Below are 112,493 nucleotides of genomic sequence, written 5' to 3' on the forward strand. Positions count from 1 at the left end.
GGCGCGCACGCAGACCGCCGCGCCTACGCGGCCGCCGTCCTGCTCGTGCTCTCCCTCGCCGCGCTCGCGGCGGTCTGCGCGGCGCAGCCCAGCTTCCTGGTGGACGTGCTCGTCTACCGCGCCGAGGGGCGGGCCGTCGTCGAGGGGCGCGACCTGTACGGCTTCACCGTCACCGAGTGGGACCTGCCCGCCACCTACCCGCCCTTCGCCGCGCTGCTGTTCGTCCCCACCGCCCTGCTGCCCCTGCCCGCCGTCCAGATCCTCTTCGCGGCCGGCAACGTCGTGCTGCTCGCCCTGCTGGTCCACCTCTCTCTGCGCCTGGCCGGACGCCGAACCTCCCCCGCCCTCCTGATCGCCGCCACGGCGGTGGGCCTGTGGCTGGAACCGGTCTTCCAGACCATGGTCTTCGGGCAGATCAACCTCGTCCTGGCCTGCCTGGTCCTGTGGGACCTCGGCCGCCCGGACGGTGCCCGCGGCAAGGGATTGGCCATCGGCGTCGCGGCCGGGATCAAGCTCACCCCCGCGATCTTCGCCGTCCACCTGCTGCTGACCGGACGCGTCCGCGCCGGGCTGACGGCGCTGGCGGGCTTCGCGGGGACGGCGGCGCTCGGAGCGGCCGTCCTGCCGGGCGCGAGCGCGGAGTTCTGGACACGGCGGATGTTCGAGACCGGCCGCGTCGGCAAGGCGTGGATCGTCGACAACCAGTCCCTCCAGGGAATGGCCGCCCGCCTCCTGCACACCCCCGAGCCCGGCCTGTGGTGGGCCGTGCCCACGGCCGCCGCCGGGCTGCTGGGTCTGTGGCTGGCCCGCCGCGCCCATCTGCGCGGGCGGGAGAGCTGGGGGGTGCTCGCCGTCGCGGGCACGGCGGTGCTGGTCTCGCCGATCAGCTGGTCCCACCACTGGGTGTGGTGCGTGCCGCTGCTCGCCGTCCTGGCCGCGGCCGCCTCGCCGTCCCGCCGGTGGCCGCTGTACGCCGCGGGCGCCGTCGCCGTGCTCTTCACGGCCCGCACGCACTGGCTCGTCCCCCACTCCGGCGACCTCGACCTCCACCTGCCCTGGTGGCAGCAGCCGCTCGCCTCCCCGTACGCGCCCCTGGCCCTGGCCCTGCTGGCGTACGCGGCGTGGCGCCTGCGACGGGAGAGCCCCCGGCCCACCGGATGACGCCCCGGCAACGCGCGGTGCCGAAGCGCACCGGCCGTCGCCTGCACCCGGCCTGTGAGTGCTCACCGCAGGAGCGCGGCCCACCCGTCCAGCGAACGGACCACCCGCGGCATGTCCTGCGCCGCCGACGCCACGATGCCCTGCCCGAAGGTGCGCCGGGCCGGATCGGCCCGGCGGTGGCCCAGCGCCAGCCACAGGCACCAGGCGACGACCGCGAGCTGGCTGCGCAGCATGCCCGCGAACGCCGATACGTCGGCCGGACCGGCCGGGCCTCCCCGGTCGAGATAGGCCGCGATCAGCGGACGGACCACCTGGGGGTCGCCCTCGGCCGCGGGCCCGTTGAACGGGGTGGCCAGCCGGAAGGCCACGTTCACCGCCTCCCACCACGGCACGTCCGCTCGGGCCCCCTCCCAGTCGATCAGCGCGTACCCGGCCGGGGTGCGCAGGACGTTGGCCCGGGAGGTGTCCCCGTGGACCAGGACGGTCCGGGGACGGCCCTGCCGTGCCTCTCGAACCAGCGCGGTCGCCTCCTCGATCACCGGGAGCAGGGAACGGGCCGGAGCGGCGACCGGATGGTCGGCTGCTTCGGCCTCGGCCACCCACTCGTGCCAGTCGGCCAAGGGATGCAGCGCGGTCTCGTCTTCGGGCCCGGCGCCGATCTCCGTGTCGAGCAGGGCGATGCGGGCGAGGGTCGTGCCCACCCACCGGGCCGCTTCCGGAAGAGAGGGGCGGGAGGACGCGCCCAGTTGCCGCAGATCGCGCCCGTCGAGCCACCGGCTCACCCGCACCAGCGTCTGGCCCTCCGGGTTGTGCCAGTAGCCGATGGCCGGGGCGGGGGGTTCGAGCGGTCGTGGCATCGGAATGCCAGCTCTCCACGCCGCGCTCTCCAGCCGGTGCACCCGGTGGGCGTGTCCGCGGTGCCAGTCACCGAGCAGCCGGTCGGTCCTGACAACCCACCGTCCCCGGGTGGTGCTCAGCATCCGGCTGTCGGAGGGGTGGCCGCCGCTGCTCAGCGGGCGCCACTGCCCCAGCGGTCTTCCCGGCCCGAAGGCGGCGGCGACCCGAGCGGGATCGAGATCCATCCGAGCAGTGTGCCGCCCGCGGCGGACGCGATGCACACGACTTGTGCTCGCCGGTCCCGGATCCGGCGAACCCGCACCATGCCCACCACACAGGACTCATGGCCCGGCGCCTGCCGCTGAGGCTTCCGGACGCTCGGCCAACCGTGCCTTGGAGCCGGGGCCGCATCTTTTCCGTCCCCCGCGGCGTTGGACGGACGGATGAGAGGAGCAGCCGTGCACAGGGGATACCGAACACGGTGGCCGGTTCTGGACGAGCACCGCGCCGATCCCGCCTACGTCGAGGCCGGCGCCTCCATCGCGCTGGGGCAGGCCGTGTACGACCGCCGCACCGCGCTCGGGTTCACGCAGGGGCAGCTCGCCCATCGGGCGGGAATGGCGGAAGCCGAGGTCGAGCGGATCGAGGGAGGGGCGGTGATGCCCACGGTCGCCCTGCTGCGCGCGCTGTCACGGGCCCTCGACGCCCGGGTGGAGCTGTCCGTCGAAGGGGACGACACGTTCCTGGCTTTCCTGCCCTTCGCGGGGCACGGTTCCACCGCGAGGGACAGGAAGAGCTTCAGGGGTTGAGACCGAGAACGCGGACCGGCCTGTCCTTCCAGGTCTGTGGTGCCGTGGTGGCGACCACAGCGCCGTCGGGACGGTCGATGGACGGCTGAGCCGCGTACTCGGTATGAGCAGCCGACCAAGTGGTCTCGCGGGCCACGGCAAGGGCGGAGGGCAGATCCAGATCGAGGAGAGTGATCCCGGGCAGAGCGGCGATGTGCTCAGCGGTGCCCGGACGAGTGCGGTCTGCTTCGACGAGTGCACATGCCGTGGCGTAGAGGAGCCACCCCGGTTCGTTCTCCGCTCGGTGGATCAGCCGGGAGGCCATGACGTTGCCATGTCCGGCGGCCACCATGGCTGTGTCGTCCAGGACGACATGCACAAGGCCGGTCACCGCCCGATCGCCTCCGCCAGTCGCCTGTCCAACTCCTCGTCCAGACGCTTTTCCTCGGCCTTGGTGGGGTTGTAGCCGTTCCATTCCCGCAGTACGGCGAGGGTTCGCTCGGCGCGCTCGGCGCGCTCGGCAGGAGTGAGCAGAGTGTCGGCGAGGCGAGCGAGGTATGCCCGCAAGGACAGCCCTTCAGCGGCTGCTATTTCGGCGAGTCTGTCACGGGCTTCGGCGGGGATGCGGATATTGGCGTCGGTCACGGTGGGGGCTCCTTCTGATCGCTCAGGAAGTATACGGGTACGTACGCGTACCCATTCGTGTATCCAGTGAAGGCCGGTTTCGACCCAACACGGGCGAACACCGGGCTCGCCCGCTCTGCGACCGAAGGTGCTGGAGGTTTTGCGGTGCCCCTCACCGCGCCGCGAAGCGGTCCAGCGCGTTCAGGACGCGGGTGCGGGTGGTGGCGCCGCCGAGGTGGCCCTCGGCGCCGACGACGGTCAGCTCCGCGTCCGGCCAGGCGCGGGAGAGCTCCCACGCGGTGTCGAGCGGGCTGCTCAGATCGGCCCGGCCGTGGACCAGCACCCCCGGGATGCCCGCCAGCCGTCCCGCGCCGCGCAGCAGCGCTCCCTCCTCCAGCCACGCGCCGTGGGAGAAGTAGTGCGCGCACAGGCGCACCAGGGCCAGCTTGGCGGCCGGGGCCCGGCCGCCGTACGGGCTCGCACCACCACCGCCCGCCCCGCCGCTGCCGCCGCCCGTCTCGCCGGACAGGACGGCGTCCTCCCAGGCGCACCAGTTCGCCGCGGCCCGCTCGCGCACCGCCGCGTCGGGGTGCTCCATCAGCCGCGCGTACGCCCCGAGCAGCTCGGGCGTGGCCGCGTCGCGCGGTACGCCGGTCCCGGATCCGGATCCGGTCCCGACCCCGGCCCCGGCGCGGAAGCGTTCCCACTCGCCGGGGAAGAAGCGGGCCACACCCCGGTAGAGCCAGTCGGTCTCCGAGCGCCGGGTGGTGGTGACTCCGGCGATCACGATGTGCGAGACCCGTTCCGGGTGCCGCTGGGCGTAGGCGAGGATCAGGGTGGAGCCCCACGAGCCGCCGTACAGCAGCCAGCGGTCGACGCCCAGGTGCTCGCGCAGCCGCTCCATGTCGGCGACCAGATGCCAGGTGGTGTTGTGCCCCAGACCGGCGGCCGGATCGCTCGCGTGCGGGGTGCTGCGGCCGCAGCCGCGCTGGTCGAACAGCACCACCCGGTACCGCTCGGGGTCGAAGAGGCGGCGCGCCCCTTCCCCGCACCCCGAACCGGGCCCGCCGTGGACGACGGCGGCGGGCCTGCCGTCCGGGTTGCCGCACACCTCCCAGTACACGTGGTGGCCGTCGCCGACGTCGAGCATGCCGCTGTCGTACGGCTCGGCCGGCGGGTACGGCTCGCGCATCCGCGACCTCCCGGAGTCCGGTGACGGACCGGAAGGCTACCCGACCTCGTCGGGCTCCCCGTCGCCCGCCAGCAGCTCGGAGGCGTCCACGATGCGGTAGGCGTAGCCCTGCTCGGCCAGGAAGCGCTGGCGGTGGGCCGCGAAGTCCTGGTCGACGGTGTCGCGGGCGACGACCGAGTAGAACCGGGCCTCGTGGCCGTCCGCCTTCGGGCGCAGCACGCGGCCCAGGCGCTGGGCCTCCTCCTGACGGGAGCCGAAGGTGCCCGAGACCTGGATGGCGACGGTGGCCTCGGGCAGGTCGATGGAGAAGTTGGCGACCTTGGAGACCACCAGCACCGACAGCTCGCCCGAGCGGAAGGCGTCGAACAGCTTCTCGCGCTGCGCGTTGCCGGTGTCGCCCTTGATCACGGGCGCGTCCAGGTGCTCGCCCAACTCGTCGAGCTGGTCGATGTACTGGCCGATCACGAGCGTCTGCTGCCCGGCGTGGCGGCGCACCAGCGCCTCGGTGACGCGCTGCTTGGAGGCCGTGGTGGAGCAGAAGCGGTACTTCTCGTCCGACTCGGCCGTCGCGTACGCCAGCCGCTCGGACTCGGTGAGGTCCACCCGGACCTCCACGCAGTCGGCCGGGGCGATGTAGCCCTGCGCCTCGATCTCCTTCCAGGGGGCGTCGAAGCGCTTGGGGCCGATGAGGGAGAAGACGTCGGACTCGCGGCCGTCCTCGCGCACCAGCGTGGCCGTCAGGCCGATGCGGCGGCGGGCCTGGAGGTCGGCGGTGAACTTGAACACCGGCGCCGGCAGCAGGTGCACCTCGTCGTAGACGATCAGGCCCCAGTCGCGGGAGTCGAACAGCTCCAGGTGCGGATAGACGCCCTTCCGCTTCGTCGTCAGCACCTGGTAGGTGGCGATGGTGACGGGGCGGATCTCCTTCTTCGCGCCGCTGTACTCGCCGACCTCGCTCTCCGTCAGCGAGGTGCGCCGCACCAGCTCGCTCTTCCACTGCCGGGCCGAGACGGTGTTGGTCACCAGGATCAGCGTGGTGGCCTTCGCCGTGGCCATCGCGCCCGCGCCCACCAGCGTCTTGCCCGCGCCGCAGGGCAGCACGACGACGCCGGAGCCGCCGTGCCAGAAGTTCTCCACGGCCTGCCTCTGGTAGGGGCGCAGCGCCCAGCCGTCCTCGGTCAGCTCGATCGGGTGCGCCTCGCCGTCCACGTAGCCGGCCAGGTCCTCGGCGGGCCAGCCCAGCTTGAGCAGCGCCTGCTTGATCTGGCCGCGCTCGGAGGGGTGGACGGCGACGGTGTCGGGGTCGATGCGGGCGCCGACCAGCGGCTGGATCCGCTTGGAGCGCAGGATCTCCTCCAGCACCGGCCGGTCGGATGACTCCAGGACCAGCCCGTGGGTGGGGTGCTTGAGCAGCCGCAGCCGGCCGTAGCGGTCCATCGTCTCGGCCACGTCCACCAGCAGCGCGTGCGGCACCGGGTAGCGGGAGTGGGTGACCAGGGCGTCGACGACCTGCTCGGCGTCGTGCCCGGCGGCACGGGCGTTCCACAGGCCCAGCGGGGTGAGCCGGTAGGTGTGGATGTGCTCCGGGGCCCGCTCCAGCTCGGCGAAGGGCGCGATGGCGCGGCGGCATTCGTCGGCCTGCTCGTGGTCGACCTCCAGCAGCAGGGTCTTGTCGCTCTGGACGATCAGGCAGGACACGCGTACCTCCAGCGATCGGATCGTCGTGTGACGGACGCACACGCCGAATGGAAGAGTCTACTTTTTCCGGGCGCGTACCGGCGTGCCCGGTGTGACGGGCGCCCGGCGGGGTCCTCCGGCTCTCCGCCGGGGCCGCCCGGCCCGTGCGGGGGAGGGTGCCCGGCGCCTACGCTGCCGGTCGTGAATGCGATACGGCTCGGGTGGACACGGCGTGCGGAGGGCTGCGGCATGGACGGTTATGTGAAGTGGGCGGGCAGGGTGGCGGCGACGGCCGGGGCGGTCGCCGCGCTCGCCGGGGCCTGGGCGGCGATCGCCGGGGCGGTGGCGGCCACCAACGGAGCGAAGGCGGCGCGGAAGGCCGCGCGGCGGTGAACGCGGCGGCGGGTCACGCCCGGCCCGCCGTCCTCGCCGGGTCGTCCGGGCCGTCCGGGCCGTCCGGAGCCCCCACGTCCGCCGCGCCCGTGACGCGGTGCAGCGGGTAGGTGCGGACCTCCTCGGCGGTGTGGTCGTACGCCGTGACGAAGCCGCCCTCGACTCGGACGGGCTCGACGACGCGCTCACCGGCGGTGCCGTCGGCGTCCACATGGCCGATCCGCACCGCCGTCCCGTGCCGGGCGGCGACGCGCAGGACGGCCAGGGTGTCGGCCGCGGACGTGCGCGGCGGCGGGCCGCCGGGAGCGGCCGGGACCGGGCGGCGGGGCCGGGGCGGCGCTCCGCCGGCCGCCACGTCCCCCGAGCGGATGGCGCGTACGGCGGCGGCCAGCAGCGGGGCGCCGGGACCGGGCGGGCCGTCCGGCACCGGCTCGGGCGCGGTGCGCGGCGGGGTGCGCAGGGCCTCGGCGCGGTGGACCACCACATCGCCCCCGGCGGACTCGGCGGCCGGGGCGTACCCCATGGCGCGCAGCCGCTCCAGCAGCGTGGCCGGGTCCGCCTGGGCGGCCAGCACCGTCGGCGCCAGCAGCCGCAGGCCCAGGGGGGCGGCGCGGCGGTCGGCGGCGATCTCGGCGAGCAGCGTCTCGTCGTCGCAGCGGACGTAGGAGCCGGCCGCGCCCACCCGCAGCCGCCCGTGCCGCCGCGCCACGTCGTCGATCAGGTACGCCAGCGGCTGCGGGACGGGCGTGCGGGAGTGGGCGGCGAGGAAGGAGTGCAGGTCGTCGGCGCCGTGGCCCGCGTCGAGGGCGCGGCGCACCGAAGCGGGGGTGAAGCGGTAGACCGTCGCGCCGCCCTTGGACTCGATGTCGGCCAGGGTGTTCAGCGTCTCGGCCAGATGGCGGCGCAGCGGTCCCGGTGCCACGGCCGTCAGGTCGGCCTGGAGCAGGACGTGGTCCAGCGGTTCGGGCAGGAGGGGGGCCAGGAGGGAGGCGGCGGTGTCCGGACCGGCCGCCTCGGGCTCCGGACCGGCGGTGTCCGCGTCGGCGGCGTGCTCGTCCAGCAGGGGGCGTGCGTACGAGGTGAGCGCGCCGCGCCCGGTCACGCCCAGCAGCTCCGCCTCCGTCAGCGTCCACCGCACGATCCGGCCGCGCAGCTCCGCGCCGCCGCGCAGCGGGCACTCCCAGTCCAGCCGGGCGGCCACCGCGTCGGCCTCCGGGGCCGTCCCCGCGGGCTCGGCGGCCAGCAGGCCCAGGGCGCGGCGGCGCAGTTCGGGCGCGGGGCCGCGGTCCAGGCCGGGGCCGAGCGCGCCGAGCGTCCGGCTGCGGGCGTCGCGCCCGCCGACCAGTCCGGCCAGCCGGGTGGCCGCCAGCCAGGCGCGGGCCAGGTGCGTCCAGCGCCGCTCGGGCGGCTCCTCCAGCCACGCGTCGTAGGCGGGGGTGGGCGCGTACCGCTCGCCCTCCTCGCCGTCGGAGGCCAGCAGCCCGGCGGCGTAGGCCAGCTCGATCCAGAAGGCGGCGACGGGTTCGGACACGTCGAGCGCGACGGCGGCGCGCTTCAGATCCCGCACGCCCAGGCCGCCGGCGCGCAGCACCGGCGGCGCGCCGGCCTCCGTGCCCCACAGCTCCAGCAGCTCCTCGACGGCCGCGAGCGCGGTCATCGCCTGGCCCGCGCCGGCGGAGTCCGCCACCGCCGGTGTGCGGGCGCGGCCGGGGCCGACGGGCGGCGGCAGTGGCTCCAGACCGCGGTGGGCGCGGCCGCCGCGCAGGTGCAGCGCCACCTCCCGGGGCAGTACGACCGTGCGGGGCGCGGCCGGCAGCAGCAGGGCGCGGTCCAGCAGCCAGCGGACCGGCGGGGAGGGGACCTCGGAGACCTCGCCGTAGGGCGGGCCCCACACCAGCTTGGCGAGCGTGGCCCGCGCCTCCTCGGGGGCCTGCCCCAGCAGGGCGTCCATCCGCTCCCGGTCGCCGAAGAGCGCGGCCAGGGACTCCAGCGCGCTCACCGGGTCGTGGGTGGTGGGCAGCCCGGCGGCGGTCAGGATCTCCTGGAGGCGGCCGGGCGACATCCCCGCGGTGGCCTCGGCCAGGGACGGGCCCAGGCCGGTGGGGGAAGGGCGCGACGCGGACGGGGCGAGCAGCTCGCGGGCGGTGCGCACCAGCCGCAGCCGTTCGTCGCCGCCCCAGACGATCGCCCGCTCGCGCAGCAGGCCCAGCGCACGCGGCAGCTCGTCCTCGCCGCCGTGCAGCAGGGCGGCCAGCTCCTCGTACGGGCAGGGGTCGGGCGCCACGGCCAGCGCCTCGGCGGTCTGGAGGGCGAAGCGGTCCAGGCGCTCCAGCGCCCGCAGCACCGAGGTGCGGGCGCCCGCGCGGGTGGCGAGCTGGGAGAGGTCGCCGGGGACGGGCGAGAGCAGGTCCGGGCGCGCCCGCAGCAGGGCGGCGAGCGCGTCGTCGGGGCGGGAGCGCAGCTCGTCGGCGAGCGTGCGGGGAGCCGCTCGGCGCTCTGCTGCGGGCTCTGTCGTCATCCGTACAACGTTACCGGGAGCCTGTGGACAACCGGTTCCGCGCGGAGGTGGTGGGGGTACGGTCGTGGCGTACGGATGCCAGGGACCAGTAGCCGCTGAGGTGTCGGGTGGGGATCGAGAGCGAACAGCTGGTCTTCGACTATCTGAGCCGGGTCGGGGATCTGGCGCACGGCACGGCCATGACGGCCGCCGAGCGGGCGCGTCTGGTGGCCGGGGTGCGCGCCGACATCGAGCGGCGCCGCGCCGAGGCGGGCGGCGCGCACACCGCGGCCGGGGTGCGCCGGATCCTGGACGGGATCGGGCGGCCGGAGGACGTGGTCGCGGGCACGGGCGTCTCCGTGCCGCAGCCCAGGGGACACGGGCCGGTGGAGTCCCGGCCCGTGGAGCGCAGGTTCGTGGGGCGCAGGCCGGCGCGGGAGGCCCCGGAGGGCGGGCCGGCGGCGGGCGGCGGTGACACGCCGCGGAGGCAGCCGAAGTCACCGAAACATCCGAAACCGCCGGAGCGGTCGACCGCCGCCTCGCCGCCCCATCTCGCGCCCGCCCACGAACTGGGCCCCGAGGAGAGCGACCCCGACTGGTGGCGCGAGGGGCCGGGCGCCCCCCGGTACGCGCCGGGCGGCCGGCGGCCGGTCGGTGGCTTCGACGGCGGGGTCGAGCTGCCGGAGGTGCTCGAGCAGCCGCCGGACCCGGAGAAGGAGGAGAAGAAGGAGAAGGAGAGGCAGGAGGCGCGGCGGAAGGCGGAGGCCGCGCGGGCCGCCGACGCCGACGGGGGCGACGAGACACCGGCCGCACCCGGGCGGAGCCGGTGGGCGCGACTGCCGCGCCCGCTGCGCCCGCGCACCGCGAAGGCGGCGGGCGGCGCGCCGCGTACGGCCCGGGTGCCGCGCGTCGGCGGCGTCGTGGAGCTGGCGGCCGCCGCACTGCTGGTGGCGGGCGCGGTGATGGGCTCGCTGATTCCGCTGGGCCTGGGCTGGCTGGCCGCCTGGTGGTCGCCCCGGCTGAGCCGCCAGGAGGCCAAGTGGGCTGTGACGGTCGTGCCCGGTACGGTCGCGGCCGCCGGGCTGGTGTGGCTGTGGGGCCGCACCGAGGGCCGCTGGGGGGAGCCGATAGCCGAGGGTGCGCTGGGCGAGGCGGTCACCGCCTCCTGGCCCTGGGCGCTGCGCGCCGCGGCCGTCGCCAGCGCCCTCTACCTGCTGTGGCGGGCCAGGCGGCCCAGGGGATAGGGAGAGCGGTGGCCGAGGGGACGGGGAGAGAGAAGAGGACGGGGGAGAGGCGTTGGAGGAGTTCCTGGGCCTTCTTTTCACCCTGCTGAGCGCCGGTCTCGGGCTCATGGGGGTGAAACTCCTGGTGCCGCTTGTGCGGAACGGCAGGTTCGCCAGAGGGAGGACCGGCGTCCGCACGGTGGGCGAGTGCGTGGACATGCGCTGGACGTCGGGCGGCTGGGTGTCCGGCATCGTCGCCTATGAGGACGAGGACGGCGAGCGGCGCCTCGCGTCGACCGGTGCCCACCCGGTCGTACCCGTCGGCATAGGGGAGACCGCCGAGGTCCGCTACGACCCGCGGGGCAGGGCGGCAGCGGTGGTGAACGGCGAGATGCCGCCCAGGGGCGTGTATGTCCTCGGCCTGGTGCCGATCGGCGTCGGCCTGGCCTTCGGTGCCATCGGGGTCCACTACCTGTCGATGGCGATCTGAGACCTGAGATCCGAGGGGGGCCGTCCGCCGGGCCGGGCGGGCACACCGACGCACGGTCGGCGGCCGCCGCCCCGCCCGGCCGGTGGACGGAGCCGGAGATCAGCCCTCGGAGGCGCCGGAGCCCTTGGGCAGCAGCTCCTTCATCTCCTCCAGGATCGTGCCGGCGGCCGTGTAGCCGATGCCCTGGATCCAGGTCTCGTCGTCCACGCGGTGGGCGCGGCCGTTCTCCACCGCCTCCATGCCCTTCCACAGCGCGCCGCCGACAGCCTTGTCCTCGCCGGACTTCGCCGGGTCGCCGTAGGAGGTGTAGAAGACGACGTCCGCGTCGCCCTGGTCGACCCTCTCGGGGCTGACGTCGACCGAGAAGCCGTCGGGGGCCTTGTCGGCGATGGCCGGGCGGCTCACGCCGATGTCGGCGAGGATGGAGCCGATGTAGTTCTGCCTGCCGTAGACGCGGGTGTCGGCGCCCTCGACGAAGCGGACGACGCTCACCGTCAGCTCCCGGGCCTTCTCCGGGCCGCCGAGCGCCTCGGTGACCTCGGCCGTCTTCGCCTCGTAGGCGTCGATGACCTTCTCCGCCTCGTCCTGCCGGTTGAGGGCGTTGGCATGGACCAGGAAGTTCTGCTTCCAGGGCGCGCCGGTGGTCTCGGTGAAGACGGTCGGGGCGATCTCCGACAGCTCGTCGTAGCGGTCCTTGTCGCGGATGTCGCTGCCCAGGATCAGGTCCGGCTTGAGCGCCGCGATCTTCTCCAGGTTGGGCGCGGCGATGTTGCCGACGTTCTCGATGCCCTCGACCTTCTCCTTCGGCAGGTACTTCAGGAAGCCGGAGGCCACGTCGGAGCGGGTGGAGCCGACGGGCTTGACGCCCAGGGTTATGGCCGAGTCCAGCTCGGCGGTGTCGAGGACGACCACGCGCTCGGGCTCGGCGGGGACCTTCACCTCCCCGTGGGCGGTCATCACCTTCCGGGTCTCCCCGGAGGCGGCGCTGCCCTCCCCGCCGCAGGCGGACAGGACGAGGACACAGGCCAGCGCGGTGGCGCCGGCGGCGGCCGTACGGCGGCGGGCGAGGGTCATGGGTAAGCCTTTCGGATGCTGACGGGGACGGTGGCGGGGGCGCCGGGAGCGGCGGCGGAAGCGGGGGCACCGGGGGCGCCCGGAACAACGAGTGGGCCGCCCGTCACCGGGTCGGGCACCACCACGGCCTCCAGGCCGAAGACCTCGCGGACCAGATCGGCGGTGACGGCCCGGTCCGGCGGCCCCTGCGCGACGATCCGGCCCCCGCGCATCGCGACGAGGTGGTCGGCGTAGCGGGCGGCCTGGTTGAGGTCGTGCAGGACCATCACGACCGTGCGGCCCCGCTCCCGGTTGAGCCGCCGCACCAGGTCGAGGACCTCCACCTGGTGGGCGATGTCGAGGTACGTGGTCGGCTCGTCGAGCAGCAGCAGCTCGGTCTCCTGGGCGAGCGCCATGGCGATCCACACGCGCTGCCGCTGTCCGCCCGACAGCTCGTCCACGGGGCGTTCGGCCAGCCCGGTGACGCCGGTGCTGTCCATGGCGTCGGTGACGGCCCGCTCGTCGGCCTCCGACCACTGCTGCCACCAGCGCTGGTGGGGCTGGCGGCCCCGGGCGACGAGGTCGCCGACGGTGATCGCCTCGGGCGCGACCGGCGCCTGGGGGAGCAGCCCGAGGGAGCGGGCCACCGCTCGGGTGGGTACGCGGTCCAGCTCCCGGCCGTCCAGCAGCACCGCGCCGTGCCGGGGCCGCAGCAGCCGGCCCAGGGCCCGCAGCAGGGTGGACTTGCCGCACGCGTTGGGGCCGACGACGACGGTGACGCGGCCGTCGGGCACGTCGAGGTCGAGGCCGTCGACGACCGTGCGGCTGTCGTAGGCGAGGGTCAGGCCGCGGGCCGACAGCCGGCTCGCGGGAGCGTCGGGCCCGGCCGGCCTGTCCGGCCCGCCGGCCGCCGTGGTCCCGCCGGGCGAGGTGGTGTCCGTCATGGTCTTCCTCCGGTGCGGCCGCGGGCGATCAGCCAGACGAGGTAGGGAGCCCCGATCGCCGCCGTCAGCACTCCGACCGGCAGTTCCACCGGCGCCAGGAGCCTGCGGGCCAGCAGGTCGCCGAGGGTGACGACGAAGGCGCCCAGCAGGGCCGTGGCGAGCAGCGGGATCTGCGCGGTACGCGTCAGGCGGCGGGCGATCTGCGGGGAGAGCAGTGCCACGAAGTCCACCGGCCCGGCCGCGCCGGTGGCCACCGAGGCCAGGACGACGCCGGTGGCGGCCAGCCCCAGCCGGACCCGGCCCAGCCGTACTCCCAGGGCGGTGGCGGTGTCGTCGTCCAGAGCCGCCCGCCGCTGGGCGCGGGCACACCACAGCACGGCGGGCAGCACGGCCAGCAGTGCCCAGCCCAGGGGTTCGGCTTGTTCCCAGCCGCGCCCGTTGAGCGAGCCGGTCAGCCACACCTGGGCCTGCTGGGCGGCGAGGAAGTCGCCCTTGGTCATGAACAGCTGGGTGAGCGAGCGCAGCGCGACGGAGAAGCCCAGGCCGATCAGGACGAAGCGGGCCGCGCTCAGGCCGCGCCGCCAGGCGAAGACGTAGACCAGCGCGGCGGCGAGCATCCCGCCCGCCACGGAGAGGTAGGGCAGCAGGGCGTACGAGGTCAGGCCGAAGGTCATCGCGCCGACGGTCACGGCGGCGGCGCCGTGGGTGACGCCGATGATCTCCGGGCTGGCCAGGGGGTTGCGGGCGACGGTCTGGATCAGCCCGCCCGCCACCCCGAGCGCGGCGCCCACCATCAGCCCGAGGACCACGCGCGGCAGCCGCAGCGTGCCCACGACCAGTTCGTCCGGGGACGGCAGGCCCAGCAGCACCCGCACCACCTCGGTGGGCGCGGTGGTGGTCTCGCCGAGGCAGAGGGCCGCGACGACGGCCGCGGCCAGCGCGGCGGCCAGCGCGGCCGTGACCGCGACCGAGCGGCGGTGGAGCAGGAACGAGGCGCGCCCGCGGCGCACCAGGCCGTACCCCGGGGGTCTGACGGGCGCCTCGCGGGGCGGTGCCTCGCGGGGCGTCTCGCCCACGGCGTCGGGCGCGGTCACGGCCCCACCGCCTTCCCGGCCCGGCCGCGCACCAGCGCCACCAGGAACGGCACGCCGATCAGCGCCGTCATCACGCCCGCGGGCACCTCGCCCGGTGGCACCACGATCCGCCCGGCGACGTCCGCCACCAGCAGCACCACCGGGCCCAGCAGCGCGGCCGCGGGCAGCAGCCAGCGGTGGTCGGAGCCGACGAGAGCGCGGGCCAGATGGGGGACGGCCAGGCCGACGAAGGCGATGGGCCCGGCGGCGGCGACCCCGGCGCCGGTCAGGACGGTGGCACCGAGGCCGCCGGTGATCCGTACGGCCGCGGTGTTCTGCCCCAGGCCCCTGGCCATGTCCTCGCCCAGGGCCAGGGCGTCCAGGCCGCGCGCGACGGCCATCACCAGCAGCGCGCCCGTCGCCAGGAATGGCAGCACCTGCCCGATCACCTCCGCATCGCGTCCGGCGACCGAGCCGACCTGCCAGAAGCGGAACTCGTCCAGGGCCGCGGCCCGCGTCGTCAGCACCCCCGCCACCACCGAGTACAGCAGCGCGTTGACGGCGGCCCCGGCCAGTGCCAGGCGCACCGGAGTGGCCCCCTCGCGGCCCCGGGCGGCGATCGCGTAGACGGCCGTCCCCGCGACGCCCGCGCCGGTGAAGGCGAACCAGACGTATCCGGAGAGCGTGTGCACCCCGGCGAAGGCGATGGCCAGGACGACACCGAGTGCCGCGCCCTGGCTGACGCCGAGGATGCCGGGCTCGGCGATGGGGTTGCGGGTCAGGCCCTGCATCACGCAGCCGGCCAGCCCGAGCGCGGCGCCGACCAGGACCGCCAGCAGGGTGCGCGGGGCGCGCATGGTCCGCACCACCTGGGCGGCCGGACCGTCGCCGCCGTGCACCAGCGCCTCGTACACCTCGCCCGGCGAGATGGCGCGGCTGCCGACGGCCAGGCTCAGCAGCACGGCCAGGGCCAGGGCGGCCGTGACCGCGGCCACCGCGACCGGCCGGCGGGCCGTCCGCGCGCGGCGCGGACCGGCCACCGGCCGGCCGGGCGCGGCGGGTGCTGGGGCGGCGGGCATCTGCGACCTCGGACGGTGTGCGGGCGGACGGGAGCCGGGGGACGGGGACAGGGACGGGCGCGGGGACAGGACGGGACAGGACCGGCTCCGCGTCACGGAAGCCGCAGAACCGGCCAGCCAAGGTTAGGCGAGCCTAACCACCTATGTCACGGAGTGCACAATGTGGGGTATGGCATCTCGTGCGGTGACGGTCGGCTTCGACCTGGACATGACGCTGATCGACTCGCGCCCCGGCATCCGGGCGACCTATCTGGCCCTCGCCGCCGAGACCGGCGTCCACATCGACGCCGACCTGGCAGTCACCCGCCTCGGGCCGCCGCTGGAGGTCGAGCTGGCGCACTGGTTCGCGAAGGAGGCGATCGACGAGACCGCTGCCCGCTACCGCGAGCTGTATGTGAGCCACGCCATCGAGCCGGCCCTGCCCATGCCCGGAGCCCGGGAGGCGGTGGAGGCGGTCCGGCGGGCGGGCGGCACGGCGATCGTGGTCACCGCCAAGCACGAGCCCAGCGCCAGGCTCCACCTCGACCACCTGGGCATCGAGCCGGACGCGGTGATCGGATGGCTGTGGGCGGAGGCCAAGGCACAGGCGCTGGTCGAGCACGGCGCCGGCGTCTACGTCGGTGACCACCTGGGCGACGTGCGCGGGGCGCGGGCGGCCGGGGCCCTGTCGGTGGCGGTGCCGACGGGCCCGTGCGGCGCGGCGGAGCTGCGGGAGGCGGGGGCCGACGTGGTGCTGGAGGATCTGACGGCCTTCCCCGCCTGGCTGGAGGAGTACGCGGCGGCCCGGGCCGCCTGAGCCGTAACCGGCCGCGGCCCTGAGCCGTGCCCGCCTACCGGCGGGCCGCCTCGCGCGCCTCGCGGCGCTGCACGGCGATCGACCGCAGCATTCCGGCGCCGGCGATGGCGAAGCCGACGCCCATCAGCATGCTGACGAGGTACGCGGCCGTGGGCAGCGGGTCGGAGCCGAGGAACAGGGGCGTGATGGTCGCGAGAGTGGCCACCGCGCCGACGACGAAGACGACGGCGCCGATGCGGACGAGCAGATCTCCCGCGCGGGACGTTTCACTGGTCACCAGGACAGGGTAGTTCCGTGTGAAGACACGCGCGGGACACGGGGGAGGCGGCCCGGGGCGTCTTGTCACCGGGGAGCGGATCATTAGTCTTGGTGACGGCGGGTCATACGGCCCGCCGCGGTCTTGTGCGGAACCGTTGCCTTTCAAGAAGTCGTTGTTTTCCCGACAGGTCGTAGCCCGGGCATCCGGACGAATTACGAGGACGAGGACAGACGTGCCTACCGGCAAGGTCAAGTGGTTCAACAGTGAGAAGGGTTTCGGCTTCCTCTCCCGCGACGGCGGCGGTGACGTCTTCGTGCATTCGTCGGTGCTCCCGTCCGGGGTGACCACGCTGCGGCCCGGTCAGCGCGTCGAGTTCGGAGTCGTCGCCGGTCAGCGCGGCGACCAGGCCCTCTCCGTGACCCTGCTGGACCCGGCCCCCTCCGTGGCCGCCGCCCAGCGCCGCAGGCCGGACGAGCTGGCGTCGATCGTGCAGGACCTCACCACCCTGCTGGACGGGGTCGCGCAGCAGCTCGAGCGGGGCCGCTACCCCGACCGCCAGCACGGCCACAAGATCGCCGGCATGCTCCGCGTGGTGGCCGACCAGCTCGACGTCTGAGCGGGCGCCCGGCCGCGCCCCGTACGGGCCCGGCCGGGCGCCACCGCCCGCACGAGCCGCACGGACTACACGAAGTCCAGCGCGCCGGGGCCCAGGGGCGGCACCAGCTCCTCGGCCGCGGCGCGCGTGAGCAGCCCGCGCACCGCGGCGTAGCCGCTCTCGCCGAGACCGGCGGTGAACTCGTTGACGTACAGCCCGATGTGCCGGTCCGCGACCGAGGGGTCCATCTCCTGGGCGTGCTCCAGCACGTAGGGCCGTGACGCCGCGGGGTCGTCCCAGGCCATCCGCACCGAGGTGCGGGCCGCCCCGGCGAGCGCCCGCAGCACCGGCGCGCCCAGCGAGCGCCTGGCGATGATCGCGCCCAGCGGGATCGGCAGCCCGGTGGTGCCCTCCCAGTACTCGCCCATGTCGGCGAGCCGGTGCAGGCCGTAGTCCTGGTAGGTGAAGCGGGCCTCGTGGATGACCAGCCCGGCGTCCACCCGGCCGTCGCGCACGGCGGGCATGATCTCGTGGAAGGGCAGCACGGCGATCCTCCCGACCCCGCCGGGCACCCGCTCGGCCGCCCACAGCCGGAACAGCAGGTACGCCGTGGAGCGCTCGCCGGGCACCGCGACCGTCGCGCCGCTCAGGTCCGCGTCCGCGCCCGGCTCGCGGGTGAGCACCAGCGGGCCGCAGCCGCGCCCCAGCGCGCCGCCGCACGGCAGCAGCGCGTACTCGTCCAGCACCCACGGCAGAACGGCGTAGGAGACCTTCAGCACGTCCAGCTCGCCGCGCTCGGCCATGCCGTTGGTGACGTCGATGTCGGCGAACGTCACGTCCAGCTCCGGCGCGCCCGGCACCAGGCCGTGCGCCCAGGCGTGGAAGACGAAGGTGTCGTTGGGGCAGGGGGAGTAGGCGATCCGCAGCGGCCGCCCGGTCCCGCCGGTTCCGTCAGTTCCGTCATTGCCGGCGCCGGTCAAGGTCCCTCCAACCGTCGAGTACGGGCACGATCCTGCCGAAGGCCGCGGTCAGGGCGTCCAGCGCCTCCGCGAACCGCCAGGCGGCGCGGTCGCGCGGGCCCACCGCGTTGGAGACGGCGCGGACCTCCAGTACGGGTACCCCGCCGCAGGCCGCCGCGGCCTCCGCGACCCCGAAGCCCTCCATCGCCTCGGCCAGCGCGCCCGGGTGCCGGCGCGCCAGCAGCGCGGCCCGCTCGGCGGTGCCGGTGGCCGTGGAGACCGTCAGCACCGGTCCCAGCGCCGCGCCGGCCGCCTCGGCGACGGCCCGCGACAGCGCCTCGGGCGGCAGGTGGACGCTGGTGCCGAAGCCCAGCTCGGCCACCGAGGCGAAGGGCTCGGGCCCGGCCGGGGTCTCGGCGCCCAGGTCCGCGGCGACGATCTCGGAGGCGACGGCCACCGAGCCGACCGGGGCCAGCGGGGCGAAGCCACCGCCGATGCCCGCCGATACCACCAGACCGTACGGGCGGCCCCGCGCCGCGCCGCGCTCCAGCGCCACGGCGGTACGGGCCGCCGCGGCGGCGGGTCCGGCGCCGACGGCCCGCACGTCGATGCCGGCCGGGGCGCAGGCGACCGCCACCGCGTCACGCTCGGCTGGTACGGCCGTGACGACCAGGGCCGGCGGGGCCTCCACGGCGGGAGCGGCGGTGCTGCGGGACGGCGCGGTACGGCGGGGCGCTGCGGGGCTCAGTCTTCGCTCTCGCGCTCGAGCTCGTAGTTCCACACGCCCCGGTAGTCGCTGCCGTCGTACTCGACGATGCTCAGCTGCACCGACTGCGGCTCGCCGCCCTGCTGGCCGCCGCCGTTCTGGAAGAAGGCGTCGCCGGAGAAGCTGCGGTAGGTCTTGGTGATCCGGTCCGTCACCGCGGGCTGGCCGTTGAGGAACAGCACCCAGCCCTCCTCGGCGATCTCGGGGTCCACGCCGATGCGCAGCAGGTCGCCCTGGCCGACGGTGATGGAGGTGTCGGTGTCCTCCTTGGCGCAGGACAGCACCTTGTCCTGCGAGATCTTGCCGTTGTCCTCGTAGCAGGCGGCTTCCGTGGAGACGCTGTCGGAACCGACGGTCACGGTCGCTCGGGGAGTCGGCTTCTCGCAGGCGGAGAGGGCGACGAGCCCGAGGGTGGCCGCACCGATGGCTACGGCAGTGCGGATGGTGCGGCTGCCCTTGCCCCGGGAGATCGTGTGGGTCATAGCACGCAGGCTACCCGGCGGTTCCACTCAGGCGACGCGCGGGTGGGGCGTGCCGTGCCGCGCGGCCGACAGCAGGGGCCGGACGGTGGCGAGCGCGCCCACCGCCACGATCACCCCGGCCACCCCCATGCCGACCGGCCCGATCAGCGGCAGCGCGATCCCGACGGCGCCGCCGGCCACCCACGACATCTGCATCAGCGTCTCGGAGCGGGCGAAGGCGGAGGTGCGCACCAGCTCCGGCACGTCCCGCTGGATCAGCGCGTCCAGCGACAGCTTGCCCAGCGCCTGCGCCAGTCCGGCGACGGCCGCGACGACGGGCACGGTGACCGTGCCGTACAGCACCGCCGCCACCACGGTGGCGGTCAGGGCCAGCGCCAGCACCGAGGCGATGATCATCTCCGGGACGCGGTCGCGCAGCCAGGCGCCCAGCGCCGTGCCCAGCGCGTTGCCGCCGCCCGCCGCCACGGCCACCACCCCCAGCGAGACCACGGGGTCCAGGCCGGCCAGGGGGTGCTCGCGCAGCATGAAGGCGAGGAAGAAGGTGAGGAAGCCGGACAGGGCGCGCAGGGAGGAATTGGCGAGCAGGGCGTTGAACACGGAGGCGCCCACGGTGCGCAGACCGGGCCGCCGGGGCTTGCCGTTCCCGTTTCCGTTCCCGTTGCCGCTCCTCCCCGTGGTGCTCCCGGCCGCGGCGGCCCCGGCCCCGCTCTCCCCGGCCGCGCCCCCGCCGGTATCGGTGCCGCCGTCGCCGTCCCGGCTGTGCGCGGCCTCGTAGGCGGTCAGCAGGGCCCGCCGCTCGCCCTTGGCGGAGTCCACCTTGTGGGGCAGCGAGAAGGACAGGAAGGTGCCGATGACGAAGACGGTGAACGCCCCGTACAGCGGCCAGGACGGCCCCAGGCTGTGCAGCGCGGCCCCGACCGGGGCCGCCGCGCCGGTGGCCAGCAGCCCGGCGAGCGTCACCCGCGAGTTCGCCTTCACCAGCGAGATCCGGTGCGGCAGCAGCCGGGGCACGACCGCCGATCTCACCACCCCGTACGCCTTGGAGGCCACCAGCACCCCCAGTGCCGCCGGATACAGCTCCAGGCTGCCGGTGGCCACCGCCCCGGCCATGCTCAGCGCCAGCAGCGCCCGGCCCAGCATCGATCCGGCCATCGCGGCGCGGCGGCCGTGCGGGATGCGGTCCAGCAGCGGCCCGATGACCGGCGCGAGCAGCGCGAAGGGGGCCAGGGTGACGGCCAGGTAGAGGGCGACGCGCCCGCGCGCCTCACCGGTGGGGACGGAGAAGAAGATCGTGGACGCCAGGGCGACGGTGATCATCATGTCGCCGGCGGAGTTCACCGCGTGCAGTTCGATGAGTTTGCCCAGCCCGGACTCGCCGGCGCCCTGGGCGTGGGTGGCCTTCCGGATGCGCCTGCCCAGCGCGCGGGGAGGCGTGTGTACGGCGCGGACGATCGCCCGCGCCGTGCGTCGGAATCGTCCCTCGTCGTGCTGGGACGTCCTCAAGGCAGCCACGTCGTCAGTGTGCCCCACCGCCCGCGGCCTAGCCCGGCTCCTTCGGCTGAAGGTTTGGTTGAAGGTGCGACGGTCGGCGGTGTGCGCGCGTGGGGTAGCGTGGGGGGATGGTGCGCTCCGCCCGGTGTGAAAGCCTGGGTCCGGACGTCGCAGCGGTCCCCCGGTCCGCTCCGTCCTCACCTGTCTGACCTGGGCGTACGGTAGGCGCACTCGCGAAACGGCGTAGGAGAGAATCGATTCTTGTGAGTGCTGCGATGCGAGGCCGTACCCCTGATCGCCTGTGCGCCGAGGCGGTTGAACTGGCTCGGGAGGCGGCACAGGAAGCCGCCTTCCCCGGCCGGATCGGCGACCATCTGGGTGCCGTGGCCGACGGGGACCGCGTCGTCACGCACTATTTCGAGTGCCTGGAGCCGGGCTACCGCGGCTGGCGCTGGGCCGCCACCGTCGCGCGGGCCTCGCGGGCACGGGTGGTGACCGTCGACGAGTCGGTGCTGCTGCCCGGCCCCGACGCGCTGCTCGCCCCCGAATGGGTGCCCTGGAGCGAACGCCTGCGCCCCGGCGACCTCGGTCCCGGCGACCTGCTGCCCACCGAGGCCGACGACCCGCGCCTGGAGCCCGGCTACACCGGCGGTGGCGAGCCCTCCCCGCACGCGGCGGTCGTGGAGTCGGCCTGGGAGGAGGCCGGCGCCGAGGGCCCGGCCGAGGCCGAGGACGCCGACGTCGTCACCAGCGAGCCCGGCGAACTCCCCGGCGCCCCGGCGCGCGGCAGCATCGCGGCGGTCGCCGAGGAGATCGGCATGGGCCGCCCCCGGGTCCTGTCCCGCCAGGGCCTGCACGAGGCCGCCGACCGCTGGGAGGAGGAGTTCGGTCCCCGGACGCCCACGGCGCAGGCGGCCCCCGCCTCCTGTATGAGCTGCGGCTTCCTGGTGCCGATGGCGGGCTCGCTGCGCCAGGCCTTCGGGGTGTGCGCCAACGAGTTCTCCCCGGCGGACGGCCGCGTGGTCTCCCTCGCCTTCGGCTGCGGCGGCCACTCCGAGGCGGCCGTCATGCCGAAGACGCCGCGCCCGCCGGCGCCGGTGATCGACGAGACGAAGGTGGACGAGATGCCCCTGGGCGGAGGCGTGCGGGCCAACGGCGAGGACGGGGACGCGGACGGCGGCGCGGAGGCGTAGCGGGCTCCGGCCCGCCGCGAGGCCGGTTGTCCCGGCCCCGCCGGGGCCCGGTCAGCGCTGGACCCGGCGTCCGGTGCGGGGCTTCTCCCTCAGGCTCGTCCGGTGGGCCGCGGATGCCGAACCGAGCAACTGCGACACCCGCTGGAACGACACCCCCATCACCCGGCCGGCGTCCCGCTGGCTCAGATCGCGGGTCAGGACCGCGGCGGCACGACGCATGGCCTCCCGCTCGGCGTCCGCGGCGTCCCGCGCGGCTCGTCTGGCGTCCTCTGCCTGCGCCAGTACCCGCCGAGCCTCCTCCGGGAGTTCGGGCTCGACGGTGACCTCGACCTCTTCCGGCTCGACGTCCAGCATGGCCGCGATCGCCTCGCGAGCCGCTTCATCGGCCCTGTCCAGCCGTTTGGCCTGGCTGAAGACGCCGGGCAGATCGGGGATCTCCAGAGCCCACCAGTCACCGGCGCGGCGTGCTGTCACGCGGTAAGCGCTCATCGCCACCGGCCCTCTCCGAGTTCCGCCTCAAGCCTCTTGCGGATCTGCTCTGCCGTTATCTCGTTGACCTCGCTGTGCTTCGGGGTGACGACGGGCGTCGAGCCGCACCGCCGCCGCCCGGCCGCCGTCACAGGCTCACAGGCCCGGGGCGCCCCAGAGCGGGAACCAGCGGCCCAGGTCCGGCTCGATGTTCAGGTCGCCCTGGAGGGCCGCCCTGACCTGGAGTTCCAGCGGGTTGTCGCGTTTCTGGCCGGGCAGCGGGGCGAAGGGGTAGAAGGTGCCGCGCTTGTAGAGGTAGACCAGCGCGAGGGGCTGCCGGTCGGGGGAGCGGAAGGCGACCAGTGAGCACAGCAGCTGCGGGCCGAAGCCGCTGTCCCGCAGGGTTGCGTTCACCGCGTGCAGGTCGTTGACCAGGGAGGGCAGCTCCTCGGGGGCGCGACGGGACAGCAGCCAGGAGTACCCGTAGCCGTCCTCGCTGAACTCCACCGCCCCGCCGTCGCGCCCGGAGCCCGCGCCCAGCAGGGCCTCCACCTCCTGCCGGATCCGGGTGAAGGCGCCGCCCTCGACGCTCGCGAAGCACACCGAACCCGCACCGGTGGGGGCCAGGCCCGTGGCGGCCTGGAGGGTGATCGCCGCCGAGGGCAGGGCGAAGAGGCGGTCGAGGTCGGGCCGGGCCGGCTTGCTCCGGCCGAACAGGACGTCCAGCAGACCCACGGCGACTCCTTCCCGGATCCGGTGCTCGGGGTCACTCCCCGCCCAGCCGCTCGGAGATCTCCGCCAGCGCCTCCAGGCGGCTCTCCAGGCTGGGGTGGGTGGAGAACAGCCCGGCCACCGCGCTGCCGGCCCCGAGGGCGGGGGTGAAGAAGAACGCGTTGAACGCCTGGGCCGTGCGCAGGTCCCGGGTGGGGATCCGGGCGATGTCCCCGCTGACCTTGGTCAGCGCCGAGGCCAGGGCGGAGGGTTTCCCGGTGAGCATGGCCGCCGCGCGGTCGGCGGCCAGCTCGCGGTAGCGGGACAGCGCCCGGATCAGCAGGAAGCTGAGGGCGTACACGACCGCGGAGACCAGCATGACCATCGCGAACACGGCGGCGGTGTTCTGGTCCCGGCGGCCTCCGCCGAACAGCTGGGAGTAGAAGGCGAAGCGGACGACCAGCCCGGCCAGCACCCCCAGGAACGAGGCGATGGTGATCACCGCCACGTCGCGGTGGGCGACGTGGGACAGCTCGTGGGCCAGGACGCCCTCCAGCTCCTCGGTCTCCAGGCGCCGCATCAGCCCGGTGGTCACGCAGACCACGGCGTGGTCCGCGTCGCGGCCGGTGGCGAACGCGTTGGGCAGGTCCATGCCGGACACGGCGACCCGCGGCTTCGGCATGTCCGCGGTGGCGCACAGCCGGTCGACCACCCCGTGCAGCCGCGGCTCCTCCTCCGGGGTGACCAGGCGGCCGCGCATGGCGTACAGGGCGATCCGGTCGGAGAACCAGAACTGCGCGCCCAGCAGGACGGCGGCGATGACGACGACCAGCACGAGGGAGTCCAGCAGCGCGATCAGCGCGGCGACGAACCCCACGTACAGCAGCCCGAGCAGGAACATCGTGAGCACCATGCGCCCGGTCAGGCGCCGGTCGGGCTCGAAGCGGCTGCGCATCACGCACCCGCCCCGGAAACCGGGCTTCCGCCGGAAGCCCGTACAGCGGTCGTGGCCCTCGTACCCATCGGGTCCTCCTGTCCGTCACGCTCCCGCCGGACGGGACCGTGGACCGAGACGCGGTTCCCTTTCCTCCCTGTATACCCCAATGTCCCGAAGCACCCCGTTCCAGACGCGGGCGGGCGGCCGACCCGCGCGAGCGGCGGCCCGGCGCGCACCGGGCACGCCCGACGCAGTACCGTCGCCCGCGGACAGGCAATCGGGCTCGTCCCGCGGCGGACCTGACGGAGGAGACGGACACGTGAGCGGCACGGTGCTGGTGCAGGGCGCGGACGACGGAGCGGATCCCTTCGACACCGCCCGGCTGCGGCGCGGCGTACTCGACGCCTGGACGGCGTCCCCCGCGCGCTTCCGCGAGGACGCCAACGCCGAGGAGGACCTGGCCCTCGGCGGGTACCGCGACCGGCTGGTGGTCGAGCTGGCCCAGAACGCCGCCGACGCCGCCGCCCGCGCCGGCGTCCCCGGACGGCTGCGGCTCACCCTGCGCGGCAAGGTGCTGGTGGCCGCCAACACCGGGGCGCCCCTGGACGCGGCCGGCGTGGAGTCCCTGTCCACCCTGCGCGCCTCCGCCAAGCGCGACGACGAGACGCCTCAGGGACCTCAGGGACCGGGCGCACCGGAGGCGCCGGGTGGACCGGGCGGGCCCCAGGCGGGCCCCGTCGGCCGCTTCGGCGTCGGCTTCGCCGCCGTCCTGGCCGTCAGCGACGAGCCCGCCATCGTCTGCCGCACCGGCGGCGCCCGCTGGTCGCTGGCCGAGGCCCGCGAGATGGCCGCCGAGGCCGCCGCCCACCACCCCGGCCTCGCCGACGAGCTGCGCCGCCGCGAGGGCCACGTCCCCCTGCTGCGCCTGCCGATGCCCGCCCAGGGCACCGCCCCCCAGGGCTACGACACGGCCGTGGTGCTGCCGCTGCGCGACGGCGCCGCCGAGGAACTGGCCGCCCGGCTGCTCACCGCCGTCGACGACGCCCTGCTGCTCACCCTCCCCGGCCTGACCGAGGTCGTCATCGAGACCGACGGCGGGGTGCGTACGCTCACCCGCCGCCAGGACGGCGCCTACGTCGTGGTCGAGGACAGCGGCGCCGACGGCTCCAGGGCGGAGGGCGGCACCCGCTGGCGCGTGGCCGCCGACGCCGGACGCACCGACCCCGCCCTGCTCGCCGGCCGCCCCGTCGAGGAGCGGCGCCGGCCGTACTGGTCGGTCACCTGGGCCGTACCCGTCGACGCCGACGGCGCCCCCGCCCCCGCCCGCACCGTGCCCGTCGTCCACGCCCCCACCCCCACCGACGAGCCGATCGGCCTGCCCGCCCTGCTCATCGCCTCCTTCCCGCTGGACCCCACCCGCCGCCACATCGCCCCCGGACCACTGGCCGACTTCCTGCTGGAGCGCGCCGCCGACGTCTACGCCACCCTGCTGCGCGACTGGCGGCCGGTCACCACCGGCACCCTCGACCTCGTGCCCGGCCTCCTGGGCAGGGCCGAACTCGACGGCGAACTGCGCCGCCTGGTCCTGGAACGCCTGCGGCACACCCCCTTCCTGGCGAGCGCCGCCACCGACGACGACAGCGGAGAGCCCCACGCACTGCGCCCCACCGACGCCGAGATCGCCGAGGGCGCCGGGGCCGGCACGGTCGCCGTCCTGGCCGAGCTGTTCCCCGCCCTGCTGCCCGCCGGACTGGAACGCCGCACCGAGCTGCGCACCCTCGGCGTCCCCCGGGTGCCGCTGGGCGAGCTGATCGACCGGCTGGCCGGCGTGGAACGGGAACCGTCCTGGTGGCGCAGGCTGTACGACTCCCTCGCCGGCACCGACCCCGACCGGCTCACCGGCCTGCCCGTCCCCCTCGCCGACGGCCGCACCACCATCGGACCGCGCCGGGTACTGCTGCCCCTGCCCGACACCACGGGCGCCGGCTCGCTGACCCGACTCGGCCTGAAGGTCGCCCACCCCGACGCCGCCCACCCCCTGCTGGAGAAGCTGGGCGCCACCCCCGCCACACCCCGCGCGGTGCTCACCACCCCGCAGGTGCGGGCGGCCGTCGCCGCCTCGCTGGAGGCCGAGGAGAGCTGGTACGGCGACCAGGAGGAGGACGGCGGCCCCCTGGACGCCGAGGAACTGGCCGACACCGTCCTCGCCCTCGTCCGCGACGCACGCCTCTCACCCGGCGACGAGCCCTGGCTGGGCGCGCTCGCCCTCCCCGACGAGGACGGCGAACTCGCCCCGGCCGCCGAACTCGTCTTCCCCGGCAGCGCCTTCGAGCGCGTCGTCCGCGAGGGCGAACTGCCCGCCTGCGACGCCGAACTGGCAGAGCGGTGGGGCGAGGAGACCCTCGCCGCGGCCGGCGTGCTCGCCGACTTCGCCCTGGTGCGCGCCACCGACGTCGTCCTGGACCCGGACGAACTCGAGCCCCGCGACACCGACTTCCCAGAGCCCGACGACGCCGGCCTGGCCGACGCCGTCGACGTGTGGTGCGAGGACGTCCTCGACGCCCTGCCCGAGACGCCCGTCCCGCCGGTGGTCTCCGAACTGCTCGCCGTACGCGACCTGGACCTCGTCGACGACGACCACTGGCCGCAGGCCCTGCGGATGCTCTCCCGCCCCCCGCTGCGCGACGCGCTCACCACCCCGGTGCGCGTCCTGCTGCCGGACGGCACGGTCGAGACCGTCCGCCCCTACACCGCCTGGTGGCTGCGCGGCCACCCCGTCCTGGACGGACGCCGCCCCGCCGGACTGCGCGCGGCCGGCGGCGACCCGCTGCTGGCCGGCCTGTACGAGGAGGCGCCCGCCGCCACCTCGGGCCTGGACGAGCAGGTGCTGCGCGCCCTGGGCATCCGCACCTCCGCCGCCGCCCTGCTGGACGAACCCGGCGGCGCCTCCGAACTCCTGGGCCGCCTCGCCGACCCCGGCCTGCCCGTCACCCCCGCCCAACTCCACGGCCTGTACACCCTGCTGGCCGAGCTGGACCCGGACGAGGTCACCCTGCCGGACGAACTGCGCGCCGTGGCCGACGGAGAGGTCCACCTGGTGGACGCCGCCGACGCGCTCGTCGCCGACGCCCCCGACCTGCTGCCCCTGGCCACCGGACGCCCGCTGCTGCCGGTACGCCCGGCCCTGGCCGCCTCACTGGCCGCCGTCCTCGACGTACGCCGCCTGAGCGAGACCGTCGGCGCGGACCTGCCCGCCCCCGAGGCCGCGGCGGGGGAGGTGCGCGAGGTGCCCGACGCGGTACGCGTCCTGCTGCCCGGCGCCCCGGCCACCTACGTCGAGCACGACGAACTCGTCCTCGCCGGCGTGGAACTGGACTGGCGGCTCACCCCCGACGGCACCCTCCACGCCGCCACCGTCGAGGGCGTCGCGGCCGGCCTGGCCTGGGCGGCCGGCCAGTGGCCGCGCCGCTTCGAGGCCGCCGCCCTGCTGGAGGACCCCTCCCGGGTCGCCGAACTGGCCCGCGACCGCTGGTTCGACTGACGACCGGCGGCCACCGCCGTCACACAGGCCCGTCCGCGCCCGTCACGCCGGCCCGCCGAGGATCGGCTCGCTCAGCAGCAGGGCCGCGCGGCCGGTGCGGCGGGCCTCGGCGAGGGCGGCCAGCCGCCGGTAGCCCTCGGGCGTCATCAGCCGCTCCCAGACGTGCCACTCCTCCACCGCCCAGCGGTCGTGCTCCTCCGGATCCAGCCGGATGGAGGCGATCTCCTCGTCGCTCAGCGTGCCGCCGTCGAAGCAGAAGCCGACCTTCGCCAGCGGTGCCTCGGCCGGGTCGGAGCGGAGGTAGTGCACCAGCAGCAGCGGGCGAGGGCCCTTGATCCGCAGCCCGGTCTCCTCGTACGTCTCCCGCACCGCCGCCTGGAACGGGTCCTCGCCCGGGTCCATGTTGCCGCCCGGGATCTGCCACAGCCGCCTGCCGTACACCGAACGCAGCTGCACCGGCCGCCCGCGGGTGTCGGTGAGGTACACGCAGGCGTAGACGGTGGCCTTGGGCAGGGTGGCCAGATACTCGGCCTGCGGCATCGGGAACGGCAGCCCGGCGGGCTCGTCACTGGTGGAGGTCATGCCCCTACTCCTACCGGATCTCGGGTTCCGGGACGCGGGATCCGAGCGCTCTCTCATTGGAACGGGTGGGTCGCAGACCCACCCGCCCTCCCTCTGTGAGTGAGGCCGTGAACAGGCGAGTTGACTTTTGGTGACCGGAGCGCCACGCTTCGGCGTGGCGATGCAGTGTCGCGTCCCGCACAAGCAACGGCCCCCGACAGGTGCTCGCAACACCCCCGGGGGCCTGACCAACGAGATCGACAAGACTTAGGGAAACCGATCCCATGGCTGGGAACCACTGTAGCTTTTCCGCGTCCTCCGGCGAGCATCCGATGGCCGTTTCCGGCTACGGAAAGCGGCACGTCCCCGGGCAACGGCCGGGTCGCAAAGGTGACTTCGCGGAGCTGAGGCCCCGGGCCGCGGCCGTCGCCGCGTACATCGACCGGCTGCCCGAGGGCGCCGACATCTCCATCAAGGCCCTGGCCGCGCGGCTGCCCTACGGCCAGCAGGCGGTCGGCACGGCACTTCGGCAGATGTCGGCGGCCGGGCATCTCAGGCGGGTGCGGGAGCGTCCGCCGGGGTGCGGCCAGTGGGTGACGCGGACGTATTTCTCGCGTGTCCCGCGCTCCGACACCTGGTGGGCGGACTTCCTCACGGAGGCGGAATCCGCCGAACCGGGGGCCGTCCGGGAGACCGCCGGGAAGGCTGCTCCGAAGGAGGGGACCGCCCCGGCGGGCACGGCCCCGGAGCCGGACGGCGCACAGGAGCGGTCGCGGGCGTACGGGACGCTGGCGCGACTGGGGGAGGCGGATCCGCGCATGGGCCTGTCGGCGGCCGACTGCGAGGAGCTGGCGCCGCTGGTGGCCCAGTGGTTCGCCCGGGGCGCCGGGGAGCGGCAGGTGGTCGAGGCGCTGACGGCCGGGCTGCCCGGCGAGGGCGTGCACTCGCCCCGCGCCGTGGCCGCCTGGCGGCTGGAGCACAAGCTCCCGCCGCCCCCGCCGGTGCGCAGCCGCACCCTGCGGCTGGTGGAGTGCACGGTGTGCGGCGCGCCGGGCCGGCCGGAGGCCCTGCCCGGCGGACTGTGCCGGGAGTGCCGGGGCGGGGAGCGCCGCGACGGCTCCGGCGGCGCACGGGACGGCGCACAGGACGACGCACAGGCTGTGGACGTACGCCGCAAGGCCGCCGCCGTACGCGCGGCCATGGCCCGAGGACGGCGCCGGGGCTCGCCGGACGAGCCACGTGCCTCCCGTGCGGGCGCTCTTCGCGGCACTGCTCCGGTCCGGTGGGCGTGAGAGGGGGAGCACCATGACGGCGCGGATGGAGGGCCCTGTGATGTCCGAGGAGATGCGGCGGTTCGAGGAGACCGACACCGCGTTCCCGGACCTCAGGGGCGAAATGATCGACGGAGAAATTTACATCGACGCCGTGGTGACCAGCGCTCATGGACAGATGGTGCTCGCCATCGCCTCCCAGCTCATGCCCAGGTGGTGCGTGATGACCGAGGTCGACACCGTTTACGGGGGGTGGCACGGGAGGAGCCTCCTGCGCCCCGACGTGTAGGTGACCGGTCCCTCCTACCGGGGGACCCGGCTCAAGCATTTCCCGGCCGACGAACTGCTACCGGGCCGTGCGCGAGGGCGAGTTCGGGGAGCCGGTGCCGGTGGGCGAACCGATCGGTGCCGTGCTCGACACCACGACGCTGTACGTCTACTGAGCCGTGTGCTGCCGGATGGCTCCTCCCAGGTGGACAAACCGGCCCGGGCGGTCCGGCCGACGGTCGCATGCCCCTGTCCGCAGCAGCCCGTACGGCCGGGAAAACCGGTTGCGGGTGCTCGTAGGGTCGGAGCCGTGACGGATCTCGACGGCCTGCTCGCGGCCTACGACGAGCAGATGCGCAGACCACCCGCCAACCCTCCGGCCGGAGTACGGTACGAGCGGGACGGGCCGGTGGTGCGGATCGTCGGCGGACACCGCGGCTTCGTCGCCACACCACGCGACACGGGGCTGCGCGGCGCCGAACTCGACGGGCTGATCGCCCGGCAGCGCGACTGCTTCGCCGCGCGCGGCGAAGCGGTGGAGTGGAAGACACGCGGACACGACGGACCGGCCGACCTCACCGACCGCCTGCGCGCCGCGGGCTTCGTCCCCGAGGAGCGGGAGACGGTCGTCATCGGCCTCGCCCGCGAGACGGCCGGGCACCCGGACCTGCCGGACGGCGTCGCCGTCCGCCGGGTCACCGCGGACGCCGACATGCGCCGCATCGCCGCCATGGAGTCCGCCGTCTGGGGCGAGGACCTCGGCTGGCTCGGCGACGACCTGATCGGGCGCGCCGCGGCGGCCCCGGAAGACATCGCCGTCCTGGTCGCGGTGGCGGACGGCGAAGTGGTCTGCGCCGCCTGGCTGGTCTTCTTTCCGGGTACCGAGTTCGCCTCCCTGTGGGGAGGCTCGACGCTGCCCGCGTGGCGCGGCCGGGGCATCTACCGCGCGCTGGTCGCCGCCCGCGCGGAACTCGCCGCGGCCCGGGGCGTCCGGTACCTCCAGGTGGACGCCTCCGACGACAGCGCCCCGATCCTGCGCGGGCTGGGCTTTCACGCGGTGACCACCACCACGCCCTACGTGTGGACGCCGCCGCGCCCCCGGGCCGGCTGACCACCCGCCCGGTGCCCCTCGGCGTCGGCGGACCACGGGAGCGTGTGAGGCGGCACGGAGTTGACGGCCGGCCGTGAGACGGAAGCGTTCTCCGCGAGGGCCGGCCCGAGTGTGCTCGGATTCCGTGGCTGTTCCGTTCCGCCCCGGGCGTCTGGACCTACCATCGGATAGCAGCAGCCGGAGCAAACGCACTGGAGTGATCGTGAGCAGCTGGGCTGATCTGACGAACGGTAAGCGCATCAAGCACCTACGAGGCTCCGATCTGACACAGCAGGGGCTCGCCGATGCGGCGGGGCTGTCCCTCGCCCTGGTGCAGAAAGCCGAGCAGGACCGCGGGGAGTTGTCCGTCGGCTCTTTGCTCAAGCTCGCCCATGCGCTGAACACGGACGTGTCCGTGATCCTGGGGCAGCAGGCGCCGCGTCGGGGCATGGACCGGGGTGACCGTGCCGCGCTGCGCCAGCTGTCCGATGCCGTGCACGAGAGTGCCCTCGGCGAGTGGGAGGGCATCGACGACCCGAGCACCGTCGAGGAATTGGGCGAAGCCCGCGACCGCGCGTGGGATTCCTACTGGGCGAGCGACACGGCCAGGGTGAGCAGCTTCGCCTCGAAGGTCCTCATGGAAGGACAGGCCAGGTACGCCAGTGCCACCGGCAGCGAGCGCGAGCGACTGGCATCGATCCTGGCGAGCACGTACCGCGTGGCCGCGTCGTGCTCGAACGGGCTCGGGCAGCGCGATCTCGCACTGAGCGCGCTCACGTCGGCGAAACACCTCGCGGGGGACGTCGGCGACCCTGTGATGACGGCGCTGCTCGAGTCCACGCTGTCATGGATCCATCTGCGGGGTGCCAAGCTGCCCCGGGCGGTGGCCGTGGCCGAGCGCGCGGCACTGGCGATCGAGCCGTCGTTCAGCAGCGGATCCCGCCCGCAACTGCTCGCGCACGGGCGGCTGATGATCTCCGCGGCTGTGGCGGCGTCGAGGCGCGAGGACAGGAGCGCGGCCGACGACTACATCTCGCAGGCGCACGCCGCGGCGGCGAGGCTGGGGCGGGACGAGAAGCTGTACGGGACCAGTTTCGGCCCGACGGCGGCGAAGACCGAGGCCGTCGGGATCCACGTCGCGCTGAAGGACTACGGGCGCGCACTCAAACTCGCCGGTCAGCCGGAGATGAAGAAGCTTCCCAAGTCCATGTCGAAGGTGGCCCGCAACCGCTACCGGCTCGATGTCGCTCTCGCGCAGTGCGCGGCCGGTCTCCACGACCAGGCCGGAGACACGCTGATCGAGGTAGGGCTCGACGCTCCTGAGTGGGTCAGGCACCAGGCGCTGCCCGGTGTCATCGGGAAGCGTCTGGCGAAGGTGTCCACCGCACGCGTACGGAACATCGGCGAACTCATCGGCGTGCCTTTGATCGCCTGAGTCCTACGGAGCGTACGGGTCGGGGTCCGGCCACATCGTCAGGTCCTACGCCTCGTCACTTCACTGTGTGTCACTGGACGAGCACGATTGGCGCATGGTCAGCATCCAGAGCGGGCCGGAACGATCCGGGGCCCGCCGAACCGAAGGCGCACTGCGGTTGCGTCGGTCACTGGCGGACGCGGCGGCGGGCGTCGCGCTGGGTGAGGCCGGTGTGTCCGCCGAGGCCGCGAGGACCGAGCGGTTCCGCTGCGTGGTCTATCTGTGCGGTGCTCCCAACACGGACATCACGGGCCCTCGCGAGGAGTGCGCGAAGCACGCCGAGGCGTTCGGGTGGGAGATCACGGGAGTGATCGAGGAGCGCGTGGGGCTGCTGCCGCCGCAGGGGCGTGACGGTTTGAGACAGGCCGTCGAGTGCGTCAGGAGCGGCGAGGCCGGGGCGGTGCTCACGGCGTGGCGCTCGATGGTCTCGCCCGTTCCGCAGGAGTACGACGAGGTGGCGCGCGAGATCGAGAAGGCAGGAGGCTTCCTGGAACTCGCTCGGGTGAACGGGGGCACGGCATGACCTTCGCCCCGGCCATGGCGCGTACATGGTGCGACGCATGGCCGCTCGTCGCGCGGACGGACGACGGGAACCAGTGGGTAACCGGCGCCTGTTGGCTGTACTGCCGACGGGAAGGCGTGCGCGTGCTGTGGGTCGGGTCCGTGACCACGCCCGGTACGACGGGCAACGTGTACGCGTGCGGCCCGTGCATCGCAGAACTCGACCACATGACGCGTATCCAGTCGCACGACCGGGACCGAGCGGCCGACCGCGTCGTACAGCCCGTCGCACTCACCGCGCATTCCCCGCCGCGCACCCTGCTCGCGGGCGTGCTCGGAGGACGTCACCGATCCCCCCGCGACTGATGCATCCGCTCCTGTCGGGCGGAGTTCGCGCGACACCACCGTATGAAGTGACCAAGGAGGAAACTTGCAGACGAACCTCGTAGGTATGAAGGACGTCGCACCGGCCCCGTGGGGGTTGCGCCGTATGGTTCCGCTGCGCAACGGCTCCCCCTCATCACCGTGGCGGTACGCGGGCGTCGACCCGGCCACGCAGACCGGCCGGTGGGTTGGGGAGGGCGGACAGATGACGCCGGCTGAACTCGGCAAGCACGGAACGAGCGTGAACACCTACCCGCCCACGCAGGTCAGCAAGGACGGGAAGCAGGACTCCGACTCCGGCCACGACGCGACGCAGGACTGAGGGGGAGTGTCATGGACGGACGCCCGGTGCTGGTCTGCACGGAGTCCGAGGACGCGACCGCTGACCTGGTCATCACGGAACTGAACCGGCGCCGGGTGCCCGTCATCCGGTTCGACCCGGGGCGCGACTTCCCGACGCCCGTGGTGCTCGCCGCGCGCATCGGGGCCGGGGGCGCCGCCCGGGCGGAGTCCGGCGGAGGATGGGCCGGGCGGCTGACATTCGGGAAGCGTACGGCCGACCTCTCCGCGGTGCGCGCCCTGTACCACCGTCGGCCGACTCCCTGTCCGACGGGCAGCGGCGAGCGGACGGCCCGGTTCGTCGCGCAGTTCGCCGCGCCTCGCGCACAGCGGCTCGTGCTGGAACGCGACGGCCGGACGGAACACGTCGTGATCGACGTGGAGGCCGGGGCGTGGGCGGTCCTCTTCCGTGACGGCGCGCGGTGGATGGTGCGGCAGAGCGGCGCGGTCCGCCTGTGGGACGAGATCACCGGGTGCCTTGCCCGGTGGCAGGCGGACGGATGCCCGCCGGCCGACCGTATGCGGCTGCATGTGGGCCCCGGCGGACAGCGCCTCACCTGGGGGTGATCGCGGGCTGATGCCACACGCTGCCCTGTCCTTCCGCCGTGGGGAACGGCGGAAGGACAGGGCTTTTCCCGCTGTACGCCTGTGCCCGGGCCGCCGGGCCGCGGGTCAGTCCGGGAAGCGGCGGCCGATCCAGCGCCAGGCGACCTCCAGGAGGGCCGCCGAGGCGGCGGCGACGCCGACGGCCGTCCACGGCATCACCGTGCCGACCAGGCGGAGGGCGAAGAAGTCCTGGAGGAACGGGGTGACCTGGACGACCACGAAGGCCGAGGCCATGGTGAGGACCAGGGCGATCCGCCACCAGGTGTAGGGGCGGGCGACGATCGCCAGCACCCACAGCGCCACCAGGAACAGCGTCAGCGTCGCCGCGCTGGTCTCGGCCTCCAGCGCGTCCGGGCCGGTGTAGTGGTGGCGGGCCAGCAGGTAGACGGTGAAGGTGGCGGTCGCGGCGACGACGCCGGAGGGGACCGCGTACCGCATCACGCGCCGTACGAAGTGGGGGCGGGCGCGTTCCCTGTTGGGGGCCAGGGCCAGGAAGAAGGCCGGGATGCCGATGGTCAGGCCGCCCAGCAGGGTCAGATGGCGCGGCAGGAATGGGTAGGGCACCTGGGAGACGATGACCAGCAGGGCCAGCAGCACCGAGTAGACGGTCTTGGTGAGGAAGAGGTTGGCGACGCGCTCGATGTTGCCGATGACCCGCCGCCCCTCGGCGACGACCGACGGCAGGGTGGCGAAGGAGTTGTTGAGCAGCACGATCTGGGCGACGGCCTTGGTGGCCTCCGAGCCCGAGCCCATCGAGACGCCGATGTCGGCGTCCTTCAGGGCCAGTACGTCGTTGACGCCGTCGCCGGTCATGGCGACGGTGTGGCCGCGCGACTGGAGGGCGCCGACCATGTCGCGCTTCTGCTGCGGGGTGACGCGGCCGAAGACCGTGCCGTCCTCCAGTGCCGCCGCCAGTTCCTCGCGGCCTTCCGGGAGGGTGCGGGCGTCGACGGTGGAGTCGGCGCCGGGCAGGCCGAGCTTGGCGGCGACGGCGCCGACGGAGACGGCGTTGTCGCCGGAGATGACCTTCGCCGAGACGTCCTGTTCGGCGAAGTAGCGCAGGGTGTCGGTGGCTTCGGGACGCAGCCGCTGCTCCAGCACGACCAGGGCCGTGGGCTCGGTGGAGGTGGGGTCGGTGGCGAGGGCGGGGTCGTCCAGGGCGCGGGAGGTGCGGGCCAGCAGCAGTACGCGCAGGCCCTGCCGGTTGAGGCGGTCGGTCTCGGCGAGGGCCGGGGAGCCGGGGGCGAGCAGGACGTCGGGGGCGCCCAGCAGCCAGGTGCCCGTCTCGCCGCCGGGCTCGGTGAGGGCCGCGCCGCTGTACTTGCGGGCGGAGGAGAAGGGGAGGGTACCGGTGCACGTCCAGCCGTCCGCCCCGGCGGCGGGGTGGGCGTCGGCGATGGCCTTCAGGCTGGCGTTGGGGCGGGGGTCGCTGCCGCCGAGCGCGGCCAGCACCTGCCGTACGCGGGCGGGGTCGGCGCCGTCCAGCGAGCGGACCTCGGCCACGTCCATGCCGCCCTCGGTGAGGGTGCCGGTCTTGTCCAGGCAGACGGTGTCCACGCGGGCCAGGCCCTCGATGGCGGGCAGTTCCTGCACCAGGCACTGCTTGCGTCCCAGCCGGATGACGCCGATGGCGAAGGCGATGGAGGTCAGCAGCACCAGGCCCTCGGGGACCATCGGCACGATGCCGCCGACCATACGGCGGATCGCCTCGTCGGCGCTGTGGTCCTCCACCAGGAGCTGGCTGAGGACCAGGCCGATCGCCGCAGGAACGATCATCCAGGTGATGTACTTGAGGATCTGGCTGATGCCGCTGCGCAGTTCGGAGTGGACGAGGGTGAAGCGGGAGGCCTCCTCGGCCAGCTGGGCGGCGTACGCCTCGCGCCCGACCCTGGTGGTGGTGAAGGCACCGCCGCCGGCGACGACGAAGCTGCCGGACATCACGGTGTCGCCGGGCCGCTTGTGGACGGGGTCGGCCTCGCCGGTCAGCAGGGACTCGTCCACCTCCAGGCCGTCGGACTCGGTGACGGTGCCGTCCACGACCACCTTGTCGCCGGGGCCCAGCTCGACCAGGTCGCCCAGGACGATCTCGTTGGTGCGCACCTCGGTGGCGGCGCCGTCGCGGCGGACGGTCGGCCTGGACTCGCCGATGACGGCCAGGTTGTCCAGCGTCCGCTTGGCGCGCAGCTCCTGGACGATGCCGATGAGGGTGTTGGCGAGGATGACGAAGCCGAACAGGCCGTCCTGAATGGGGCCGACGACCAGGATGATCGCGAAGAGGACGCCGATGATGGCGTTGAAACGGGTGAAGACGTTGGCGCGGACGATGTCGGCCGTGGAGCGGGAGGACCGCACGGGGACGTCGTTGACCTGGCCGCGGGCTGTGCGTTCGGCGACCTCGGCGGTGGTGAGGCCCGGAGACCGGGTGGCGGGGGTGTCCGCGGCCGGGTTCGCCGCCGTGTCCGCGCCCGTGCGGGGGGAGGGTACGGCGAGCGCCGTGCCCTCGTGCGGCTCCGGGGCGCCCCGGTCGCCTCGTACTGTCTCAGCCCGTTCCGTCATGCCCCAGACACTACGAGGCGAACACGCCTTCGCGCGCGGTCCGCGGCCCGAGTACGGGTGTGATGGGGGAGAAATCGGGGAATGACATACGGCTTGCGCCGGGGCGGAGCGCCCGGCCGCGGGTCACTCGGCGGGCGCGGGGCCCTCCGGGGCGGGGCCTGCGCCCGCGCCGGGGTCCGGCCCGGTCTCCCGCGCGAGGCGCTCGCGGCGCAGCGCCGCCTCGCGGCGGCGGACGAGCCAGATGCCGTAGAGGCCCAGGACGCCGCCCGCCAGGCAGGTCCACAGCCACCAGGTGCGGTCGTGGTCGTCGAACCAGCCGTAGAAGGGGAGCTGGACCAGGAAGAGCGTGAACCAGATGACCGTGCCGCCCACGACGGTGGCGACGACGTTGCCCTCCAGGGGTGCGGGCGCCTCACGGTCGTCGCCGATCCACCTGCTCAAGCCCATAGTCCGGCCCTCTCGCTTCCCTGTCGCCCCGTCGCACGTCCGTGGCGCGGCGTTCCGCACCAGCGTAACGAGGGGGGGTGGCCGGGGCCGACCCGGGAGCGGCGTCCGGGTGGGGGCGGGGGCCGGGAGCGCGCGGGAGGGAAGGGGTGAGGGGGTGTGGGGAGCGTCACGGCCGCGCCCGGGGAATGGCCCCGCCCGCGGATGGCCTTTTCAACTGTGGTGCGTTCATACTGAAAGCACCCTGGATTGGCTGGTTCCCATTGGAGGAACCTCCGAAACCGTCCCCGAACCGCCCAGTGAAGGTCACGCATGCCCGCTCCGGCCACCGACACCCCGGCCACGCCAGACACCCCCGGTACCCCTGGGAGCGAAACCGGATCCCAGTCGCCCGGGAGCGGCCTCGACCGCTTCTTCAAGATCTCCGAGCGAGGCTCCAGCGTGGGCCGCGAGCTGCGCGGCGGGCTGGCCACCTTCTTCGCGATGGCCTACATCATCGTGCTGAACCCGATCATCCTGGGCGCGGGCACGGACAAGTTCGGCCAGCAGCTCGACAACGCCCAGCTCGTCACCGCCACCGCGCTGATGGCCGGACTCACCACCATCCTGATGGGCGTCATCGGCAACGTGCCCATCGCGCTGGCCGCCGGGCTGGGCATCAACGCCGTGGTCTCCCTCCAGCTCGCGCCGCAGATGAGCTGGCCTGACGCCATGGGCATGGTGGTCCTGGCCGGGCTGGTGCTGATGCTGCTGGTCGCCTCCGGACTGCGCGAGCGCGTCATGGACGCCATACCCGGCGGGCTGCGCCGGGCCATCGCCATCGGCATCGGCCTGTTCATCACCCTCATCGGCCTGGTGGACTCCGGCTTCGTCACCCGCAACCCCGACGCCGCGCACACCACCGTGCCGCTCGGCCTCGGGCAGGGAGGCCACCTGACCGGCTGGCCGGTGCTCGTCTTCATCCTCGGCCTGGCCCTGACCTTCGTCCTGGTCATCAGGAGGACCAAGGGCGCGATCCTGATCAGCATCGTCGCGATGACCGTGGTCGCCGTGGTGATCAACGCGGTCGCCGACATCCCCGACGCGGCCTGGGGTCTGGCCGTGCCGGGCGTGCCCGAGAGCATCGTCAGCACCCCGGACTTCGGCCTGATCGGCGAGGTCAGCCTCTTCGGCGGCTTCGCCGAGGTCGGCGTGCTGACCGGCTCGCTGTTCGTCTTCACCGTGCTGCTGTCCGGCTTCTTCGACGCGATGGGCACCATCATCGGCGTCGGCCACGAGGCCAAGCTGACCGACGAGCAGGGCCGGCTGCCCGGCATGGGCCGCATCCTGATGACGGACGGCGTCGCGGTGGCGGGCGGCGGTTTCGGCTCCTGCTCGGCCAACACCTGCTTCGTGGAGTCCACCGCCGGTGTCGGCGAGGGCGCCCGCACGGGCCTGGCCAACATCATGACCGGCGCGCTGTTCCTGCTGGCCCTGGTCTTCACGCCGCTGGCCACCGTGGTGCCCTCGCACGCCGCGACCCCGGCGCTGGTCGTGGTCGGTTTCCTGATCATGGCCTCGAACGTGCGGGAGATCGACTGGAGCGACCAGACCGTGGCCGTCCCGGCGTTCCTGACGCTGATCTCCATGCCGTTCACCTACAGCATCACCAATGGCATCGGCATCGGCGTGCTCTCCTACATCCTGCTGCGCACCGCCACCGGGCGCTTCCGCGAGATCCCGTGGCTGCTGAACGCCGTGGGCGCCTGCTTCCTGGTCTACTTCCTGCTGGACCCGATCCAGCAGGTGCTGGGAATCGGGTGACCGGGGGCCGCGGTCGGGGCCGGGGTCGGCTGACCGGCTGACCGGCTGACCGGAACCAGGTGAACGCGCCGCCGGGCGATCCGCCCGGCGGCGCGTTCGCGCGTGCCGGGGGCTTCACGCGGAGCCGTTCGGGCAGCGCACCGTCCATCCGTAGGCTTGGCACCTTCGTTTCCGCGGACTCCATGGGGACACGGCCGCGGGGTAGGCGGGGGAGGGCGTCGGCTTTTCGTGCTGACTCACTCGTACGGGTGAGGAAAGACACCCCTCGCGCCCCTCCTCGGACTGTTCCTTAGGAGAAGTAATGAGTTAGGCTAACGAATATGCCGGATCTGTCCCGGGGTGAGGACGCCGAAGCCGTCAGCGCCCTACGTTCCGCCACGATGCGCCTGGCGCGCCGCCTCAAGCACCAGCGCGTCGACGAGTCGCTGAGCCCGGCCGAGATGTCGGTCCTCGGCACCCTCGCGCGCTGCGGCTCCGCCACGCCCGGCGAGCTGGCGCGCAAGGAGCACGTGCAGCCGCCGTCGATGACCCGCATCGTGGCCATGCTGGAGGCCAAGGGGCTCGTCCGGCTGGAACCGCACAGGGAGGACCGCCGCCAGAAGGTGGTCACCCAGACCGAGCGGGCCGAGGCGATGCTCGCCGCGAGCCGCACCAAGCGCGACGCCTGGCTCGCCGAACTCGCCGGCCGGCTCGACGAGGACGAGTGGGCGCGGCTGCGCGCCGCGGCCCCCGTACTGGAGAAGCTCGCGCAACTGTAAGAAGGAGTAGCGCCACGAGGAGGCGAAACCGATTGAGTCCGGGACCCGGAGCAGACTCCGCACCCGCACCCGCACCCGACGAGAACACCGAAACCCCCGAGGCGGCGAAGGCCGCCAAGCCCTCGACGTTCAGCTCGTTGCGAATCCGCAACTACCGGCTGTTCGCCGCGGGGCAGCTCGTCTCCAACACCGGCACCTGGATGCAGCGCATCGCCCAGGACTGGCTGGTCCTCAGCCTCACCGGCTCCGCGACGGCCGTCGGCATCACCACGGCCCTGCAGTTCCTCCCCATGATGCTGCTGGGGCTCTACGGCGGCGTCATCGCCGACCGCTACCCCAAGCGCAGGCTGCTGCTGATCACCCAGACGGCGATGGGCCTGACCGGACTCGCCCTCGCCGCGCTGACCCTCAGCGGCCACGTCCACGTCTGGCACGTCTACGCCCTCGCCCTCGTCCTGGGACTGGCGACGGTCGTGGACAACCCCGCCCGCCAGACCTTCGTCTCGGAGATGGTCGGCCCCGACCAGCTCGCCAACGCCGTCTCCCTCAACGGCGCCAACTTCCAGTCCGCCCGCCTGGTCGGCCCGGCCGTCGCCGGTGTGCTGATCACGGCCGTGGGCAGCGGCTGGGCGTTCCTGCTGAACGGGCTGTCCTTCATCGCGCCGATCACCGGCCTGCTGATGATGCGCACCGCCGAACTGCACGTCATCGAGCGCGTCCCGCGCGCCGGGGGCCAGCTCCGCGAGGGCCTGCGGTACGTCGCGAGCCGGCCGGAGCTGATCTGGCCGATCACGCTGGTCGGCTTCGTCGGCACCTTCGCCTACAACTTCCCCATCTGGCTCACCGCCTTCACCGACAAGGTCTTCGACGAGGGCGCGGGCACCTACGGCCTGCTCAACAGCCTGATGGCCGTCGGCTCGGTCGTCGGCGCGCTGCTGGCGGCCCGGCGCGGTGTGAGCCGGATGCGGGTGATGGTCGGTGCCGCGCTGCTCTTCGGCGTGCTGGAGATGACCGCCGCCCTCTCCCCGTCGTTCTGGGTCTTCGCCTTGCTGATGGCGCCCATCGGCGCGGTGGGCCTGACCTTCAACGTCACCGCCAACTCCACCGTCCAGCTCGCCTCCGACCCGGCGATGCGCGGCCGGGTGATGAGCCTGTACATGATGGTGTTCATGGGCGGCACCCCGCTCGGCGCTCCGCTGATGGGCTGGATCACCGACACCTACGGCGCCCGTATCGGCTTCCTGGCCGGCGGCCTGGTCTCGGCCGCGGCCGCCGTCGCCACCGCCCTGGTGCTGGCCAGGATCGGCGGGCTGCGGCCGCGGGTGGGTCTGCGCCGCGGCCGCCGGGGCCTGACGTTCGTCCCGGTGGCACGGGGTGTGCGGGCGGCCGGCGCGGCCGGAGCGGCGAGCGCGGAAGGGCCGGAGAGCATAGCGGGGGACGGCCCGGCCCCGCAGGACCGCACCCCGGTCTCCCCGCGCCGGACCGTCCCCGCCGCCGCCCCGGCCGCCGCCCCGCCCAGCGCCCCCGCCACCGGGCCGGGCGAGGAGCGGGACCACCGCAGGGACGTGCTCGCGTGAGCGGCCCGCTCACGTGAGACTCTCCCCATGAGGCTTTTCACCGCCGTGCTGCCGCCGCCCCTCGCCGTCGCGGAACTCGGCGAGGAGGTGGAGCGGCTGCGGGGACTGCCCGGCGCGGACCGGCTGCGCTGGGCCCTCCCCGAGGGCTGGCACTTCACACTCGCCTTCCTGGGCGAGGTGGACGACGACCTCCTGCCCGCGCTGTGCGAGCGCCTGGAGCGCGCCGCCCACCGCCACCACCCCTTCGAGGTGCGGCTGGCCGGGGGCGGCCGGTTCGGCGACCGGGTCCTGTGGGCCGGGGTGGACGAAGGCCGGGAACCGCTGCGGCGGCTGGCCGGCTCCGTCACCGCGGGCGTCAACCGGGCCGGAGTGCCCACCGACGACCGCCCCTACAAGCCGCATCTGACCCTGGCCCGTGCCGGCCGCCGCGGGCCGGGCCCGGACCTGCGCCCCCTGGCGGCCGCCCTGGAGGGCTTCACGGGAAGCCCCTGGCGGGCGGAGGAGCTGACCCTCGTACGCAGCCGGCTGCCCCGCTCCGGGATCCCCGGGGAGCACCCCCGCTACGAGACGCTGGCAGCCTGGCCGCTGGGCCGCTGACGAGCCGCTGGGGCCCGCCGACAACCCCCTCGGCAGCCCCCCGACGGGCCGCCGGCCGGGCGGGCTACCGTTGGGGCGTGGACCCGAAGACCCGTACCCGCATCGTCAGCGGGGCCCTGGTGCTCATGCTCGCCGTGGTGATGCTGGCGGCCCTCATCGGCTGAGAGAGCCATCGGGACCGTCCCCCCGGGCTCCCTTCTCGTCCCTTCTCGCCCCTCCCGTCCGGTGTCCCACCGGGGCGCCCCCGTGCCGCTTCCGCCCTCCGCCGCGACCCCGAGCAGGGCGGACCTGCTGGGGGCGGAAAACAAGGACCCTGTAATTAAGTATATTTAAAATACTTTTATTAGAGGGTAATCGGTCATTTTTCACGGTGCCGGAACGGCCGCATTCGCGGTTTCGGTCAAGGGGAAACATTTTTTCCGGTGATTCCTCGATGTCCTGTTCTTTTCCCGCTCGGAAGGAGGGAGGTTCGGCCCTTCGGGATCCGGGGATTTCGAATCTCGGGTGCTTCGCTTCGAGGCGCTCACCGCATCTAGGAGGTTTTCGTGAGCAAGAGCTTCAGCCGTCTGGCCCTCGCCGTCACATCGGCCGTGCTGATGGTCGGCGGAGCCACCGCCGGCGCCGTCGCGGCCCCCGCTCCCGCCGCGCAGCAGCAGGCGCGGACGGTTCAGGTGCCGGGTGAGTTCGGAGTGACGGCCGACGCGCACTTCGACAAGGGGACGAAGATCTGCAGGAACCAGGCACTGACCTCGGGTAACGGGAGGGCCGTGCTGAGGGTGCAGGAGGACGGCAACTTCGTCCTCTACAAGGACGGCCGTCCGGTGTGGCAGGCGCCGAACGCCTGGCCCAACGGAAACTGTGCCGTCTTCCAGGAGGACGGCAACTTCGTCCTCTACAACGCAGGCGGCAGCCCGCTGTGGCACTCCAGCACCTGGAACCGGGGCGAGACCCTCGCGGTCCAGGACGACGGCAACGTCGTCATCTACAACCGCAACGGCGCGCCGGTGTGGGCGACGAACACCGGAGACTGAGCCATCTGGACCGCCCGCCTCACCGCCGGGCTCCGGCCCGGTGGTGAGGCGGGCGCGCGGGGCTGCGTGGAGCTTCCGGGGGCACAGGAGCGGAGGCCCGGCGCGGGCGCAAAGCGGCTCGTGCCGCTTTGCGCTTGCCTGGAGCGGCCTCGAAGCAGTTGGCTTGTGGTCATGAAGTACACGCAGCTCGGACGCACCGGTCTCAAGGTCAGCCGCCTCGTCCTCGGCACGATGAACTTCGGTCCGCAGACCGAGGAGGCCGACAGCCACGCCATCATGGACGCCGCTCTCGACGCGGGTCTGAACTTTGTGGACACGGCCAATGTCTACGGGTGGGGCGAGAACAAGGGCCGCACCGAGGAGATCATCGGCAACTGGTTCGCCAAGGGCGGCGACCGCCGCGACAAGGTGGTCCTCGCCACCAAGGTCTACGGCAACATGGCAGCCACGGACGGCGACGTCTGGCCCAACCACGACAAGCTGTCCGCGGTGAACATCCGCCGCGCCGTCGACGCCAGCCTGAAGCGGCTGCGCACCGACCACATCGACCTGTACCAGTTCCACCACGTCGACCGGAACACGCCGTGGGAGGAGATCTGGCAGGCGATGGACGTCCTGGTCCAGCAGGGCAAGATTCTGTACGTCGGGTCGTCCAATTTCGCGGGCTGGCACATCGCGCGGGCCAACGAGACCGCCGCCCGCACCGGCCGCCTCGGCCTGGTCAGCGAGCAGTGCAAGTACAGCCTCGTCGAGCGCCGCGCCGAGATGGAGGTCATCCCGGCGGCGCGCGGCTACGGCCTCGGCGTCATCCCATGGTCCCCGCTGGGCGGGGGGCTGCTGGGCGGAGTGCTCCGCAAGGAGCGGGAGAACCCCGAGCGCCGCTCGTCGCAGGCGCTGGCGAACAACCCCGGACTGCGCGACCGGGTCCAAGCGTACGAGGACCTGTTGGACAAGCATGGTCTGGAGCCCGGCGAGGTGGCCCTGGCCTGGCATCTGGCCCAGCCCGGCGTCACCGGCCCGATCATCGGCCCGCGCACGCGCGAGCAGCTCGACTCGGCGCTGCGCGCGGTGGAGCTGGATCTGAGCGAGGAGCTGCTGGCGTCGCTGGACGAGATCTTCCCCGGCCCCGGTCCGTCCCCCGAAGCCTTCGCATGGTGAGGTGACGGGTCTGCGCGAGGGGCCGTCGCCTCCCACTCGCCTTCGAAGCGAGGCGGAGGCGGCGGCCTCGTCGTTTCTGCTCGGGGCTCACAGGAGCGGTAAGCGACAGTGACGCATTGCTGTGCGATCTCACTGTGCGACCTGACGCCAGAATGCCGGTCGGCAGCGGGAGGGGCGAAGAAGGCGACGCCCGCGTCAAGCGCGGTGCGGGCGGAGGTCGGCTCCTGACGGTCCGCACCCGCGTGGCGGGGCCGGGCCGTCAGGGCGCGTCGGCGGCGACGAGTTCGGTGGCGGTGACGCCGGGCCGCGGACGGGCGGGCGGCACCGGGACGGTGCCGCCCGCCTCAGCGGTACGGACGGCACGGCCGTCAGCTTCCCGGCGCGGCCCCCGGCCGCTTCCCGCCCCGCCGCGACAGGATGCGGCCGAGCAGCAGCAGCGCCAGCGCGTATCCGAGCTGGAGCGGGCCGAAGGTCAGTGCCAGCAGCCCCAGCAGCACGGCGATGGCGATTCCGAACGCCCTGGGGGCGCCGGCCTTGAGCCGCGCGTAGACGACCGCGGAGAACAGGTAGAGCAGAAAGAAGTTCTGCCCCGCCACGGTCAGCAGATCCGACAGCGACAGCAGGTCGGACGCCGTCGCCAGCGCCATCAGGCTGAAGACCGCGACGCACACAGCCACCGCGTTGCGCGGGGGTGTGCCGGCCGACCGGCTCAGCCTGGCCAGGGGGCGCGGCAGCAGCCCCTCGCGGGCGCTGGACATCACCAGCCGGGAGGCCGCCCACACCGCGCCCACCAGATTGGCGGCGATGATCACCACGCCCAGCACCGACACCACCCAGGCGAGGCCCGGAGCGGCGGCCGACACCACGGCGTGGATCGGCGAGGAGGCGGCCTTCGGGTCGTCCTCCGCCAGCCGCGTCTGGACCGCCCAGGCCAGCAGGACGTAGAGGGTCGTGACGACGAGGAAGCTGATGACCACCACCCGGGGGAAGTCCCTGCGCGGGTTGGCGTACTCCTCGGTGGTGAAGGAGAGCATCTCCCAGCCGGTGAAGGCGAAGAACACCGCTCCCAGCGCCGCCACGCCCAGCGCGAGCTCCTCCGGCCGGGCCGGCGGCAGGTGCTGCACGGGGTCGCCGCCGGACAAGCCGAGCACCGCCGCCGCGAGCAGTCCGGCCGTCATGAGCAGCGCCAGGACGATCTGGATGCGCGAGGACACCGATCCGCCGATCGCCACCGACAGGCCGGCCAGTGCCAGCAGCCCGATCGCCGCCGCCCAGGCCGGGACTCCGTGCAGACCGGGGATCTGCTGGAAGTAGAAGCCGCCGGTCAGGGCGATGGCCGGGATGCCCAGGCCGAAGGTGCCCAGGAGCATGACCTCCACGCCGGCCGCCCAGGAGCGGCCGAACCCGGCCTGGACGAAGCCCGCGACGCCCCCGGCGCCGGGCAGGTCGGCGCCCAGCCGGGCGAAGACGATCAGCAGCGGGACGGTGACGGCGGCGGCCACGAGCCAGGCGTAGAGGGCGGCCTGGCCGGTCTGGTGGTAGGCGATGCCGGGTGAGACGAGGGCGCCGCTGCCCACCACGATGGTGATGGCCAGCGCCACGGCCCCGGGCAGGCGCAGATGGCCCGCCATCCGGGTGGGAGGCGGGGCGGCCGCGCCCCCGGCGCCGGCCGCCCCGCCCGCGGCCTTCGTGCCGTGCGGACCGGTCACGCCGCGGATTCCCGTGCGACCGGGGCGGGGTGCGGGTGCTCGCCGTCGGCCAGGAACGTGGTCTCGGCCGTACGGCCGTCACGCGGGCGGATCATGTAGACCGCGCCCTGCGGGCCGGCCAGCGAGCCGTGCACGGTACCGGCGGGCAGCGTGATCCAGGTGCCCGCCGGGCAGTCGCGCTCCTGGTAGGAGCCCGCCGCGTCCCAGAAGAGCAGGGCACTGCCCCGCAGTATGAACAGCTCCTCGTCCAGACTGTGGCGGTGCCAGTTGTGGACTTTGCCCGGCTGGTCGTTCTGCAGCTCGAAGCTGCCCTGATGCGGAAGGAGTTCGGTGAGGTCGGCCGGGACGGCGGGGGCCGTGCGGCTGTCGAATCGGGGGCTCATACGGCGGTCTCCCGGGTGTTGTCGGCGGAGTTGCGGGCTGAGTCGTCGGCGTCGTCGGCGTCGTGGGCGTGCTGTGCTCCGTGCCTGACGCGCAGGGGGCAGCGCGTCCCCCGGTCGTGGGGCGTGTTGTCGTCGTCCAGGAAGTACTGGGCCCACTCCAGGTTGCCCGGCTTGCCGTAACTGCCCAGGAGCGGACTGGCGGGGACGTCGTCGTAGGCGGCCAGGCGGCCGCGGATGATGGTACGGGCGTTGCGTCCCTGCCTGGAGTCCTCGGAGATGTCGTCGAAGACGAAGCGGGGCTGGAAGGTGATCGCGAGGTCCTCGAAGTACCGGCTGTTGCGTCTGCGGTGGGCCGGGGTGTTCGCGACGACGAACATCGGCATTCCGGCGAAGCCGAACTCCCACTCGGGGTCCTCGGTGTCCGGCGGGATGTCCGCCGGCCAGGGCGCGGTGTCCAGGTCGTGCACCGCCTGGAGCAGCTCCCACACCAGGGTGCGGAAGCCGTCCACGTCGCGGGCGCGGTCCTCGTCGGTGGTCTCGAAGAACGCCACCAGGGAGGTCCTGCGGCCCAGTTCGGGCGCGAGGGCGACGAAGTCGCCGAGTGCCGCCGCGAGCCGCCGGGCGAGGCCGTCCCCCCGTTCCAGGAAGGAGAAGCGCAGGGTGGCCCTGCGCAGCGCGTCCACACCGAAGACGCACGGGAAGAGGGCGCTCTCGTCGAGCATGCGCTTGCGGAACCGCTCGACCGCGTCCGCCTCCCACGCCTTCTCACGGGGCTGCCGCGGATCGCACACCAGGGGTGTGGTCAGCGGAGGCGCGGATTGCTCGGAAAAGGATATTGGAGCGGAATCGGTCATCTGAATACCCCCTGTTGCGCGTTGACAGGACGGTGCCGCCGGAATCCCGGTGGGGATTCTCCGCCGAAGTGTCGGTGGCGCCGAGATGGTTTCAGTACGGCCATCGGAGGGGGGACTGTTTATTGAGCCAAACATCGTCTTTTTCCAGCCACCCGGGCGGGTGTGCGCGGCCGGGTGAGAGCGCGTCCAAGGAGCTGGACACCGTCGTCACAGGCCCGTGTTCACGGAGGGGTGCCCGGACCCGGCACCTTTTCGGCCGCCGTGAAGTCAGGCATTCCGGAGCTCCGGTGTATTTCCGTCATCATTCCGGAGTCGCGATTTCCCGCCTTTCGCCGCCCGTTGTGGCGGCCCTCCGGGAAGCTCCGGAAAATCCTTCACCGCCGACAGGGAGTTCCGGGGCGAATAGGAGTGGAATTCATTGTTCCACGGTGACCGGCCCGGCTGCGCGGCGGGTGCCGGGCGCACCCGGCTGGACCCCCACCGCGCCCGCGGCGTACGGGCCGCCCACGCCCCACGCCCGGTGCATCGCGTCGGCGAAGGCGGCGGCGATGAGGTGCTCGCCGCAGGCGGTGGGGTGGGTGCCGTCGTAGGTGTCGCGGGCCAGGTCCCAGCCGTGCGGCGGCACGGCCGTCAGCAGCGGCGAGGCGGGGGTGGACAGCTCGGCCGCGGCCCGCGCCAGCAGTCCGTTGAAGCGCTCGCACTCGGCGGCGAAGAAGGCGTCGTGCCGTGCCCGTGTGTTGGGGATCACCGGCAGCAGCACCATCCGCACCCGCGGCTCGGCCAAGCGGGCCTCGGCGACGAAGCGGCGGACGTTGGCGGCGGTGGCGTCGGAGCCGGTGTAGAAGCCGAGGTCGATCAGGCCCAGGAAGACCAGCAGGGTGTCGGCGCGGTGCTCGCGCACCGCACCGCCTATCAGCGGCGCCATGTGCAGCCAGCCCTCGCCCCAGCCGGCGAGATGGCGGCGTGCGGCGGCGGGGAAGGCGGGGTCGGCGTAGTCGTGGGAGACCGGGGCGTCGGCGTCCTTGTCGTACAGCGCGTCACGGGGGCCGACTATCTCGTACGCGGCGCCGTGCGGCCCGCGGGTGCGCTCCAGGTGCCGCCACATGCGGTGGCGCCAGGTGTGCTCACCGGCGCTGCCGATGGTCATGGAGTCGCCGACGAAGAGCACGCGCATCCGCTCATCCTCCCGGAAGGCGGCTCTGACCTGCGACGTGACCCCCGTCACCCGCCGGCCCCCGCCGGCCCCGCCGGCGCCCGCGGGGTGGGCGGGCGCCGGCGGGGCCGGCGTCAGGTACCGGGGGTCAGCCGGCGGCGCGCTCCCCCGACACCACCTGCTGCCTCAGCTCCACCAGCGCGCTCAGGGCGTTGCTGTACATCTGCAGGCTCTTCTCGCTGTGGGTGTCGATCGCGGTGCGGACCTCCTTGAAGGCCTTGGCGATGGTCTCGTCCAGCTCGGCGCGGTCGATGCCGTTCATCTCTCTCCTTCTTTCTCTTCCTTCGGTGACGGCCGCCTCTCGGCGGTGGTCAGCCCCCGTTGACGGGCCACCAGGTGATGTTCTGCCAGGCGGCGCAGTCCTCGGTGTCATCGTTGCCCCGGCACACGGTCAGGTAGCCGCTGGTGGTGGGGCGGTACTGGTGCCGCAGGGCGACGGTGGCGGTGCCGGAGCCGCACACCTCGGCGTACCTGCGGGGCGGGGACGGGGCCAGGTCGTGGGTGTAGCGGATCCACAGCGAGTGGCAGCCCTCGCCGGAGCCGGTCAGCTCGCCCCGGATCACCAGGGTGTGGAAGATCCCGGCGACGCTCGTCTGGACCCACCGCTCGCCGGAGGCGGACGCCGAGCCGTGCCGCACCGACCAGGGGACGCGGGCGGCCGCTGCACCGGCGGTGTCCGCGGCGCCGGCGGTGGTGGCGGTGGTGGTGTCCGCGGCGGTGTTCGCCGCCGTGCTCGTGGCGGCGCCGGCCGCGCCGGGCAGGGTGCCCGCGGCGAGCAGGGCGGTGGCGGCCGTGATCGCGGCCCGGGTGCGTCTACGCATCGGATCGGCTCCTCGCGGTGGTGGGGGACAGGTCGGGCGGGGTGCGCAGGCCGTGGTGGCGGCGGAGCGCGGCCAGCGCGGCGAGATGGCCGCACATGCCGTGCACGGACGGGCCCGGCGGGGTGGCGGCCGAGCACAGGTACACCCCGCGCAGCGGTGTGGCGTACGGGTTCCAGCGCGCGGTGGGGCGGGCGAGGGACTGGCGCAGGGTCATGGCGCCGGCGCCGATGTCGCCGCCGGTGTAGTTGGGGTTGTACCTCTCGTAGTCGGCGGCCGCGATGCCGCGGGAGGCGACGATCGTGTCGGTGAAGCCGGGCGCGTACTCCTCGATGCGGCGGCGCACCAGCTCCACCGGGTCGCGGGTGTCGCCGTTGGGGACGTGGGCGTAGGCCCACACCGGCCGCCGCCCGCCCGCCGCACGCGAGGGGTCGGTGACGGCCGGGTCCACCACCAGCACGAACGGCTCCCCGGTGGGGCGCCCGGCGGCGGTGGCGTTCTCCTGCCGGACGATGTCGTCGCGGGTGCCGCCGAGGTGGACGGTGCCGGCCCGGCCCACCAGCGGGTTGCGCCAGGGGATCGGGGCGGAGACCAGGAAGTCGGCCTTGGCCGCGCCGGGCCCGTAGCGGAAGCGCTCAAGGGCGCGCCGGTAGCGCCCGGGCAGCCGGTGGCCGGCCAGGGCCAGGAACTCCCGGGGGCCGATGTCCAGCAGGACCAGGGGTACGCCGCCCAGTTCGGCCAGGTCGCGCACACGGTGGCCGGTGCGGAAGACGCCGCCGTGCGCGGTGATGTCGGCGGCCATGGCCTCGGCGATGCGGGCGCTGCCGCCCTCGGGCAGCGGCCAGCCGGTGCTGTGGGCGGTGTGGCCCAGCAGCATCGCCACCGCGGCCGAGGCCGGGGAGGGCAGCCGTCCCACCGCGTGGGCGGCGACCCCGGCCAGCAGCGCCTCGGCCTCCTCGGTGGCGAACCGGCCGCCGCGCGCGGTGGCGTGGGCCAGCACCCGGGGGGCCAGCCGCAGCGCGGCGACCGGGTCCGGCGGCAGGGAGCGCTGCCCGGACAGCAGCAGGTCCACCACGCCCCGGCTGCGGCCGGCCAGCGGCGCCATCAGCCTCGTCCAGCGGGGCCCGTCCACGCCCAGGCGCTCGGCGGTGGTCTCCAGGCTGCGCCAGGCCGCCGCCGCCCGCCCCCGGGGCAGCGGATGGGCGTAGGGGATGTCGGGCTGGAGCAGCCGCACCCCCCGGGCGCGCAGGTCGAAGCGGCGGAAGAACGCGGAGGCGGCGGCCATCGGGTGGACGGCCGAGCAGACGTCGTGCGCCACGCCGGAGTCGAACAGCGCCTCGGTGCGCAGGCCGCCGCCGATCGTCTCCTCCTTCTCGTACAGCACCACCCGCAGCCCGGCGCGGGCCAGCGTCACCGCGGCGGCCAGCCCGTTGGGGCCGGTGCCCACGACCGCCGCGTCGGGGGGCGCGCCGCCCAGGGGGTCGGTCACTGTCCGGCCCCCGCCGGGGCGAGCTGCCGGCCGGCCAGCCGCCGGTAGGTCTCGTCGCTCTCCATCAGCTCGGCGTGGGTGCCGCGGGCGCGCAGCCGCCCGCCCTCCAGCCGCAGCTTGCGGTGGTACGGGCTGCCCTCGGCGAAGGAGAACAGGCCCTTCTTGTCGATGAGCAGGCCGGCGCCGAGGACGGCCGACCACGGGCCCAGCTTCATCGTCAGGTTCACGCCCCGGGAGCCCTCCCGCTGGCGGCGGGAGTGCAGCAGCTCGCGCGGGTGGGTGGGGTCCACCAGGACCAGACCGTGCACCCGCCCGGGCGCCGCCGCGGCGGCGCGGTGGACGAGGTAGCCGCCCAGGGAGTGGCCGGCCAGCACGCACGGCCCGCCGCCGAGCAGACGGGCGTCGGCCGCGTCCGCGAGGACCTCCGTCAGATCGCTCACCGGCTCGCTCAGCGAGTAGTCCTCCGGGCAGCGCCGCAGCGAGCCGCGGTACCCGGCCCGGTCGTACAGCAGCACCGTCACATCGGGGCCGAGGTGGTCGGCGACCAGCAGCCACGCGGCGGAGGTGCTCATCAGACCGGCCTCGCACACCACGGCCGGGCCGCCCTCGCGCCCGCGCCGCACGTGGTAGTCGACGATGTTGCCGGTGCCGCAGCGCACCCGGCGTCGCTCGAAACCGCGGTGGCCGGTGCGCGACATGACGGTGGCGTAGTTCTGGTGGGCGAGGCCTGCGGCCAGGCACGCCCCCAGTCCGGCCGCGGTCAGCCGGGTGAAGGACGTCCCCGTCACGACGCCTCCCCGGCGCCCCGGGCCAGCGCCCGTACGGACGGATAGGTGGAGGCGAACGCCCACGCGAACCGGGACAGGCCCATGAAGCGGGCGTTGGCCAGATGGAAGGCGCCCATCACCAGCAGCCCGGCGTCGATGTACCGGCCCTTCCTCAGCAGCAGCAGCGGGAAGCCGCACTCCAGGGCGAGCACGGCGTGGCAGATCGCCCGGGAGGCGGCCGGATACCTGTCGAGCTGCTTGAAGAACCACTCGTCGCCGTAGGTCTGGGTGCGCATGATCTTCACCAGCGCATCACCCGAACGCCAGGCGTCACCGGGCAGTTTGGCCCACCCGGAGGCGCCGTAGGACAGCACGGTCTGGGCGCCGATGAACTGCACCGCGGCGTTGCGGGTGGCGTCGGTACCGCCCGCCCGGCCCAGCGCGGCGGCCGTCTGCACCAGGAACGAGACCTGGTCGGAGCCGTCGGTGCCGAACAGGTGGCGGGGGTAGATCAGCAGCTGGCTGCCGGCCAGATAGGCGTTGGCGAGCATCCGCACCCTGTTGTCGCGCACCGGCGAGATGAGCACCGCCGCCGCCAGGGCGCGGGAACCGTGGAGGGCCTGGGTGACCGGCTCGCGGGCGACGAAGTCCCTGACCTTCTGCATCGCCTTCGTCTTCGCCGGCACCTGGGCCCTGGTGTGGGTCCAGTCGTTCAGGCCGCCCGGCTCCCGGTCGGTCTTGCGCACCATGTACTCGAGGCTGGACAGCAGGTGCGTGGCGGCGGAGAGCCGCTCGGCGGTGGCGAGCGGCCTGGCACACGCCGACTCCGCGGCCCTGCGGAGACGTGACAGCATGATCTGCTCCTGATCGCGCGGCGGTTGGGGACGGGTCGGGAACGGGGAAGCGGCTGCGCACCGGGGAGGTCTCCGACCCGGTGATCCTGGCCGGCGGCGCCTCGATGTACGTCGCGCTCACCGTGGCCCAGATCGCCGTGGTGGCCGTGGCGCTGTCGGTGATGTTCGGCGCGGCGCCCCGGCAGCCGCTCTCGGCCGTGGCAGGGCTGGTCACCGGGGTCGCGCTGATGACCGCGATGGCCGCCGCCACGGCCGCGCTGTGCCGCTCCGTGGAGTCGGTGATGGTCGCCACCCTCCCGGCCGTCTTCGTCCTGCCGCTGGTCTCGGGCGTCTACATCCCCCGCGAGGTGCTGCCGGACGCACTCGGCGACGCGCTGGCGTACGCCCCGCTCTCCCCGACCGTCGACCTGATCCGCTCCGGGTGGACCGGGCAGCTCTCGGTGGCCGAGGTGCCGGTGCGGATCGTGCTGGACGCGGTGTGGGCGTCGCTGTTCGCCTGGGTGGCGTTCCGCAGGTTCCGCTGGGAGCCCCGCACCTGACGCGGCGCCGCCGGCCGGGGGAGCCCTCCGCCGGAGGTGCGGGAGAACGGCCGGAACCGGCCCAACCGTCCGGCGGCGGCTCAACGCTCCGGCCCTCCCGCCGGTCCTCCGGGGTGCCGTGCGGCCCCGGCGCCCGCCCGGGGCGCACGCGCGCGGACGGCGCTCCCGTGGATGGCAGGCTTGGGGCCATGCGGAGGCTTGTGCGCGCCCTGGGCGCGGCGACGGTGATCGTGCTGACCGGGACGACCGTAGCGACCGGGGCGGCGGGGGATGCCCGGGCGGCCTCGGCGGCCGGCCCCGCCGCCGACGGCTTCATCATCGAGGACGAGCGGATCACCGAGTCCAGCGGCCTGGCACCCAGTCGCGCCCACCCCGGCGTGTACTGGACGCACAACGACAGCGACGACGGGCCGTACGTCTACGCGATCGACGGCCGCACCGGCGAGACGGTCGCCACCGTCACCCTGGCCGGCATCACCCCTCGCGACGTCGAGGCCGTCTCCGTCGGCCCGGACGGCGACGTGTACGTCGGCGACATCGGCGACAACTTCGGCGGCCGGTGGCCCGAGGTGTGGATCTACCGCTTCGCCGAGCCCGAGAGGCTGGCCGACCAGGCCGTCGAGGTCACCCGCCACACCGTGCGCTACGCCGACGGCCCGCGCGACGCCGAGTCGCTGGCCGTCCACCCCGTCACCGGACGGGTGTACATCGTCAGCAAGCACAGGGACGGCGGCGCCCTGTACGCCGGACCGGAGAAGCTCCCGGCCTCCGGTGCCGCCACCTTCACCCGCGTCACGGACATCGGCCTGTGGGCCACCGACGCCGCCTTCTCCCCGGACGGCACCCGGCTGGCGGTGCGCGGCTACTTCGGCGGAACCATGTACGCCTGGGAGGACGGCAGGCCCGGGGAGCTGGGGCGGCTGACGGTGCCGGTGCAGCGCCAGGGCGAGTCGGTGACCTTCACACCGGACGGCCGGACCCTGCTGTACGGCACGGAGGGCGAACGCAGCCCCGTGCAGCCGATGCCCCTGACCGAGGAGCAACTCCCCGACAGCGCACGCGAGGAGAAGCCGGACCGGGCCGGCGGCGGCGAGACCGGCGAGGGATCCGGTGACGAGGCGGGCGACCGCGAGCCGGACGCCGCCGGCGACGGGGAGGACACCGACGGGAACGGCGGGAGAGAGGGGAGCGTCCTCGGGTTCGTCCTCGCCCTCGGCGCGGGCGCGGCCCTCCTCCTCGCCCTGCGCCGCTCGAAGCGGCGCGGAGGCGGTGGCGCCTGACGCGGCGCCGGTGACTTCGCCCGGGAGCGGACGCCCGGCCGCCGCACCGGCCGGAAGCCCTGCCGTGCGGGGCGGCCGGACGCGGTAACCCCGCCCCGGGCCCGGCCCCACCGACACCCCGGCTCTCACCGCTCACCCACCGGGCGCAGCTCGTACAGCGGCGACCGGTCGAGCATCAGCCGGTGGCCCAGCGGCACCAGCACGCCCCGCGCCGGATGCTCGCGGGCCAGCCGCCCGGCCGCGTGCCGGGCCTCGCGGCCCGACAGCCGCCGCACGTCCACCTTCATCGGAGCGCCCGCCGGAGTGCCGCCCAGGGTGGCGGGGGAGATCTCCGCCTCGGGGCGGCGCCGCAGCCGCTCGGCCGTGCCCGACCGGCCGTGGGCGCGCACATAGGCGCGGTCGCCCTCCACGGCGATCGCCGTGGCCGTGCCCACCGGCACGCCCTGGCGGTCGTACGTGGCCAGCCAGACGCGCCGCTCGCCGGCGAACAGACTCAGCCCGGTGCCCGGAGTGCTCATGCGCCGCCGGGTACCTCACCGGGACCGCACGGAAACGGGCGCGGCCCACGGAGGTCCGCCCGTTTCCATCCGGCCCTCACCCGGGCCGGGGCTGCGGCCCTGTTTCACGGAGCGCCGCAGGTCAGCCGAGGCGTACCGCCGCGAAGTCCTCCCACTCGTACATCCGGTCGTCCCGGCCCAGGACGATGAGGTCCACCTGCTCGATCCGCGCGGTGGCGGGCTCGACGTCGACCGCTTCCAGGGCGCGTGCGACCGGATCGGCCGGGCCGTCGCCGTTGCTGTAGGCGATCGTCACATGCGGTGCGAAGCCGTCCGCGGGCTCGGGGACGTCATCCCATACGTCCGCGATGGCGGCACGGACCGCTGCCCGTACGGCTGCGGGCGGCCCGCTGGGCTCGGCCTCCCACCGGATCGCTTCCGGTGTGATCTCCGGCTGGTGGAGGCGCAGTTGGAAAGGTGCCAGGCCGGCCAGACGCCTACGGGCCGCGTCGGCGATGGCTCGCGCGTCCTGTTCCGGGACCTCGTCCACGAAGCCCAGGCCCTGCATGGTCAGGTGAAGCCATCGGTCGGGGACGAGGGCCAGACCCGGTACGTCGGCCAGCCCTCGGCGGTAAGCGTCGGCCAAACGGTGTACTTCGGTGGCGGTCCGAAAAGTGAAGTGCCAGGTGTAGAAGCGGCGGCCGGGCTTCCAGCCCGGCCGCCACCACCAGTGGTCGGCCATGGTTTCGGCGGTCATGCCACGGGATCCAATCAAGGGCCTGCCGTGCCTGGCGAGAGGGCGATCCGGCGGGGCACCGATTCCATGCAGAACGCCTCCGCCTCGGACTGCAACACGGCAGCCGACGCGCTGTTCGCCATCCGTGACCGGGCCATCGCGTCAGCCAGCTCCCGGATCCTGCGGGTAACCGGCTCCAATCGCTGCTCCGGCGGCAGCTCCAGGACAGGCCGCAGTGCCTGGGCGGCGCCCTCGGGTTCGCCGAGCGCCAGGTATGCCGAGGCTTGCGCGATCAGCATCTGGCTGCGGGTGCCGTAGGAGTGCAACATCTCATCGGAAAGAGCCTGTTGGGCTTCCCGCACCGCATGAGCCGGGTCGCCGGTGCGCAGCAGGACGGCCGTGGCGTAGTTCGCGCGGCGGAATTCCGGACAGGAGAACACCCCGGCGATGTGATCGACACCCTGCCGGTCACGGGCGTCGGAGGCGCGAGCCAACGCGGTGCGCGCTTCGTCGGCCGCGCCGAGCTGCGACCAGGCGTCGGCTTCCTGACAGGCCAGGAGAACCCCCACGGTGCCGTCGTCGGCGTGGGCGGTGCCGCGCCGGGCATGGGTGATGGCGTCCTTCATCCGCCCGTCCCAGAACGCGACCTTGCTGCGGGTGGACAGCACCCAGGCCCGCAGCCCGTCCTGATCGGCCAGTTCGGCGCACAGCCAGGCTGTACGGCCCTGGGTCTCGGCTTCCTGGAGCCGGCCGAAGTCGGAGGACATCCATGCGAGCAGCCCGCACAGATACCCGGCCGCCATGTACAGATCGGCGGTCTGGCGGGGGTACTGCCGCCCTTCCAGAAGAGCGAAGACCTGATCGCGCAGAGCACGGGTCCGGGTGAAGACGGCGACCGGGTCCTGGAACAGGTAGTCGTGGGCCAGGGCCCGCGTATCGGCCGTGAGCTGTTCGAGCGCGAGATCGCCGACATTGGAGGTCTCCGCCCAGCGCGCCCACGTCGCGGACTCCTCTGCGGCGACCCGCACCAGCTCAGGGCCTTCCGGGACGGCGGGCTGCGTGGTGGGGGCGACCATGGGTGGGGCGGGTTCACCGACGGGTGCGACAGTGTGCTGCAGGATCCGCAGATCGCTCTCGGGGAGGGACCGCCGATCCTCCAGGTCCAGGAGGTCTTCCACCTGGCAGCCGAAGACCTCGGCGGTCATCAGGAGAACCGTCAGCGATGGACGCCGACTGGACGGGCCGGGCCACTTCTCCCACTTTCCGACCAGTGAGGCGTCGGCGGCAACGGCCCCGCCCGGCCCGGGCCGGGACGAACTGTGGTCGCTGATGCGGTCGGCGGTCTCCTGCAGTGTCCAGCCGTGTGCGTGCCTCCACGCCTCACGAGGGCGCATACGCCAGCGGGCGCGCATCTCGACCGCGATATCCGCGGTGCTGCATCCCGCGGCGAGCATTTCGTACCGGAGGCTGTCACGGGCGGCTTTCGAACCGGACTTGGAGTGGTGAACCATCCCCTGCTCCTTACGCGCTGGACTGGGCCCAAGGTAGCGGTGCGGTTACCAGGTGCTCTCGTCGTCGCCCACATCCCAGGGTGTCCAGAAGTCCGTTCCGATGCCCAAAATCCGGCATTCCCGCTGCTCACGGCAGTTTTCTCGATCCAACGAATCTGGACACTCACGCCCGTGACCGCCAAGCGGACGGATGGGAGCGTCAAGGCACTGAATCACGCTCGGGAGTCAACCCATGACAAAGGAAGTAGCGTCGCCTGCTGCCCCGCTGGTCCGGGCGGGGGTGTGGTGCGAGGCGGTCAGCACCCTTGCGGGCATGCCGGGAACGGCCACGCGCCGGGACGGATACGCGGCGCTGAGCCCGGAGGCGGCGGTCCGGTGGATCCGGGCCGGGGCGCGCACCGTGGCCTGCGTGCTCGGCCCGCACCAGGCCGGATACGTGCTGGACCACTGGGTGGACGGGCCCGGCTCGGCGCGGGCGTGCGCCCGGCTGCGCCGGGGCGAACCCTGCTCGCTGACCCTCTACCCGGGCATCCAGCACCTGACCTGGCAGGCCCGCCCGGTGCGGTTCCTGCGCCTGGCGGAGGTCAACGGCCGCCCCCCGTGCGGCCGTCGTTACCGGCCGCGCCTGCTGCCGGCCGGGAGGGACGACCGTGCCCGGTGACACGCCCCGGATGCCCGGCAGCGCGAGGAGGACCGGGCAGCCCGGCCGGCTGGGCTGCGCGTACCTGACCGTCAAGGCCAACCCCGGCGCTCTCGCCGTAGGAATTGTGCGACGTGGTCCTCACCGCGATGGTCGCGTTGCGCACCATCACCCCGGACGCGCAGCGGGTGTTCCGCGAGAACCTGGAGCGCGTCGCCGCACGGGACGCGCTCCGCTGAGCCGCGCCTCCGCGAGAGGCGGGGACGGCGGGGAAGACGGCGCCGCCGGTCGCCGGGACCGCGTCGCGGTCCCGGCGACCGGCGGCCGGGAGTTGCCTACCGCCGTGCGGCTCAGAGGCGCTCGGCGACGTAGTCCACGCAGGCCGTCAGGGCCTCGACGTCCGCCGGCTCGACGGCCGGGAACATCGCCACCCGCAGCTGGTTGCGGCCCAGCTTGCGGTACGGCTCGGTGTCCACGATGCCGCCCGCGCGCAGCACCTTGGCGATCGCGGCGGCGTCCACGCCCTCGGCGAAGTCGATCGTGCCGACGACCTGGGAGCGCTGGGCGGGGTCGGCCACGAAGGGAGTGGCGATCTCGGACTTCTCCGCCCAGCCGTACAGCCGCGAGGAGGAGTCCGCGGTGCGGGAGACGGCCCAGTCCAGACCGCCCCGGCCGTTGATCCACTCCAGCTGGTCGGCCAGCAGGAAGAGGGTGGCGACGGCCGGGGTGTTGTACGTCTGGTTCTTGCGGGAGTTGTCGATCGCGGTGGGCAGGTCGAAGAAGGCCGGGATGTGCCGGTCGCTCGCGGCGATCCGCTCGGCCCGCTCCAGCGCGGCCGGGGAGAACACGGCCAGCCACAGGCCGCCGTCCGCGGCGAACGACTTCTGCGGGGCGAAGTAGTAGACGTCCGTCTCGGCGATGTCGACCGGCAGGCCGCCCGCGCCGGAGGTGGCGTCGACCAGTACCAGCGCGCCCTCGTCCGCGCCCTCGACCCGCCTGATCGGCATGGCGACGCCGGTGGAGGTCTCGTTGTGGGTGAGGGCGTACACGTCCACGCCCGCCTCGGCGCTCGGCAGCGGGTGGGTGCCGGGCTCGGAGGAGACCACGGACGGCTCGGCCAGCCAGGGGGCGAGCTTCGCGGCCTTGGCGAACTTCGAGGAGAACTCGCCGAAGGACAGGTGCTGGGACTTCGACTCGATCAGGCCGTGGGTCGCGATGTCCCAGAAGGCGGTGGAGCCGCCGTTGCCCAGGACGACCTCGTAGCCCTCCGGAAGGCCGAAGAGCTCCTTCACTCCCTCGCGCACCCTGCCGACGAGGTTCTTGACCGGAGCCTGGCGGTGTGAGGTGCCCAGCAGGGACGTACCGGTGGCGGCCAGGGCGCTCAGCGCCTCCGTCCGCACCTTGGACGGGCCCGAACCGAATCGTCCGTCGGCGGGCTTGATGTCTGCGGGAATCTGGAGATCGGCCACGTACCGAAGGGTAGTGCGTGGGAGCCCTGTGTCCCGTGAGGCGTCCACCCCGCGAGACGCGCCGTGGACACGCTGCGGGACACACCGTGGAACGACTGGTGCGGAAGGGGCCGGCCGGGATGCACGCTATTGCCATGGGTGACGACGCGGCGAGGGCGGCACAGCGGCAGGCGCGTACGGCGCTGGAGCGTACGGCGCAGGCGGAGGAACGCGAGCGGGCGAGGGAGGCGGTGCGGGCCCTGCGGGCGGCCGTACGGGGGGAGGTCGCCGACGACGCGGGCGCCCGCGCGCTGGTGACGATGGACGCGTCCAACTACCGGCGGGTGCCGTTGGCCGTGGTCGCGCCGCGCGACGCCGGCGACGTGGCGGCGGCGCTGGAGGTGTGCCGGGAGACGGGGGTGCCGGTGGTGCCGCGCGGCGGGGGCACGTCCATCGCCGGGCAGGCGACGGGCACGGGGGTGGTGCTGGACTTCACCCGCCACATGGACGCGGTCCTCTCGCTCGACCCCGCAGAGCGCACCGCCGTCGTCCAGCCGGGCGTGGTCCTGGACGACCTGTGCCGCGCGGCCGGCGCCCACGGGCTGACCTTCGGCCCCGACCCCTCCACCCACAGCCGCTGCACGCTCGGCGGGATGATCGGCAACAACTCCTGCGGCTCCCACTCGGTGGCCTGGGGGACGACCGCCGACAACGTCCGGGAGCTGGAGGTGCTCACCTACGGCGGCGAGCGGGCCCGGCTCGCGCCCGGCGGGGACGGCGTGCCCGAGCGGCTGCGCGCCGGGGCGCGGGCGCTGGTGGGCGGGGAGCTCGCCCGGCTGCGCACCGGCTTCCCCGAACTGCCTCGCCGTATCTCCGGCTACGCCCTGGACGCGCTGCTGCCCGAGCGCGGCGAGGACTGGGCGCGGGCTTTCACCGGCAGCGAGGGCACCCTCGGAGTGGTCACGGCCGCCACGGTGGGGCTGGTGGAGCGGCCCGGCGCGCGGGTGCTGGCGGTGCTGGGCTACGCGGACGAGAGCGCGGCGGCCGAGGCGGCCGTCACCCTCCTTCCGCACCGCCCGCTGACGGTGGAGGGCATGGCGAGCGATCTGGTCCCCGAGACCGAGCGGGCGATGCTGCCCCGTGGCGGGGCGTGGCTGTTCGTCGAGGTCGGCGGCGCGGACGCGGCCGGGGCGCGGGCGGCGGCCGAGCGGCTGTGCCGGGCGGCGGCCGGGGACGCGGCCGACCACGCCCTGGTCGCCGACCCCGCCGGGCAGCGCGCCCTGTGGCGGGTGCGGGAGGACGCCTCCGGCACCGCCACCCGCATGCCCGACGGCAGCGAGGCGTGGCCGGGCTGGGAGGACTGCGCGGTCCCGCCCGCCCGGCTGGGCGCTTATCTGCGGGACTTCCGCGCGCTGCTGGCCGAGCACGGGCTGCGTGGGCTGCCGTACGGGCACTTCGGCGACGGCTGCATCCATGTGCGCGTCGACTTCGACCTGATCGGCGAGGCGGGCATCGCCCGCTTCCGCCGCTTCTCCGGCGAACTGGCCGGTCTGGTGGTCGCGCACGGCGGCTCGCTGTCGGGCGAGCACGGCGACGGGCAGGCGCGCGCCGAGCTGCTGCCGCGCATGTACGGGCGGGAGACGGTGGAGCTGTTCGGCCGGTTCAAGGACCTGTGGGATCCCGACGGCGGCCTCAACCCCGGCATGCTGGTGCGCCCCCACCGCCTGGACGAGAACCTGCGGTTCGCGCCGCTGCCGCGCGAACCGCTGCCCGTCGTCTACGGCTACCCGGAGGACGGCGGCGACTTCTCGGCGGCGGTGCGGCGCTGCGTGGGGGTGGCCAAGTGCCGCGACCCGGCCGGGAGTCCGGGCGTGATGTGCCCCTCCTACCGGGCGACGGGGGAGGAGAGGCACTCCACGCGCGGCCGGGCGCGGCTGCTGCACGAGATGCTCGCGGGCGAGGTGGTCACCGACGGCTGGCGGTCGGAGGAGGTCCGCGAGGCGCTGGATCTGTGCCTGTCGTGCAAGGGCTGCCGCAGCGACTGCCCGGTGGGGGTGGACATGGCGACCTACAAGGCGGAGTTCCTGCACCACCACTACGCGGGCCGCCGCCGTCCGATGGCCCACTACTCGATGGGGCTGCTGCCGCTGTGGCTGCGGGCGGTGGCCGCCACCCGCAGCGCGCCGCTGCTGAACGTCCTGGCCCGCACCCCGGCGGCGGTCCTGGCCAAGCGGCTGGGCGGGATCGCCCCGGAGAGGGAGATCCCGCCGCTGCCGCGCGCCCCCTTCACGCGCCGGTGGCGCGCGTACCGCCGGAAGCGCCCGGCGCGTCCCGTGCACGGCGGCCGGCGCGTCGTGCTGTGGCCGGACACCTTCACCAACCACCTCTCCCCCGAGGCGGGCACCGCGGCCGTACGGGTGCTGGAGGCGGCCGGGCTGGAGGTGGTCCCGCCGCCGGGGGCGGACCGGGTCTGCTGCGGCCTGACCTGGATCTCCACCGGGCAGCTCGACGGCGCCCGCCGTGTGCTGCGCCGCACCCTGGACCGGCTGGAGCCCGTGCTGGAGGCGGGGGTCCCGGTGGTCGTGCTGGAGCCGCCGTGCGCGGCGGCGCTGCGCACCGACGCCCCCGAGCTGCTGCCGGACGACCCGCGCGCGAAGCGGCTGGCGGCCCTCGTTCGCACCTTCGCCCAGGCCCTTCAGGAGTACGCCCCCGACTGGGCCCCGCCGCGGATCGGCCGCCCGGTGGCCGGCCAGACCCACTGCCACCAGCACGCCGTGCTGGGCGACGCGGCGGAGCGACGGCTGCGGGAGAGGGCCGGGCTGACCGGCGGGCTCAGCGACGGCTGCTGCGGACTGGCGGGCAACTTCGGCTTCGAGAAGGGGCACTTCGAGGTATCGGCCGCCTGCGCGGAGGAGAAGCTGCTGCCGGCGGTGCGCGGCGCCGCGCCGGGCACGGAGCTGCTGGCCGACGGCTACTCCTGCCGCACCCAGCTCGCCCAGCTCGGCGGACACCGCGCCCGCCACCTGGCGGAGGTGCTGGCCGAAGCGCTGGAGAAGAGGGGCGAGGACGGGCGGGAGTGAGCCACCATGCGGGTCGGGAGCATCTACGCCAACGACGGGTACGGCGGCCGGGCCATCCGCACGTCGGGGCCCAACGGGCGTACCTGTAACGGGGATTCGGGCGGACCGCTGTTCAAGCTCGTGGGCGGGAAGCGTTACCAGGTGGGGGGCGTGTCCGGGGGCACCCGGTACTGCCCCGACGACTCCAACTTCGTTTTCGCGAGCACGCCCACCAGCCTCACGTGGATCGAGAACGTGATGAGGGATTTCTGACCCTCCCGTGAACAGCCCACCGGAACCAGGGAGGATGATCCCCATCACCGGACGCATCGTCACGACGGCCCTGCTGCTCGGCGCCCTGCTGGCCCCGGCCGGCACCGCGGCCGGGGAGGTCGCCGCGCCCGTCACGACCGGGGCGGTCTTCAACGACCCCCAGGGCACCACGGCCCGGAAGAACGCCGTCAAGGACCACATCATCGGCGCGGTCAACGCCACGCAGAGCGGGCGGACCATCCGCGCCGCCCTGTACGCGCTGGCCGACCAGGACTACGCGGACGCGCTGATCGCCGCGCACGACCGGGGCGTCCAGGTCAGGGTCGTACTGGACTCCAAGTACGCGGACCGGTCCGCGGCGCGGAACGTGCGGACCGCGCTCGGCGGCGACACCGCGGACGGCTACCTGGCGCACTCGAAGTACCTGACCGTCGAGGGCAACTACGCGGGCCACCCGGACACCAAGTGGACCTTCACCGGTTCGCACAACCTGGACCACTCCTCGCTCCGGGAGAACGACGAGGCCCTGCTCCGGCTGGAGGGTGCGGCGCCGCACGACGCCTACAAGCGGAACTTCCTCGACATGCGGGCCGTCGCCACCCCCGTCGGCTGACGCCGTGGACCCGGGCCCCGGCGGGATGCCCCGCCGGGGCCCGCCGTCGTGCCGTCGCCCTGGAGCCCCCTTCGGGCCAGGAGTGGTATGCGAAAGTTACGGATGCGTAACTTACTGACGGGTTACCAACGGTAAGTCGCGTGCCTAGTCTCGGGTCACCTTCCCCACACGCCCGCCGGCCCCCACACCGGCGACACGACCCAGGAAGAGGGCCCATGGGACACCCTCGCAGGCGTCTGCGCACGTCCACCGCCGTCGCCGCCGTCTCGGCCGCGGTGCTGGCCGGGACCGTCGCCGGCCCGGTCACCGCCGCCCACGGCGCGACCACCTCGTCCACCGTCCGCTTCGTGGAGATCCCCGGCGACGGCGGCACGCCGCTGGCCGCCAACGTCGTCGTGCCCGGCGACGCGGACGGCGGGCGCCGCTACCCGCTCGTCGTGCTCCCCACCAGCTGGTCCATGCCGCAGGTCGAGTACCTCGCCCAGGCCAGGAAGCTCGCCGACTCCGGCTACGTGGTGCTCAGCTACAACTCGCGCGGCTTCTGGCAGTCCGGCGGCGAGATCGAGGTCGCCGGCCCGCCCGACATCGCCGACGCCTCGAAGGCCATCGACTGGGCGCTGGCCAACACCCCCGCCGACCCCGAGCGGATCGGCATGGCCGGCATCTCCTACGGCGCGGGCATCAGCCTGCTGGCCTCCGCCCACGACGACCGGATCAAGGCCGTGGTCGCCATGAGCGGCTGGGCCGATTTGGTCGACTCCATCTACAGCGGCCGCACCCAGCACACCCAGGCGGCCACGTTCCTCACCGGAGCCGGCTACCTCACCGGCCGCCCCGGTGACGAGTTCAAGGAGATCATCTCCGGCTTCCTCGCCTCCGACATGGAGAAGGAAGGCGACATGATCGCCTGGGGGAAGAAGCGCTCCGCCGCCACCCACATCGACCGGATCAACGCCAACGGTCCCGCGATCATGCTGGGCAACGCCTGGGGCGACTCGATCTTCCCGCCCAACCAGTACGCCGACTTCTACGAGAAGCTGACCGGCCCCAAGCGCCTGGAGTTCCGGCACGGCGACCACGCCACCCCCGAGATGCCCGGCCTGCTGGGCCTGCCCAACGACGTGTGGAACAGCGCCGAGCGCTGGCTCGACCACCACCTCAAGGGCGAGGACAACGGCGTCGACCGCGAGCGGCCCGTCCAGCTCACCGACCGCCAGGGCGACCAGGAGGGCTACCCCGACTGGAAGTCCGTGCCCTCGGGCACCGAGCGGATCGCGCTGAACGACACCGAGCGCGTCCTGGCGAACCTCGACTCCGGCGCGAACGGCGGCACGGTCTTCCTCTCCAGCATCTTCGACCAGCTCACCGGCCTCCCGCCGGCGGTCTCCGTCCCGCTGCTGCCCGACTGGTACTCCGCGGTCTGGAAGTCCGAGCGGTACGCCGCCGCCCGGCAGGTCCGGGGCACGGTGAAGCTGCACACCACGGTGACCTCCAACAAGTCCAGCGGCACCTTCGTCGCCCACCTGTACGACGTGGGTCCGCTGGGCGTGGGCAGGTTGGTCACCCACGCGCCGTTCAGCTTCCACGACAGGACGCCGGGCGAGGCGTTCGGCGTGGACCTGGAGTTGTTCTCGACCGCCTACGACGTCCCGGCCGGGCACCGGCTCGCCCTGGTGATCGACACCGTCGACCCGCTCTACGCCGAGCACAACCCGTTCGGCGCGAAGCTCGCCTTCTCCTCGCCCGCCCACGACCCCTCGTACGCCGAGATCCCCGTGCGCGACTGAGCACCCGCCGGCCCGCGCCCCACTGGGGCGCGGGCCGGCGGCGTCCTCTCGTGGTCACCGCGCGAAACCGGGCACCCGGGTTTGAGAACAGTCGTTCTTGACCGATCGTTCTCAAATTCGTATCGTCGGCGGCATGGGAAGACCACGCGCTTTCGACGAGGATCAGGCCGTCCGGACGGCGGCCGAGCTGTTCGCCGGCCACGGCTACGAGGGAACCTCCGTCGACGATCTGGTCACCGCGCTCGGCGTCCACCGGGGCAGCCTCTACAAGGTCTTCGGCAGCAAGCGCGGCCTCTACCTGGCCACGCTCCGCCACCACCTCGACCGGCACGTCCTGCCGTTCGCCGCCGAACTGGCCACGGCCCGGGACCTGGAAAGCGCCCTCGTCCCGGCCGCCGAGGCGTTCGACGGCGGTCCCGCCGCCGGTCTGCTGCTGCTGGCGCAGGCCGAGCGGGCGCACCGCGATCCGGAGGTCGCGGCGCTGACCGAGGAGGGCTTCGCGGCACTGGAGAGGGCCCTCGCCCGGGTGTTGGCCGCATCGGGCGGCCCGGACGCCGAGGCGGGGCCCGACCTCGCCGCCGTACTCGGCGCCGCCGTGCTCGGCCTCCGGCTGCGCTCCCGCACGGCGGGAGTCGTCCCGAAGGCGGCGCGCGCCCTGGCGGCGTGCGCCGTGCCCCCGCCCGCCGGGACCGCTTCGCGGCCGGCCGACCTCCCGACAGGAGAATGACCATGGCCCGCGTCACCGTCGCCGACGACACCCTCACCGTCGAGGTGGAGGGACTCGACAAGCTCTGGGCGCTCAGGAGCCGCCTGGAGATACCGCTCGCCAACGTCCGTGGAGCCACCCGCGATCCCGGTATCGTCCGCGACCCCAAGGGCATCCGCGCGCCCGGCACCCACGTACCGGGCGTCATCGTCGCGGGCACCTTCCACCGCGACGGCGAGCGCGTCTTCTGGGACGTCAAGGACCCGGAGAAGGCCGTCGTCATCGAACTCGCCGACGAGCGTTACGTCCGTCTCGTCGTCCAGGTCGACGACCCGCGCGCCGTGGTGGAACTCGTCGAGGGCGCCAGACGGGGACGGTGACCGGCCGTTCCGCGGCACGGTCGCCGGACCGGCCCCGGAGCGACGGCGGCCCCGCCCGGACGCGGACCGGCCCCGGAGCGACGCCCGTCGCTCCGGGGCCGGTCCGCGTCCGGGCGGACGGGGGGCTCAGCGGGCGATCTCGTCGTAGCCCTCGATCTCCCGCACACTGCGCGAGCCCGGGCCCACGTAGCGTGCGGAGGGACGCACCAGACGGCCGGTGCGCTTCTGCTCCAGGATGTGCGCCGACCAGCCGGCGGTGCGGGCGCAGCTGAACATCGAGGTGAACATGTGCGCCGGGACCTCGGCGAAGTCCAGCACGATCGCCGCCCAGAACTCCACGTTGGTGGCCAGCACCCGGTCCGGACGCCGGTTGTGCAGCTCCTCCAGCGCCGCCTTCTCCAGGGCCTCGGCGACCTCGAAGCGCGGCGCGCCCAGCTCCCTGGCGGTACGGCGCAGCACACGGGCGCGCGGGTCCTCGGCGCGGTAGACGCGGTGGCCGAAGCCCATCAGGCGCTCGCCGCGGTCCAGGGCGCCCTTCACGTACGCCCGGGCGTCACCGGTCCGCTCGATCTCCTCGATCATGCCCAGCACGCGCGAGGGCGCGCCGCCGTGCAGCGGGCCGGACATCGCGCCCACCGCGCCCGACAGCGCCGCCGCCACGTCCGCGCCGGTGGAGGCGATGACGCGGGCGGTGAAGGTGGAGGCGTTCATGCCGTGCTCGGCGGCCGACGTCCAGTAGGCGTCCACGGCCGCGACGTGCTTGGGGTCGGGCTCGCCCCGCCAGCGGCGCATGAAGCGCTCCACGACGGTCTCGGCCTTGTCGATCTCCCGCTGCGGCACCATCGGCAGGCCCTGGCCGCGCGCCGACTGGGCGACGTACGACAGCGCCATCACCGCGGCCCGCGCCAGGTCGTCGCGGGCCTGCCGCTCGTCGATGTCCAGCAGCGGGCGCAGGCCCCACACGGGCGCGAGCATCGCCAGCGCGGACTGCACGTCCACGCGGATGTCACCCGAGTGGACCGGGATGGGGAAGGGCTCGGCCGGGGGCAGGCCGGGGGTGAAGCCGCCGTCCACCAGCAGGCCCCACACGTTCTCGAAGGAGACGTGGCCCACCAGGTCCTCGATGTCCACACCCCGGTAGCGGAGGGCGCCGCCCTCCTTGTCGGGCTCGGCGATCTCCGTCTCGAACGCGACGACTCCCTCGAGTCCGGGTACGAAGTCGGACATCTGGCGGCTCCTCGTATGTGGTTCGGTAGGAGGACGGCGGGCACCCCAGGGGGCCGGTCGGCTCTCTGCGGGTGTGCCTGCGCGGTTCCGCCGCCGCGTGGGGCCGGCGGTCCGGGCCGGCACCCGGTCCTGCCCTGCTGCTGTTGGGCTGCCGGTGGTGACCGGGCAGTGACTGGTCGGACACGATAGCCCGCGCTGTGCGAAGGCCACAGTGGTCCAGCCAGCGATTCTGTCCGGTTCGGCAGGTGCGGGGAAGAGTGAGATGCGGCACACTCCCCGTTTCCCCGTCTCCAGGTGTACACGCTCCCGCGGACGGGCAAACTCGCCCGCCACCGCCCGATGCCGCGCGAGGGACGTGTTGCAAGATGAACGCGTGCCCCAAGCCGACGACGCAGCCCGCGAAGCCCTCGCCCACCGTCCGCATCTGGACCCCGCCGCCATGCGGGCCCACTACCGCGCGGAAGGACTCCCGGAGGAGGAGCTCGCCGCCGACCCGTACGGACAGTTCCTGCGCTGGTTCGAGGAGGCGGTGACCGCCGGACTCCACGAACCGAACGCGATGGTCGTCTCGACGGCCGACGAGCGGGGGCGGCCCAGCTCGCGCACGGTGCTGCTCAAGCAGTTCGACGAGCGCGGCTTCGTCTTCTACACCAACTACGGCTCGCGCAAGGGCCGCGAGATCGACGCCAACCCGTACGTCTCGCTGCTCTTCCCCTGGCACGCCGTGGCCCGCCAGGTGATCGTCGCCGGCCGGGCGGAGCGCACCGGCCGCGACGAGACGGCCGCCTACTTCCGCACCCGTCCGCACGGCTCGCAGCTCGGGGCGTGGGCCAGCGAGCAGTCCTCGAAGGTGGCCTCCCGGGAGGAGCTGGACCGCGCGTACGAACAGCTCGCGGAGCGCTACCCGGACACGGAGCGGGTCCCGGTCCCGCCGCACTGGGGCGGCTACCGGGTGGTGGCGCGGACGGTGGAGTTCTGGCAGGGCCGCGAGAACCGCCTCCACGACCGCCTGCGCTACGTCCGCCGGGACTCGGGCGTTCCGGGGGGCCCGGGCGACACGGCGGCCTGGACGGTCGAACGCCTCAGCCCCTGACCCGGAGGCGCCGAGGCCCGGAAGTGCCGAGGCCCGGGGTCACCGAGGACCCCGGGAACGCAGACGACCCGCGGGCCTGGCCCCGGTCGCGCCGTGCGGCGCGAGGGGGGTCGGTCGGACGTACCGACAGCCCGCGGGTCGGGTGACTGCTCGGGATTGGCCGGCGGTGCCGGCATCACGCTGTGACGTCGGCCCCTAGGCCGCAGCCACCTCACGCGTCCGGTTGCAACTCATCTGCCGAACCACCTCCCTTCTCGTGTACTCAGAACGGTAGGCGGCGATATGGGTACGGACAAGCGAATTTCGAGGGCACAACGATTTGCGTGAATCACATGTGCGCTGCGTCACGTTCGAGTTCAATGATCGGGAGTGCAGTTGCGCGCAGCGTCCAGCCGGGGGTGTCAGGTGACGGCTCAGTCCGAGACCCACTTCGAACACGGTGCCGGTGACGGGAGCCCCTCCCGCGGCGGTTCCGCGGGAGGGGCCGCCCCGCCGCGAGTCGCCGACTCCGAGGGCGAGCTGCTCCTCGCCGCTCTCCTGGACGGCATGGACGCCGCCCTGTGCGCCTTCGACGCCGACGGCGTCGTCACCCACTGGAACCGCGAGGCCGAGCGCGTCCTGGGCTGGACCAGGCAGGAGGCCGTCGGCCGCCGGGGGCTGGCGGGATGGGCGGTCCGCGCCGCGGACGCCGAGGACGTCCAGGGGCGGCTGATGGCAGCGATGGCCGCGCCGGGGCGCAGGGTCCACGAGTTCGCGCTGGTGCGCAAGGACGGCGGACGGGTGCTGGTGCGGGTGCAGTGCTCCGGTGTGCGCGACGCGGAGGGCCGGCCGACCGGCGTGTACTGCGCGTTCGGCGAGGTGCGCACGCAGATCGACCTGGAGCGGTCGATCGCCCTGAGCGAGGCCCTGTTCGAGGGCGCCTCGTGGGGGGTGGTCCTGGTGGACGCCGACCTGCGCCCGGCCGTCGCCAACCTCCACGCCGCCCGCGCCCTGCGCGTCGGCCGCACCGCCATGCTGGGGCGGCCGCTGGGCGAGCTGGTGGGGGAGGGCGTGGAGGAACTGGAGAGCGCCCTGCAGCACGTACTGGCGGAGGGCCCGCCGCCCGCCCCGGCGGAACTGTGGGTGACGCTGCGCACCGGGGCCGGCGAGCGGGAGGCGGAGCGGGAGGACGCGCCCGCCGGGGACGCGCGGCGCTGCTGGCGCAGCGGCTTCCTGCGGCTGGTCTCGCCGATGGCGGAGGAGGCGCCGGTGCCGCTGGGCGTGGCCTGGTTCTTCACGGACGTCACGGACGCCAGGCGGACCGAGCAGGAGGCGGCGCGGTTCCGCTTCCGGGGCAACCAGGCCCACCGGGCGGCGCGGGCCGCGGCCGAGTGCGAGGACCCGATGGAGGCGGTGGCCGTCCACCTGGACTTCGCGCTGGCGGGCTTCGCCGACCACGCGCTGCTGGACCTGGCGGCGCCCGGATCCCCGGTCCGGCTGGTGCGCACCGCCGAGGCCCCGGCCCCGGACACGTCGACGACGGGCGTCCCGGTCCCCTACGCGAGCGACCACCCGGCGCTCCAGGCGTACGAGCGCTGCGGCCCGGTGCGCACCAGCGTGGGCGGCGCGGCGGTGCGGGGGTGGGCGCGGGCCCGCAGATGGCCGGAGGGCACGGTGCACGGTCTGTGCGCGGTCCTGCGCAGCCGCGGCCGCACCCTGGGCGTGCTCACCTTCCTGCGGGGGCCGGGCCGGCGCGCCTTCGACCGCTCGGACGCGGTCTACGCGGAGGGCGTCGCGGACCACGTGGCCGCCGCGGTCGACCTCGCCCGCGCCCTGTCCCGGGACTGAGCCCGGGCCGTCGGCGCGGGTACCGGGCCGTCAGTGAAGGTGGAAGATCCGGTCGGCGTGCTCGGCCATCACCCGGGCGTTCCACTCGTGGCCCCCGTCCACGTTCCCCGAGCGCAGCAGGGGCGGGGTGACGCCGCGGGCGGCCAGCGTGCCCACGGCCGAGGCGACGACGGCCTGCATGATCGCGCCGGCCACCACTGTCGAGGCGGGGGCGAAGGGGGCGCCGGCGCCCTCCGCGGTCAGCTCCGCGTCGCCCACCGCGATCTTGCTGTCGACGACGATGTCGCAGTGGTCCTTGAGGAAGGTGCCCGACGGGTTGCGCGGCGAGGTGGCCGACGCGTACGCCACCGAGGTCACGCCGATCACCTTCAGCCCCAGCTCCCGGGCACGGGAGGCCATCTCCACCGGCAGGGCGTTGCGGCCCGACAGGGAGATCACCACCAGCACGTCGCCGGCCCTCGCCGGAGAGGTCCCCAGCACGGCCGAGGCCAGCCCCTCCACCCGTTCCAGCGCGCTGCCCAGCGTCGCGGGCACGACGTCGACACCGACCGCGCCGGGCACGGGCAGGAGGTTCAGCACGGCGAGGCCGCCCGCCCGGTAGACCACGTCCTGGGCCGGCAGGGAGGAGTGGCCGGCGCCGAAGGCGAAGATCCGGCCGCCGCCGGTGAAGGCGTCGGCGATCAGCGTCCCGGCCGCCGAGATGCTGCCGGTCTCCTCCTCCCGGACCCGCTCCAGCAGGCCGACGGCCGCGTCGATGAACCGCTCGGCCGGCCCGCTCGCCGCTCTGTCCGCGGTCCCGCCCGCAGTCCTGCCCACCGCTCCGCCCGCGGCCTCGTCCGTCGCCCCGTCCGTCGCACCGGTCATCGCCTCGGCCTCCCGTCGTGTGCCGCCGTACGGCCCCGGCGCGCGCCCGGCCGCATGCCCCGGTGAACGCTCCGGCAAGCGCCCCGGAACATCCCGTGACGCCGCGATCACGGTGAGGTCCGGACCGGCGTGCTGTCAATACGCGGTGCTCCCGGACGGCGCAGGGGCGGCGTACGGGCGGTGCGCCGAGGGCGTGCGGACGATGTGCGGCGGTCCCGGGCGGATCGGGAACGATTGTCGGCTCCATGCGTCAGAATTGGTCACCAGGGCCACCGCACGAGCTGACGAGGGGCACGATGTCCGGACTCATCGACACCACGGAGATGTATCTCCGTACCATCCTGGAGCTGGAGGAGGAAGGCGTGGTCCCCATGCGTGCCCGTATCGCCGAACGGCTCGACCAGAGCGGCCCGACGGTGAGCCAGACGGTCGCCCGCATGGAGCGCGACGGACTGGTCCGGGTGGCCGGCGACCGGCATCTGGAGCTGACCGAGGAAGGCCGGCGGCTGGCCACGCGCGTGATGCGCAAGCACCGGCTGGCCGAGTGCCTCCTGGTCGACGTGATCGGCCTGGAGTGGGAGCAGGTGCACGCGGAGGCGTGCCGCTGGGAGCACGTGATGAGCGAGGCGGTCGAGCGCCGCGTGCTGGAGCTGCTGCGGCATCCCACCGAATCCCCCTACGGCAACCCGATCCCGGGCCTGGAGGAGCTGGGCGAGCCCTCGGAGGCCGGGCCGTTCCTGAGCGACGACATGGTGAGCCTGTCGGACCTGGACGCGGGCTCGGACGGCAAGACGGTCGTGGTGCGCCGGATCGGCGAGCCGATCCAGACGGACGCCCAGCTGATGTACACGCTGCGGCGGGCCGGTGTGCAGCCGGGCGCCGTGGTCAGCGTGACGCCGGGGACGGGCGGCAACGTGCAGGTCGGCAGCGGCGGCGAGGCGGCGGAGCTGACCGCGGAGGTCGCCACGCACGTGTTCGTCGCCCGGCGCTGAGGGGGTGCGCGCCGGACGGCCGCCGGGCTCCCCGGCGGCTGTCCGGCCTTCCGGCTGTCCGGGGTTGCGCGGAACGCGGGCGGGCGGGGGCCGTGCCGTGGCACGCTTTCGGTGACGCGTAGGGGAAGAAGACGGAAGGGGAGCCGTCCATGGGGCCGACGATGGCACCGGGGCCCCGGCACCATCGTCGGCCGCCGGGGCCCCGCCTCCCCGTGTCCCCCCGCTGCGCCGCCCCCCTGTGCGACCCTGAGCCCCGAACTCCCAGGGTCGCTCCCCGCGGGCCCCTGTCCCCGAGCGGCCCGCCTCCCGGTAGCTGTCTCCCCTCGGCCCGGCCGGACGACACTCGCTGAGTGTCACTCAAAAGAGGGGTGTTGCACGTCAGATGGGCTTGTTCGAATAAAAGTTCGATAACGTGAGGCCGGTAGGCGACGAGGCACACGGACGACGCGGACAGGAGGGATGGGGGTGCCAGGACGCATGGTTCGACGCATCAACGTCAGGGGGGCGGACGGTCTGCGGCTCGCGGCCTGGGAGTTCGCCGATCCGCCCAAGGGCACGCCGTCGGGAGGCGAAGGCCAGGCTCCGAGTGTGCTGATGCTGCACGGACTGATGGGCCGCGGCTCGCACTGGGCCCCCACCGCCCGCTGGCTCTCCGGGCGTTACCGCGCCGTCTGCCTGGACCAGCGCGGACACGGCCGCAGCGACAAGCCGACCGACGGCCCGTTCGGCCGCGACGCCTACGTCGCCGACGCCGAGGCCGTCATCGAGCAGCTCGGCCTGGCGCCGGTGGCGGTCGTCGGTCACGGGATGGGCGCGCTGACGGCCTGGCGGCTCGCCGCCGAGCGCCCCGACCTGGTCCGCGCCGTGGTGATCTGCGACATGCGGGCCTCGGCGCTCGGCAAGCGCTCCCAGCGCGACTGGGAGCAGTGGCTCGGGACCTGGCCGGTGCCCTTCGCCACGCTCGCGGACGTCCGCAGGTGGTTCGGCGAGGAGGACCCGCTCCTGGAGCGCCCGTACCCCTCGCGCGGCGAGTTCTTCGCAGAGGTGATGGCCGAGCGGATGGACGGCTGGCGTCCGGTGTTCTCGCGCCGTCAGATGCTGATGATCCGCCAGGCTTGGGCGTACGAGGCGCACTGGGAGGAGCTGGCCCTGGTGCCCTGCCCGGCCCTGGTGGTCCGCGGCATCGACGGCGAGCTCGGGCGCGCCGAGGCCCAGGAGATGGTCCGGGTGCTGCCCCAGGGCGTCTACGCCGAGGTGGCCGACGCGGGCCACCTCGTCCACTACGACCAGCCGGAGCAGTGGAGGCAGGCCGTCGAGCCCTTCCTCCAGGGCGCCCTACCGGCCTGAGCGGCGGCAGGGCCGCCCGGCCGCCGCTCAGGCCGGGTCCGGCCGGCGCGCGCGTGCCGCTGCGGCGTCGCGGCCGCAGGCGTACGCCAGCGGCGGGACGATCTCACCGGCCTCGGGCAGCCGGTGGCCGGCGCCTCCCGGCTGCCGCACCCACAGCACCGCGCCGCGGGCGCCCAACCTGGTCGGCGGGGCCGCCACCCAGTCGCCGTCGCCCCGTGCGGCCAGGTCGACGCCGCTCGGGGACCAGCCCAGCCTCCGCACCAGATCCGGCACCTCGGCCGCGCCGCCGGGCTGGACGAAGAAGAGCATCCGCCCGTCCGGGGTGCCGGTGACCGGACCGGTCGCCAGGCCCATGCGTTCCATCCGGGCCAGGGCCAGGCAGCCCGTGGCCTCGGACACCTCGATCGCGTCGAAGGCCCGCCCGGTCGGCAGCAGCACCGACGCGTGCGGCCGGTCGGCCCACATACGGCGCACGGCCGTGGCGCCGCCGGTGGCCTGCGCCGCCCAGTCGGGGCGCGTGGGGTGCGCGCCGGGCGCCCCGCAGTCCGCCGTGCCGCACGAGCAGCGCGGTATGCCGCCCCCGGTCTCGAGCCATGCGCCGGGGAACACGTCCCACAGCCGCTCCCTCGTGTAACGCACCGCGTACTCGACCATCGGTCCCGCCGGACCGGCGGGACCAGTCGCGGCCTCGGCCGCCGGAGTTGTCGCTGTTGTGATGTTCATGGGCTCCTCCACGATGATCACAACTTCCTTCGTGACGAAGGGTTACGGCTTGGGGGTTGATTCATCCGGCGCACCGTTCCGGCACGCGGGGCGCACAGGTGCACGGGCGGGGGCGCGTGCATGAACGGACGGTCTTGGATGGGTAGTTCCCTGTGCGGCGCGGCGCCGGAAATCTTGGCATATGCGCCCGGCAGTGCGGTCGGAGTGCCCGGGGTGCCCGGCGCACTCGGAGCGGACAGCGCGTTCGCGAGAGCAGTCACAGCAGACGGCGCGGTCGTACGGACGGCGTGGTCAGGACAGGCAGCACGCAGAGGGAGGGGACCGTATGGCCGCGAGGCCGCTGGTCGCACGGCAGCCGAACGAACGGCTGCAGGCGCTCATCCAGGAAGCCGGCTGTTCCAACGCCGGACTGGCCCGCCGCGTCAACATGTGCGGCGCGCAGCAGGGGCTCGACCTGCGCTACGACAAGACGTCCGTCGCCCGCTGGCTGCGCGGCCAGCAGCCGCGCGGCCGGGCGCCGGCGGTCATCGCCGAGGCCCTGGGGCGCAAGCTCGGCCGGACGGTGACGGTCGAGGAGATCGGCATGGCGGGCGGCCGGAGCATGGCCGCCGGGATCGGCCTGCGGTTCGCGCCCACCGTCCTTGGAGCCGTCGAGCAGGCGAGCGAGCTGTGGCGCAGCGACGTGGGGCGCCGCGATCTGCTCGCCACGCGGTCGGGGGCGTTCTCCGCGATGGTCGAGCCCAGCCGCGACTGGCTCATCTCCGCCCCGGACGCCGAGGTGGAGCGCCGCACCGGCCCGAGGGTGGGGGCGTCCGACGTCGCGGCCGTGAGGGACACCACCGCTGCCCTGTCGGAGCTGGACCACCGCTACGGCAGCGGCCATGTGCGGCCGGTGGTCGTCCACTACCTCAACAGCGTGGTCTCCGGGCTGCTGACGGGCTCCTACACGGATGCGGTGGGGCGCGAACTGTTCGCCGCGGTCGCCCGGCTGACCGAACTCGCCGGCTACATGGCCGTGGACACCGGGCAGCCCGGCCTGGCCCAGCGGTACTACATCCAGGCGCTGCGGCTGGCCCAGGCAGCGGACGACCGCGCCTACGGCGGCTACGTGCTCGCCGCGGGTATGAGCCACCTCGCGGCCTCGCTGGGCACCCCCCGGGAGATAGCCCAGCTCGCGAGAGCCGCCCAGGAGGGCACGAGGGGCCGGGTGACCCCGCGGACGCAGGCGATGTTCCACGCGGCCGAGGCGCGCGGCCACGCGCTGATGGACGACGCCCGCACCTGCCAGCTCGCCGCGGGGCGGGCGCTGGCGGCGTTCGACCGGGCGGAGTCCGCGACGGACGCGGGCGACGACCCTGAGTGGATCGGCCACTTCGACGCCGCCTACCTGGCCGACGAACTCGCCCACTGCCACCGGGATCTGAACCAGCCCACCCCCGCCCAGCGCCGTGCCGAGGAGGCCCTGGCGGGCCATCCGGAGCGGCGTGCGCGGCGGCGGGCGATCGACCTGCTGCTGCTCGCCGCCGCACGGCTCCAGCAGGGTGAGCTGGAACACGCCTGCCACACCGGCGCGCAGGCGGTGGAACTGCTGAACGGCCTGCGCTCGCAGCGGGGTTCGGAGTACCTGGACGACCTCCGGGCACGGCTGGAACCCCACCGGCAGGAGCCTGTGGTCAGGGAGTTCGCGCAGCGGCTGGTGCCGGCGGCGTAACGAGCCGGAGGAGGACGCGGGGGCCGGGTGCGGAGGAAGGGAGGACCGCGAGGTTTCGCCCCGGCCGGCGGTGGGGAGAATGTGGAGCCCTTCCGGGGGCGTGGTCGCCCGCGCGAGTGACCGGGTAGCGTGAGCCGACGAATTCGCAGTCGTGTTTTGGTAGTCAGGCGAACGAGGAGTCCCGGTGACGACGCACAGCCGACAGGGCGACGAGGCGCGTGAGGGTGTTGCCCTGCCGTCGAACGGTGACCGGTGGACTCCCGGTCACGGCGACTCCCAGGCGAGCCCGCCGGCGGGGCAGCCCTGGGGGCAGCCGTGGGGACCGGCCGCCCAGCCCGGGCCGCAGGGGCAGCAGCCGCCCTCGGCCCAGCCGGCCCCCCAGCCGCAGCCGCCGCAGCACCAGCCGCCCGGCCCCTCGCCGCAGCCCCCGGCCCCGGCTCCCGGCGCCGTGCCGGGAGCAGCCGACGAGACGCAGCTCCTCCCCCCTATGCCCCCGTCCGGCCCTGCCCCCCAGGTCCCCCGAGGCCCCCAGGCTCCCCAGGCGGCTCAGGGCACCCGGAGCGGCGGGGCGGAGGACATGGACGACGCCACCCGGGTCCTGCGACCGGTCTCCGGCGGCACGCCCCCGGAGCGCGACGTCGAGAGCACCACGGTGCTGCGCAGGCCGCTGCCGCCCGAAGGCACGCCCGCCTCCTCGCACCAGGCGCCCCCGCCGCCCGCCGGAGCCCCGTACGGCATACGCCCCGGCGCCCCCGGTGACCCCACCACCCCGCCCTCGGACTTCGACGGCCTGTTCCGGGGGGGTGCCCGGCCGGGCGCTCAGCCGGGGGTCCAGCCCGCCGACGCCACCCAGCAGCTCCCGCCCATCGACCCCGGCGCCGCCCAGCCGTCGTACGGCGGCGGTCACGGCGGCCACGGCGGCGGCCACGACGACGGCCGCGGCGGACACGGCCGCGGGGGCGGCGGACGGCGAGGTCTGCCGCGTGCCGCCGTCGCCGGACTCGTCGTCGCGGGGCTCATCACCGCCGGGCTCGCCGCGGGCGCGGCGCTCAGCGGCGGGGACAAGCCGGCGGAGCAGCCGCAGGCGCGCTCCTCGACCCCCGCCGAACCCGAGCCCGAGCAGTCGCCGTCCCCCTCGGCCGATCCGGCCGAGGTCCAGGCCAAGGAGCTGGACAAGCTGCTGGCGGACAGCAACAACAGCCGCAACGCGGTCATCCGGTCGGTCGAGAACATCAAGAAGTGCGAGAAGCTGGGCCAGGCCGCCACCGATCTGCGCGACGCCGCCCGGCAGCGCAACGACCTGGTCACCAGGCTGGGCGAGATCGAGATCGGTGCACTGCCCAGGCACCAGGAGCTGGCCGACGCGCTCACCGCGGCGTGGAAGGCGTCGGCCGCGGCGGACAACCACTACGCCGCGTGGGCCGACCAGGTCGCGGGCAAGAAGGGCTGCAGGAAGGGTGAGGCCCGGGTCACCGACCGGACCGCCCAGGGCAACAAGGCCAGCGGCGACGCCACGGCGGCCAAGAAGAAGGCGGCCGGACTGTGGAATCCGACCGCCCGTCGGTACGGCCTCCCCGAGAGGCGGTTCGGCCAGCTCTGACGGTGGTGTCGTTGCGCGGGACCGTCCCCCGGCCGCCGCCCCGGCCGGGACCGTCCTCCGGCCGCAGCCGTGCCGGGGGCGTGCCTCAGCCGCCGTCCGGCACGGTCTCCAGGGTGTCGCGCACATCGACGAAGCCCTTGCGGGCCGGGGTCATCGTGCCCTTTCTGACCTGCTGGAAGGTCACCTTCGCGTTGACCAGCCGCGGGTGGTCGCGCACGGCCAGCATGTCCTCGTAGCGCCAGCTCAGCCGGGGTGTCAGATCCCCGGTGTCCACCGGGGGCATGGTCTCCAGGGCGCGCCGGACGGTCCTGGCGGTGACGGGCCCCTGGGCGTTCTCCAGCGCCGCCCGCAGCACGGTGTACGCGATCCAGGTGGTCTGGACGCCGGGGTCGGCCGCGTCGATCCGGTTGTCGCCGAAGGCGTGCTCGCGGATGACGCTCTTCATCCGCGCCCAGCGGGGATCGGAGGAGACCGGGTACCAGCCGGTGGCGTACGCGCCCTCCCACTGGCTGTCCGGGCCGCCCGTCCGGTCCACGAGCGACTGCTGCACGCTGCCGAGCACCGAGGCGATCCGCACCCCGGGGCCGTCCTCGCGCAGCCGCCGGAAGGAGTCGAAGAAGGTGTCGGTGCGGCCGCCGAGCACGGCGGTGACGCAGGCCCCTTCCGCTTCGCCGTCCTGCCCGCCGCCCCGTCCGTCCTCCGTGCCGCCGGCCGTCCGGACCCCGTCCCCGGCCCCGTCCTCCGCCAGGCCCACCCCGGCCAGGGCGCGCCTGGCGTGCTCGGTGTAGGCGGAGGCGTCCTCCGGGGCACGGATGTCGGCCGCCGGGCCCCGGTCGCCGGCGGTGGCCAGACCGGCGTTGAGCAGCCTGGGGAGCTGGTCGCCCGAGACGGTGTCGGGGCGCACGAGCGAGACCCGCTCGCAGTGGTCGGCGAGCTGGTGGCCGCTCCCGGCGAGCAGGGTGGCCTGGCCTCCGTTGACCGGGTACGACAGTGGGCTGGTGAACTCCTCGTCCGTCACGCCGTAGCCGCCGAGGTAGGGGATGCCGGCCGACTCCAGGGCCGTCATGAACGTACGGCCGTGCTGGCTGTACGAGCCGACGACCGCGACGGCCTCCTCGGTGCGGGCGCGGTCGGCGCACCGGGCGGCGCCCACCGAGTTGTTGTGGTCGTTGCAGGTGAGAACGTGGAGGGTGCGCCCGTTGATCCCCCCGGTGGCGTTCACCCAGCGCGCATATGCCTGTGCCATAGCCGGCATGCCGGGCATATTGGTTGCCCTGGTCCCCTCCGGGGCCCAAGTCATCACGGTCACGGTGCCCTCGTCGGCCCTCGCGTCACCGGGCAGCATGCCGCAGCCGGTGAGCAGTGAAGCGCAGACCCCTGTTGTGGCGGCGAGAGCGGCCATGGTCCTAGCGGAACGTTTGCTACGCCTTGCGGTCATGACCCCGAACGATTCCGCCGCGGCTGTAACGGACGAGTGATGAACAGCCAACGCGGAGCGACGGAGGGGTGAACAGGCGGGGGGTGCGCGAATCCGTCCGGCGCGGAACGTACGATCGACGACCGTGCGGGCACAACAGGGCGAAGGCGAGCAGGGGCGGCAGGACCGGCAGGGGCAGGAGAGGTCTTCCCGCCGCGGCGGTCGTTCGAGCACCATGGACGGCATGCCGCCCAAAGACATGCCCTGGTGGCGCTGGCGCAGCAACGTGCGCTCGGCGCTGCACATGCTCTCCGACCCCGTCTTCCAGCGGGAGTGCTGGCTGACGGGCCTGCCCGGGTACGGCGACGTCACGGACGCCGTCTACCGCCTGGTCGAGGACACCTGGCTGGACAACTGGTCCGCGGACAAGTACATCGGCACGATCTTCCGCGACGCCCAGGAGGCCGCGCTCGTCGACGTCGCGGTGCTGCGCGTGCTGCGGATCATGCACCAGGTCGGGGCGGACGCCCCGGTGGCGGCCTACCTGGAGCACCCGGGCTGGCCGGAGGCCGTCCACGCGGCGCGCGACGCCCATGTCCTGCTCTGCGCCAACGACGGCGAGGGCCCGGACCGGCCGCCCCACTCGCTGGACGTGCTGGCGGCCATGCTGCGGACCGCCTGACCGCGGAGGCCCGGTCCCGGCCGCGGCCGCGGCCCTGGCCCCGGTCCCGGCGTCCCGGGGTCCTGTCCGGGCCCCGCTCCGGCCGCGTTCTCGCACTGCGGGACCGGCCACGGCGCCCGGCCGGGATGTGCCACGCTTGTGCACATGAGCCAGTCGCAGCCCACCGCAGCGCCCGAGAAGTCCGAGCAGTACGTCCTGACGTTGTCGTGCCCGGACAAACAGGGCATCGTGCACGCCGTCTCCAGCTACCTGTTCATGACCGGCTGCAACATCGAGGACAGCCGGCAGTTCGGGGACCACGACACCGGGCTGTTCTTCATGCGGGTGCACTTCAGCGCGGAGGCCCCGGTGACCGTGGAGAAGCTGCGGGCGAGCTTCGCCGCGGTGGGCGACTCCTTCCAGATGGACTGGCAGATCCACCGAGCCGACGAGCGGATGCGGGTCGTCCTCATGGTCAGCAGGTTCGGGCACTGCCTGAACGACCTGCTGTTCCGCACGCGCATCGGCGCGCTGCCGATCGAGATCGTGGCCGTGGTCTCCAACCACACCGACTTCGAGGAGCTGGTCTCCTCCTACAACATCCCCTTCCACCACATCCCGGTCACCAGGGAGACCAAGCCGCAGGCGGAGGCGCGGCTGCTGGAGATCGTCCGCGAGGAGGGCGTGGAGCTGGTGGTGCTGGCCCGCTACATGCAGGTGATCTCGGACGACCTGTGCAAGGAGCTGTCGGGCCGGATCATCAACATCCACCACTCCTTCCTGCCGAGCTTCAAGGGCGCCAAGCCCTACCACCAGGCCCACGCGCGCGGTGTGAAGCTGATCGGGGCCACGGCGCACTACGTCACCGCCGAGCTGGACGAGGGCCCGATCATCGAGCAGGAGGTGGAGCGCGTCGGGCACGAGCTCACACCCGAGCAGCTCGTGGCGGTCGGCCGGGACGTGGAGTGCCAGGCGCTGGCCCGCGCGGTGAAGTGGCACAGCGAGCACCGCGTACTGCTCAACGGCCACCGCACGGTCGTCTTCGACTGACGGGCCCCGCCGCGCCCCCGGCGCCCATGACCGTGGCACGGCCGAGGCGCGACCGGGGCACGGCCGGGCGCGTTCACATCCGCGAGAGCGTGGCCACGGCCCACAGGACGTCACGGACGGCCTCGTCGTCGCCCTCCCGCCCCGCGGCCGCCTCCCGCGGCGGTACGTGGCCCGCGGCCAGCCGGCAGAACTCCGCGTCCTCCAGAACCAGACGGGCCACCGTGTGCTCCGGGGAGGCGAGGGCGGCGGGGGAGTCCAGGGGGACGTACCAGTCGCCGCCGCCCCGGCCCCCGATCTCCAGGTGGAGGGTGCGGCCCGGCGCGCCCGCCGCCGTCAGCCGGCGCGGCGGGGCGGCCAGTCCGGCGCGGCGCCGGGCCGCCACGGCCTCCGGGAGCCGCCGGGCGATGAAGTCGACTATGCGGGCCAGGTGTTCGGGCGCGGGCGGCCCGTACGGGTAGTCGACCGCCGCGGCGATGTCCTCCGCGTGGATCCAGCACGCGAACGCCCGTCCGGCCAGCGCGTCGCGCAGCGGGCGCCGGAACTCGGTGAAGTCCACCGGCAGGGCTGCGTCATGGGCGCGCAGGGCCGCGGCGCGCACGATGTTCCGGGTCTGGGTGCGCCACTTGTTCCGCACGAACGGCGGCCCGTGCGCACGGCACCGCTCGACCGCCGTCTCCGTGCGGTCGCCCACGGTGCGCGGGGCGCCGGGGCCGAGGGGGTCGTCCAGCCCGAGGGCGGTGGCCACCAGGCCGTCCACCGAACCGAGGTGGGCGAGCACCCCGCACAGCGTCAGGGTGCGCTCGCCGGTCGCCCAGTGCAGCCGGACCGGGGTGTTCCACTCCGCCTCGCCCATGTCGCGCAGCAGCGCGTCGAGCCGTGCGGTCTCCGCGTCGTACGGAGCCACCCACTCCGGCAGCGGCGTGCTGGCCGGGCGCCGGCGCAGGCACTCGTCCAGCACCCGCGAGCGCAGCAGCGGGTCCGGGTCCAGGCTCTCCTCGCGGTGCATCAGCCCCACGGCGTCCCGCAGCCGCCGCGCCTCCCCGGCGCAGGGCGGACACCGGGGCAGGTGCGCCTCGACGGCCTCGGTCTCCTCGGGGGAGCAGACGGCCAGGGCCCACGCACCCAGCAGGGACTTCAGCGCGAGGTGCTCTTCGTCGAACGCGCCGCCGGCCCCCGCGGTCTCCGGTCCGGCCACCCCCGCGGTCTCCGGTCCGGCCACCCCTTCGGTCTCCAGCCCGGCCCCCGCCCCGGCCCCCGCCCCGGCCTCCAGCCCGGTCTCCCGGTCCCCGACGGGGCTCACGATGCCTTCTCCGCCCCGTTCCCGGCGGCCGCGGAGAGCAGTTGCAGCCCCAGTCTCAGCCGCCGCCGCGCCTCGTCCTCGCTGACGCCCAGTTCCGCGGCGGCCTCGCGGTAGTCCCGGCGCCCCACGTAGGCCAGCTCCAGGACCGTCCGCAGCGAGCCGGGCATGGCGGTGACCATGTGGTCGGCGCGGGCGGCGGCGGACGCGGCGCGGATCCGCTCCTCCAGCCGGGCCCGCGCACCCGGGTCGAGGGGGCTCTCGTCCAGGTGCCGCAGCGCCCGCCTCCGGGTGAGCTCGGTCAGCCACGAGCGCAGCGAGCCGCGCTCCGGCTCGTACGCCCCGGGATCGGCCCAGACCTCGGCGAAGACCTCCGCCACGACGCGGTCCGCGGCGTCCTCGTCGTCCAGGAAGCGGTGGGCGAGGCCGCGCACCACGGACGCGTGCCCGTCGTACAGCTCGGCCAGCGCGGACTGCTCGCCCCGCACCAGCCGCCGCCGTATCGCGTGGTCCCGGTGCGGACGTGTCGTGCCGGTCGTCCCGTCGGGCGTCTCGTTCGGCATCCTCCACCCCCAGCCTGCTGCTCGTCTCGAATGTAATGGCAGAGGCTGACAGGACGCCTCCCTTTGCGGCAGTGTGCTCCTCCACACGGTTGCTCATGGTCGTCATCCGGTCACTTTGTGCGCCTTCGTGCTGACCGGGACGGTTCGATCCTGTCCGGTTCCGGGGGGGTGTTACGCGGGTGTGACCGGAAGTTGGGAGAGGCGGAGACCCGGTTCGGCATAGGGTCGGGGTCTGCAGGTGTCGTGACGATGTCCGGCAGGGGCGATCGGCGAGGAGGAAGGGCGGGAAGGGAACGTTCCGGTCGGTGTCGGCGGATGAAGGGACTACGAGCACGTGTCGTTGAAGGTGATCGGGGAGGACCGGGGGGAGTGGGCCGTGCTGCGGGTGTCGGGTGAACTGGATCTCGTCACCTCTCCCGTGGTCCGCCAGCATGTGCACGACGCCGTGGCCGACGGCCGCCGCAGCCTCGTACTGGATCTGTCGCAGGTGCTGTTCTGCGACTCCAGCGGCGTCGGCGTCCTCATAGCCTCGCGCCGGCTGATGCGCTCGTGCGCCGGCCGCCTCCGGCTGATCCTCCCCGCCCAGGGCGCGGTGGACGGCTCCCACGTCAACCGGGTCCTCGCCGCGCTCGGGGTGCGCCGGCTCTTCGACTGCTACCCGGACCTCGACGCGGCGGCGGACGACGCCGCCAGCCCGCTCAGCGCCTGACCGTTCCCCGCCGTGCCGGTGCGACGCCCGCCTCCGGGGGCTCGCCGACGTAGGGCGCAGCCGCCGTGACGAAGCCCTCGATCGCCTGTTTCGAGGAGGTCCGGAGGGCGTCCAGGCCCCGGCGGTCCGGCTCCCTGCCGTGCAGAGCGGTCACCGCCTCCAGGGCGGCCCGTGCGGTCTCCTCCGACTCCGGTGAGCGAGTCAGGAGTCGTACGCGGAACAGCGACTCGCGGGCCTCCGAGCACAGCCGGTGGACCTCCCGCGGTAGGGCGGGCATGTGTCCTCCTCGCCCGGCCTCCCGTGCTCCGTGAACCACCGGTGCACCAGCATCCGCCGGTGGTTGTGCGGGGCCCCGGCGTGCAGGCGGTACGCGTCGACCCCCTCCTGCCGCAGCCGCTCCCGGCGCGCCGGATCCTCGCCGTACGCGGTCGTCCGGTGCTGGAACGCGTAGGTGATACCCGAACCCAGCAGGCTACCGAGGGCGGCGATGAGTGCCGCTGTCACTTCCAGGACCCAAGTCGATCACGAAAGGCGCTCTGCGGAAGGGGAGTTGGCGAGTACGGGCACTTCCGGTCGCACACCGGCTCATCCGGCGGCGCACCGCGGCGGACGGTCGCGCGGCGGAGCGCGTTCCGCCCGCCGGGCTCGGATGTTCGACTCCCCGGCCGGGGTGTCGCACAGTATGCGGTGCCACTACTCCTTTGCGCCGGAATATGCCCGAAGCGCTTGTTGCCGCGGCGCCGGTTACAGCACTCTGTGCGACACCGGGGGAACGGACAGTGGCCTCGCGTCGGTGTGGGGCCGTGCGGACCCGGGCCATGGACGGTGTGAAGGGTGCAGATGCTTCAGGTGCAGCTGGAGGTCGGAAGCGATCCCAGGGAGGTGGGCAGAGCCCGCAGATGGGCCCGGTCGAGGCTGGCCGGTTTCGGCCTGGAGCCGGACGAGTCCCTGGTGGAGACACTGGTACTGCTGGTCTCGGAACTGGTGACCAACGCCGTCGTCCACACCGGGCGCCCCGCGGTGCTGCGCATGCTCCTCTCCGGGTGCCTCGTGGCGGGGGGAGGGACCGTGCGGATCGAGGTCGCCGACACCAGCAGCAGCCCCCCGCGTCGGCGGCCGGTCGAGGGCGACGCCACCGGCGGACGCGGTCTGGAACTGGTGGTCGGGCTCGCCGACCGCTGGGGCTGGCTCCAGGAGGGTACGGGCAAGCGCATCTGGTGCGAACTGGACCGCGGCAGCGGCGCGGTGGCCGAGAGCGCCGACGCACACGACACCGGGGACACCGGAAGGGCCGGGGCCCGTACCACCCCGCACGGCGCCTACGACAAGCCCCGCGCCCAGCCGGTGCGCACCTGACGAGGCGTCTCACCGGGCTCGATGCCGCCGCCGGGCGGCTCCCAGAGCCGTGAACCGTCGTACGGATCGCGCCACTCCAGCAGGAGGACGCGGTCGGCGGCGTCCAGGCAGACGACCCGCGCGGCGGGCGGACACGCGACCGGATCCGGCACAGGGCCCGCGTGCCCCTCCACACGCCCGTCCGCCGGCCGGTCCGTCATCCGCTCGTCGTGCGGGCGACGGCGCGGGCGATCCTCCTCGCGTCGATGGCCAGTTCGCGCAGCATGCCGCTGATGGGGTTGGTGTAGCCGGTGAAGTACAGACCCGCGGCGGTCGGCAGCGTACGGGGGCCGCGGGCGCGGGGCAGCCCGCGCTCGTCCAGCACACCTAGGTGGCCCACCATCTCCTCCAGCCCGCGCCGGTAGCCGGTGGCCGCTATGACGGCGTCCGGGGCGACGGTGCTGCCGTCGGCGAGGGTGACCCGGGCCCCGTCGAGGGACTCCACCGCCGCCACCGGCTCTATCCGCCCCCGGCGCACCGCCTTGACGAAACCCGTGTCCTGCACGGGGATCGCGCCCTGGCGCACCCTGCTGTACAGCCCGGCATCGGGGCGCGGCAGGCCGTGGCGCGTGAGGTCCGGCAGGGAGACCCTAGCCATCCCCCGGGCCGCTGCGTCCACCACGCGCACCGGCAGCCGCCGCACCGCGATGCCGGTGGCCTGCGCCGGCCAGCCCAGGGTGGAGCGGCGGACGATGTGGGGCGGGGTGCGCACCGCGAGCCGCACCCGCGCCGCGCCGCCCTCGGCCAGGTCCAGGGCTATCTCGGTGCCGGTGTTGCCGGTGCCGACGACCAGCACGTCCCGGCCCTCGTACGGCCGGGCGTCGCGGTAGGAGCGGGCGTGCAGCAGCTCGCCCTCGAAGGAGTCGCGCCCGGGCCAGTCGGGCACGCGCGGGGTGTGGTTGTGCCCGGTGGCCACCACGACCACCGGCGCGGCCAGTTCCCGGCCGCCGTTGGCCCGCAGTATCCAGCTTCCGTCGTCGGCCCGGTCGACGCGGTCGACCTCCACGCCCGCGGCGATCTCCAACTGGTGGTGGAGCGCGTACTCCTCCAGGTAGCGCACCAGGTCGTCCCGGCGCACCCAGCGCCCGTAGGAGCGCGGGATCGGCATGCCGGGCAGCGCGGACCGGCGGCGCGTGGTGTGCAGTCGCAGGCGGTCGTAGTGGCCGCGCCAGGAGGCCCCGACCGAGCCGGACCTCTCCAGCACGACGGACCGTATGCCGCGCTCCCTGAGTGCGGCGGCGGTGGCCAGCCCGCCGGGTCCTCCCCCGATGATGTGCACCGGTCTGCTGTCGTCGGACATGTGCATGCCCACGAGTCTATGCCCCGCTTCCTCCCCCGGGTGCCCGGCCTCCGAACGCCGGGACGGCACCGCGAACCCGGCTTCCCGGGCCGGGGCCGGGGAAACCCGGTGCCGCGTCGGCCAGGGTTCACCCCGCTCGCCGCCTCCGGCCGCCTTGCGATCGCGTCCCCTCGGCCCTGGGGCCAGGGGCGCTCCCAGGCGCTGGGAGTGCCCCGGCCGGAGGCCGAGGAAGCCACGCCACCGGGCAAACCCTGGCCGAAACGGCGCTAGAACGGCAGCGACAGCAGGTGCACCGGGCCGGGCGGCCAGCCGGCGCCCTCGCGCAGCGGCGTCCACATGGTGCGCATCGGCATGGTCACCGGCCCGTCTGGCTGGTCGACGCGGACGTGCTCCTCCAATTCCCGCCAGCCCAGGGCTTCGTAGACCGGCATCCACTCCGGCCAGCAGAACAGCAGGCCGGCGTCGGGGCCCATACCGCGCGCGTGGTCCATCGCCGCGGTGACGACCGCCCGGGCCAGGCCCTGTCCGCGCAGTCCGGGGGCGACGATCACACCGCCCAGGCCCACCGCCTCGGTGCGCCGGCCCGCGACGGAGACCGGCACGGTCACCAGACCCGCGTGCGCGACCAGGCGGCCCTCCCGCCGGATGCCGAAGTGCTCCCGCTTGGGCCGCCACGCCATGACCAGCCCCTCGATCTGGTAGGGATCGGGGACACCCCCGCAGACCTCCTCCCGGTCGGCCCCGGTGAACTCCGGCAGCCGCACCACCGCGAACTGCTCCCCGCACGTCCTAGCGCTCGTCGTCGTCACACCCCGATCCTGCTCCGGCGGGGGGCCCGTCAATCCGAGAGGTGTGCGAAGGGAGCGGGAACGGGGGCGGGCGGGGAGCCGGGGTCCGCCGGGACACGGCGTCCCGGCGGACCGGCGGCCCCCCGGCGCGATGCGGGGAGGCATCGCCGATCGCACCCTTCACCGGCTCGCCCCGTGTGTCCGGACCCCAGGACGCGGGACCTGCGCCCAGGGGCCCGGATACCCGGAGATCGCCGCCCTGCCTCCGTGCGCTGTACGGCGCCCGGGGGGACCTTCCCGGGCGCCGGGCCGTGATCACCGCCACGGAAGCGGCACCACCCCGCCCGGAGGCCGGAGTCGAGGACCGGCCGGCGAGCGGTGTACGCGGACTTTGTACACCGGTGCGCGGACGGCCAGTGACACCTGCGGGACAGCGGCACTAAGGTGCCGCAGCGTGAGTCGCGACGGAGACGGGGCACCGGCGCAGGAGCCGTGCCCCGACACCCTGGCGGCCCATCTGTCCGCACTCGGCGTGGACGGCGGGGCCGTCGCCCTGTACGTGGCACTGCTGACGGGCCGCCCGGCGCCCCCGGCCTCCCCCGAGGCGCGGCGCGCGCTGCTCGCGCTCGGCCTGGCGGCGGAGGTGCCCGCCGGCGAGGGGGACGGCGGCGACGGGCGCGGCGCGCAGGATCCCGCCGTCGCGCTGGTGCCCGTACCGCCCGCGTCCGCACTGGAGTTGCTCTCCCGGCGTGAGACGCTGCGGCTGGAGGAGGCCCGCCTGGCGGTCGCGCGCGCCTACGAGCGCTACCGCCGCCGTACGCCGTCGGCCGTGGGCGGCACGGTCGCCGAGGAGGTGACCGGCGGCGACATCGAGCGGGTGCTGGGCGAGGCGCTGGGCGGCGCGCGGCGCGAGGTGCTGCGGTTCGACTCGCCGCCGTACTTCTGGGACACCGAGCGCGGCACCAAGGAGGAGGTCGGGCAGTTGCGCCGCGGGGTGCGCTACCGGGTGGTGTACACACGGGAGTCGCTCGCCCGCCCCGGCTACCTCACCGAGAACGTCCAGCCGTGCGTGGACGCGGGCGAGGAGGCCCGAGTGGTGTCCGGGCTGCCGGTGAAGCTGATGGTGGTGGACGACCGCGTCGGCTTCGTCTCGATGTCCATCGCGGACGTGGACGTCAGCCGCAGCATGCTCGTGGTGCGGCCGAGCGCGTTACTCGCCGCGCTGCGGGCGCTGTTCGAGGCGTACTGGGACCGGGCACTGCCCGTCCACCCCGACAGCGGGGCCCCCGCGCCGGGCGCCGCTAGGCCCGGCCCGGCCGAGCGCCGCATCCTGGCGATGCTGGTCGCGGGGGTGCCCGACAGCCAGATCATCCGCGAACTGGGCGTCAGCCGCCGCACGTTCTTCCGCCGCATGGAGCTGCTGATGGCACGGGCCGGCGCGGGCAGCCGCTTCCAGCTCGCCCTACAGGCGCAGCGGCGGGGCTGGCTGTGAGCCCCGGCGGCATGCGTCCCGGCCGGCACACACGGCCGGCCCGGCACAGAAGCGCACCGGGGCACGGCCGTGCCACGGCACCCCGGTGCCCCGTGGGTGACGCCCCATCGACTACAACCGTGAGCACTCTCCAACGCACACGCACACGCACCAACGCGCCAACGCACTCCCAGTGAAGAGGGAACACACCTTGAAGAAGGCCAGAATACCCCGGATAGCCGTCGGCGCCGCCCTGGCGGCGCTCGTCCTGACGGGCACCACCACCGCGGCGGCCTCGGCCGCCTCCCCCGGCCCGGAGCCCGCTCCCCTGGGGGTGGTCCGGGGCGCGGACGCCCCCGGCGCGCTGGACGGCGAGTACATCGTGGTGCTGAAGGAATCCGGCGACCGGGCCCGCGGGCCGATGACGGCGGGAGGCGTACGCGACCGGGCCGAGAAGCTGACCGGCGCCTTCGGCGGCGAGGCGGAGCGCACCTACTCCTCGGCCCTCAAGGGCTTCTCGCTGAAGGCCACCGAGAAGCAGGCGCGGCGTCTGGCCGCCGACCCCTCGGTGGCGTACGTCGAGGCCAACCGCGTCGAGCGCGGCGACGTCCTGCCGCAGGCGCCGGACCTGCCGTGGACGCCGGGCCCGTCGAAGGGGCCGGATGTGAGCGGCACCCTGCTGCAGGCGGATCCGGGCTGGGGCCTGGACCGCATCGACCAGCGAGACCTGCCGCTCGACGCGAGCTACGGCTACGGCGCCACGGCGCCGAACGTCACCGCCTACGTCGTGGACTCCGGCATCAACATCGCCCACGAGGACTTCGGCGGGCGCGCCTCCTACGGCTACAACTTCGTGGACGGAAACCGGACGGCCTCCGACTGCCACGGGCACGGCACGCATGTGGCGGGGATCGTGGGCGGTGAGACCCACGGTGTGGCCAAGGAAGTGAGGCTGGTCGCCGTGAAGGTGCTCAACTGCCAGAACTCGGGCACCACCGAGGGCGTGCTGGCGGGCTACGACTGGGTCGCGGAGAACGCCACCGGACCAGCGGTCGCCAATGTGAGCATCGGCGGCTCCGCGAGTGACGCCAAGGACGCGGCGGTGCGGAGGATGGTCGAGGCGGGAATCACCGTCGTGGTCTCGGCGGGCAACAAGGCCACCGACGCGTGCACCCAGTCGCCCGCCCGCGAGCCGTCCGTGATCACGGTGGCCGCGACGGCGCGGGACGACTCCAGGCCCAGTTGGTCCAACCACGGCGACTGCGTGGACGTGTTCGCGCCCGGCGCCTCCGTCCCGTCGGCCGGGATCGGCTCGCAGACCGCGGAGCGGACGATGAGCGGTACGTCGATGTCGGCACCGCATGTGGCGGGCGCGGCGGCGCTCCACGTCTCGAAGAACCCGGACGCCACGCCCGCGGCGGTGACCCGGGCGCTGCTGGACGCGTCGAGCGCCGACCGGGTCACGGGGCCGGGTGAGGGTTCGCCGAACCGGCTCCTCCACAGCCGCTTCTGACGCCTGCGGGCGTGCCCCGGGCACCCCGGGCACCCCGGGTGTCCGGGCGTCCGGATGCCAGGCATGAGGAAAGGCTCCCCGGGCGGCCGGTGACAGGGGCCGGCCGCCCGGGGAGCCGGGCACGGACAGGAACGGGACGAGCACGGAACGGGCACGGGGCCGGGCGGACCCGGTCGCGGGCGCGCGGATGCGCGGAGGCCGGGGCCCGGACGCCTACCGGCTGGGCCTTCGGCCCGTGACGCCCAGGTAGAGCAGATAGGCGAGGTTCGGCTTCAGGTCGGACTTCTTGGCGCCCCAGCTCTGTGCGGCCTTCTGCTGGCCGGCCACCGAGGTGAGCATCGACACCAGTGAGCCCGCGACGGCCGCCGGGCTGATGTCGGGGTCCGCCTTGCCCTTGGACTGGAGCTTCCCGATGGAGTCGGCCAGCGGGCCGGTGATCCCGCCGAGGACCTTCGAGCGGATCTTGGAGAAACGTTTGTCCCCCTCCGCCGCGCCCAGGTCCACCACCCGCAGGATCGCGTCGTTCTCCCGCCAGAAGGAGAGGAGGCCGTCCACCAGCTCCTCCGCCGTCCGCCACCCGGCCTTGCCCGTCCACGTGCGGTCGGTGGCCAGCTCGCTCAGCGAGGAGCTCTCCCGGGACATCTCCTCGGCCAGCTCCAGGACGGCGCCCTCCACGTCCGGGAAGTACTGGTAGAAGGTCGCGGGGGAGGTGCCCGCGCGCCGGGCGACGTCGATCACCCTGACGTCGCGGTAGGGCGACGAGCTGAGCATTTCGTCGAGGCAGGTGAGCAGCTTCTGCCGCGTCGCCTGGCCTCGGCGCCCGGCCACCCGACCGTCAACAGTTCGTACTTGTCCTGTCATGTCGTCAGCTTACCGAGGGATGATCAGGCCGCGATTCGACCGACCCCAAATGGGGTGATCTACTGCAAGAGGGGTGATACGAGGATAATGTTCGCCTGTCGGGCGCAACGGTGCGGAAGGAGCGGGAGATGGTCGCTGTCGAAGGCGCCTTCGCCGAGGGCGCACCCTGCTGGACCGACGCGATGCTCCCCGACCTGGAGGCGGGCAAACGCTTCTACGGCGAGCTGTTCGGCTGGACCTTCGGCGACCCGGCGCGGCCCGCCCTGCCCGGGCAGTCCGACCGGCCCGGGCAGGGCTCCCACACGGTCGCACTGCTCGGCGGCCGGCGGGTCGCCTCGCTCGTCCGCAAGCCGGACGGCCGGCTGCCGACGGTGTGGACGGTCTACCTCGCCACCCCCGACGCCGCGGCGACCGCCCGGCGCATCCGCGCCGCGGGCGGGCAGCTCGTCACCGAGCCCGGGACGGTCGGCCCGGAAGGGGTGGCGGCCACCGCCGTCGATCCGGGCGGCGCGGTCTTCGGCCTGTGGCAGCCGGAGGCGCTGGCGGGCTTCGAGGCGGTGCGCGAACCCGGCTCGTACGTGTGGACGGAGGTGTGCACCCGGGAGAGGGAACCGGTGGACGCCTTCTACCGGGAGGTCTTCGGCTACGTCATGTATCCGGCCGGTGACGAGAGCGCGGGCGAGGCGGCCGACGTCATGGTCTGGGCCCCGCGCGGGGAGCCCGCCGACGACGAGCACGCCGTCGGCAGCCGTACGATGATCGACGAGACGTACCCGGTGGAGATGCCCGCCCACTTCCTCGTCCACTTCGCGGTCGCCGACTGCGACGCGGCCGTCCGCGCGACCGTGCGCCTGGGCGGCCGTACGGTCGACGGCCCGCAGGACACACCCTTCGGACGCTACGCCGTCCTCGCCGACAACCAGGGCGCGCGCTTCGGGGTCCTGGACACCTCCACCGCGCCCTGAGCCCGGACCCGGCGGCGAGGACGGCGTAGCGTCCGAAGGAACCGGCCCCGTCCGGAGCCCGCCGGCCGGGGAAAGGGCGACTCACCGCCCCCGGGTTCGCAACCGAGGGCTCCGCCAGGAAGAATCGCTGTCGGACCGCGGGACCGGTACGGCGGTGGAAGGCTGCGCGGGGCGGCGATCGTCGACCCCGACGGGGAGGTGGCAGGCAAGTGGTGGAGCAGCTGACGCAGCACGATCCGCGGCGTATCGGCCCGTTCGAGGTGCTCGGACGGCTGGGCGCCGGGGGCATGGGGCTGGTCTACCTCGCCCGTTCGGCCTCCGGGCGCCGGGTGGCGATCAAGACGGTGCGCACCGAGCTCGCCGAGGACCAGCTCTTCCGGGTCCGCTTCACCCGCGAGGTGGAGGCGGCCCGCGCGGTCAGCGGCTTCTACACCGCCGCCGTCGTGGACGCCGACCCGCGCGCCGCGGTGCCGTGGCTGGCGACCGCGTACGTGCCCGCGCCGTCCCTGGAGGAGATAGTCAACGAGTGCGGGCCGCTCCCGGCGCAGGCCGTGCGATGGCTGGCCGCCGGCGTCGCCGAGGCGCTCCAGTCCATCCACGGGGCGGGCCTGGTCCACCGCGATCTGAAGCCCTCCAACGTGCTGGTGGTCGAGGACGGCCCGCGGGTGATCGACTTCGGCATCGCCTCCGGGGTGTCCAACACCCGGCTGACGATGACCAACGTCGCCGTCGGCACCCCCTCCTATATGTCGCCCGAGCAGGCGAGGGACTCGCGCAGCGTCACGGGTGCCAGCGACGTCTTCTCACTCGGCTCCACCCTGGTCTTCGCCGCCACCGGCCATCCGCCCTTCCACGGGGCGAACCCCGTCGAGACCGTCTTCATGCTGCTGCGCGAGGGCCCGGACCTGGAGGGCCTGCCCGACGAGCTCGGACCGCTCATCGAGTCCTGCATGCGCACCGAGCCCGACCAGCGGCCCACCCCGGCCGACCTCCAGGCGCAGCTCGCCCCGCACCTGTTCTCCTCCGGCGGCGACGACAGCGGCACGGCCTCCGCCTGGCTGCCGGCCGGCGCGGTGGCGCTGATCGAGCGGCACCGGGGCGGCCGGGCGCGGCCCGTGAAGCCGGCCTCCCGGCCCAGGCACCGGGCGCCGGAGCAGGCGCCCGCGGCCGCCCGCGCGCCGTCCCAGGCCCCTTCCCGGGCGCAGGCGGGCCACGGTGCCGGATGGCGGCCCCCGGCCGCCGACCCGCGGGGCGGGGGAGGGCCCGCCGCGTCCGTGGCCGCGCCCCCGGTGGCGCCGCCTCCGGTGCCGCCGCCCCCGCACGCCCCCGTCCCGCCGCCCCCGCACCCTCCGGCGGACGGCGGCTCCGTACTGCTGCCGGGCGCGCCGCTGCCCATCGGCCCCGGCCCCCGGCGGCCCCGGGCGCGCGTCACCGAGGTGAGCGCCCCGACGTCCTGGGTGCTGCGCGCGCCGGACGGCGCCGGTGCGGACGGCACCGGCGCCCTCGGCGCCACCGTGGCCCACCCACCGCCGCGCACCCCCTCCCAGACCTCCCCCCACAGCCCCTCCGGCGGCGCCGCGGGCGGCCCTGCGGGGGACGAGGCCGCCGCTCCGCCGCGCTGGCGGCCGTGGCGCTTCCGGATGTCGAACGACGTGTGGGGCACCCCGGTCGTCGCCGACGGCCTGCTGTACGTCACCTCCTTCGAGGTCCACGCGCTGGACGTGGCGACGGGACGGCGGCAGTTCAAGACCCGCGAGGTGGCGTGGTCGATGGCCGTCGGCAACGGCCGGGTCCACGCCTCCGACGGCCCGAGCCTGTACGCCCTGAACGCCCGCGACGGCTCCGACGTCTGGCGGCTGGCGGTGGACGGCTGGGTGTACGCGCTGCGTGCCGACCGCGGCACGGTCGTCACCGGCACCCGGGGCGGCGGCGTACAGGCGTGGGACGCGGCGAGCGGCGAGCGGCTGTGGGAGCTGTCCGGCGCGCAGACCGACTTCGAGACCGCCGAGGCCGGCCCGGTGATAAGGGGCGGCTCGGTCTACGTCTGGGGCGACGGACGGCTGTACGCCCTGGAGGCGCGCACCGGCGCCGAGCAGTGGTCGCACCCGGTCGGCGACTCCTCGGCCACCGGCGGCGTCCCGGTGCGGCTGCTGCCCGCCGACGACGGCGCGGTGTACGTCAGCGCCGGCTCGCGCGTCTTCGCCCTGGACGCGGCCACCGGAGCGGAGCGGTGGCGCTTCGACGCGCCCGCCGCGTTCCTGTGCCCGCCGGCCTTCGCACCGGGCGCGGCGATCGCGGGCGGCGGCGTCTACCTGGCCGACTACCTGGGCACGGTGTACGCGCTGGACGCCGCGAACGGCCACGACCGCTGGCGGATCGCCACCGAGTCCCGCCAGTCGGCCGAGCCGGTGGTGGTGGCCGACGGGCTGGTCCACCTGGGCAGCGGCGGCGCGCTCTACACGCTGGACGCGGTCAGCGGCACCCCCCGCTGGCGCTTCGCGACGGGCGGCGAGATCACCGGCGCACCGGTGTCGGCGGACGGCCGGGTCCACTTCGGCTCGGCGGACCACTGCCTGTACACGCTGGACGCAGTCGGGGGCCAGTTGCGCTGGAAGCTCGCCACGGAGGGCGAGATCACCGGATCGCCGGTGGTCGCGGGCGGCGTGGTCTTCGCGTGCAGCCGGGACCGCTGCGTGTACGCGCTGGACGCGGCCAAGGGGACGGGCCAGGCCCGCGCCTGACCCGTCCCCGCCCCCGTTCCCGTTCCCGCGTTCCGCGCCGTTCCGCCCGTTCCGTTTTCCGGCGAACCGCCGTGCGCGGGAACCCCGTTGGCCCCTCCCCGCGTGAACCCTGGTGGAAAGTCCGGCAGTCAACAGCGGGTGCGTACGCGCACCGAGCGTCCACCGGGGGAGAACGCGTCATGAAGCGCTCTGTGAAGCGCCATCTCAAGCTGATAGCCGTCGTCACCGTCGTGACGCTGGCCCTGTCCGGTTTCAGCCAGGCCCGGAGCGGCGGCGGCAAGGGCGGCGGCGGCCGGGGGAGCAGCAGCAAGAGCGGAGGCGGCGGAGGCGGGGGCTGCGGCAAGGACAAGGCCGGCAGCCGGTCGAGCTACAGCGGCTACCGGGGCACGACCGCCGGCAGCGGTTCCTCCGGATCCTCCGGCTCCTCGTCCCGCAAGGACGAGCCGGACGCCGAGATCATCTCGTGCGCCAGGGGCAAGAAGGGGACGGTGGTCGAGCTCTCCGACGGCGACGCCGGCATCTACACCGTCCGCGTGTATCTGGTCGACGACTTCGGGGACGCCATCGACGTCTCCTCTCAGCGCGTCAGCGTGGGAAGGAACCAGACCAAGCGCGTCGAGGTGAAGCCGCGGGACCCGAGCATGGTGGGGGCCGCGGACGACTGCAGTGTCTACGTGGTCGGCTGAACCGGTCCGGGTGCGGAGAGCCCCGGCGGGGACCGGCCGCGCGATCAACGGGTGCTGGGCCCGTATCAGGATGGCATGGGCACGACACATGCCTCGGCGCGCTCCGGCAAGCTCCTTCACCGAGGCGGAATATGAGGCTCCGTCAACGAGCCGGGGCGGAAACGCGACAGCGTTTCCGCCCCGGCTCGTTGACATGGTCCGCAGGTCTTCCGGACTGCCCGCAAGCCGTACGTCCTCGTCTCAGGCGACGTGGTTGTCGCTCTGTGTCTCGGCGGAGCCGCCGCATCCCGTTGTGGACACGTGGTTCTCACACGGCATCGGCGCGGATGTGTTCTGCGGTCCGACGGACACGTGGTTTTCGGCCATGGCCGGGGCGGCGGCGCCGCCCGTCAGGGCTGCCGCGAGAACGAAGGCGGCGAGAACCTTCTTCGAGCGAGTCATAAAGGCTCCTCTGTGGATAACGATGTTCCCCTTCATGGGCCAAACTAGCGATGGAGGGGCGGCCGTTCGATCTTCGTGGCCGAAAGTCCGTCCAGTAGTGGCGCGATCCGTCCGTCGCACACATTCAGGGACCAGCTTCGGCGATCCCCCCTCTGCATCGCCGCCGCTGGTCCCTGGTGTCCCCCGTCCGGTGTGGTCCTACTTCACCCCGTCACCAGACACGTGGTTGTCCTCCGTGCCGGCCGCACCGCCCGAGACGTGGTTGTCCTGAGTGGTCGGGCCGTCGCTGCCGGGGCTCGACACGTGGTTGTCCTGGTTGGGACCGCCAGTGATGGGCTTCTTGGTGGTCTCGCTCATACGGCCGACTCCTAGGTCTGGTGACGAACTGAATCCCGGGGGCCCGTCCGGCGGCTCCCCCGTGGGCCGCCGGACGGACTTCGGGCCGCTCATCCCGGTGGTACAGGGTGTTGGGCCCATCGACCTGCCTGCCCCCCGACGCGACGGGTCGATGGGTACAAGCATGGCGCGCGGCGATAAACGATCGATGAACGTCCGCCTCCGGCGGCAGACCCTTCGAGTCGCTACGCGGCGACGGCAGGAGCCAGTAACTTCCTGGCCTCGTCGGCTTCGGGGGAACCCAGGGAATCGAAGATGGTCAGTGCGTCCTGCCAGCAGGCACGTGCGCGGTCCGTCTGGCCCAGGAAGTCCAGCGCACGACCCAGGGTCATCAGTACCGTCCCACGTCGCCACTCACCGCCGATGCCGCGCAGCGCGAGGGCCTGTTCGGCGTGAGCGGCGGCCTGCGCGGGGCGGCGTGCCGCCAGGTGCGCCTCGGCCAGCCGCAGATGGGTCACGCCCTCCCACAGCGGTTGGCGGCTTTCGTGGAAGAGCGTGAGAGCCCTGTTGAGCTGGTCGAGGGCCTCGCTGACGCGCCCGGCACTCGTCAACGCCACTCCTAGGGCGTAACGACCGTTGGCCAGCCGCATGTTGAGCTTCATGTCGATGTAGATGTCCACACCCTGCTCGGCGAGCCGGATCGCGCTGTCGATGCGGCCGAGGGCCAGATGGATGCGGGAGAGGTTGCACAGGGCGCTGGCCTCGCCGGTGCGGTTGCCGTCGGTCCGGAAAGCCTCGATGGCCTGGTTCAGGTGCGCTTCGCCGTGCTCGTAGCGGCCCTGATAGATGGCGATGATGCCGCGGTCGTTGGGGGCGTAGCACCTGGGAACCGGATCGCCGGTGGACTCGGCGAGCACCATGGCGCGGTGCGCGTCTTCGTCGGCCAGGTCGAAGCGGCCCGCCACCGTGTGTACATGAGTGAGCATGATGTGGGCGCGGCCCTCGGCCCAGGTGTCTCCAGTGGTCTGCGCGGCTTCGTGTACGGCGGTGGCGGCCCGTTCGTAGTGCAGCGAGTGGGTGCCGGAGTCGGCCAGGTCCTTGGCCGCGATCAGCAGGTCGGTCGCGCGGCGCAGCGTGTCGCCGCCGACCGACTGCTCCACACAGGACAGCAGGCAGTCGGCCTCGGCGAACAGCCAGTCCAGCGCCGTGGCACGGCTGTCGAAAGCCAGGCCAGGACGGTCGGTGGCGGCCAGGTGTTCCACGGTGCGGTCGCCGGGGCGCTCCAGGGCGAACACGCCCGCCGCCGTGGCCAGGTAGAAGTCCAGCAGCCGGGACCGCGCGGCGGACCGCTCCGAGGAGGAGTCCTCGTCGCGCTCCGCGCAGGTGCGCGCGTAGAGCCGCACCAGGTCGTGGTAGCGGTAGCGGCCGGGGGCGGCCGATTCCAGGAGGGAGGTGTCGACCAGGGACTCCAGCAGGTCCTCGGTCTCCTCCGGAGCGCGGTCCAGCATGGCGGCGGCGGCGTGGACGGAGATGTCGGGGCCGTCGGCCAGGCCCAGCAGGCGGAAGGTGCGGGCCTGCTCCGCCTCCAGCTGGCCGTAACCCAGTTCGAAGGTGGCCTTGACGGCCTGGTCGCCGGCCTGGAGTTCGTCCAGGCGGCGGCGTTCGTCGGCGAGTCTGCGGGCCAGGAAGGAGACCGTCCAGGTGCGGCGGGCGGCCAGGCGGGAGGCGGCGATGCGGATGGCCAGGGGCAGGAAGCCGCAGGCGGCGACGGTGTCCATGGCGGCCTTGCGCTCGGCGCCGACCCGGTCGGCGCCGACGATCCTGGTGAACAGCGTCATGGCCTCCTCGGGGCTCATGACGTCCAGGTCCACCAGGTGCGCGCCGGCCAGGTCCACCATCCGCATCCGGCTGGTGATCAGTGCCGCGCAGCCCTCGGTGCCCGGCAGCAGGGGGCGGACCTGGGCGGCGTCGCGGGCGTTGTCCAGCAGGGCCAGGATGCGGCGCCCGGCCAGCGTCGAGCGGTACAGGGAGGCCCGCTCCTCCACCCCGTCGGGGATCGCGGAGTCCGGGGTGCCAAGGGCCCGCAGGAACGCGCCCAGGACCGCCTCCGGCTCCGCCGGTGCCGGGCCCGCCCCCTGGAGGTCGACGTAGAGCTGGCCGTCGGGGAAGCGGTCGCGGGCGGCGTGGGCGACGTGCACGGCCAGGGTGGTCTTGCCCACCCCGCCGATGCCCGCGACCGCCGAGACGGCCATGACTCGGCTCTCGGCGGCGACGAGCTGATCGCCCAGCTCCGACACGAAAGCGGTGCGGCCGGTGAAGTCCGGTACGGTCGCGGGAAGTTGCGCGGGCCGTACGAAGGTGGCCGTGCCCGGCGGCGCGGACTCCTCGACGGGCCGCGCCAGCTCCTCGTCGGCCCGCAGGATGCGCTGCTGGAGCTCGGCCAGCTCCGGGCGGGGGTCCACCCCCAGTTCCTCGGACAGCAGCCGCCGGGTGTCGGCGTAGACGGCCAGGGCCTCGGCCTGCCGTCCGCTGCGGTACAGCGCCAGCATCAGCAGCTCGCGCAGCCGCTCGCGCAGCGGGTGCTCGGCGGTCAGGGCGGTCAGCTCGCTGACCGCCTCGGCGTGGGAGCCGAGCTGGAGGTCGAGGTCGAGGCGGTGCTCCAGCAGGGACAGCCGCCACTCCTCCAGCCGGGTCCGCTGGTTCTCGGCGTACGGCCCGGGGAGGTGGGCCAGGGGCTCGCCGTCCCACTGCGCCAGCGCCAGGCCGTACAGCTCGCGCGCCCGGTGGCGGTCGCCGCCGGAGGCGGCCTTCTCCGCCTCCAGGGCGTGGGCGGCGGCCGTGTCCGCGTCGATCTCGGTGCCGGGCCCCGGCCCGATCGCGTAGCCGCCGGACTCGCTGACCAGGGCCTCGGCGCCGAGCGCCTTGCGCAGCCGGGAGGCGTAGGTGCGCAGCGCGGCCAGGGCGCGCTGCGGCGGCTTCTCGCCCCACAGCGCGTCCACCAGTTCCTGTGCGGTGGCCGTCTGTCCGCCGCGCAGCAGCAGGGCGGCGAGCAGGGCACGCTGCTGGGGCGAGCCGACGCCGACCGGCTCGCCGTCCCGCCAGGCACGCACCGGTCCGAGCACGGCGAAACGCAGCCGGTGACGATCGTTGTCCGGCTGCTGCAGTCGTTCGCGTCCGGTGTGCCCCTCGCCGTCCATGGTGCCCCCTGCGAAGTGTGACGACCCGCAGCGCACAGTGTGCCTTGTCAAGGGTCGGTACGTCAGCCGTGCCCCCGCCTCTCCTCACAGTCACCGCAAACCCGCGACGGAACCGATAGCTGATGCCCTGACAGATTTGGAGATGTCCGAACACGGTCAAATCCCTTGTTTGTTACGAGAGTTGACGCTCATCCGGACCTCCGGACGTCAAAGCGCCTCCAGCCAGAGGGGGTTGGTCATCGCGGCCATCGGGCCCGGCGGCCCCGCGCCGCCGCCCCGGCCCGGGTGGCGCACCTCGGCTCGCACATACGCGGCCAGCGAGGCGGTGGTGCGCCAGAGGACCGTGCCGGAGCCCGAGGCGGGCAGGCGCTCCGAGCGCATCTCGCCCTGGTCGGTCAGCAGCCGCACCGTGCCGTCCGGCACCCCCGACACCTCCAGCCGCACCACCACCGCGGCGTCCGGCGCGACGCGCAGCCGCTCCCCGATCCCGGCGTGCTCGCCGCGCGGGCCCGCGGCCGACAGCTCCAGCCCGATCCCCGAGGACTCCGCCAGCCAGCTCCGGCCCGCCCGTATGCCCTCCAGCACGGCCGCGCGCGACAGGTCCTCGGCGTGGACGACCGTCTGCGGCAGGCCGACGACCTGCGGCTCGCGGTGGGCGTCGCTGTTGCCCATCGCCGGTGTCCACCGCCCGCGCCCGTCCCCGCCTCCCCGGCGGCAGGACTCCACCAGCGTGTTGTCCCAGGCGGCCAGGGCCATCTCGTCGTCGGCCGTCCACGGCCCGTTCCACACCTCCACCGCGTCCGCCTCCGCGTAGCCGAACTTCCACTGGCAGCCCACGAACGGGCAGTTGGGGTGCGCCGGGACGACCAGCCCGCCCGCCCGGTGGATCCTGCGCACGTACCGCCCGTAGGCGTCTTCGCGGGCCCGGTAGCGCCAGTCGACGAAGGTGCCCGGATCGACGCCGAGCGCCAGGTAGTGGCCGTTGCGGGTGGTCACCTCCTCGCCGCACAGGATCAGCAGGTCCTCCCCCCACAGCCCCTCCCAGGCGCCGTGCCCGGAGGTGGTGTTGTGCTCGGTGGTGGCGATGAAGTCCAGCCCGGCGGCCCGCGCCGCCGCCGCGACCTCCGCCGGGGTGCGCCGCCCGTCGGAGTACACGGTGTGCAGATGGCAGTCGCCCCGGTACCAGGCGCGCCCCCGGCCCCCGGCCCGCTCCGGCGGATACGCCGGCCTGGGGGTGTGCCCCTGCTCCCCGTACCGCAGCGTGACGGTGACCTCGTACTCCATGCCCTGCGGGGCGACGGTGTACGGGCCCAGCACCACGTGCCAGGTGCCCGGCCGCACCGGGCCGGGCAGATACCCCGGGGTGGCCCGCTCGGCGCTGATGGCGAACTCCGTGCGGAAGCCGCCCGACCAGCCCCGGAAACCGCGCCCGCCCGCGGCCGTGCCGCGCTCGTCGAAGATCCCGATGTCCAGGGCGTTGCCCGGTGTACCGGAGGGCACGGCCGGCCTGTCGTAGGAGTACGAGACGGCCAGCTCCCGCACCCCGCGCGGCACCTGAACGGGCAGGTGGACGAAGTCCGGGGCGCCGTTGGGCAGATGACCGCGGACCGTCCTGCTCTCCTCGCCGCTCCCGCCTTCCCTCCCGCGCTCCCGCGCGTGCGCGAAGCTCACGCCCTGGAGCGTGAGCACGCTCGCCGCCCCCGCGGCGGCGGACAGCCCCAGTACCTCGCGCCGGTCCATGAGAACCCCCGCCCTGTCGCCTCCGATGTGGTGCCGGTCACTTTTCCACGTACGGGTGACGGGCGGGAGAAGGCCTGTGGACAACTCGTCCGACACCGTGTGACGGCGGGCGCGTCGGCGGGGAGCGGATGTGAGGGGCATCCCCCGCCCGCCTCCCGGCCGGTGCCGGGGGCGCTCGTATGCTCGCTTCCATGACTTCGTCGAGCGGGCAGGCAGCACCCACCGCACCCACCGCACCCACCGCCCCCACCGCCAACGCCATGCGGCGCGCCCTGCGGCGGGCCCGGGACGGGGTCGCGCTGGACGCGGCCGAGGCCGCCGTACTGCTCCAGGCGCGCGGTGAGGATCTGGCCGACCTGACGGCCTCGGCCGCCCGCGTACGGGACGCGGGCCTTGCGGCGGCCGGACGCCCAGGGGTGATCACCTACTCGCGCAAGGTCTTCATCCCGCTCACCCGGCTGTGCCGGGACCGCTGCCACTACTGCACCTTCGTCACCGTGCCGGGGAAGCTGCGCCGTGAGGGCCACGGCCCCTACCTCTCCCCGGACGAGGTGCTGGACATCGCCCGCCGGGGGGCGGCGACGGGCTGCAAGGAGGCGCTGTTCACCCTCGGCGACCGGCCCGAGGACCGCTGGCCCGAGGCCCGCGAGTGGCTGGACGCGCACGGCTACGACGACACCCTCGCCTATGTGCGCGCCATGGCGATCAGGGTGCTGGAGGAGACCGGCCTGCTGCCGCACCTCAACCCCGGGGTGCTGACGTGGACGGACTTCCAGCGCCTCAAGCCCGTCGCCCCGTCGATGGGCATGATGCTGGAGACCACCGCCACCCGGCTGTGGTCCGAGCCCGGCGGCCCCCACCACGGCTCGCCCGACAAGGAGCCGGCCGTCCGGCTGCGGGTGCTGGAGGACGCGGGGCGCTCGTCCGTCCCCTTCACCACCGGCATCCTCATCGGCATCGGCGAGACGTACGCCGAGCGCGCCGAGTCGCTGTTCGCCGTCCGCCGCGTCCAGCGGGCGTACCAGGGCGTCCAGGAAGTCATCGTGCAGAACTTCCGCGCCAAGCCCGGCACCGCCATGGGCGGCATGCCCGACGCCGAACTGGAGGAGCTGGCCGCCGCCGTGGCCGTCGCCCGCCACGTCCTCGGCCCGGCCGCCCGCATCCAGGCCCCGCCCAACCTGGTGGGCGGGGAGTACGCGCTGCTGATCGGCGCCGGGATCGACGACTGGGGCGGCGTCTCCCCGCTCACCCCCGACCACGTCAACCCCGAGCGCCCCTGGCCCCAGATCGACGAACTCGCCGGGCACACCCGCACGGCCGGCTTCGAGCTGCGCGAACGCCTCACCGTCTACCCGGAGTTCGTCCGGCGCGGCGAGCCCTGGCTCGACCCGAGGCTGCTGCCCCACGTCACCGCCCTGGCCGACCCGGAAACGGGCCTGGCCCGCGAGGACGCCGCCGTCACCGGCCGCCCCTGGCAGGAGCCCGACGAGGCGTTCACCGCCACCTCCGCCGGCCGCACCGACCTGCACCGCACCATCGACACCACCGGCCGCACCGCCGACCGCCGCGCCGACTTCGACGAGGTCTACGGCGACTGGGAGGCGCTGCGCGAGAGCGCCGCACCAGGCATGGCGCCGGAGCGGATCGACGCCGACGTGCGCGCCGCCCTGGCCACCGCCGCCGACGACCCCACCCGCCTCACCGACGACCAGGCCCTCGCGCTCCTCCACGCCGACGGCCCGGCCCTGGACGCGGTGTGCCGCATCGCCGACGACGTGCGCCGTGACACCGTCGGCGACGACGTGACCTACATCGTCACGCGCAACGTCAACTTCACCAACGTCTGCTACACCGGCTGCCGCTTCTGCGCCTTCGCCCAGCGCCGCACCGATGCCGACGCCTACACCCTCTCCCTGGACCAGGTCGCCGACCGGGCGGCGCAGGCGTGGGAGGTCGGGGCGGTCGAGGTCTGCATGCAGGGCGGCATCCACCCGGACCTGCCCGGCACCGCCTACTTCGACATCGCGCGGGCGGTGAAGGAGCGCGTGCCGGGCATCCATGTGCACGCCTTCTCCCCGATGGAGGTCGTCAACGGCGCCACCCGCACCGGCATGTCGATCCGCGACTGGCTGACGGCGGCCGGGGAGGCCGGGCTCGGCTCCATCCCCGGCACGGCCGCCGAGATCCTCGACGACGAGGTGCGCTGGATCCTCACCAAGGGCAAGCTGCCGGCCGCCACCTGGGTCGAGGTGGTCACCACCGCGCACGAGCTGGGCCTGCCGTCGTCCTCGACGATGATGTACGGGCACGTGGACCAGCCCCGGCACTGGCTGGGCCATCTGCGGCTGCTGGCGGAGATCCAGCAGCGCACCGGCGGCTTCACCGAGTTCGTGACGCTGCCGTTCGTCCACACCAACGCCCCGGTCTACCTCGCCGGGATCGCCCGCCCGGGGCCGACGGTGCGCGACAACCGCGCGGTGACGGCCATGGCCCGCCTGCTGCTGCATCCGCACATCACCAACATCCAGACCAGCTGGGTCAAGCTGGGCGCCGAGGGCGCGGCCGAGATGCTGCGCTCGGGCGCCAACGACCTGGGCGGAACGCTGATGGAGGAGACCATCTCCCGGATGGCCGGCTCCTCCTACGGCTCCTACAAGTCCGTCCGGGACCTGGTCGCCATCGCCGAGGCCGCCGGACGCCCGGCCCGCCCCCGCACCACCACCTACGGCGAGGTCCCCGCCGAGCGCGTACGGGCCGCCGAGGCCTCCGGCGGGCGCCTGCCGGAGCTGCTGCCGGTGCTGGAGGACTGAGGGCCGGGGCGCGCCCGGAACCCTCGCGGGCCGGAACCCTCGCGGGCCGGGACGGACGGGCCGGACGGGCGCGGGGCGACTTCCGGCCGTCTTCCCGGGATCTCCGGCCCCCGTCCACCTCCGGGCCGCCTCCGCCCGTGCACCGTCGTTTAAAGTGCGGTCCGAACCGGCGGGAACGGCACACGGGACACGGGAACGGACCGCAGCGGACGAGAGCCCAGGGGCGAACGGGAGGGGACGGCACGGTGACCGCGACACCTGGCGGCGGTATCTGGGGCCGCACCGAGCAGCAGGACTTCCGCAGCCGGGTACGCGGCTGCCTGCTCGGCGGCGCGATCGGCGACGCGCTCGGAGCGGGAGTCGAGTTCGACCCGCTCGACGCCATCCGGGCCGCCCACGGCCCCCAGGGGGTGACGGACTACGTGCCCGCCTACGGGCGGCGCGGCGCCATCACCGACGACACGCAGATGACCCTGTTCACCGTCGACGGCCTCATCCGCGCCCACGTCCGGCGCGACACCGGGGCCTGGCACCCGCCGACCGACGTGCACGCCGCCTATCTGCGCTGGGCCGCCACCCAGCGCGACTGGGGGCCCGACGAGCGCCGCACCGAGGACGGCTGGCTGGCCCGCCAGGAGTGGCTGTACTCGCGGCGCGCCCCCGGCCGCGCCTGCCTGACCGGGCTGGCCGACAGCCGGATGGGCACACTGGACGCCCCCAAGAACCCCGACTCCAAGGGCTGCGGCACCGTCATGCGCTCCGCGCCCTTCGGGCTGCTCGTCGGCTGGGAGCCGCAGCTCGTCTTCCAGCTCGCCGCCGAGTGCGCCGCCCAGACCCACGGCCACCCCACCGGCTACCTGGCGGCGGGCGCCTTCGCCGTCATCGTCCACGCCGTCGCCCGCGGCGAGAGCCTGGACGCCGCGGTGCAGCGGGCCCTGGCCCATCTGGCGGCCCACCCCGGTCACGAGGAGACCACCGACGCCCTCAAGGGCGCTCTCGGCGCCGTACGCCAGGGCCCGCCGACCGCCGAGCGCGTGGAGTCGCTGGGGGAGGGCTGGACGGCGGAGGAGGCGCTGGCGATGGGCGTGTACTGCGCGCTGGTGGCCGAGGACGTGGGCCACGGCCTGCTGCTGGCGGTCAACCACGGCGGCGACTCCGACTCCACCGGCTCGGTCTGCGGCAACCTGCTGGGCGTGATGCACGGGGAGACCGCCCTGCCGCCGAACTGGGTCGCCGAACTGGAGGGCCGCGCCACCATCCTGGAGCTGGCCGACGACTTCGCCATGGAGATGACCCAGGGACCGGCCCTCCACAGCCCGGCCACCCCGGCCGGCTCACCGGGCTGGCTGACCCGCTACCCGCGCGCCTGACGGAGCCGGGCCCCGCACGCGGGGCCCGGGAAGCAGTTTTCAGCCCCCTCGGCCGGGACGGCGAACCAGTCGAGAGGGCTTCGGCGCGGTGCCGCGCGGTACGGCGGGGCACGCCGCCGTGGTGCGGTGTGCTGGAGCGGTCAGCGCCGGGCGAGCGAACCCTGGCCGAGGGCTCCCACGAACGCCGTCCACGAACCGGGGACGAAGTCCAGCGACGGCCCCTGCGGGACCTTGGAGTCGCGCACGGCGACCGCCCTCGGCTCGGGGGACCGCACCTCCACGCACGCCCCGTTCCCGGCGGAGTGGCTGGACTTGGTCCACCTGTCGGTCATTCCCTGTCGGATTGCCATGTCTGCTCCGTTTTCTCCCAGACGGTGAAAATCGCCGGTTGGGCCCGGCGTGCGGCAGACGGTACCCGCCAACTGGGGCCTTCATTAACGCCGTTCACTCGACCGGATGGCATATTCCAAACGGCTCTTCACATCGGCGCGCCACCGGGTGTAGCTTGCTGCGCCGCCCGTGCGCCGCACCGCGCCGTTCCCGCGTCACCGGCGCGCCGGCCTCAGCCCCGGATGTACTCCTTGGCGATGTCCTCGACGAACTCCCGGGTCTGCTCGACGTTGAGCGCCTGCGCCCTCAGGTGCTCGTACATCACGCTGTAGTTGTGCACGTCGCCGGCCTTCTCCAGATAGAGGTCGCTGGTGACGCCCTCCAGATAGACCACCGTCGAGTCCGCCGTGTCCGGGAACTCCAGGATCGCGTACTGGCCGTTGAGACCAGGGTGCGCGCCCATATCGAAGGGCAGCACCTGCACCGTCACATGGGGCAGCCGGGAGAGTTCCAGCAGATGCTCCAGCTGGTCCCGCATGATCTGCTTCCCGCCGACCACCCGGCGCAGCGCGGCCTCGTCGATCACCGCCCACAGGCGCAGCGGGCTCTTGCGGTCGTGGATGCGCTCCTGCCGGCGCAGCCGCACCTGCACCCGCTTCTCCACGTCCTCCGCCGACGCCTCGGGCAGCGCGCCCGCGACGACGGCCTCCGCGTACCGGGGGGTCTGCAGCAGCCCCGGCATGACCTGCGGCTCGTACACGCGCAGGGACGCCGCGTCCGTCTCCAGCCCGATGTACACGCTGTACGGGATGTCGCCGAACGCGTGCCACCAGCCCTGCTGTCTGGACTCCTTGGCCATCTGCATCAGCGATTCGACTATCCGCTGGTCGTCGACCTCGTAGACGCCGCACAGGTCACGGACGTCGCGCTGGCTGATGCTGCGGCGTCCGTTCTCCAGCCGGCTGATCTTGGACTGGGAGACCAGCAGCCGGTCGGCCACCTCCTCGGCCGTCATGCCTCTCTGCTCACGGAGCCGGCGCAGCTCCTGACCCAGCCTGCGCCGCCTGACGGTGGGATTGACACTGGATGCCACGGTGCGCACACCTCCGCTTACGCCAATAGGACCGCTCCTGGAGCAGATTGCCACCAATGGCCGCGTCCGCGCTGAAAAACCGCCACACAGGGTGCGCACACGCACGCGCGGGGTGGCGGCCCGCACTCCGGGGTCGGAGTGCGGGCCGCCACCCCGCGCTACGCGGCCGACGGGTCGGATTTCGGCCGAGTTCGGGAAATCCGCCGGGCGTCCGCCGGGTGCCTTCCGAGTGCCCGCCGGTGGGGGCGCGGCAGGGTCAGTGGGCGCCCGCGCGGGCCATCCCGCCCCGCCGTGCCTGTCCGGCGAGCGGTTGCGGCGCGGCGGGCCGCGCCGCAGCCCGTCCGCCTCCCGGCCCGCCCGCGCCCCTGCCGGGAGCGGTGCGCCGGGGCTGCGCGGCCACGCCGTTCTGCACGTCCATCACGGCGTGCGCGACGAGGCCGCCCATCGGGTCGTGCCTGATCAGATCCCTCAGCCGGGAACGGGATGACCGTCCCTCGTTGCCGGGGTAGAGGTGCTTGCCGAGGCCGACCGCATGGGCCAGCGCGGCGAGTGCCGCGGTCCGCGGGTCCGGCGGTACGCCGGTGCGGATCGCGTTGTCGAGCCGGGCCCTGATCTCCCGGCTCACGGCCGTGTCCGTCGCCTGGTAGCGAGTCGTCGGCAACACCCCGCACATCTGGCTGGATACGGCATGGACCATGCCGCAGCGCTCCAGGTGTGTGAGATAGGTTTGGCGCAGCCCGAGTCTGGGCCCGCCGATCCAGTGGACCGCGCGGACGGGGCTGCCGCGTCTGCGCAGCAGCTCCAGCGCGGAGTCCAGGGTTGGATCTCCGGTCGGCCGTGGCAGCACCACGGCGATGCGATCCCCGTCAGGGGCTATCCGTCCTGCGAGAGCCAGCTCCACGAGCTGGGCCCCGGCCAGGCCGAGGTCGAGCGACTGCGGCTGCGCCGTGGTACCCGTGGCCGGGTCCAGGGCCAGCAGCAGAAGCTCCTCCGGAATTGTTCTGCGGCTCCTGCCCATCCATGCCTCCCCGCGTGGATGCATGACAGGGTGACCCCTCTCACAGAGGTCTGTCGAGAGCACCTGGGTGCTTTGTCATGGAACCAGTAGGTATGTCGTTACCGTCTGGCAATTTAGCGGGCCCTCACGGCCGCGAAACAGGGTCGGAGTGCCGGGGGAGGACCGGCGTTCAGGACACTGTTTACTGATATGACGAGTGGCGACACCAAGCGGGAGGCATAGGTGGCGGGCAAGTCCCCCGACAGTTCGGAACGGCAGACTTCGTTGGGGGAGACGACCGGAGAGGCCGGAACGGTTCCCGAGCGGGCGCGTGACCCCCGCGTGGCGCTGTACGAGGCGCCCGGGGACGAGGCCGGGACCGGTGGCGAGGAGCCCTCGCCGAACGGTGACGGTCCGGCGGGGGCGGCCGGGGCGGCCGGTTCCGCCGAGGGCGGCGACACGGCGAGGACGGCGGTCCGGGAGCCGGAGACGCGGGAGCCTGAGGAGACCGGGGAGCCGGAGAAGGCCGGGGAGCCGGAGGCCGCCGGTGAGGACGCGTCCGCAGGTGGGGACGAGCCTGCCGGTGGGGAGTCCGGGGCCGGGCCGGTGGACCAGGCGACGGCGGTCTTCCGCACTCCTGAGGACAAGGCCGAGGCCAAGGCGGGGACCGGCAGGACCGACGAGGACGCCGACGCCGATGCCGAGGAGGCGGACGGCGGCACCGGCCCCGCCGAGGACCGTGACCCAGCCGAGGACGGGGGAGCCGGGGCCGGGCCGGTGGACCAGGCGACGGCGGTCTTCCGCACTCCTGAGGACAAGGCCGGGAGCAGGGCCGGGGAGAGGACCGGGGACGGCGGGGGCGGTGAGGAGGCCGGAGCCGACCGGCCGGTCGACCAGCCCACCGCGATGTTCCGGGTGCGTCCGGAAAGTGCCTCCGAGGAGCCGGGTTCAGAGGACCCGGGGGAGGCCGCGGACCCGGGGGAGCCGGAGAAGACCCAGGAGCCGGAGAAGGCCGGGGAACAGGCGGAGAGCGACGCCGAGCGGACGAGCCGCTTCGTACCGCTGCGGTCCGCCGACGCCCCCCGCGTGCCCCCGGCCGTCGTGTCGCCGGAGCAGCCGCCGCACACGCCGGGCCCCGAGCTGCCGGAGGCCGAGCGGACCAGGCAGCAGCCGCTGCCGCCGCACAGGCCCCTGGAACTGCTGGCCGAGCTGACGAACAAGCCGGCCCCGCCCGAGACCCCGGTGCGGGTCGCCCTGCGGCGGATCAAGATCTGGTCGCCGCTGGTCCTGCTGCTGGTGATCGCCCTGGCGGTCGCGCAGCTCATGCGCCCGCTTCCAGCCCCGGAGCTGGTGCTCACCGCCTCCGCCACCCACACCTTCGAGGGCGACGAGCCCACACTGGCCTGGCCGCCCGAGGGCCAGGCCGTCCTGGAGGTGGAGGGGCTCGGCTCCCTCGGCTCGTACGGCGAGGAGAAGCCGGTGCCGATAGCGAGCGTGGCGAAGGTGATGACCGCTTACGTCATTCTCCGCGACCACCCGCTCAAGGCGGGCGAGGAGGGCCCGAGGATCCCGGTCGACGCGCAGGCCGAGAAGGACGCGGGTCTCAGCGCCCAGGGCGAGTCGACCGTCGAGGTGGAGGAGGGCGAGGAGATAACCCTCGACGAGGCCCTCCACGCCCTGATGATCGCCTCCGCCAACAACGTGGCCCGGCTGCTGGCCCGCTGGGACTCCGGCGGCTCGGAGAAGGCGTTCGTGGAGAAGATGAACGCCGCCGCCGAGGAGCTCGGGATGGAGAACACCACCTACACCGACGCCAGCGGGCTGCGCAAGGACACCGTCAGCACGGCCGCCGACCAGGTCGAACTCGGCAAGAAGGTCATGGACTACGAGGCCTTCCGGGAGATCGTCAAGAAGCCCTCGTACAAGGACCGCAACGGTGTGAGCCACCGCAACTGGAACGGGCTCGTCCCGTACAACCGCGCGGTCGGCATCAAGACCGGCACGACCACCGCGGCCGGCGGCAACCTGCTGTTCGCGGGCGAGAAGGAGGTCGGCGGCACCACACAGCTGATCATCGGCGCGATGCTGGGGCAGCACAAGCCGCCGATCATCGACACGGTGATCGCCGAGAGCCGCGAGCTGCTGGTCTCCGCGCAGGAGGTCCTGAAGTCGGAGAAGATCGTCGCCAAGGGCGACGTGGTGGGCTACGTGGACGACGGCCTCGGCGGCCGTACGCCGCTGGTCGCGACCGAGGACGTCTCGGCGGTCGGCTGGTCCGGCCTGAAGGTGGAGCTGGCCCTGACCGACGGCGGCAAGGGCGTTCCGCACACGGCGGCCCCGGGCGACACCGTCGGCACCCTGACCGTCGGCAGCGGGCCGGGCCAGGTGAAGGTCCCGGTGGCCGTCCGGGGCGAGCTGGCCGAACCGGACCTGGGCACGAGGCTGACCCGCGTCCTGTGACGCGCGGGCCGCGGGGCCCGTACGCGGGGCGCGGTACGGACGGTGTCTTCCGTCCGCACCGCGCCCCGCGCGCGTCCGGCCGCGGCCCCCGTTACCCAGCCGTGCCCCCGGTCGGCACATGGCCGGGCCCGCGGCGGTAATCCTCTAGGCCATGGCGAAGACGTGGTGGTCCGTCGTGCGGGGCGTGGCCAAGGAGTTTTTCGAGGACGAGATCCCGGACCGGGCGGCGACCCTCACGTACTACGGCGTGCTGTCGATCTTCCCCGCCCTGCTGCTGCTCGTCTCGCTGCTCGGTGCGGTCGGCGAGACGGCGACCCAGTACATCCTGGAGAACCTCCGGCAGCTCGCCCCCGGCCCGGCCCGCGAGATCCTGAGCGACACGGTGGGCGAGATCCGGCGCGGCAGCGGCGGCGGCTTCGTGGCGGCCGTCAGCCTGCTGGGCGCGGTGTGGGCCTCCTCCGGCTACGTCGCGGCGTTCATCCGCGCGGCCAACCGCGTCCTCGACATCCCCGAGGGCCGCCCGGTGTGGAAGCTCACGCCGCTGCGGATCGGCGTGACGCTGGTGCTGATGGTGCTGCTCGCCGTCAGCGCGGTGATCGTGGTCTTCACCGGCGGGCTGGCCGAGCAGGCCGGGAAGGCCGTCGGCATGGGCGACCAGGCGCTGCTGGTGTGGTCGGTCGCCAAGTGGCCGGTGCTGGTGCTGCTGGTCGCGGCGATGATCAGCATCCTGTACTGGTCGGCCCCCAACGCCCGGCTGCGGGGCCTGCGCATGGCGCCGGGCAGTCTGGTGGCCGTGCTGCTGTGGCTGGCCGCCTCGGCGGGCTTCGCGGTCTACACGGCGAACTTCGGCTCGTACAACAAGACCTACGGCACCCTCGCCGGCGCCGTGGTCTTCCTCGTCTGGCTGTGGCTGTCGAACATCGCCATCCTGCTCGGCCTGGAGCTGGACGCCGAACTGGCCCGCCGGCGGGCGTACGCGGACGGGCTGCCGAAGGGGGAGGAGCCGTACGTGGAGCCGCGCGACACCGCCAAGTGGCCGCGCTCGCTGCGGCTGCGGCTGCGGCGCCTCAGGTGGCTCAGGCGGCAGCGGAGCGGAGGCGAGTCCGCCCGTACCGGCCCGGGCCGGGACCAGGCCCAGGGCTCGCGCCCGGACCCGGAACCGGACGCCTCACGCGGCCATACGCTCGACAAGGCGGCGGACTGACGCCGGCGTCCGCGGGTCGTGGCGCGGCGGGTGCCACCGCCGCAGCACCTGCCGCCGCCGCAGCACCGCGGCGGCCACGGCCAGGGCGAGCACGGCCCCGCCCGCCACGGCCAGCGGCACGGCGTTGCGCCGGCCCGCCCGTACGGCGCCCGACGCCTTGCGCTGCGCCAGGGCCTTGACGTCGGCCTTGGCCGCCAGCTCCTCGATGGTGTCGCCGAGCTCCCGGCGCGTGCGGTCGATCCGCTCGCGCAGCTCGGCGGGGGTGTCCGGGTCGGCGGGGATGCCCGGGGTGTCCGGGACCTCCGCCTGACTGGTGTCCCTCGAAACGCTCATCGCCGCGCCCTTCCCCTGATCTCGTCCAGGTCGTCGTGCACGCCCCGCAGCGCCCGCTCGGGTTTGGCGGGCGTCGCCCTGCGCATCTGCTGCCGTCCCAGAGCCGCCAGCACCCCGGCGACGAGGAACAGCACCGCCATGATCACCAGGGCGGACAGCCACACCGGCCACACCACGGACAGGCCGGCGATCGCGGCCGTCACACCGGCGCCCACCGCGTACAGCGCGACCACCCCGGCGCCGCCGAGCATGCCGCCGCCCATCCCGGCCCGCTTGCCCTTCTCGGCCATCTCCATCTTGGCGAGCTGCAGCTCCTCCTTCATGAGCTGGGACATCTGCGCGGTGGCCCGCGCCACCAGCTCGCCGACGGAGTGCTCCTCTCCCGGGCCGTGCCCGCGCCTGTGTCCGTCCATCCGCTGCATCGTGCTCATCGTCGTCGCGCTCCCCTCATGGGTCAGCACTCCGAGTACCTCCGCTCACCGCCCGCTAACCCGGCCTCACCCGTTCGTCACGGCGTCCGGGGCGTGCGGGGCGTGCGGGGTCCGGCGGTGGCCGACGGCGGCCGGGGCGCGGGAGCGCTCACGGCGGTGCCTCCCCGTCCCGCCGTGCCCGCCACCCGCGTGCTTTCCCGGAGGCCGGAGCGCCCGGAGTGCCCGGGGCGCCGAGCCCGGCTGCCCCGGGCGGTCTCATGCCGGAGGCTCCCGCGGCCGGTCCGCGCCGCCCGGCACGGTGGCGGGGGCGTGCGGGGATGTGTCCCCGGCCCGGCGGTTCACCCGCCGGGCCGGCGGGCGGAGCGTTCGGCGGCGAAGACGTCCTCCAGGCGGTAGAGCAGGGCGCGCCCCTGCCGCCCCGCCGGAGCGAGGCGGCCGAGCTGCACCCACTTGCGGATGGTGGCCGGGGCGACCGAGACCTCCCGGGCGGCCATCGCCGCGGTGACCAGCATCAGGCGCCACTGCCCAGCGGATCGTGCGGCAGCCCGTCCGGCAGCTCGCGCTGTGGCCAGGAGTGCCGGTGGGCGGGGTCGGTGCGGCAGCCGCACCCGGGGTCTTCGCAGCGGCAGCCGGGGTTGATGCACAGCACGGCCCGGCGCTCGGGGAAGGCGCGCAGGGAAACGGAGGCGCACCACGGGCAGCGTCCGTCGACGGCCGTCATCGCCTCGCTCCCGCCCAGCGCCCGCGAGCAGCGGCGGCTCATCCTGCGGGCCTCGTCCAGGACGTGCTCGGCGAGGACCGCGTCGCGGCCGATGCGGTCGAGCAGGCTCAGCAGGCGCCCGATCCGCCGGGGGGCCCGTGCGCGCTGCGGGCGGGGGAGGTCGAGCCTGTCGTGCACTGCCTCCTCCAGCTCGGTGACGCCGTCGGTGATGTCGCGGATGGCGTCGGAGATGTGCAGGCGCAGCGGGGCGGTGGACCGGGCGCCCCCGGAGGGGCCGGGGGGCGGACCGGGTACGGCCGGGCTACGCCCGCCGGGCGCCAGTTCGGCGAGGAGCTCGGGGAACTGGCGGCGCAGCGCGCCCAGCCGACGGGCGGTCTCGGTACGGACGGTGTCATTCATGCGGTCCTCCCCTTCTGTACCGGCGCCGGCCGTTGCCGTAACGGCTCGCGGCGGCCGGGGCCCGTCGGTGTGCGGGTGGCGGGTGCCATGGGTGACTCCCTCGATGCGTGTCGCTGTTCGGTGCGGACCATATGATCCTATGTTGCGTGCTGGCGCGCAACAAATATCCGTCGAGGTTCGCCAGGTCTTCCATTTCGCGCTCGATAGCACGTAATGCCGTGCGCGAAAGCACGTTATGCTGAGGGTCCACGAAGGGGGCGAGTCATGGCCGCAGCGCAGGATCTGGAAGCTTTCGCGACCTGGATCGAAGGGCTGATCCGGGAGCGGGGTTACGACATCGACAGCCCGCGGGGCGGCGGCAAGTCGCGCCTCGCCGACGCCGCCGGCGTCCACCGCGCGGCGATCACCCGGTTGCTGCGGCGGCACAGCATGCCCGACCTGGAGACCATGCGGCGGCTCGCCCGGGTGCTGAGGGTCCCGGTGCGGGAGATGCTCGTCCGCTCCGGTCAGCTCACCGCCGACGAGCTGCCGCTGCCGCCGTCCCCCGGGGGTCGTGCGGACGGCGGGGCGGAGGAGTTGCTCACCCTGGAGCGCGCCGCCGAACTGCTGGGCATCCCGGCCGGGCAGC

107 protein-coding genes (1 of these 107 only partly in view) are annotated in these 112,493 nt (G+C 74.1%); 51 read left to right on the forward strand and 56 right to left on the reverse strand.

Annotation, left to right across the window (positions count from 1 at the left end):
- Positions 1–39 precede the first annotated feature (39 nt).
- Entirely contained in the window at positions 40–1,161 is a 1,122-nt protein-coding gene (locus tag IQ279_RS03950; protein ID WP_241027614.1) for a glycosyltransferase 87 family protein, read from the forward strand.
- Positions 1,162–1,223: 62 nt separating this feature from the next.
- Here IQ279_RS03950 and IQ279_RS03955 read toward each other — a convergent pair whose 3' ends face one another.
- Positions 1,224–2,243, reverse strand: a complete 1,020-nt coding sequence (locus IQ279_RS03955) for a phosphotransferase (protein ID WP_206346874.1) — start codon at positions 2,241–2,243, stop codon at positions 1,224–1,226.
- A 213-nt stretch (positions 2,244–2,456) separates the two neighbouring features.
- Between IQ279_RS03955 and IQ279_RS03960 the strand changes: the two genes are divergently transcribed.
- Positions 2,457–2,807, forward strand: coding sequence for a helix-turn-helix domain-containing protein (locus IQ279_RS03960; protein ID WP_206346875.1), 351 nt, complete (start codon positions 2,457–2,459; stop codon positions 2,805–2,807).
- On the opposite strand, the gene IQ279_RS03965 is transcribed toward IQ279_RS03960, so the two are convergent.
- The 4 genes from IQ279_RS03965 to IQ279_RS03980 form a co-directional block, all read right to left on the reverse strand.
- Positions 2,797–3,138 (reverse strand): PIN domain-containing protein, encoded by a 342-nt coding sequence (locus IQ279_RS03965; protein ID WP_241027615.1) that lies wholly within the window; start codon positions 3,136–3,138, stop codon positions 2,797–2,799. The genes IQ279_RS03960 and IQ279_RS03965 overlap by 11 nt on opposite strands.
- 35 nt (positions 3,139–3,173) lie before the next feature.
- Positions 3,174–3,431 carry a hypothetical protein gene (locus IQ279_RS03970; protein ID WP_206346877.1) on the reverse strand — a complete coding sequence of 86 codons (258 nt, stop codon included), beginning with the start codon at positions 3,429–3,431 and terminating at the stop codon, positions 3,174–3,176.
- A gap of 151 nt (positions 3,432–3,582) precedes the next feature.
- Positions 3,583–4,602 carry a prolyl aminopeptidase gene (gene pip, locus IQ279_RS03975; RefSeq protein WP_206346878.1) on the reverse strand — a complete coding sequence of 340 codons (1,020 nt, stop codon included), beginning with the start codon at positions 4,600–4,602 and terminating at the stop codon, positions 3,583–3,585.
- A gap of 36 nt (positions 4,603–4,638) precedes the next feature.
- Positions 4,639–6,300: a DNA repair helicase XPB gene (locus tag IQ279_RS03980; protein WP_206346879.1), complete on the reverse strand. Its 1,662-nt coding sequence runs from the start codon at positions 6,298–6,300 to the stop codon at positions 4,639–4,641.
- 180 nt (positions 6,301–6,480) lie between these two features.
- On the opposite strand from IQ279_RS03980, the gene IQ279_RS03985 reads away from it, so the two are divergent.
- Positions 6,481–6,672: a hypothetical protein gene (locus IQ279_RS03985; RefSeq protein WP_206346880.1), complete on the forward strand. Its 192-nt coding sequence runs from the start codon at positions 6,481–6,483 to the stop codon at positions 6,670–6,672.
- 13 nt (positions 6,673–6,685) lie between these two features.
- Here IQ279_RS03985 and IQ279_RS03990 read toward each other — a convergent pair whose 3' ends face one another.
- Complete coding sequence (locus tag IQ279_RS03990) at positions 6,686–9,190, reverse strand: helicase-associated domain-containing protein (RefSeq protein ID WP_206346881.1); 2,505 nt, start codon at positions 9,188–9,190, stop codon at positions 6,686–6,688.
- A gap of 107 nt (positions 9,191–9,297) precedes the next feature.
- Here IQ279_RS03990 and IQ279_RS03995 point away from each other — a divergent pair, with 107 nt between their 5' ends.
- Both IQ279_RS03995 and IQ279_RS04000 read left to right on the forward strand, forming a co-directional pair.
- On the forward strand, positions 9,298–10,413 hold the full coding sequence (locus IQ279_RS03995; protein ID WP_206346882.1) for a hypothetical protein: 1,116 nt from the start codon (positions 9,298–9,300) through the stop codon (positions 10,411–10,413).
- Between the two features lie 52 nt (positions 10,414–10,465).
- Positions 10,466–10,882 carry a DUF3592 domain-containing protein gene (locus IQ279_RS04000; RefSeq protein WP_206346883.1) on the forward strand — a complete coding sequence of 139 codons (417 nt, stop codon included), beginning with the start codon at positions 10,466–10,468 and terminating at the stop codon, positions 10,880–10,882.
- A gap of 99 nt (positions 10,883–10,981) precedes the next feature.
- On the opposite strand, the gene IQ279_RS04005 is transcribed toward IQ279_RS04000, so the two are convergent.
- The 4 genes from IQ279_RS04005 to IQ279_RS04020 are packed head-to-tail and all read right to left on the reverse strand — an operon-like array spanning position 10,982 to position 15,031.
- Positions 10,982–11,956 (reverse strand): ABC transporter substrate-binding protein, encoded by a 975-nt coding sequence (locus IQ279_RS04005; RefSeq protein WP_206346884.1) that lies wholly within the window; start codon positions 11,954–11,956, stop codon positions 10,982–10,984.
- Positions 11,953–12,879 carry an ABC transporter ATP-binding protein gene (locus IQ279_RS04010; protein WP_206346885.1) on the reverse strand — a complete coding sequence of 309 codons (927 nt, stop codon included), beginning with the start codon at positions 12,877–12,879 and terminating at the stop codon, positions 11,953–11,955. Before IQ279_RS04010 ends, IQ279_RS04005 begins: the two co-directional genes overlap by 4 nt.
- Positions 12,876–13,973, reverse strand: coding sequence for a FecCD family ABC transporter permease (locus IQ279_RS04015; protein WP_307792155.1), 1,098 nt, complete (start codon positions 13,971–13,973; stop codon positions 12,876–12,878). The genes IQ279_RS04010 and IQ279_RS04015 overlap by 4 nt, the downstream gene beginning before the upstream one ends.
- A complete protein-coding gene (locus tag IQ279_RS04020) occupies positions 13,970–15,031 on the reverse strand; it encodes a FecCD family ABC transporter permease (protein WP_206346886.1) in 1,062 nt (353 codons plus the stop codon). The genes IQ279_RS04015 and IQ279_RS04020 overlap by 4 nt, the downstream gene beginning before the upstream one ends.
- 169 nt (positions 15,032–15,200) lie before the next feature.
- Here IQ279_RS04020 and IQ279_RS04025 point away from each other — a divergent pair, with 169 nt between their 5' ends.
- On the forward strand, positions 15,201–15,827 hold the full coding sequence (locus IQ279_RS04025; protein ID WP_206346887.1) for an HAD family hydrolase: 627 nt from the start codon (positions 15,201–15,203) through the stop codon (positions 15,825–15,827).
- A gap of 34 nt (positions 15,828–15,861) precedes the next feature.
- Here IQ279_RS04025 and IQ279_RS04030 read toward each other — a convergent pair whose 3' ends face one another.
- A complete protein-coding gene (locus tag IQ279_RS04030; RefSeq protein ID WP_206346888.1) occupies positions 15,862–16,104 on the reverse strand; it encodes a hypothetical protein in 243 nt (80 codons plus the stop codon).
- 214 nt (positions 16,105–16,318) lie between these two features.
- On the opposite strand from IQ279_RS04030, the gene IQ279_RS04035 reads away from it, so the two are divergent.
- Positions 16,319–16,702, forward strand: coding sequence for a cold-shock protein (locus IQ279_RS04035; RefSeq protein WP_206346889.1), 384 nt, complete (start codon positions 16,319–16,321; stop codon positions 16,700–16,702).
- A 65-nt stretch (positions 16,703–16,767) separates the two neighbouring features.
- On the opposite strand, the gene IQ279_RS04040 is transcribed toward IQ279_RS04035, so the two are convergent.
- From IQ279_RS04040 to IQ279_RS04055, 4 genes are read right to left on the reverse strand one after another with little or no spacing between them, the layout of a single operon-like run.
- The gene (locus tag IQ279_RS04040; protein ID WP_241027555.1) at positions 16,768–17,661 is read right to left on the reverse strand and encodes a 1,4-dihydroxy-6-naphtoate synthase; all 894 of its coding nucleotides are present in this window, start codon (positions 17,659–17,661) and stop codon (positions 16,768–16,770) included.
- Positions 17,642–18,331: a futalosine hydrolase gene (locus tag IQ279_RS04045; RefSeq protein ID WP_307792160.1), complete on the reverse strand. Its 690-nt coding sequence runs from the start codon at positions 18,329–18,331 to the stop codon at positions 17,642–17,644. Before IQ279_RS04045 ends, IQ279_RS04040 begins: the two co-directional genes overlap by 20 nt.
- A 53-nt stretch (positions 18,332–18,384) precedes the next feature.
- Positions 18,385–18,888, reverse strand: a complete 504-nt coding sequence (locus IQ279_RS04050) for a DUF2771 domain-containing protein (RefSeq protein WP_206346890.1) — start codon at positions 18,886–18,888, stop codon at positions 18,385–18,387.
- Positions 18,889–18,915: 27 nt separating this feature from the next.
- A complete protein-coding gene (locus IQ279_RS04055; protein ID WP_241027620.1) occupies positions 18,916–20,391 on the reverse strand; it encodes an MFS transporter in 1,476 nt (491 codons plus the stop codon).
- Positions 20,392–20,654: 263 nt separating this feature from the next.
- Here IQ279_RS04055 and IQ279_RS04060 point away from each other — a divergent pair, with 263 nt between their 5' ends.
- Positions 20,655–21,572 carry a DUF3027 domain-containing protein gene (locus tag IQ279_RS04060; protein ID WP_206347182.1) on the forward strand — a complete coding sequence of 306 codons (918 nt, stop codon included), beginning with the start codon at positions 20,655–20,657 and terminating at the stop codon, positions 21,570–21,572.
- A 51-nt stretch (positions 21,573–21,623) separates the two neighbouring features.
- On the opposite strand, the gene IQ279_RS04065 is transcribed toward IQ279_RS04060, so the two are convergent.
- From IQ279_RS04065 to htpX, 3 genes are all read right to left on the reverse strand, one after another.
- Positions 21,624–22,046, reverse strand: coding sequence for a type II toxin-antitoxin system HicB family antitoxin (locus tag IQ279_RS04065; protein ID WP_206346892.1), 423 nt, complete (start codon positions 22,044–22,046; stop codon positions 21,624–21,626).
- Between the two features lie 150 nt (positions 22,047–22,196).
- Complete coding sequence (gene pspAB, locus IQ279_RS04070; protein WP_206346893.1) at positions 22,197–22,775, reverse strand: PspA-associated protein PspAB; 579 nt, start codon at positions 22,773–22,775, stop codon at positions 22,197–22,199.
- A gap of 31 nt (positions 22,776–22,806) precedes the next feature.
- Positions 22,807–23,706 (reverse strand): zinc metalloprotease HtpX, encoded by a 900-nt coding sequence (gene htpX, locus IQ279_RS04075; protein ID WP_206346894.1) that lies wholly within the window; start codon positions 23,704–23,706, stop codon positions 22,807–22,809.
- Between the two features lie 301 nt (positions 23,707–24,007).
- Here htpX and IQ279_RS04080 point away from each other — a divergent pair, with 301 nt between their 5' ends.
- Entirely contained in the window at positions 24,008–27,229 is a 3,222-nt protein-coding gene (locus tag IQ279_RS04080; protein ID WP_206346895.1) for a sacsin N-terminal ATP-binding-like domain-containing protein, read from the forward strand.
- Positions 27,230–27,271: 42 nt separating this feature from the next.
- On the opposite strand, the gene IQ279_RS04085 is transcribed toward IQ279_RS04080, so the two are convergent.
- The gene (locus IQ279_RS04085; protein WP_241027557.1) at positions 27,272–27,811 is read right to left on the reverse strand and encodes an NUDIX domain-containing protein; all 540 of its coding nucleotides are present in this window, start codon (positions 27,809–27,811) and stop codon (positions 27,272–27,274) included.
- Positions 27,812–28,122: 311 nt separating this feature from the next.
- On the opposite strand from IQ279_RS04085, the gene IQ279_RS04090 reads away from it, so the two are divergent.
- From IQ279_RS04090 to IQ279_RS27730, 7 genes are all read left to right on the forward strand, one after another.
- On the forward strand, positions 28,123–29,082 hold the full coding sequence (locus IQ279_RS04090; protein ID WP_206346896.1) for a hypothetical protein: 960 nt from the start codon (positions 28,123–28,125) through the stop codon (positions 29,080–29,082).
- Positions 29,083–29,122: 40 nt separating this feature from the next.
- Positions 29,123–29,350, forward strand: coding sequence for a PDDEXK family nuclease (locus IQ279_RS04095; RefSeq protein WP_206346897.1), 228 nt, complete (start codon positions 29,123–29,125; stop codon positions 29,348–29,350).
- Between the two features lie 288 nt (positions 29,351–29,638).
- Positions 29,639–30,439 (forward strand): GNAT family N-acetyltransferase, encoded by an 801-nt coding sequence (locus tag IQ279_RS04100; protein WP_206346898.1) that lies wholly within the window; start codon positions 29,639–29,641, stop codon positions 30,437–30,439.
- Between the two features lie 202 nt (positions 30,440–30,641).
- A complete protein-coding gene (locus IQ279_RS04105) occupies positions 30,642–31,853 on the forward strand; it encodes a helix-turn-helix domain-containing protein (RefSeq protein WP_206346899.1) in 1,212 nt (403 codons plus the stop codon).
- Between the two features lie 94 nt (positions 31,854–31,947).
- Positions 31,948–32,415, forward strand: a complete 468-nt coding sequence (locus IQ279_RS04110) for a hypothetical protein (RefSeq protein ID WP_206346900.1) — start codon at positions 31,948–31,950, stop codon at positions 32,413–32,415.
- Between the two features lie 408 nt (positions 32,416–32,823).
- Positions 32,824–33,099, forward strand: coding sequence for a putative ATP-grasp-modified RiPP (gene tgmA, locus IQ279_RS04115; RefSeq protein WP_241027558.1), 276 nt, complete (start codon positions 32,824–32,826; stop codon positions 33,097–33,099).
- A gap of 11 nt (positions 33,100–33,110) precedes the next feature.
- Entirely contained in the window at positions 33,111–33,683 is a 573-nt protein-coding gene (locus IQ279_RS27730; RefSeq protein WP_241027559.1) for an MvdC/MvdD family ATP grasp protein, read from the forward strand.
- Positions 33,684–33,788: 105 nt separating this feature from the next.
- Here IQ279_RS27730 and IQ279_RS04130 read toward each other — a convergent pair whose 3' ends face one another.
- Together IQ279_RS04130 and IQ279_RS04135 are read right to left on the reverse strand one after the other, a co-directional pair.
- Positions 33,789–36,278: an HAD-IC family P-type ATPase gene (locus IQ279_RS04130; protein WP_206346901.1), complete on the reverse strand. Its 2,490-nt coding sequence runs from the start codon at positions 36,276–36,278 to the stop codon at positions 33,789–33,791.
- A gap of 123 nt (positions 36,279–36,401) precedes the next feature.
- Positions 36,402–36,725, reverse strand: coding sequence for a DUF2530 domain-containing protein (locus tag IQ279_RS04135; RefSeq protein WP_206346902.1), 324 nt, complete (start codon positions 36,723–36,725; stop codon positions 36,402–36,404).
- A gap of 309 nt (positions 36,726–37,034) precedes the next feature.
- Between IQ279_RS04135 and IQ279_RS04140 the strand changes: the two genes are divergently transcribed.
- The 6 genes from IQ279_RS04140 (at position 37,035) to IQ279_RS04165 (ending at position 43,646) form a co-directional block, all read left to right on the forward strand.
- Entirely contained in the window at positions 37,035–38,525 is a 1,491-nt protein-coding gene (locus tag IQ279_RS04140) for an NCS2 family permease (protein ID WP_206346903.1), read from the forward strand.
- A gap of 320 nt (positions 38,526–38,845) precedes the next feature.
- Positions 38,846–39,283: a MarR family winged helix-turn-helix transcriptional regulator gene (locus IQ279_RS04145; protein ID WP_206346904.1), complete on the forward strand. Its 438-nt coding sequence runs from the start codon at positions 38,846–38,848 to the stop codon at positions 39,281–39,283.
- Positions 39,284–39,315: 32 nt separating this feature from the next.
- Positions 39,316–40,860 carry an MFS transporter gene (locus IQ279_RS04150; RefSeq protein WP_241027560.1) on the forward strand — a complete coding sequence of 515 codons (1,545 nt, stop codon included), beginning with the start codon at positions 39,316–39,318 and terminating at the stop codon, positions 40,858–40,860.
- A 27-nt stretch (positions 40,861–40,887) separates the two neighbouring features.
- Entirely contained in the window at positions 40,888–41,457 is a 570-nt protein-coding gene (thpR, locus tag IQ279_RS04155; protein WP_206346905.1) for an RNA 2',3'-cyclic phosphodiesterase, read from the forward strand.
- Between the two features lie 545 nt (positions 41,458–42,002).
- Positions 42,003–42,488: a hypothetical protein gene (locus IQ279_RS04160; protein ID WP_307792164.1), complete on the forward strand. Its 486-nt coding sequence runs from the start codon at positions 42,003–42,005 to the stop codon at positions 42,486–42,488.
- A 171-nt stretch (positions 42,489–42,659) separates the two neighbouring features.
- Positions 42,660–43,646 (forward strand): aldo/keto reductase, encoded by a 987-nt coding sequence (locus IQ279_RS04165; RefSeq protein WP_206346906.1) that lies wholly within the window; start codon positions 42,660–42,662, stop codon positions 43,644–43,646.
- A gap of 368 nt (positions 43,647–44,014) precedes the next feature.
- On the opposite strand, the gene IQ279_RS04170 is transcribed toward IQ279_RS04165, so the two are convergent.
- From IQ279_RS04170 to IQ279_RS04210, 9 genes are all read right to left on the reverse strand, one after another.
- Positions 44,015–45,355 carry an APC family permease gene (locus IQ279_RS04170; protein WP_206346907.1) on the reverse strand — a complete coding sequence of 447 codons (1,341 nt, stop codon included), beginning with the start codon at positions 45,353–45,355 and terminating at the stop codon, positions 44,015–44,017.
- Complete coding sequence (locus IQ279_RS04175; protein ID WP_206346908.1) at positions 45,352–45,738, reverse strand: cupin domain-containing protein; 387 nt, start codon at positions 45,736–45,738, stop codon at positions 45,352–45,354. The genes IQ279_RS04170 and IQ279_RS04175 overlap by 4 nt, the downstream gene beginning before the upstream one ends.
- Complete coding sequence (locus tag IQ279_RS04180) at positions 45,735–46,529, reverse strand: YqcI/YcgG family protein (RefSeq protein ID WP_206346909.1); 795 nt, start codon at positions 46,527–46,529, stop codon at positions 45,735–45,737. The genes IQ279_RS04175 and IQ279_RS04180 overlap by 4 nt, the downstream gene beginning before the upstream one ends.
- A gap of 478 nt (positions 46,530–47,007) precedes the next feature.
- Positions 47,008–47,766 (reverse strand): GDSL-type esterase/lipase family protein, encoded by a 759-nt coding sequence (locus IQ279_RS04185; protein WP_206346910.1) that lies wholly within the window; start codon positions 47,764–47,766, stop codon positions 47,008–47,010.
- Between the two features lie 127 nt (positions 47,767–47,893).
- Positions 47,894–48,067, reverse strand: a complete 174-nt coding sequence (locus tag IQ279_RS04190) for a hypothetical protein (RefSeq protein WP_206346911.1) — start codon at positions 48,065–48,067, stop codon at positions 47,894–47,896.
- 49 nt (positions 48,068–48,116) lie between these two features.
- Entirely contained in the window at positions 48,117–48,626 is a 510-nt protein-coding gene (locus IQ279_RS04195; RefSeq protein ID WP_206346912.1) for a hypothetical protein, read from the reverse strand.
- Complete coding sequence (locus IQ279_RS04200) at positions 48,619–50,112, reverse strand: phytoene desaturase family protein (protein ID WP_307792169.1); 1,494 nt, start codon at positions 50,110–50,112, stop codon at positions 48,619–48,621. The genes IQ279_RS04195 and IQ279_RS04200 overlap by 8 nt, the downstream gene beginning before the upstream one ends.
- On the reverse strand, positions 50,109–50,900 hold the full coding sequence (locus IQ279_RS04205) for an alpha/beta hydrolase (RefSeq protein WP_206346913.1): 792 nt from the start codon (positions 50,898–50,900) through the stop codon (positions 50,109–50,111). Before IQ279_RS04205 ends, IQ279_RS04200 begins: the two co-directional genes overlap by 4 nt.
- Positions 50,897–51,733, reverse strand: coding sequence for an HTTM domain-containing protein (locus IQ279_RS04210; RefSeq protein WP_206346914.1), 837 nt, complete (start codon positions 51,731–51,733; stop codon positions 50,897–50,899). Before IQ279_RS04210 ends, IQ279_RS04205 begins: the two co-directional genes overlap by 4 nt.
- A gap of 53 nt (positions 51,734–51,786) precedes the next feature.
- Here IQ279_RS04210 and IQ279_RS04215 point away from each other — a divergent pair, with 53 nt between their 5' ends.
- Positions 51,787–52,272, forward strand: a complete 486-nt coding sequence (locus tag IQ279_RS04215) for an ABC transporter permease (RefSeq protein ID WP_277402504.1) — start codon at positions 51,787–51,789, stop codon at positions 52,270–52,272.
- A gap of 188 nt (positions 52,273–52,460) precedes the next feature.
- Entirely contained in the window at positions 52,461–53,552 is a 1,092-nt protein-coding gene (locus tag IQ279_RS04220) for a hypothetical protein (RefSeq protein WP_206346916.1), read from the forward strand.
- A gap of 125 nt (positions 53,553–53,677) precedes the next feature.
- Here the strand turns inward: IQ279_RS04220 and IQ279_RS04225 are convergent, their stop codons facing one another.
- From IQ279_RS04225 to IQ279_RS04235, 3 genes are all read right to left on the reverse strand, one after another.
- A complete protein-coding gene (locus tag IQ279_RS04225; RefSeq protein ID WP_206346917.1) occupies positions 53,678–54,070 on the reverse strand; it encodes a pyridoxamine 5'-phosphate oxidase family protein in 393 nt (130 codons plus the stop codon).
- A gap of 121 nt (positions 54,071–54,191) precedes the next feature.
- Positions 54,192–54,806 (reverse strand): 2'-5' RNA ligase family protein, encoded by a 615-nt coding sequence (locus IQ279_RS04230; RefSeq protein ID WP_241027561.1) that lies wholly within the window; start codon positions 54,804–54,806, stop codon positions 54,192–54,194.
- A 14-nt stretch (positions 54,807–54,820) separates the two neighbouring features.
- Positions 54,821–56,296 carry an NsdA family TPR-like regulatory protein gene (locus tag IQ279_RS04235; protein WP_241027562.1) on the reverse strand — a complete coding sequence of 492 codons (1,476 nt, stop codon included), beginning with the start codon at positions 56,294–56,296 and terminating at the stop codon, positions 54,821–54,823.
- Between the two features lie 232 nt (positions 56,297–56,528).
- Between IQ279_RS04235 and IQ279_RS04240 the strand changes: the two genes are divergently transcribed.
- Positions 56,529–56,957, forward strand: a complete 429-nt coding sequence (locus IQ279_RS04240) for a hypothetical protein (protein ID WP_206346918.1) — start codon at positions 56,529–56,531, stop codon at positions 56,955–56,957.
- Between the two features lie 329 nt (positions 56,958–57,286).
- Here the strand turns inward: IQ279_RS04240 and serC are convergent, their stop codons facing one another.
- On the reverse strand, positions 57,287–58,405 hold the full coding sequence (gene serC, locus IQ279_RS04245) for a phosphoserine transaminase (protein ID WP_206346919.1): 1,119 nt from the start codon (positions 58,403–58,405) through the stop codon (positions 57,287–57,289).
- Between the two features lie 134 nt (positions 58,406–58,539).
- Here serC and IQ279_RS04250 point away from each other — a divergent pair, with 134 nt between their 5' ends.
- From IQ279_RS04250 to IQ279_RS04275, 6 genes are all read left to right on the forward strand, one after another.
- A complete protein-coding gene (locus IQ279_RS04250; protein ID WP_206346920.1) occupies positions 58,540–61,464 on the forward strand; it encodes an FAD-binding and (Fe-S)-binding domain-containing protein in 2,925 nt (974 codons plus the stop codon).
- Between the two features lie 6 nt (positions 61,465–61,470).
- Positions 61,471–61,716 (forward strand): trypsin-like serine protease, encoded by a 246-nt coding sequence (locus IQ279_RS04255; RefSeq protein ID WP_206346921.1) that lies wholly within the window; start codon positions 61,471–61,473, stop codon positions 61,714–61,716.
- 34 nt (positions 61,717–61,750) lie between these two features.
- Positions 61,751–62,329, forward strand: coding sequence for a phospholipase D-like domain-containing protein (locus IQ279_RS04260; protein WP_206346922.1), 579 nt, complete (start codon positions 61,751–61,753; stop codon positions 62,327–62,329).
- A 215-nt stretch (positions 62,330–62,544) separates the two neighbouring features.
- Positions 62,545–64,116, forward strand: a complete 1,572-nt coding sequence (locus IQ279_RS04265; protein WP_206346923.1) for an alpha/beta fold hydrolase — start codon at positions 62,545–62,547, stop codon at positions 64,114–64,116.
- A 133-nt stretch (positions 64,117–64,249) separates the two neighbouring features.
- Positions 64,250–64,843 (forward strand): TetR/AcrR family transcriptional regulator, encoded by a 594-nt coding sequence (locus IQ279_RS04270; protein WP_206346924.1) that lies wholly within the window; start codon positions 64,250–64,252, stop codon positions 64,841–64,843.
- Positions 64,844–64,845: 2 nt separating this feature from the next.
- Positions 64,846–65,202 carry a hypothetical protein gene (locus tag IQ279_RS04275; protein WP_206346925.1) on the forward strand — a complete coding sequence of 119 codons (357 nt, stop codon included), beginning with the start codon at positions 64,846–64,848 and terminating at the stop codon, positions 65,200–65,202.
- A gap of 126 nt (positions 65,203–65,328) precedes the next feature.
- Here the strand turns inward: IQ279_RS04275 and IQ279_RS04280 are convergent, their stop codons facing one another.
- Positions 65,329–66,429, reverse strand: coding sequence for a citrate synthase 2 (locus tag IQ279_RS04280; protein ID WP_206346926.1), 1,101 nt, complete (start codon positions 66,427–66,429; stop codon positions 65,329–65,331).
- 439 nt (positions 66,430–66,868) lie between these two features.
- Here IQ279_RS04280 and pdxH point away from each other — a divergent pair, with 439 nt between their 5' ends.
- Both pdxH and IQ279_RS04290 read left to right on the forward strand, forming a co-directional pair.
- The gene (pdxH, locus tag IQ279_RS04285) at positions 66,869–67,522 is read left to right on the forward strand and encodes a pyridoxamine 5'-phosphate oxidase (protein ID WP_206347189.1); all 654 of its coding nucleotides are present in this window, start codon (positions 66,869–66,871) and stop codon (positions 67,520–67,522) included.
- Between the two features lie 405 nt (positions 67,523–67,927).
- A complete protein-coding gene (locus IQ279_RS04290) occupies positions 67,928–69,349 on the forward strand; it encodes a PAS domain-containing protein (protein ID WP_307792176.1) in 1,422 nt (473 codons plus the stop codon).
- Positions 69,350–69,379: 30 nt separating this feature from the next.
- On the opposite strand, the gene IQ279_RS04295 is transcribed toward IQ279_RS04290, so the two are convergent.
- On the reverse strand, positions 69,380–70,213 hold the full coding sequence (locus tag IQ279_RS04295) for an SIS domain-containing protein (RefSeq protein ID WP_206346928.1): 834 nt from the start codon (positions 70,211–70,213) through the stop codon (positions 69,380–69,382).
- A gap of 296 nt (positions 70,214–70,509) precedes the next feature.
- Here IQ279_RS04295 and IQ279_RS04300 point away from each other — a divergent pair, with 296 nt between their 5' ends.
- Entirely contained in the window at positions 70,510–71,205 is a 696-nt protein-coding gene (locus IQ279_RS04300; RefSeq protein ID WP_206346929.1) for an iron-dependent transcriptional repressor DtxR, read from the forward strand.
- A gap of 477 nt (positions 71,206–71,682) precedes the next feature.
- Positions 71,683–72,552 carry an alpha/beta fold hydrolase gene (locus tag IQ279_RS04305; protein WP_206346930.1) on the forward strand — a complete coding sequence of 290 codons (870 nt, stop codon included), beginning with the start codon at positions 71,683–71,685 and terminating at the stop codon, positions 72,550–72,552.
- Positions 72,553–72,579: 27 nt separating this feature from the next.
- On the opposite strand, the gene IQ279_RS04310 is transcribed toward IQ279_RS04305, so the two are convergent.
- A complete protein-coding gene (locus IQ279_RS04310; protein WP_206346931.1) occupies positions 72,580–73,275 on the reverse strand; it encodes a bifunctional DNA primase/polymerase in 696 nt (231 codons plus the stop codon).
- Between the two features lie 325 nt (positions 73,276–73,600).
- Here IQ279_RS04310 and IQ279_RS04315 point away from each other — a divergent pair, with 325 nt between their 5' ends.
- Both IQ279_RS04315 and IQ279_RS04320 read left to right on the forward strand, forming a co-directional pair.
- Positions 73,601–74,986 carry an NsdA family TPR-like regulatory protein gene (locus tag IQ279_RS04315; RefSeq protein WP_206346932.1) on the forward strand — a complete coding sequence of 462 codons (1,386 nt, stop codon included), beginning with the start codon at positions 73,601–73,603 and terminating at the stop codon, positions 74,984–74,986.
- Positions 74,987–75,563: 577 nt separating this feature from the next.
- A complete protein-coding gene (locus tag IQ279_RS04320; protein ID WP_241027563.1) occupies positions 75,564–76,586 on the forward strand; it encodes a hypothetical protein in 1,023 nt (340 codons plus the stop codon).
- An 85-nt stretch (positions 76,587–76,671) separates the two neighbouring features.
- Here IQ279_RS04320 and IQ279_RS04325 read toward each other — a convergent pair whose 3' ends face one another.
- Entirely contained in the window at positions 76,672–78,024 is a 1,353-nt protein-coding gene (locus IQ279_RS04325) for an ABC transporter substrate-binding protein (RefSeq protein ID WP_206346934.1), read from the reverse strand.
- A gap of 214 nt (positions 78,025–78,238) precedes the next feature.
- Here IQ279_RS04325 and IQ279_RS04330 point away from each other — a divergent pair, with 214 nt between their 5' ends.
- Positions 78,239–78,685, forward strand: coding sequence for an SCO4402 family protein (locus tag IQ279_RS04330; RefSeq protein ID WP_206347190.1), 447 nt, complete (start codon positions 78,239–78,241; stop codon positions 78,683–78,685).
- A gap of 144 nt (positions 78,686–78,829) precedes the next feature.
- Positions 78,830–79,714: a formyltetrahydrofolate deformylase gene (purU, locus tag IQ279_RS04335; protein WP_206346935.1), complete on the forward strand. Its 885-nt coding sequence runs from the start codon at positions 78,830–78,832 to the stop codon at positions 79,712–79,714.
- Positions 79,715–79,787: 73 nt separating this feature from the next.
- Here the strand turns inward: purU and IQ279_RS04340 are convergent, their stop codons facing one another.
- Entirely contained in the window at positions 79,788–81,014 is a 1,227-nt protein-coding gene (locus IQ279_RS04340) for a zf-HC2 domain-containing protein (protein WP_307792177.1), read from the reverse strand.
- A complete protein-coding gene (locus tag IQ279_RS04345; RefSeq protein ID WP_206346936.1) occupies positions 81,011–81,574 on the reverse strand; it encodes an RNA polymerase sigma factor in 564 nt (187 codons plus the stop codon). Before IQ279_RS04345 ends, IQ279_RS04340 begins: the two co-directional genes overlap by 4 nt.
- Before the next feature lie 334 nt (positions 81,575–81,908).
- Here IQ279_RS04345 and IQ279_RS04350 point away from each other — a divergent pair, with 334 nt between their 5' ends.
- Positions 81,909–82,283, forward strand: a complete 375-nt coding sequence (locus tag IQ279_RS04350) for an STAS domain-containing protein (protein ID WP_206346937.1) — start codon at positions 81,909–81,911, stop codon at positions 82,281–82,283.
- On the opposite strand, the gene kilB is transcribed toward IQ279_RS04350, so the two are convergent.
- Positions 82,273–82,599: a plasmid transfer protein KilB gene (gene kilB / locus IQ279_RS04355; protein ID WP_505011406.1), complete on the reverse strand. Its 327-nt coding sequence runs from the start codon at positions 82,597–82,599 to the stop codon at positions 82,273–82,275. The two genes, IQ279_RS04350 and kilB, sit on opposite strands and share 11 nt — an antisense overlap.
- A 518-nt stretch (positions 82,600–83,117) precedes the next feature.
- Between kilB and IQ279_RS04360 the strand changes: the two genes are divergently transcribed.
- Positions 83,118–83,639 (forward strand): ATP-binding protein, encoded by a 522-nt coding sequence (locus IQ279_RS04360; RefSeq protein ID WP_206346939.1) that lies wholly within the window; start codon positions 83,118–83,120, stop codon positions 83,637–83,639.
- Here the strand turns inward: IQ279_RS04360 and IQ279_RS04365 are convergent.
- The 3 genes from IQ279_RS04365 to IQ279_RS04375 all read right to left on the reverse strand — a co-directional run bounded on the left by IQ279_RS04365 (position 83,603) and on the right by IQ279_RS04375 (position 85,787).
- Positions 83,603–83,839 (reverse strand): NUDIX domain-containing protein, encoded by a 237-nt coding sequence (locus tag IQ279_RS04365; RefSeq protein ID WP_241027565.1) that lies wholly within the window; start codon positions 83,837–83,839, stop codon positions 83,603–83,605. The two genes, IQ279_RS04360 and IQ279_RS04365, sit on opposite strands and share 37 nt — an antisense overlap.
- The gene (locus tag IQ279_RS04370; protein WP_372445069.1) at positions 83,836–84,984 is read right to left on the reverse strand and encodes a flavin-containing monooxygenase; all 1,149 of its coding nucleotides are present in this window, start codon (positions 84,982–84,984) and stop codon (positions 83,836–83,838) included. Before IQ279_RS04370 ends, IQ279_RS04365 begins: the two co-directional genes overlap by 4 nt.
- 260 nt (positions 84,985–85,244) lie before the next feature.
- Positions 85,245–85,787, reverse strand: a complete 543-nt coding sequence (locus tag IQ279_RS04375) for a GNAT family N-acetyltransferase (RefSeq protein WP_307792178.1) — start codon at positions 85,785–85,787, stop codon at positions 85,245–85,247.
- A gap of 433 nt (positions 85,788–86,220) precedes the next feature.
- Here IQ279_RS04375 and IQ279_RS04380 point away from each other — a divergent pair, with 433 nt between their 5' ends.
- Together IQ279_RS04380 and IQ279_RS04385 are read left to right on the forward strand one after the other, a co-directional pair.
- Positions 86,221–87,258 (forward strand): LuxR family transcriptional regulator, encoded by a 1,038-nt coding sequence (locus tag IQ279_RS04380; protein WP_206346941.1) that lies wholly within the window; start codon positions 86,221–86,223, stop codon positions 87,256–87,258.
- Positions 87,259–87,448: 190 nt separating this feature from the next.
- The gene (locus IQ279_RS04385; RefSeq protein ID WP_206346942.1) at positions 87,449–88,750 is read left to right on the forward strand and encodes a S8 family peptidase; all 1,302 of its coding nucleotides are present in this window, start codon (positions 87,449–87,451) and stop codon (positions 88,748–88,750) included.
- A 213-nt stretch (positions 88,751–88,963) separates the two neighbouring features.
- Here IQ279_RS04385 and IQ279_RS04390 read toward each other — a convergent pair whose 3' ends face one another.
- Positions 88,964–89,611, reverse strand: a complete 648-nt coding sequence (locus tag IQ279_RS04390) for a TetR family transcriptional regulator (protein WP_206346943.1) — start codon at positions 89,609–89,611, stop codon at positions 88,964–88,966.
- 128 nt (positions 89,612–89,739) lie between these two features.
- Here IQ279_RS04390 and IQ279_RS04395 point away from each other — a divergent pair, with 128 nt between their 5' ends.
- The 3 genes from IQ279_RS04395 (at position 89,740) to IQ279_RS04405 (ending at position 94,003) form a co-directional block, all read left to right on the forward strand.
- Entirely contained in the window at positions 89,740–90,576 is an 837-nt protein-coding gene (locus tag IQ279_RS04395; protein ID WP_206346944.1) for a VOC family protein, read from the forward strand.
- Between the two features lie 209 nt (positions 90,577–90,785).
- Positions 90,786–93,317 carry a protein serine/threonine kinase AfsK gene (gene afsK, locus IQ279_RS04400; RefSeq protein ID WP_206346945.1) on the forward strand — a complete coding sequence of 844 codons (2,532 nt, stop codon included), beginning with the start codon at positions 90,786–90,788 and terminating at the stop codon, positions 93,315–93,317.
- 179 nt (positions 93,318–93,496) lie between these two features.
- On the forward strand, positions 93,497–94,003 hold the full coding sequence (locus IQ279_RS04405; RefSeq protein WP_206346946.1) for a hypothetical protein: 507 nt from the start codon (positions 93,497–93,499) through the stop codon (positions 94,001–94,003).
- Positions 94,004–94,243: 240 nt separating this feature from the next.
- Here IQ279_RS04405 and IQ279_RS04410 read toward each other — a convergent pair whose 3' ends face one another.
- From IQ279_RS04410 to IQ279_RS04425, 4 genes are all read right to left on the reverse strand, one after another.
- Entirely contained in the window at positions 94,244–94,444 is a 201-nt protein-coding gene (locus IQ279_RS04410; RefSeq protein WP_206346947.1) for a hypothetical protein, read from the reverse strand.
- Positions 94,445–94,642: 198 nt separating this feature from the next.
- A complete protein-coding gene (locus IQ279_RS04415) occupies positions 94,643–94,801 on the reverse strand; it encodes a hypothetical protein (RefSeq protein WP_206346948.1) in 159 nt (52 codons plus the stop codon).
- Positions 94,802–95,025: 224 nt separating this feature from the next.
- Positions 95,026–97,977: an SARP-family global regulator AfsR gene (afsR, locus tag IQ279_RS04420; RefSeq protein ID WP_206346949.1), complete on the reverse strand. Its 2,952-nt coding sequence runs from the start codon at positions 97,975–97,977 to the stop codon at positions 95,026–95,028.
- A 207-nt stretch (positions 97,978–98,184) separates the two neighbouring features.
- Positions 98,185–99,717, reverse strand: coding sequence for a CehA/McbA family metallohydrolase (locus tag IQ279_RS04425; protein ID WP_206346950.1), 1,533 nt, complete (start codon positions 99,715–99,717; stop codon positions 98,185–98,187).
- A gap of 260 nt (positions 99,718–99,977) precedes the next feature.
- Between IQ279_RS04425 and IQ279_RS04430 the strand changes: the two genes are divergently transcribed.
- Both IQ279_RS04430 and IQ279_RS04435 read left to right on the forward strand, forming a co-directional pair.
- Positions 99,978–102,527 (forward strand): bifunctional FO biosynthesis protein CofGH, encoded by a 2,550-nt coding sequence (locus tag IQ279_RS04430; protein WP_241027635.1) that lies wholly within the window; start codon positions 99,978–99,980, stop codon positions 102,525–102,527.
- A gap of 245 nt (positions 102,528–102,772) precedes the next feature.
- On the forward strand, positions 102,773–103,897 hold the full coding sequence (locus IQ279_RS04435) for an ADP-ribosylglycohydrolase family protein (RefSeq protein WP_206346952.1): 1,125 nt from the start codon (positions 102,773–102,775) through the stop codon (positions 103,895–103,897).
- Positions 103,898–104,037: 140 nt separating this feature from the next.
- On the opposite strand, the gene IQ279_RS04440 is transcribed toward IQ279_RS04435, so the two are convergent.
- From IQ279_RS04440 to IQ279_RS04450, 3 genes are all read right to left on the reverse strand, one after another.
- Positions 104,038–104,247, reverse strand: coding sequence for a DUF397 domain-containing protein (locus IQ279_RS04440; RefSeq protein WP_206346953.1), 210 nt, complete (start codon positions 104,245–104,247; stop codon positions 104,038–104,040).
- Between the two features lie 212 nt (positions 104,248–104,459).
- Positions 104,460–105,320 (reverse strand): helix-turn-helix domain-containing protein, encoded by an 861-nt coding sequence (locus IQ279_RS04445; RefSeq protein ID WP_206346954.1) that lies wholly within the window; start codon positions 105,318–105,320, stop codon positions 104,460–104,462.
- Between the two features lie 256 nt (positions 105,321–105,576).
- Complete coding sequence (locus IQ279_RS04450; RefSeq protein WP_206346955.1) at positions 105,577–106,338, reverse strand: GOLPH3/VPS74 family protein; 762 nt, start codon at positions 106,336–106,338, stop codon at positions 105,577–105,579.
- A 264-nt stretch (positions 106,339–106,602) separates the two neighbouring features.
- Here IQ279_RS04450 and IQ279_RS04455 point away from each other — a divergent pair, with 264 nt between their 5' ends.
- Together IQ279_RS04455 and IQ279_RS04460 are read left to right on the forward strand one after the other, a co-directional pair.
- Complete coding sequence (locus tag IQ279_RS04455) at positions 106,603–108,777, forward strand: serine hydrolase (RefSeq protein WP_241027567.1); 2,175 nt, start codon at positions 106,603–106,605, stop codon at positions 108,775–108,777.
- Positions 108,778–108,928: 151 nt separating this feature from the next.
- Positions 108,929–109,981: a YihY/virulence factor BrkB family protein gene (locus IQ279_RS04460; RefSeq protein WP_206346957.1), complete on the forward strand. Its 1,053-nt coding sequence runs from the start codon at positions 108,929–108,931 to the stop codon at positions 109,979–109,981.
- Here the strand turns inward: IQ279_RS04460 and IQ279_RS04465 are convergent.
- The 4 genes from IQ279_RS04465 to IQ279_RS04480 all read right to left on the reverse strand — a co-directional run bounded on the left by IQ279_RS04465 (position 109,946) and on the right by IQ279_RS04480 (position 111,865).
- Positions 109,946–110,314, reverse strand: coding sequence for a DUF3618 domain-containing protein (locus tag IQ279_RS04465; RefSeq protein WP_206346958.1), 369 nt, complete (start codon positions 110,312–110,314; stop codon positions 109,946–109,948). The genes IQ279_RS04460 and IQ279_RS04465 overlap by 36 nt on opposite strands.
- Positions 110,311–110,745: a phage holin family protein gene (locus IQ279_RS04470; RefSeq protein WP_241027568.1), complete on the reverse strand. Its 435-nt coding sequence runs from the start codon at positions 110,743–110,745 to the stop codon at positions 110,311–110,313. The genes IQ279_RS04465 and IQ279_RS04470 overlap by 4 nt, the downstream gene beginning before the upstream one ends.
- A gap of 338 nt (positions 110,746–111,083) precedes the next feature.
- A complete protein-coding gene (locus tag IQ279_RS04475; protein ID WP_206346959.1) occupies positions 111,084–111,257 on the reverse strand; it encodes a MerR family transcriptional regulator in 174 nt (57 codons plus the stop codon).
- Positions 111,257–111,865 (reverse strand): hypothetical protein, encoded by a 609-nt coding sequence (locus IQ279_RS04480; RefSeq protein ID WP_206346960.1) that lies wholly within the window; start codon positions 111,863–111,865, stop codon positions 111,257–111,259. The genes IQ279_RS04475 and IQ279_RS04480 overlap by 1 nt, the downstream gene beginning before the upstream one ends.
- Positions 111,866–112,129: 264 nt before the next feature.
- Here IQ279_RS04480 and IQ279_RS04485 point away from each other — a divergent pair, with 264 nt between their 5' ends.
- On the forward strand, positions 112,130–112,493 hold the 5' portion of the coding sequence (locus IQ279_RS04485) for a helix-turn-helix domain-containing protein (protein ID WP_206346961.1). 80 nt of this gene lie beyond the right edge of the window; the window shows 364 of its 444 coding nt (coding positions 1–364); the start codon lies at positions 112,130–112,132; the stop codon falls past the right edge of the window.

It is taken from the genome of Streptomyces verrucosisporus, assembly GCF_017114865.1.
GTDB classification, from domain to species: Bacteria; Actinomycetota; Actinomycetes; order Streptomycetales; family Streptomycetaceae; genus Streptomyces; species Streptomyces fenghuangensis.

Coding starts and splice junctions, on each gene's coding strand:
- IQ279_RS03955 (WP_206346874.1), bottom strand. CDS start 2,243: ATGGATCTCGATCCCGCTCGGGTCGCCGCCGCCTTCGGGCCGGGAAGA.
- IQ279_RS03965 (WP_241027615.1), bottom strand. CDS start 3,138: ATGGTGGCCGCCGGACATGGCAACGTCATGGCCTCCCGGCTGATCCAC.
- pip (WP_206346878.1), bottom strand. CDS start 4,602: ATGCGCGAGCCGTACCCGCCGGCCGAGCCGTACGACAGCGGCATGCTC.
- IQ279_RS03990 (WP_206346881.1), bottom strand. CDS start 9,190: ATGACGACAGAGCCCGCAGCAGAGCGCCGAGCGGCTCCCCGCACGCTC.
- IQ279_RS04005 (WP_206346884.1), bottom strand. CDS start 11,956: ATGACCCTCGCCCGCCGCCGTACGGCCGCCGCCGGCGCCACCGCGCTG.
- IQ279_RS04010 (WP_206346885.1), bottom strand. CDS start 12,879: ATGACGGACACCACCTCGCCCGGCGGGACCACGGCGGCCGGCGGGCCG.
- IQ279_RS04020 (WP_206346886.1), bottom strand. CDS start 15,031: ATGCCCGCCGCCCCAGCACCCGCCGCGCCCGGCCGGCCGGTGGCCGGT.
- IQ279_RS04025 (WP_206346887.1), top strand. CDS start 15,201: ATGGCATCTCGTGCGGTGACGGTCGGCTTCGACCTGGACATGACGCTG.
- IQ279_RS04050 (WP_206346890.1), bottom strand. CDS start 18,888: ATGACCCACACGATCTCCCGGGGCAAGGGCAGCCGCACCATCCGCACT.
- IQ279_RS04060 (WP_206347182.1), top strand. CDS start 20,655: ATGCGAGGCCGTACCCCTGATCGCCTGTGCGCCGAGGCGGTTGAACTG.
- htpX (WP_206346894.1), bottom strand. CDS start 23,706: ATGCGCAGCCGCTTCGAGCCCGACCGGCGCCTGACCGGGCGCATGGTG.
- IQ279_RS04085 (WP_241027557.1), bottom strand. CDS start 27,811: ATGACCTCCACCAGTGACGAGCCCGCCGGGCTGCCGTTCCCGATGCCG.
- IQ279_RS04090 (WP_206346896.1), top strand. CDS start 28,123: ATGGCCGTTTCCGGCTACGGAAAGCGGCACGTCCCCGGGCAACGGCCG.
- IQ279_RS04095 (WP_206346897.1), top strand. CDS start 29,123: ATGTCCGAGGAGATGCGGCGGTTCGAGGAGACCGACACCGCGTTCCCG.
- IQ279_RS04110 (WP_206346900.1), top strand. CDS start 31,948: ATGGTCAGCATCCAGAGCGGGCCGGAACGATCCGGGGCCCGCCGAACC.
- IQ279_RS27730 (WP_241027559.1), top strand. CDS start 33,111: ATGGACGGACGCCCGGTGCTGGTCTGCACGGAGTCCGAGGACGCGACC.
- IQ279_RS04130 (WP_206346901.1), bottom strand. CDS start 36,278: ATGACGGAACGGGCTGAGACAGTACGAGGCGACCGGGGCGCCCCGGAG.
- IQ279_RS04135 (WP_206346902.1), bottom strand. CDS start 36,725: ATGGGCTTGAGCAGGTGGATCGGCGACGACCGTGAGGCGCCCGCACCC.
- IQ279_RS04140 (WP_206346903.1), top strand. CDS start 37,035: ATGCCCGCTCCGGCCACCGACACCCCGGCCACGCCAGACACCCCCGGT.
- IQ279_RS04145 (WP_206346904.1), top strand. CDS start 38,846: ATGCCGGATCTGTCCCGGGGTGAGGACGCCGAAGCCGTCAGCGCCCTA.
- thpR (WP_206346905.1), top strand. CDS start 40,888: ATGAGGCTTTTCACCGCCGTGCTGCCGCCGCCCCTCGCCGTCGCGGAA.
- IQ279_RS04165 (WP_206346906.1), top strand. CDS start 42,660: ATGAAGTACACGCAGCTCGGACGCACCGGTCTCAAGGTCAGCCGCCTC.
- IQ279_RS04175 (WP_206346908.1), bottom strand. CDS start 45,738: ATGAGCCCCCGATTCGACAGCCGCACGGCCCCCGCCGTCCCGGCCGAC.
- IQ279_RS04185 (WP_206346910.1), bottom strand. CDS start 47,766: ATGCGCGTGCTCTTCGTCGGCGACTCCATGACCATCGGCAGCGCCGGT.
- IQ279_RS04190 (WP_206346911.1), bottom strand. CDS start 48,067: ATGAACGGCATCGACCGCGCCGAGCTGGACGAGACCATCGCCAAGGCC.
- IQ279_RS04195 (WP_206346912.1), bottom strand. CDS start 48,626: ATGCGTAGACGCACCCGGGCCGCGATCACGGCCGCCACCGCCCTGCTC.
- IQ279_RS04210 (WP_206346914.1), bottom strand. CDS start 51,733: ATGCTGTCACGTCTCCGCAGGGCCGCGGAGTCGGCGTGTGCCAGGCCG.
- IQ279_RS04220 (WP_206346916.1), top strand. CDS start 52,461: ATGCGGAGGCTTGTGCGCGCCCTGGGCGCGGCGACGGTGATCGTGCTG.
- IQ279_RS04225 (WP_206346917.1), bottom strand. CDS start 54,070: ATGAGCACTCCGGGCACCGGGCTGAGTCTGTTCGCCGGCGAGCGGCGC.
- IQ279_RS04230 (WP_241027561.1), bottom strand. CDS start 54,806: ATGACCGCCGAAACCATGGCCGACCACTGGTGGTGGCGGCCGGGCTGG.
- IQ279_RS04235 (WP_241027562.1), bottom strand. CDS start 56,296: ATGGTTCACCACTCCAAGTCCGGTTCGAAAGCCGCCCGTGACAGCCTC.
- IQ279_RS04240 (WP_206346918.1), top strand. CDS start 56,529: ATGACAAAGGAAGTAGCGTCGCCTGCTGCCCCGCTGGTCCGGGCGGGG.
- IQ279_RS04250 (WP_206346920.1), top strand. CDS start 58,540: ATGGGTGACGACGCGGCGAGGGCGGCACAGCGGCAGGCGCGTACGGCG.
- IQ279_RS04255 (WP_206346921.1), top strand. CDS start 61,471: ATGCGGGTCGGGAGCATCTACGCCAACGACGGGTACGGCGGCCGGGCC.
- IQ279_RS04260 (WP_206346922.1), top strand. CDS start 61,751: ATGATCCCCATCACCGGACGCATCGTCACGACGGCCCTGCTGCTCGGC.
- IQ279_RS04265 (WP_206346923.1), top strand. CDS start 62,545: ATGGGACACCCTCGCAGGCGTCTGCGCACGTCCACCGCCGTCGCCGCC.
- IQ279_RS04270 (WP_206346924.1), top strand. CDS start 64,250: ATGGGAAGACCACGCGCTTTCGACGAGGATCAGGCCGTCCGGACGGCG.
- IQ279_RS04275 (WP_206346925.1), top strand. CDS start 64,846: ATGGCCCGCGTCACCGTCGCCGACGACACCCTCACCGTCGAGGTGGAG.
- IQ279_RS04280 (WP_206346926.1), bottom strand. CDS start 66,429: ATGTCCGACTTCGTACCCGGACTCGAGGGAGTCGTCGCGTTCGAGACG.
- pdxH (WP_206347189.1), top strand. CDS start 66,869: ATGCGGGCCCACTACCGCGCGGAAGGACTCCCGGAGGAGGAGCTCGCC.
- IQ279_RS04295 (WP_206346928.1), bottom strand. CDS start 70,213: ATGACCGGTGCGACGGACGGGGCGACGGACGAGGCCGCGGGCGGAGCG.
- IQ279_RS04300 (WP_206346929.1), top strand. CDS start 70,510: ATGTCCGGACTCATCGACACCACGGAGATGTATCTCCGTACCATCCTG.
- IQ279_RS04305 (WP_206346930.1), top strand. CDS start 71,683: ATGGTTCGACGCATCAACGTCAGGGGGGCGGACGGTCTGCGGCTCGCG.
- IQ279_RS04310 (WP_206346931.1), bottom strand. CDS start 73,275: ATGAACATCACAACAGCGACAACTCCGGCGGCCGAGGCCGCGACTGGT.
- IQ279_RS04315 (WP_206346932.1), top strand. CDS start 73,601: ATGGCCGCGAGGCCGCTGGTCGCACGGCAGCCGAACGAACGGCTGCAG.
- IQ279_RS04320 (WP_241027563.1), top strand. CDS start 75,564: ATGGACGACGCCACCCGGGTCCTGCGACCGGTCTCCGGCGGCACGCCC.
- IQ279_RS04325 (WP_206346934.1), bottom strand. CDS start 78,024: ATGACCGCAAGGCGTAGCAAACGTTCCGCTAGGACCATGGCCGCTCTC.
- IQ279_RS04330 (WP_206347190.1), top strand. CDS start 78,239: ATGGACGGCATGCCGCCCAAAGACATGCCCTGGTGGCGCTGGCGCAGC.
- purU (WP_206346935.1), top strand. CDS start 78,830: ATGAGCCAGTCGCAGCCCACCGCAGCGCCCGAGAAGTCCGAGCAGTAC.
- IQ279_RS04345 (WP_206346936.1), bottom strand. CDS start 81,574: ATGCCGAACGAGACGCCCGACGGGACGACCGGCACGACACGTCCGCAC.
- IQ279_RS04365 (WP_241027565.1), bottom strand. CDS start 83,839: ATGACGGACCGGCCGGCGGACGGGCGTGTGGAGGGGCACGCGGGCCCT.
- IQ279_RS04370 (WP_372445069.1), bottom strand. CDS start 84,984: ATGCACATGTCCGACGACAGCAGACCGGTGCACATCATCGGGGGAGGA.
- IQ279_RS04390 (WP_206346943.1), bottom strand. CDS start 89,611: ATGACAGGACAAGTACGAACTGTTGACGGTCGGGTGGCCGGGCGCCGA.
- IQ279_RS04395 (WP_206346944.1), top strand. CDS start 89,740: ATGGTCGCTGTCGAAGGCGCCTTCGCCGAGGGCGCACCCTGCTGGACC.
- IQ279_RS04405 (WP_206346946.1), top strand. CDS start 93,497: ATGAAGCGCTCTGTGAAGCGCCATCTCAAGCTGATAGCCGTCGTCACC.
- IQ279_RS04410 (WP_206346947.1), bottom strand. CDS start 94,444: ATGACTCGCTCGAAGAAGGTTCTCGCCGCCTTCGTTCTCGCGGCAGCC.
- IQ279_RS04415 (WP_206346948.1), bottom strand. CDS start 94,801: ATGAGCGAGACCACCAAGAAGCCCATCACTGGCGGTCCCAACCAGGAC.
- afsR (WP_206346949.1), bottom strand. CDS start 97,977: ATGGACGGCGAGGGGCACACCGGACGCGAACGACTGCAGCAGCCGGAC.
- IQ279_RS04425 (WP_206346950.1), bottom strand. CDS start 99,717: ATGGACCGGCGCGAGGTACTGGGGCTGTCCGCCGCCGCGGGGGCGGCG.
- IQ279_RS04430 (WP_241027635.1), top strand. CDS start 99,978: ATGCGGCGCGCCCTGCGGCGGGCCCGGGACGGGGTCGCGCTGGACGCG.
- IQ279_RS04440 (WP_206346953.1), bottom strand. CDS start 104,247: ATGGCAATCCGACAGGGAATGACCGACAGGTGGACCAAGTCCAGCCAC.
- IQ279_RS04450 (WP_206346955.1), bottom strand. CDS start 106,338: ATGGGCAGGAGCCGCAGAACAATTCCGGAGGAGCTTCTGCTGCTGGCC.
- IQ279_RS04460 (WP_206346957.1), top strand. CDS start 108,929: ATGGCGAAGACGTGGTGGTCCGTCGTGCGGGGCGTGGCCAAGGAGTTT.
- IQ279_RS04465 (WP_206346958.1), bottom strand. CDS start 110,314: ATGAGCGTTTCGAGGGACACCAGTCAGGCGGAGGTCCCGGACACCCCG.
- IQ279_RS04470 (WP_241027568.1), bottom strand. CDS start 110,745: ATGAGCACGATGCAGCGGATGGACGGACACAGGCGCGGGCACGGCCCG.
- IQ279_RS04475 (WP_206346959.1), bottom strand. CDS start 111,257: ATGCTGGTCACCGCGGCGATGGCCGCCCGGGAGGTCTCGGTCGCCCCG.
- IQ279_RS04480 (WP_206346960.1), bottom strand. CDS start 111,865: ATGAATGACACCGTCCGTACCGAGACCGCCCGTCGGCTGGGCGCGCTG.